Genomic DNA, 115,343 nt, shown 5'->3' with positions numbered 1-115,343 from the left:
CACAACTGGTTCGCCGTTAATGGTTCCGCTGGTGACATAGTGACCCGCGCGATTCTGCTTTAGCCTGACTTCTGTCTGATTATTAATACGAATAGACTCAGGCTCTCGATTCGGATTGACCTGTTTATCCAATAAATCAGTGAAAATGATTGTCATAAGACCGATGCCACACAACCAGGCCAATGCAAACATCCACTTTCCTGCTGAACTATCTGCCATTACTACCACCCGTTTTGTTACTACTCACTTACTGCTCCTTCGGCTTATCGTTTACCTTCAGATGCATATATACGATATTTTATCGGCAAACCTTGTACATCATAGTGGCTAATGTCACACTTTGCGCAGACTCGTTATTGACAACATCATTATGCCGTCAGGACTCGATTTTTTCTCAGGTGCAATCTGCAAAACTTCTCCTTTTTACGATGAACGTCCTGCGGACGCCATTATTTCGCTATTGGTTATCCATAACATGTCACTGCCGCCAGGGCAATTCGGCGGCCCGGATATTGCTGCATTATTTACTGGTACCCTGGATGCAAACAAGCATCCATTTTTCCAGCAAATCGCTCATTTACGGGTGTCAGCGCATTGTGTAATTTACCGTGATGGAACGGTAGAACAATTTGTTCCTTTTACACAGCGCGCATGGCATGCGGGAATTTCTTCATTTCAAGGGCGACAGCGATGTAACGATTTCTCCATCGGCATAGAAATGGAAGGTACGGATGACATGCCATTTACAGACGCTCAATACCAGGCTCTGGCAACGGTAAGTCATGAAATTCTTTCGCATTTTCCCCTCATTACGATAGGCCGCATTGTCGGGCACAGCGACATTGCCCCAGGCAGAAAAACAGACCCGGGTCCATTTTTTGACTGGCCCCGATATCGGCAACAACTGTTCCCACTTCTGTGGGAGCACCGCGAGAACCGAGTATGATATTAATAAGCCTGCTACTGGCGCTTTTAATTACGCGTAATATTAAGAAATCTGCCGACTGGCAGATAACAACTTATTCGTTGTGGTATCGCCACAAGCTGATGAGTAACCACTGGATATCGCCGCAGAGCAGCTATCTTAGCTGGTTTGTTGCTGTTGTTGCACCCGCATGTATAGCTGCCGTAATTTTCGAATTGTTGCCAGGGTCGTTCCTAACCTTCGTTTTGCAAACATTAATATTAGTTGTTTGTATAGGCGAGCCACGATTAAAAGCAACTTACAAAGCGTTTTTGCAGGCGGCCAATCGTAATGACATTGAAGCCTGTGCGTTATATTCAGCGCAACTGGAAGGCGCACCCCTGGATACGGCTGTCCATGAACAACCGGCGGCGCTAGGTGCAACGTTTGGCCGCCAGTTGATATGGATGAATTATCAGCACTATATGGCGGTAATGTTGTGGTTTGTTGCCTTTGGTGCGCCCGGTGCGCTGTTATATGCGCTAACGCAATCGTTTTATGAACAACGACAACCGGAGCACGGCAGAATGAATACAGCGGTGCGGCGCACCCTGTGGGTGCTTAATTTTATCCCTGTACGCGTAGCTGCGTTCGGTTTCTTGGTGGTTGGACATTTTTCAACCGCGTTTCCTATCTGGCTACAATACCTCACCGACCTTAAAGTAAATAGCAGAAAGTTATTAACAAATGTGGCCGTGGCAGCTGAGCCTCTTAGCGAGCAGAGTGTGAGAAACTGTCAGCAAAATATCGCTGTTGAACCTAAGATTATGGTACGTCTGATAAAGCGCAATATACTGTTTTTACTCGTTGTTACTGCTGTACTGACTCTCATGGGCGCAATAGCGTGAGACAGCAAACAGCAATGAAAAGAAGGTTTTTATTTGCTGCCATAATCACATCAGACCAGCTGTTTTCTTAACATTTTATTCAAGAAATTCAACGTTCAGCGTTAACAACTCATCGCTTTTGCACCTTGCTTTTATTAGCAACTATTTACCTGAACTATAAACTGTCCTAAACTGTAGAGGTAAAATGGTATTACCAATATAAGGGTGGCTTCTCAAGTTGTTTACAATTTAGCCATTGTTTTAGCGTAAAAGGGCTTTGCATGCAGCAAGGGCGTAGAAAATTGTCAGACGTTATCACAGAGCAACTGGAATCGCTGATTCTGGAAGGCGCTTTGCTGGCAGGTCAACAATTACCGCCTGAACGAGAATTAGCGATGCAATTTGATGTTTCCCGTCCTTCGTTACGAGAAGCAATCGGCAACTTGCACGCCCGTGGTCTGGTCGAGCGCAAACAGGGCGGTGGCACATTTGTCAGCCGTAATTTGAATGCAGCGATGATGGACCCGCTAATGGCGCTTATCAGCCGCCGTCCGGAAACGCAGTTTGATTTACTGGAATTTCGGCACGCCTTGGAAGGTATGTCTGCCTATTATGCTGCGCTTCGTGGGCAGCCTGAAGATTATGCAGCACTTAATAAAGCGCTGGAAGAGTTACCCAATCCCGGGACTTGCGACAGTCAAAGGGGGTTGGCTGAGGCGTTAGGTCATTTTTATATTATTATGGCTCGGGCGTCACACAATATGGTATTGCTGCATGTAATGAGTACCATGCAGGCGATGCTAGTTGAAAATATTGAACGAAATCTAGAGATGTTGGCTCAACATGATGATGTAAGCGGCGATTTATCTCGCCAGCGAGCCGAGATTGTGGCAGCAATAGCTGCCCGGGATCCAGAAGCGGCAAGACAAGCCTGTAATGCGCATCTGGCATTTATTGAGAAAACCCTACTGGCGATTAATCAGCGCGACAGCCGAGTACAACGCGCCTTAAGACGCTTAGAAATTTAGAGGCGAAAAGCCCGCAAGAAAACGCGTAAACCTGGTTACAGACTGCGCAAAAAGAGGTGAGCTATTAAAGCGCACTGAAAGTACAACATAATTTAGGTATACCATCCTCAACCTTAAAAACAGGTGCTGTGGATGGTTTTCTATATCAGCAAAAATAGGATGGCACCATGACTGAAATGATGCACCAAGATGTGGATCCGCAAGAAACACAAGAATGGCTGGAGTCGTTAGAGTCAGTTTTAGAAGAAGAAGGTATTGAAAGGGCTCACTTCTTATTAGAATCATTAATAGAAAAAGCACGCAGAAATGGTGCCCACTTACCCTATGATGCAACTACTGCTTACATAAATACCATACCGCCGGGGCAGGAGCCCACCATGCCGGGCGATCAAACTATGGAAGCCAAGATTCGTAACGCGCTTCGCTGGAATGCGCTGATGATGGTATTGCGTGGCTCGAAGAAAGACCTGGAACTGGGTGGGCATATTTCCAGCTTTGCGTCTTCTGCAATGTTGTACGATGTAGGCTTTAACCATTTCTTCCGTGCGCCGAATGATAAAGACGGCGGCGACTATTTGTTTATTCAAGGCCACGTTTCGCCCGGAATTTATTCTCGAGCCTTTTTAGAAGGTCGCCTGTCTGAAGCGCAACTTGATATGTTCCGCCAGGAAGTTGATGGCGAAGGGCTTTCTTCTTATCCGCATCCGAAACTTATGCCGGACTTTTGGCAGTTTCCTACCGTTTCCATGGGACTGGGCCCCATTCAGGCGATTTATCTTGCCCGCTACCTGAAGTATCTTACCAATCGCGGGTTAAAGGACTGCTCTCAGCAGCGCGTTTGGTGTTTTCTCGGCGATGGAGAGTGTGACGAACCAGAAAGCTTGGGCGCAATAGGCTTAGCCTCCAGAGAAGGCTTAGACAACCTGACTTTTGTGATTAACTGTAACCTGCAACGTCTTGATGGGCCTGTGCGTGGTAATGGCAAAATCATTCAGGAACTGGAAGGCACATTCCGTGGCGCTGGCTGGGAAGCCATTAAAGTTGTTTGGGGTCGCTATTGGGATCCGTTGCTGGCGCGCGATAGCTCCGGCAAGCTGATGCAAGTCATGAATGAGACTGTGGATGGCGAGTACCAGAATTATAAAGCGAAAGGCGGTGCATACACCCGCGAAAACTTCTTCGGTAAGTATCCTGAGCTGAAAGATATGGTGTCAAATATGTCTGATGATGATATTTGGCGTCTGAACCGCGGTGGTCATGATCCGGTTAAGGTTTACGCTGCTTACGATCGTGCCGTTAACACCAAAGGTCGCCCACAGGTTATTCTGGCGAAAACCGTAAAAGGTTATGGCATGGGCGCTGCTGGTGAAGGTAAGAACATTGCTCACCAAGTCAAGAAAATGGATATGGAAGCAGTAAAAGCCTATCGCGACCGTTTCAGCATTCCTGTTGCTGATGAAGCGCTGAAAGATTTGCCATATTTTAGGTTCGAAGATGATAGTCCGGAACTGAAGTATATGCGTGAGCGCCGCGATGCACTGCACGGTTTCATGCCTCGTCGCCTTGCTAATAGTACAGAAAGCTTACCTGCACCGGCGTTAAAAGCATTTGAAGCGGTAACGAAAGGTTCTGGTGAACGTGAAATTTCTACCACCATGGCGTTTGTCCGTGTTTTAACATCTCTGTTAAAAGACAAACAAATTGGTAAGCGTGTGGTTCCGATTATTCCGGACGAGGCCCGCACTTTCGGTATGGAAGGCTTGTTCCGTCAGGTCGGTATTTATTCCAGTCAAGGTCAGAAGTACGATCCGCAGGATTCCGATCAAGTCGCTTATTATCGCGAAGATAAAAAAGGACAGGTACTGCAGGAAGGTATTAATGAGTTGGGCGCAATGGCGTCATGGCTGGCGGCAGGTACATCGTACAGCACTAACGATCTGCCGATGATTCCGGTTTATATTTACTACTCCATGTTTGGCTTCCAGCGCGTCGGTGATTTGGCCTGGGCAGCGGGTGATAGCCAGGCACGAGGTTTCCTTGTGGGCGGCACAGCAGGCAGAACCACGCTTAACGGCGAAGGCTTGCAGCACCAGGATGGTCACAGTCATACTCAGGCTGCGCTTATTCCCAACTGTATAAGCTACGATCCGACCTACGGCTATGAAGTGGCTGTTATTGTTCAGGATGGCCTGCGTCGCATGTTTGAAGAACAGGAAAACGTGTTCTACTACTTAACCGTAATGAATGAAAACTACATTCAGCCTGAAATGCCAGAAGGTGCGAAAGAAGGCATCATTAAAGGTATTTACTTGCTCGACACGGTAGGTGATGAGAAGAGTGACAAAAAGGTCAAACTGTTAGGATCAGGTACTATTCTTATTCAGGTGCGTGAAGCTGCTGCAAAACTGGCCGAAGAATATGGTGTGCTGGTTGAAGTTTACAGTGTGCCTTCGTTCAATGAGTTGGCGCGCGAAGGGATGGATTGTGACCGCTACAATATGTTGCACCCTGAAGCAGACGCAAAAGTACCGTTTATTACTGAAGTGCTGGCGCAGGGGAACGATGGTCCGACAATTGCAGCAACCGATTACATAAAAAATTATGCTGATCAGGTACGCCACTTTATTCCAGGCTGCTATCGTGTCTTAGGCACCGACGGCTTTGGTCGTTCCGATAGTCGTGCGAATTTGCGCAGACACTTTGAAGTTGATGCCAATCATGTGACTTATGCCGCATTGTATGAATTGTTCGAAGCTGGCAGCGTAGATGCGAAAACACTGTCTCAGGCGATGAAGGATCTGAATATCGATCCTGAGAAAGTTAATCCACTTTACGCGTAAGTTCAGGGAGACTCAGTATCATGTCAGATATTAAAGACGTACTTGTACCAGATCTTGGTGAAGACGAAGTTGAGGTCATTGAAATTTGCGTAGCAGAAGGCGATGACATCGAAGCAGAAGATGCACTGGTGACGGTAGAAAGCGACAAAGCCAGTATGGATGTACCCGCTCCATTTGCCGGCAAAGTAAAAGAGCTTTGCGTTAAAGTGGGCGACAAAATCAGCCAGGGCGATTTACTGGCGAAGCTGGCATCCGCTGGCGGTAGTGATGAAGCTGAAGACGCACCAGCAGAGCAGGCTGCGGCTCAACCCGAAGAGAAAGCGGCTCCTAAACAGGAAGCCGGTTCAGCGGCAGAAGCAGATAAAAATGCATCTGAAGATTCCGGTAATTCAGGTACAACGGAAACTATCGAAGTTACCGTACCTGATATCGGCGATGCGGCAGATGTAGATGTTATTGAGATTCTGGTTGCAGAAGGCGACAGTGTCGAAGCTGAAGATGGCTTAATTACGCTGGAAACTGATAAAGCCACCATGGATGTTCCTTCACCGAAAGCGGGCAAAGTTGTCAGCCTGAAAGTTAAAGAAGGCGATAAAGTCAGCGAAGGGTCGTTAGTTCTTACCTTAGAAGTCACAGGTAGCGGTAGCGCTGCAGGATCCAGTTCGACACCTGCTGAAAAGCCAGCCATTAAAGAAGATGCTGCGCAAGTATCTCAAGCGGCTGAAGAAAGTAGCGGTGAAGAAGAGGAAATTGAAGTTAAGGTTCCGGATATCGGTGATGCCTCTGATGTGGATGTTATCGACATTCTGGTATCTGAAGGCGACACGGTAGAAGTGGAAGACGGTTTAATTACCCTGGAAACTGATAAAGCCACCATGGATGTGCCTGCGCCAAAAGCGGGCGTGATCACTAAGTTGCTGCTTAAGCAAGGCGATAAAGTGTCAAAAGGCTCTTCGGTGCTGATGCTTAAGGTGAAAGGCAGTGCGCCAAAACCTTCCGCAACTAAACCTGAAGAGTCCAAGGAAGAAGCGAAAAAGCATGATGATTTAAGCGCTGCACAGTCGCAAGGCAGACCTAAGTCGCCGCCGGTTCCGCATCATCCTTCAGCGGGAGAGAAACAAAAAACCGGTAAGTCTCACGCGTCGCCTTCGGTTCGCCGTTTGGCACGGGAGTTCGGTGTTGATCTTACTGAAGTGTCAGGTTCTGGGCGTAAAGGTCGTATTGTAAAAGAAGACGTGCAGTCTTACGTTAAGCACGAACTTTCGCGTCCGAAAGCCACAGCTGGCGCAACGGGTGGTGAAGGTGGTTTGCAGGTAATAGCGCCGCCAAAAGTAGACTTTTCTAAGTTCGGTGAAGTGGAAGAAAAACCGCTGACGCGTATTCAGAAGATCTCTGGCCCGAACCTGCACCGTAACTGGGTAACAATTCCCCACGTTACGCAATTCGAAGAAGCTGACATTACTGATATGGAAGCATTCCGTAAACAACAGAACCAGGTTGCCGAGAAGCGCAAGCTGGGTGTGAAAATCACGCCGCTGGTGTTTATGATGAAAGCTGTTGCCGATGCATTGAAAGCGTATCCAATATTCAATACCTCGCTTTCTGCTTCTGGCGAATCATTAATTCAGAAAAAGTACTATCATATTGGTATCGCGGTAGACACGCCGGGAGGCTTGGTAGTGCCGGTGGTACGTGATGTGGATCAGAAAGGTATTCATGAGCTTTCTAAAGAGCTTATGGACATCAGCGTCAAAGCCCGTGATGGCAAATTGAAAGCAGCAGATATGCAAGGCAGCTGTTTTACTATTTCCAGTCTCGGCGGAATTGGCGGTACTGCATTTACGCCTATTGTAAATGCGCCAGATGTCGCCATCTTAGGTGTATCGAAGAGCGATATTAAACCGAAGTGGAACGGCAAAGAATTCGAACCACGATTGATGTTGCCGTTGTCATTGTCTTACGACCATCGGGTTATTGACGGCGCGGTCGCAGCAAGGTTTGCTGTACATCTTAAAGATGTACTTGAAGACCTGAGAAATATCTTACTGTAGTCGGTAATTTTGAAGGGGAGAGCGGAAGCCTCCCCTTTACAGTTAGAAAAAGTATTTAGCCAACATGGCTTTACAGGGCAAACGGCCCCTGGTTAAAATTCAAGCGTATAACGCATAATTTTCAAAAATTTGGACAGATTTGAGGTCACGATGAGCGAAATAAAAACTCAGTTAGTAGTATTGGGCGCTGGTCCCGGCGGCTACTCTGCGGCTTTCCGCGCAGCCGATTTAGGGGTCGAAACCGTAATTGTGGATGCCAGGGATACACTGGGTGGGGTTTGTTTGAATGTGGGATGTATTCCTTCAAAAGCCCTTCTTCACGTAGCCAAAGTGATCAAAGAAGCCAGTCATCTGTCCAAACACGGTGTCACTTTTGGTGAACCCTCATTTGATATAGATAAGATTCGTGAGTACAAAGATAGCGTAGTGGGCCAGTTAACTAAAGGTTTGGCTGGTATGTCCAAAATGCGCAAAGTCAACCATGTTCAGGGCTATGGTAAGTTTACCGGCGCTAATACTCTGGAAGTCGATGGTAAAGAGGGGAAAACCACCATCACTTTTGAAAAAGCGATCATTGCCGCGGGTTCAGAGCCTGTATCTCTGCCTTTCATTCCTGAAGATGATCGTGTTATCGATTCTACCGGCGCGCTGGAAATGAAAGATATCCCAGAAAAAATGCTGGTACTGGGTGGCGGAATCATTGGCCTTGAAATGGGCACCGTATACGAAGCCCTGGGCGCGAAAATCGATGTGGTGGAATTCCTGGATCAGCTTATTCCAGCTGCTGATAAAGACATCATGAAAGTCTTTACCAAAACGTATAAAGATAAATTCAACATCATGCTGGAAACCAAAGTGACTGCGGTTGATGCAAAAGATGATGGTTTATACGTTACATTTGAAGGCAAACAAGCGCCTTCAGAGCCCGTACGCTATGACAAAGTGCTAGTCGCGGTGGGTCGTCGTCCGAATGGTAAAGTATTGGATGCTGACAAAGCGGGCGTCAACGTTGATGAGCGTGGCTTCATCAATGTTGATAAACAAATGAAGACCAATGTTGATCATATTTTTGCGATTGGCGATTTGGTCGGCCAGCCCATGCTTGCACACAAAGCGGTACATGAAGGTCATGTGGCTGCAGAAGTGATTGCCGGGCAAAAACATTACTTTGATCCACGTTGTATTCCTTCAGTGTGTTATACCGAGCCAGAAGTCGCCTGGGTGGGGCTAACTGAAAAAGAAGCGAAAGAGAAAGGCGTTAATTATGAAACTGCGACTTTCCCTTGGGCGGCTTCTGGGCGCGCAATTGCGTCTGATGCCACTGACGGCATGACCAAAATGATCTTCGAGAAAGACACCGGCCGTGTTTTAGGTGGTGCAATGGTAGGCACCAACGCTGGCGAAATGCTGGGTGAAATTGGTCTGGCTATCGAAATGGGAGCTGACGCTGAAGATGTCGCACTGACTATTCACGCTCACCCAACATTGAACGAGTCAATCGGCTTGGCGGCTGAAATTTTCGAAGGCAGTATAACCGACCTTCCGAATCCGAAAGCGAAGAAAAAGTAACCTATCTTCTGTAAATAAAAAACGCTGCAATTGCAGCGTTTTTTGTTTCAGTGAGGATTTATCGTAAACTTACTCTTGCCAAATACCTGAATTTTTCAGAGCTTCTTATATACATCATTGCACATTATGCTATTTAGCGACTGACATAGAAACCGGTACCACCTTCATATTGCTTTTTCTGGTTTCCATACAATCAAGTTGGTGTTGCTCTTTGAAATGTTTAACCGTTTCTGCACAGTAACCTTTGCGGCAGCACTGAGCTACCATGGCTTCATGCTCGGCCACCCGCTGATGGACAATTCTGACAACGTGCCTGCGCAGCCACTGCAAACCTAAATCGTGTTCCTGACGTTTGTGCCACAGCAGAGAGATAGGAGTCGGTGCAATTTCAACAGGGGTTTCAAACACCGCGAGATCACCTGAAAATATCTCCTTTTCAAGAACTATTGAAGGCGCTACACATATAAGATTGCTATTTTTGAGCAACGACGGCACGTTGTAAAAGTTATTAACTGACATGGCAACCCGTCTTGTCATGCCGATGTTCATTAATGCTTGATCTGTAGGTCCGGTGACATCGCCGGTAACGGAAACCAGCAAATGTTCGGCTTCAACAAACTCCTGAAGCGCTAAACGGCGTTTTGCCAATGGATGATCGGGGCGCATAACCACTACATACCGCGGATCTAAAATGTGTTCGGAACGAATAACATGCTCTGGGTGAAAATATTTCGAAATTGCCAGTTCGGCTTCGGCATCTTTAAGAATTTTATCGCTTTCTAACGACGGATTGGGTACAGCATAAATATTAATACCCGGCGCTTCGCTTTCGATTATCTGGCGCAGCGGCCCCCACACCATATCCACAAAGGTGTCGGTCGCGGCAATGCGGAAGGTACGTTTCGCAGTCGCTGGAGTGAACTGTGTCGGATTGACAGCATCTTCCAGCTGGCTTAGTGGCGCCTGAATCTGGCTCCACATGTTTTTCGCAAAAGAAGTGGGTTGAATACCTCGCCCATCTTTAACAAAGAGTTCATCTCCCCACGCCGAACGCATCCGTGACAAGGCGTTGGAAACCGCAGGCTGAGTCATCGCCAGACGATCGGCCGCACGCGTTATCGCGCCCTCTGTCATAATGGCGTCAAATATCATCAGTAAATTAAGATCTTGCGTTCGCATAGTGCCTTCTCCGCGTCATTTTTACTTGCTCAATATATTACATTAGGTGATGTATTGTATATAAATATATAATTATTTTTATTGATCGTCGTGTCTCATACTACTCATCATTCCACACCGACACACAGAACATCATGACTTTCGTATACAAAATTTCTATCATTATTTGGGTCACTATGCTGTTGATCGCCTGCAGCGACGTACAAAGCAGTCCCGAAAATCAAGCTAACGCCACACCAGCTATTCCCGTCGATGTGGCACCTGTTGTAAGCCACAATGTCGCCGAATGGGATAACTTCACCGGCCGTCTCGAAGCGCCCCAAACCGTGGCGCTTCGCCCACGCGTTTCCGGCTACATCGACTTTGTCGCTTTTGAAGAAGGCGAGTGGGTTGAGCAAGGCGCAACCCTCTTTTTAATTGATAATCGCGCCTTCAAGGCCGAGGTAAACCGCCTGTCTGCTCAAATTCAAGAGGCAAAAAGCCGCTTAAAGCTGGCACAACAGGATTTTAGCCGCGCCATAACACTAAAAAAAACCGATTCTGTTTCTAAAGAGTTAGTAGATAACCGCGAATCCGCTGTGGATCAGGCACATGCAAATGTGGCTGAAATACAGGCCGCATTAGATACGGCGCGTTTGAATCGTGGCTTCGCCAGAGTAGAAGCCCCCATAGCGGGTCGCGTCTCCCGCGCAAACATTACTGCAGGCAATTATGTTACCGCCGGTCAAACCGTCCTCACCAGTATAGTCTCAACGGAAAAATTGTACGCGTATTTTGATATCGATGAACAAACCTACTTAAACTACATCAGCGAAGCGAAGGGTAAGGTTGCTCATATGAGCCAGCTTCCAGTCGCAATGCGCCTGGTCAACGAACAGGATTATACACATTGGGGGCAGCTTGATTTCGTGGACAACCAGATTAATGGCAGCACAGGTACTATGCGTGTTCGAGCTGTCTTTCCGAACAAAAGCGGAGCCTTGGTTCCTGGTTTGTTTGCTCATCTTAAGCTTGCCGGTGGTGATACCCGCGAACGCATCTTAATCGACGAAAAAGCGATTGGCACAGACTTGAACAACAAATTTGTTCTGATTGTGAATCAGGATAACAGTGTCGCGTATCGTGCAGTGGAGCTCGGTGATAAAGCAGGCAGCATGCGCTTCATCAAAAGTGGGCTGGAGCCAGGTGAAACTATAGTGGTGAACGGGCTGCAGCGGGTTCGGCCGGGAGCTGTCGTCGCGCCCAACGCGATAGAAATGGCAGACGAGCAATCGCTGGCCGAACTACAGGCATGGCAACGTCATCTTGATGACATTGCTGAATTGACAGCCAGCACAATTGTGCCTTCCACAGGATCGAAATAATGCGACTCTCTCAATTTTTTATTCACCGCCCGATTTTTGCGGGCGTGCTTTCACTGCTGATATTTATCGGCGGCGCGATTGCTGTATGGCAATTGCCCATTACAGAATATCCTGAAGTGGTGCCACCTACGGTAGTAGTAACGGCGAATTACCCTGGCGCGAATCCTAAAATTATTGCTGAAACGGTGGCCAGTCCGCTTGAACAGGAAATAAACGGTGTCCAAAACATGTTGTACATGTCTTCGCAGGCGACCTCTGATGGCCGTATGACACTTACCATTACCTTTGCCATTGGTACCAATCCTGATGATGCCACAACCTTGGTGCAGAATCGGGTGAATCGTGCGCTCCCCAGGCTACCGCAGGAAGTTCAGCGTCTGGGGGTTGTGACGGAAAAGTCTTCCCCAAACCTGACCATGGTGGTGCATCTTACCTCACCTGACAGCCGCTATAACATGTTGTACCTTTCCAATTATGCTGAACAAAACGTAAAAGATGAGCTGGCCAGGATTCAGGGAGTCGGGCAGGTTCGTTTGTTCGGTGCCGGAGAATACAGTATGCGAGTGTGGCTGGACCCGGCTAAAATCAGCGCGCTGGAGCTTAATCCAGATGATGTTATTGCTGCAATTCAAAGTCAGAATCAGCAAGCAGCAGCGGGCAGCCTGGGCGCGCAACCTACGGGAAAAAGCGAATTTCAGTTGCTCATCAATGTCCATGGCCGACTTATTGATGAGAATGAATTTGGCGAGATCATTGTTAAAACCGGCAGCAACGGCGAAGTTACGCGGCTAAAAAACATTGCCCGAGTGGAGTTAGGCGCCGATTATTATACGTTGCGCTCGTTGCTGAACAATCAACCAGCGGCTGCGCTGCCTATCTTTCAGGCACCGGGTTCTAACGCTATACAAATATCTGACGATGTTCGCGCCACCATGGCTCGTTTAGCGCAAGGCTTTCCTCAAGGGCTGGAGTACCAGATTGTCTACGATCCTACCGTGTTTGTCCGCGGCTCTATTAAAGCGGTAGTCAACACATTACTTGAAGCGGTGTTACTTGTTGTGCTGGTGGTAGTACTGTTTCTGCAAACCTGGCGCGCTTCCATTATTCCCTTGGTGGCAGTGCCTATTTCACTGGTCGGCACTTTTGCGTTTATGCATCTTTTAGGATTTTCATTAAACGCACTATCGTTATTTGGTTTAGTGCTCGCCATCGGCATAGTCGTCGATGATGCCATTGTCGTGGTGGAAAACGTCGAGCGGAATATTGCCGAAGGTCGAAGTCCTATTGAAGCAACGACCCAGGCGATGAAAGAAGTCACCGGGCCAATTATTGCCACCACCATGGTGCTGGCTGCAGTGTTCATTCCCACTGCGTTTATGTCCGGGCTAACCGGTCAATTTTATAAGCAGTTCGCGCTGACGATTACTATCTCCACAGTAATTTCCGCCATTAACTCACTGACATTAAGCCCGGCGCTTTCGGCGCTGCTTCTTAAACCGCATAACTCGCCTAAAGACTGGTTAACTAAAGGAATGGACAAGGTTTTTGGCCGCTTTATTTTCCAGCCGTTTAACCGTTTATTTGATCGCGGGGCCCACGGTTACACAAAAGGTGTGGGCAAATTGGTGCGTAAAGGCGGTATTGTAATGCTGCTGTACGCCGGGCTGCTAGCATTGACGTATCAACAATTCACCTCAACGCCCACGGGCTACGTGCCTGGTCAGGACAAAATGTATCTGGTGGCATTCGCACAACTGCCTGATGCGGCGTCCCTTGATCGTACCGAAGACGTGGTTCGGCAAATGTCCGAAATTGCCATGGCGCATCCAGGGGTATCAGATGCCATTGCTTTTCCTGGTTTAAACATTAACGGCTTTACCAATAGTCCAAGTTCGGCAGTGGTTTTTACCTCTTTGAAACCCTTCGCCGAACGTACCACGCCAGAGTTGTCGGCAGGAGCCATCGCCGGGCAGTTGAACCAGCAGTTTGGCGCGGTTAAAGGCGCGTATGTGGCAATCTTTCCGCCACCGCCGGTGATGGGATTAGGAACCATTGGTGGCTTTCGTTTGCAGTTGCAAAACAAAGCAAACCTCGGTTTTAACAAGCTCAATGAAGTGACTCAGGAAATTATCCAAAAGGCCTGGGCTGATCCAGTGCTTACCGATACTTTCAGTAGTTTCACAGTCAATGTACCGCAACTGGATGTTGAGGTGGATCGTACTAAAGCGCTGAGCCAGGGAGTAAATATTGATACCTTGTTCAACACCTTGCAGGCGTACTTAGGTTCGGTCTATGTGAATGACTTCAATCTGTTTGGTCGTACTTATCAGGTAAACGTACAGGCAGATGCGCCTTACCGGCAGGACATTGAGCAAATTCGTCAGTTTAAAGTGCGCAATAACCAGAGCGATATGGTTCCTTTAGGATCGTTTCTCGATATCTCGCATACTGCCGGACCCGATCGCGTGATGCATTATAACGGCTATGTAACAGCGGAAATAAATGGTGCGCCAATGCCTGGATTCAGTTCCGATCAGGGTAAAGCGGCAATGGAAAAAATTCTTGAGCAAACGCTGCCAATTGGAATGACGTATGAATGGACCGAACTTACCTATCAGCAGATCCTTGCCGGCGATGCTTCATTGTTCGTATTTCCACTGGTGGTGTTGCTGGTGTTTCTGGTGCTGGCAGCACAATACGAAAGCTTGAGTTTGCCGTTGGCTATTATTCTGATAGTGCCGATGACGTTGTTAAGCGCGCTGATTGGCGTAGCGCTGTATGGCGGTGACAACAATATCTTTACCCAAATTGGATTAATTGTGTTGTTCGGCTTAGCGACTAAAAACGCCATTTTGATTGTGGAATTTGCCAAAGAGCTGGAAGAGCAGGGAATGTCGACACTTGATGCTATTAAAGAAGCCTCGCGGTTGCGTTTACGGCCAATATTAATGACATCTATCGCATTCATTATGGGCGTGCTACCAATGGTGCTCTCTACCGGCGCAGGCGCAGAAATGCGCCAGGCAATGGGTGTTGCAGTGTTTTCCGGCATGATAGGCGTTACATTCTTTGGGCTGATACTAACACCGGTATTTTACTATTTACTGCAAAACCGCAAGCAAGTGCGGGTTATACAATCTACCCAGGTGTTGCCTCACTCCAGCTAAAAAATGGGGCATTTACAGCCGCTCACCAGAGCGGCTTTTTTTATTTCAGTTTAAAGCGAGCATTAAACGAATATAACTTGCTGAGGTACAACAGCCCAAAATTGCCACAATTGAGCATAATTTTGGCCTGGCACAGTTTTAATTTATCGCTATGCTAAGGCTAAACCCTATTTAGGAAGTAACTATGTCGCGCGTATCTTCTGTCATTGTTGGCGTATGTTTAGTGGTAGCTATGGCAATACTCGGCGCCCAACTGGCAAATGCGTTGGTAGAATTTAAAACCTGGGACAGGGTGGTGACCGTAAAAGGTTTGTCTGAACGAGAGTATCCTGCTGATCACGTTATTTGGCCTATTCAGTTTACTGAAGCAAGCAATGATCTCGGAGCGCTATACACCACTATCGAAAGCCACTCAAATACGGTAAAGCAATTTTTGCTGGATGCGGGTATTGCTGAAGGTGAAGTTTCTATCGGCAAGCCGGAAATTACCGACAAGCTTGCACAGCAGTATGGCGGCAACAACAACGCCGAGTTCCGGTATAGCGCAATTCAGACGGTGACAGTGTTTTCTGAGAACGTAGAGAAGGTCCGGACAGTGATGAACAGCATTTCTGCGCTGTTAAAAGAAGGCGTGGTGTTGTCGGTGCAACAGTACAATGCCCAGACCGAATATGTCTTTAGTCGCTTAAATGAGGTGAAACCGCAGATGATAGAAGAGGCGACGCTTAATGCACGTGAAGTAGCTCAGAAGTTTGCAAAGGATTCTGAGAGTCGGCTTGGAAAAATTAAACAGGCTAATCAGGGGCAGTTTTCCATTTCTGCCCGCGATAATCACCATCCGCATATTAAGAAAGTGCGAGTGGTATCAACAATCCAATACACCTTGGTCGATTAACGGGTGAGCGAACAATTAGCATTCTCAGTAGATCTAATGCGATTTGCCTGGTCCTGCTGGTATACTTGAATGACTTGTAATCAGAAGTTGCGAATCGCGCGTGAGCAAGAACGATAATGGCATCAAATAGCGATCCTGCCGCCAGGCAGCTAGAGTTTTTTGCCGTGCCCAGCCCTTGTATTGGCGTGTGCCAGTCGGGGGGGCGGGGCTATTGTATTGGTTGCTATCGCAGTAGAGACGAGCGTTTGTATTGGCTTCAAGTAGACGATGCGACACGTAGAAAGATTATTGCTGCCTGCCAACGCCGTAAACAGCAAGCGCTGCGGCGCAAAACCTCTGTAAAATCCAGCGACGCGCCTGTGCCTCAACAACAAGACTTATTCGGATACGATGATAATCCACAAAAGCAGGATTAAAGAAGCTGTGATTAATCCTCTGACAGGTATAATTGCCGTTGATTTAATCGGGAAGGTTTTTCAGTAGTAATGACTTTGGAAAAATATGTGGCTTTTGCTACACAATCTTTTACGCTACCTGGCGTGTGTATAAAAATAAGAGATGTTTTAGACGATAGGCGCTCTGGCGCCGAAGATATCGCACGTCTTATTGCCGTTGATCCTTCCCTTACCGCCAAAATTCTGCGTCTCGCCAACAGCGCGTTATTTCGCTTTCCTTCTCAAATAGAATCCATTGCAAAAGCAATAAATGTGATTGGCGGCGAAGCTTTATATAATCTGGTGGTGGCTGAAACGGCAAATACTGCCTTTCAGCATTTTGGTTCGGATTTGATTCGGCTCGATAGGCATTGGCAGGAATCGGTATATTGCGGCATGGTGGGAAAGCATCTTGCCAAGCAAAGCGGGATTCGCGGCAGTGAGCGGTTTTTTGTCATGGGAATACTGCAGAATTTAAGCGAATTAGTTGTCGCCAAACGAACGCCAGAACGCTATAAAGCTTACACCAACAGCGATGATTCCTTATTACCGTGGGAAAGACAGGAGCAACATTTTGGCTTCTCCTTTGCTGCCTGTAGTGGCACGATAATGGAACAATGGCGGCTCCCTATGCCCTTGTATTTCGCAGTAAAAAATCTCCATAATTTGCAAAAACAGGCAACTGACGCGGATATTGCTTTGTTAGCTTGCGCACAACGCGTTACAATTCGGGAAAATCGCCGGGAAACCTTCGCTAATATTGAATTGCTTCCCGCGCAAATGACCAACGTGCTCACAGTTGGAGACGAAACACTGGATACCGCAGTAAGTTTCGCAAATAAAGAAACAGAAAAAGTTTCATCTCTGCTTAATTAAAAAACGGAACCTAGAAATAAGAGCCAGGGACGGGTGTGTATGACATGCGCTAAATAATCACAACAGAATAAAAGATATGCATTACCAATCTGTCACATGTTTATTGGTTCTGTCCCTGTTATCGTTACTGGGGGGCAGCGCTTCTGCTTGGGCTGACGATCGTAACCTTATCCAGACGCTTTATCATTCAGAATTTCAGGCCTATGCCGACGATGGTGAACCCAGCTTTTCCCTGGATGGTGAATTAGGTATTCTTGCCGCAACGGGAAATACCAATGCGTCGTCGGTGAAAGCGGGAGTGACATCAGAACATGAAACTCGCTACTGGAACAATTACTATTTTGCCCAGTTGCTGTATAAGCAGAGTGAGGTGGAGCGTGATGGCAAAGATGTTCGCGAAGTCACTGCGCAGCGTTTTTTCGGTTACGCGCAATTTGATTATAAACTTGCCACACCCGGCAGCCGCCTGTTCATGTACGGCGACTATGAAAATGACCAGTTTAACGGCTATAACTACCGGGCGTCTCTGGCTACCGGTTGGTCGCAACGGGTTTGGAATGATGACGAAAGTCTATTTAAATATAGCATAGGTCCAGGTTACACATTTGTATCGGCTGAGGATGGCACAGTGTCAAACGTCAATAACGGTATTGTGTTGCGAGCTTCTGCTGAATATCAATACCAGTGGTATACAGGCGCTAAATTTCGGCAATTTATCAGCACGGAAGCCGGGGCAGATAACATGAAGTCGCGGTCGGAAACCACCATGTCTGCTAATATATTTGATTCTCTGGCCATGAAACTGTCATTTGTACTAAGTCATGAAACCGCTCCGCTACAGGATGTCGAAGGGTTGAATACAGAAACTAGCGTGTCCATCGTTTACCGATTCTTTTAAATAATTCAAACGTTTTTGCACCAGTTAATGTAAAGGCAGCCTACCCAGCCATCATTGATTAAGGTGTAGATACGCTTACAGCGAAAACTTACGCGCACTGACTTATCTTCTTTTTATGCAGTGGTCGGTGTGGCACACGTATCAACATTAAATAGGAACTTTACATGAAAAAAACAGTACTTGTTACCGCACTTGTCGGTGTAATGGGCGCGTCTAATGCCATGGCGCAGGACGATCAAAAAGCGTTTTCTCTGGAAGGTGGCTTGGGCTTTATTTTTACCACGGGTAACACTGACAGCACGTCAATCAGCGGTTCATTAGAGTCACATCAGGAACTCGAGCGCTGGAGTAATGACTACAACATCGAAGGGCTTTATAAAAAAGAATCGGTAGAAAATGATGCAGGCGAAGATGAAGATCGTACTTCAGCTCAGAAGTTCTATGGCTCTGCGCAGGCAAACTACAAGTTGGATAACCCAGATTACCGTCTATTCGGCTTCGGTTCTTACAAAGATGACAGATTCAGCAGCTTTAATTATCAGTCGACTGTTGCTGCCGGTTGGAACCAACAGATTTGGGAAAGCGATCGTCAGTCTCTGGAATACTCACTTGGTCCGGGTTATACGTGGCAGGAAACGATAGAAGGCGAAAAGCAAAATGGTTTCATTGTTCGTGCTTCTGCAGCTTATCAGTGGTTGATTTCTGATACATCCAAGTTTACGCAGACATTGAGTACGGAAGTTGGTTCTGACAACACGAAGTCTCGTTCGGAATCTGCACTAACCGCGACTATTAGCGGAAATTTGTCAATGAAAGTCGCCATTAAATTGGATCATAACTCCAATGTAGACTCAGGAATTGAGAAACTGGATACCGAAACCGCCGTAACGTTAGTGTATAGTTTCTTTTAAAGAATGAAGAACGCCGCTGTGAGCGGCGTTTCTTATAATTTCGATTAGCTAAAACGATTAATGCAGGATGCGGGTTTTAATCGTACCGTCAATTTGCTGCAACTGAGCAAGCGCTTCATAAGCCTTATCCGCTTCAACATCCACTACTACATAACCAATATCGGCACTGGTTTGTAAGTATTGTGCAGCAATGTTAATTCCTTTTTCAGCAAAGGTCTGGTTAATTCGGGTAAGTACGCCAGGACGGTTTTGGTGAACATGCAATAACCTTGAACGCCCTGGATGATCGGGTAACGAGACTTCAGGAAAGTTAACCGCAGACAGAGTAGAACCGTTATCACTGTATTTGGCGAGTTTGCCAGCCACTTCAATGCCGATATTTTCCTGTGCTTCCTGAGTGCTGCCGCCAACATGGGGAGTAAGAATTACATTATCGAAATCTCGCAGAGGTGACAGAAATTCCTCATTATTGGATTTAGGCTCAACAGGGAAAACATCAATGGCTGCGCCATTTAGGTGCTCACTTTCTAGCGCATTGACCAGTGCATCAATATCAACAATGGTACCACGAGAAGCATTAATCAAAATGCTGCCTTTTTTCATGTGAGACAGCTCTTTCTCACCAATCATATTTTTGGTTTGTGCCGTTTCCGGTACGTGCAGGGAGACGACATCTGAGGTTGCCAATAAGGCTTCCAGCGTTTTAACCTGCGTAGAGTTCCCTAACACCAGTTTATCTTCGATATCAAAAAACTGGACTCGCATGCCCAAATGTTCGGCTAAAATGCTTAACTGGGTACCGATATGGCCATACCCAACAATGCCAAGGGTTTTGCCGCGAGCTTCGTACGAACCAACCGCACTTTTTTCCCATTCGCCGCGGTGCGCCTTAGCATTCTTCGAGGGCACGCCACGCAGCAACAAAATTAGCTGCCCAAGCACCAGTTCTGCGACTGACCGTGTGTTTGAGAAGGGGGCGTTAAACACAGGAATTCCGCGCACCTGGGTAGCGGTCAAATCTACTTGATTGGTGCCAATACAAAAGCAGCCTATAGCAACAAGTTTCTGAGCGGCTTCGACAACGGCTTCAGTAATGTGAGTGCGTGAACGAAGGCCAATAAAATGCACATCTTTTACTTTTTCAATTAATTCATCCTCAGGTAACGATGTTTTCAGATATTCTATATTGGTGTAGCCGTTGTTCTTAAAGGTTTCCACAGCACTATGGTGAACACCTTCTAAGAGCAGAATTTTGATTTTATCCTTGGGAAGTGAAACTTTACTCATTGCCTTTGCTCTCAAACTGAAGGGAAAATAAAAAGACATCTGGACGTCTATATGGATAAAATAGCAGAAGTCGTAGGTGGTTAAAAGCGCTTTTTTACGCAAGTGCTGTTGGTTTAAAGATTATCTCTCAGAAACAACGTTACATTGCTTCTATCGCAGTATTAGGTTTGCGTACTGAAGCTAAGGGAATAAACCAGCGCAAGAAGCTGACGCCATGGCATCGGCTTCTTGCATGAATGTTACTTGAAGGTGGCTACACCGTTATCGGTAGCGGCAAGGACCACATCTGCGCCGCGTAAGGCAAAAATCCCATTAGTGACAACACCCGCAATATTATTGATGGTGGCTTCTAACTCTCTGGGATTAATAATAGTAAGATTGTGAACATCAAGAATGACATTGCCGTTGTCGGTAATAACACCTTGCCGATAAACCGGATCTCCACCTAATTTCACCAGCTCCCGCGCTACATACGAGCGAGCCATGGGAATCACTTCTACAGGTAAGGGGAACTTTCCCAGTACGGGCACTTGCTTTGAATCATCGACAATGCATACAAACGTCTTGGCTACAGCGCAAACTATTTTTTCTTGCGTTAATGCTGCACCACCGCCTTTTATCATATGCTTGTGTTCAGTGACTTCATCAGCGCCGTCAACATAAATAGAAAGACTATCAACGTCATTTAGTTCAAAAACTTCAATGCCTAGCGCTGACAGACGATCAGTAGACGCTTTAGAACTGGACACCGCACCAGCAAAGGTGTGTTTGATGGATGCGAGTGCATCAATAAAAAAATTCACGGTGGAGCCGGTACCGACTCCAATGACAGTATCAGGTTTAATGTATTCCAGAGCTGCCAGTGCAACAGCCTGCTTTTTTGCGTTCTGATCCATAACCACTCCTGTTCGGTTTTGTCGAAGTTTACCTGAAAATTTACCGCGATTGGCAATCAACAGTTAACTTTTTAGTGATTCCTTTTTGTTCGGATGATTTGAGTGGGAGTGATGACGCCATCAAGTGGCACATCCCAGGGTTGAATGGGTAGCGATTCTGCCTGTTGGCAGTCGTGTGCAACGCCAAAAAGTAACGGCTGTTGGGCGTAGTTTTTCAAATTCGCTAAAGTGCGATCATAAAATCCCCCCCCCATGCCAAGACGATTTCCTTGCTCATCAAATCCGACTAACGGCATAAATATAAGCGTATGTTCACTTAGCAGCCGTATTGCCTGGCAGGCGAGCTGTGGTTCAGCGATATTAAACCTGTTTCTGGTCATCGAGGTATGCAGGTGGTAATCCAACATCAATAAATGCGTTTTGGTAACAGGATGAAGTACAGGCAGGGAAGTGGCAATGTCTCGCTGCCAGCACGCAGCAAGAGTAGGCGCCAGGCTCACTTCTCCGTCATTGGCTAAGTAGGCCGCAATCCGCTTTGCCTGAGCGAGTTCCGGCATACTCTGCACCTGCTGGCATATTTGCTGTGCAGCTTGTGCCTGCTGGTTTTGAGATAGCGCGCGGCGGGCTTGACGAAACTGTCGGCGTAACGCCATACGATCATTAATAAGAGACATCTTTTTATTTTTTATCTTCGCTTAAATATTGATTTAGAATATGGATCAACGCGCCAACTTCAACAGGTTTAGTAAGAACGGCGTCTAAGCCATCGGCAAGCAGTTTGGTTTTATCAGTAATGGCAGGGTTGGCTTTAATAGCAAGTTTTACGTCACTAGCGGGCGCTTGCGCGTCGGCAATATCTTGCGCGGTAGGTGGTGCAACAGGAATACTTATTTTAAACGTTGAGCCGCTGCCCGCGTGGCTTTTAACCGTAATCTGACCTTCCATCAAGTCAACTAAGCCTTTGGTAATGGCCAAACCTAGCCCGGTGCCTTCAAATTTTTTCGCATCGTCAGTACGATGATACGGTGAAAACAGGCGTTGCTGTTCTTCTTCACTGATGCCGATACCTTCATCCTTTACTACCAGAACAAGTTGCTCCTGAGCATAAAAAATCTGGCAGATCACGTTTTTAGTGGCAGGTGTATATTTAATGGCGTTGCTAAGTATGTTTAGCACAATCTGACCAAATTTAGTGTCGTCCAGTTTCATCACTGGCGGCAGACTGTCATCGATGTGCCACTGAAAGGTTACATTCTCGTCTTCAGCGCGAACATTCATTAACGTAAATAAATGAACAAAAAAATCTTTGCTGGTAATCACTCGGGGCAGCAGTGTTAATTTACCGGTTTCAAGCTGCTGGATATCCAGAACCGAGTTTACAATTTCTAATAATCTGTCTCCGCTCTTTACGATGTGGGTAAGCGATTCCGAAAAGAACTCCGGTAAATTTGTCGCTTTGGCTTCCTTTTTCAGTAACCTGCTGAACGTATTAATGGCGTTCATTGGCGTACGAATTTCGTGGCTTATATAGGATAGAAATTCAGACCTGAAATGATTTATTCGTCGCAGTTCCTGGTTTTTCTTTCTAAGCTCTAACTGCGAGATGACCGCCCGACTTAATGTTTTTAATGCTTGCTTCTGCGTACAAGTCAGCGTTTTCGGTTTGCTGCTAAGCGCGCAAAGCGTGCCGATGGCGTGTCCGTTGGGCGTGATCAGAGGCGCGCCAGCGTAAAAACGTATATTGGGGCTTTTCTCTACTAAAGGGTTATCTTTAAAGCGAGGGTCTTTTGATGCGTCGGCAACTTCAAATACTTCGTCCTGCAAAATGGCGTGAGCACAAAAAGCGACATTGCGCGACGTTTCGGTTTCATTAATACCCACTTTTGATTTAAACCATTGGCGGTCAGAATCTATTAAGCTTACCAGGGCGATGGGAGTACCGCAGATTTGTGAGGCAAGTTGTGTGAGTTCGTCAAACAGCGCTTCAGCTTCGGTATCAAGAACGTCATAGCTCAGCAGGTCGGAAAGACGTTGTTCTTCGTCAAATGGCTTTGGAGCAATATGCATGAATCAGTCAATCCTCAAAATAAAAATCAGCAAAGGATGACAATGTAGACACTGGAACCCTCCGCGGGTTCCAGTATCTACCTAACCTGAAACAGGAATAATACTAATCCACCTTGATGTGTGCTCACTCAGCGCATCAGTATGAATTGCTTATAACGCGTAAGTGGAAACAAATAAGTCTTCCAGGCCTTTGCGATCAACTTCGGTTGCTACTTTGACCTTACGCGCATTTAGCCACAGTGGGCTGGCGGTGGTGCCTTCAGGTGCGACAACGGTTTGTCCGCGATCAAGTTCACCTGTACCAACGCGAGCATAACCTTCAGTAAACTCAAATAACTGTGGCTGAATCAGGTGCGCTAGTGGAAAGGCGTCATGAAAACAGCACACGCGTTCTTCACTGTCTTTGGTGTAAAAATCAATGTAGAACTGCGCAGACTTCTGCACGAAGCCGCCGAGGGTAGAATTTTTTTCTGCTAGTGAATCAACGAATGACGCTTTAAACCGAACGACATTGGTAACATCAAGGCCAAACATGGTGATATCCCAGTCAGCAGCAAACACAATTTCGGCTGCATGGGCATCGTTCCAGATATTAGCTTCAGCAATTGGCGTTACATTGCCCGGTACGAAGGCAGCGCCTCCCATAATGCTCACACCTTTCACCAACTTAGGAAGGTCCGGTTCCAGCCGCAGAGCTAAGGCTAAATTTCCCAGCGGCCCAATGGCGACAAGGGTAATTTCTCCGGGATACTTTTTGGCCATATCCACAATAAATTGTGCGGAACTGCGCGGATCTAACTCACGCTGCGTCGCAGCCGGAAAGTCAATATTGCCAAAACCGTCATCGCCATGCACGAAATGCGCATAGGAAGATTCGGGGCCCACCCATGGCATACCGACGCCTTTGGTGACAGGAATGTCTTTACCCGCCAATTCACATAACGTAAGGGCGTTTTGCGCAGCCATAGTAACCGGCACGTTGCCAAACACTGTCGTCAGGCCCAATACTTCAATGTCAGGCGCTTGAAAGGCAAAAAAGATTGCCATTGCATCATCAATACCTGGATCGGTGTCCAGAATAATTTTGTAACTCATAATTTACTCTTTAATTATTTGTGGTGCTTTGCTAGGAACCGGTCTACTTCTTTTTCGGAAGGAATCGACTGTGCGGCGCCCTGACGGGTAACGGCGATTGCGGATGCAGCGCAGCCTCGTTTTAGCGACTGTTTGGCATCTGTATGAGTGGCGTAGGCAGAAAGAAAATAGCCGATAAAGGTATCTCCGGCTGCTGTCGTATCGATGGCATCGACAACGTAGGCATCCACTTTAATGACATCATTCTTTCTGATCATTATCACTCCCGCTTTGCCAAGGGTAATGATGACTTCAGCGTGAGTCCAATGGGCTTTGAAATACGCAATAATCTCATCAAGCGTGTCTTCACCGGTAATGGCTGCAGCTTCGGTTTCATTAACGATAAGCAAATCGACACAATCCAACGGCAGATCTTTTACCGAGTCGCTCATAGGCGCTGGGTTAAAGGCAACTTTTAAATGCTTGGCTTTAGCTTGCCTGAGAACTTCATCAATGGCACTGGTTTCGTTTTGCGTAAGTACCCAATCTGAGGATGTGGTGTCTAGCAGAGCTTTGCGAACTGTGTCGGGAGTAATAGTTTGATTGGCTCCGCCAAACAGGACAATGGCATTTTCGCCATTGGGAGTCACCTGAATGATAGCGTGACCGGATGGCGTTTCATCACATTTGACGTACCGGCAATCTACACCGTGTTTTATCAATGTCTGTTTGAATGATGCATCCGTTTGGCAAACGCTTCCGACGTGTTTTACGTCGGCTCCAGCTTGCGCTAATGCGATAGACTGATTTGCGCCTTTTCCGCCAAGTAACTGCTGATAGAGCGTCGAAGCCAGGGTTTCACCGGGTTTAACAAAATGGTGAACCTGATACACGTGGTCGATATTAATCGAACCAAAATTTATTATTGCCATTTCTACTTCCGTCGAAAGAGGGCGCCTCCCAAAATGCCGCTGTTCATCGTTCGCCCGTGAACCGAAAAGTTCAGGGCGGAAGCATCATCATTGCCGTAGGCTTCTCGGTACGAGCCGAGCTTGCACAATAGCAACGCAATCAACTTCCTTGGTTTAAAGCATCGGCCAGGGACATGAATGAACTGGCAAACATCCCAGGAGGCATTGTTATATGCGTAACGCTACAGAGTATAACAAACGCGCGTTGCCGTGAAGTAGATCACTTCGTAATTCTTCCTCACCCCGGCTTTTCCTGACCAAAAGGACAAATTTTTGCTGAAAGCCTTAGGTTGTGAAGAACCCTATCCTGGTCTTCTGAACAAATCGGTCACGTCACCTTTGAAACTCTGTGCAAAGATCTTAAAGGATTCAGCGTTATGACGAAAGGGTAAATGTAAGAAAAAGGCAAATTAACTCATTCTGCAACGATAACGGAAGCTGGGTTTTATCTGCGTACTTTGATAGCATGAGGATAAAAATTTGGGATGAATAAACGTGGAAAAACACCTCGATTACGACAGCGTTTCTAATACGTTGTCTCAGCAAGGAATAGTGGTGGATGGCGCGGAAGTTCATGGCACCTTGTGCGGGATGCTATGTGGCGGTATGTCGTTAACCGACCAAAAATGGTTAGAAATTCTTGCCGATACCACCAATCAAGGCGAACCTTTTAGTGAGCCGGTTAAACAGGTAATGACGACATTATTTAACCAAACCTGTCATCAATTTTTGGAAGCGGAATTTGCGTTGCAGTTAATGTTACCCGATGATCAAACGCCCATTAACGATCGCGGCATGGCGCTTATCCATTGGGTGCAGGGATTTATGCTGGGGTTTGGTTTGTATCAGCAGGATCTTATGCAGTGTTCCGATGATGTTAAAGAAGCGCTGGAAGATTTTGCCGACATTTCACGCATGGAAGAGCCGATGAATGAAGACGAAGAATCGGAGCGGGCTCTGTACGAAGTAGTGGAATACGTAAAAATTTCTGCGCTTTTGTGCTTCAGTGAGCTGGGGCAGTCGCTACTTGAAGATCAGCAACACCATCCTTCTGTTCATTAATCGGGAGTTGCAATGATTAGCGCTCAGGAATTTATTTCTCGCCAGCATCGACTGCTGGCGCAATGTTCTGCTAACAGCGTATGCCTTATTCCCGCTGCGCTGCCGGTTACTCGAAGCCGGGATACCGAATATGTTTTCCGCCAGGATAGCGACTTCTGGTACTTAACCGGCTTTAGCGAACCTGAAACATGGTTACTGCTTTCCAACCATCAACAGTACCCTGATGGCTATCGTGCAATGGTTTGCCAAACTAAAGATCCTGCTGCGGAAATCTGGCAGGGCCGCCGGTTGGGGGCGGAAATGGCGCTGGCAAAATTTGGTCTGGATGAAGCGTTTGAGCTTAATGAGCTTGATGATGTTCTGATGGAGTGGCTGGCAGACCATGACAACGTTTATTTTGCGTTAGGCCAGAATCCCAAAGCGGATGAACTGGTGCTCGGTGCCATTGCTGCATTACGCAATGCGCCGAAGGAAAACCTGGCGCCGCCAGTGCTTCAGGATATTCGCCCAATGCTACATGAAATGCGGCTATTCAAATCTGCCAGTGAAATCGCGGCCATGAAAGCTGCTGCGCAAATCACTGCTGCTGCGCATCGCCGGGCTATGTGTTTCGCGCATCCTGGCTGTTACGAATATCAAATCGAAGCTGAGCTTCATCATGAATTCGCGATGTCCGGCGCGCGCCATGCGGCCTACAACACCATTGTAGGCAGCGGCGAAAATGCCTGTATTTTACACTACACCGAAAACAGCGCGCAGGTGCAGGAAGGCGACCTGATTTTAATTGATGCGGGTGCCGAATATTTAGGGTATGCGGCAGATATTACGCGGACGTTCCCGGTGTCGGGAAAGTTTTCTGGCCCGCAAAAAGCGCTTTATAATCTGGTGCTAAAAGCGCAGTTAGCCGCCCTTGATCTACTCGGCCCCGACGTTACGTTAAATGAAGCAACGAACAGAACCGTCGAAGTTCTCACTGAGGGATTAGTGGCGTTAGGCGTGTTGTCAGGCAGTGTATCTGAAAATCTGGAAAAGCAGACCTGGCGACAATATTTCATGCATGGATTGGGGCACTATCTTGGTTTAGATGTACATGATGTGGGTGATTACAGAAAGCAAGGTGTTCACAGAAAGCTGCAGCCGGGCATGGTGATCACGGTAGAGCCAGGTTTGTACATTGGTGCTGACGCTGATGTTCCCGACATTTACCGGGGTATCGGCATTCGAATTGAAGATGATGTCGTGATTACAGCAACGGGTGTTGATATTCTCACCAGTGATGTGCCTAAAACCGTAGATGACATTGAAGCGCTAATGAGGAAGCAGTAGCGACGTGACCAAGCCGAACAGAACAGATGTTGTGATTGTTGGCGGTGGAACGGTGGGTAACATAATTGCCCGCGGTCTGCTGGCTAATACCGATTTTTCCATCGCACTGGTAGAAGCAAAACCTTTTCAGCCTGATTCTGCTCATCCAGGTTTTGACGCCAGAGTCATGGCGCTGGCTAAGCGAACGGTGGATGAACTGCATAAGCTGGGGGTCGATTGCCGCCGCGCAACCAGTGTGCCGATTCACCAGATTCAGGTATCAGATCAGGGCTCACTTGGGTTATGTCATCTGCGCGCGGAAGATTTTGGCAACCAGTCATTTGGCGAAGTTGTCGCGCTTTCTACGCTGGGCAAACTTCTGCATGATGGCTTGGCTCATCCCCGCCTTGAGGTGATTACTCCGGCAACGGTTAACAATATTGAACAGCATCAAGATGAGGTGACGCTGACGTTATCCAACGGACAAACGCTGCATTCCCGCTTGATGGTTATTGCTGATGGAGGCCGGTCGAACCTTACCCAGCAAAGCGGACTAACCCGCCACGTCCAATCCTATGGACAAACAGCAATTACCTGTAATGTGCTGACATCCCAACCCCATCATCATCGTGCTTATGAGCGCTTCACTGCTGATGGACCTTTGGCCTTTTTACCCTTTAGCCCCGCTTTTGATGGCAGAACAAGTACAAAGAATGGTTTCTCTGTGGTGTGGACGGTGCCGCCAGAAAAAGCTGGTGCTTTATGCCAGTTAGAGGGCAAGAAATTTATTCACGCGTTGCAGGCTGCATTCGGCTACCGTCAGGGGAAAATTACCCGCGTTGGTGACAGAACTGCTTACCCGTTGTCATTGCAATACGCTGACAGCAGCATTGCCCAGCGCGTAGCAATCGCAGGAAATGCGGCGCAAACATTGCACCCTATTGCCGGGCAGGGGTTTAATCTCGGTTTGCGTGACGCCATAGATCTGGTAGATGTACTATCGCAAGGTAAAGATCCGGGGGCGTACGCCACGTTAAGACAGTACAGTAAAAAACGTGAGGCGGACAGGCGTGCTACCATTTCGCTCACCGATTCTATGGTTCGGCTGTTTTCTAATAACACAGGCCCGCTAAAAGCAGGCAGAAACCTCGCCTTATTAGCTATGAATAATACGCAGTGGCTAAAGCAGCGCTTTGTGTTGCAAACTACCGGTTACGGTCCTCACGCATGAGACTAATGGGACACAGGCATGCATAAAGTTGATATTGCCATTGTAGGTGGCGGGATGGTGGGTTTAACCCTGGCGAACGCGCTACAGGCTCTGGATATTCAGGTAGCTGTTATTAGCGATAAACCGCTCAGCAAATCCCTGCCAAACGACCCACTGTTGCGAGTGAGCGCCATAAACGGTGCCAATGCAACGGCCTTACAACGGCTACACGTGTGGCAGCGGATGGAACAGTCTCGCCTGGCGCCGTACACCAGTATGACGGTATGGGATAAAGACAGTTTCGGCGAAATCCATTTTAATAGCGCAGATATTGGGGCTGCGCAATTAGGTCATATTCTGGAAAATCAGGTGCTGATTAATGCATTGGCGGAATCGGTGCGGGGCCAGAACGTTACGGCTCTGCAAGGGCAAATTGCTAAAGTGCTTTGGGGACAACAGGAAACCATGCTGATGCTGGATACGGATGAAGTCGTCGCCTGTCGTTTAGTGGTTGGGGCCGATGGAGCAAATTCTTACATTCGACGCCAGGCTAATTTCCCCCTTACATTTCGCGATTATGGCCAAACAGCCATTGTAGCCAATATACATTGCGAGCAACCTCATGACCAATGTGCCAGGCAAGTATTCACGCCACATGGCCCGTTAGCGTTGTTACCAATGGCGGATCCTCACACTTGTTCTATTGTGTGGTCGCAAACACACGAACAAGCAAAGCATCTGCTGGCTCTGGACGATACTGCCTTTAGTCACGCACTTACAGCGACAAGTAACAGTGTGCTAGGCTTAATGTCATTAGCCAGCGCGCGCCAGCATTTTCCGCTTGTGATGCGTTATAGCAGACAATGGGCAAGTGACGGTGTGGTCATCATCGGCGATGCCGCTCATACCATTCATCCACTGGCCGGTCAGGGCGCCAATTTAGGTATGCAGGATGCTTTCGCACTGGCTACCGCTATTGAAAACTGTCTTAAAGCAAACAAAGATTTTTCCCGGTTACGTCACTTACGGCCATTCGAGCGCGAGCGCAAAGCGCAAGCTATAAAAATGATTGCGGCAATGGATGGGTTTAAAACACTGTTTGCGGGAGATAACCCGCTGAAGAAGCTCATACGCGGCGCCGGTTTAACTGCCACTGACCATCTCCCTTTACTTAAGCAAAAGTGGCTGAATGAGGCTATGGGGTGGTGACAGTCAGGGCAAAGCATGAATGAGTGAACAAGATTTCAGTCGCTTTTAGAAATAAAGTTGAAAATTTTTCATTTGAAACGCCGTAGAACCGCTCCTGATGTTTCTGCTGGAGCGTCCTGGCTCCAGAAGTGTGGGCAAGAAATCGTCACATATGTTTAAAAGTACCCGCAATCTCTCGCTGTGGCAATAGCGAAGCATAACAACCTTATTCATAAATAATTGCATCTATTCCTTTCCCTTCGGCGCAGCCTTCTCAGCTTTTGAGATGCACAAATTGCGTTCGATTCTCACTTAACCTCCACGAAGTTAACTTGGTAAAAGTAAAAAGCTCTCGCGCCGAGTGAGCGCACATCGGCGCGGATTAGTATTAGTTTTACCAGCGTTTTTTCCTCTGATACTACGATTTTCCTGGATCCTTTTAATACAAAGCTAATCTTGCTGTGCAAATAAAGAGTATGTAACAAGTAGCCAAACGCTTAGCACTATATCTTCAGGAGACAGCATGACAGCAAAAAAGAATATTATTCCTTCTTTGGGAATGGGCACATTCAGGCTAAAGGATGAAGTGGCTTATGATTCGGTGAAGTCAGCGCTGGCAGTGGGCTTTCGACACATCGATACCGCCCAGATATATGGTAATGAAGAAGCGGTAGGGCGCGCTATAAAAGACAGCGGCATACCGCGACAAGAAATTTTTGTTACCACAAAAGTCTGGAACGACAACTTAAATAGCATTCTTGCCCAGCGTACAAGAAAGCCTAAGTAAACTGCAGATGGATTATGTAGATTTGCTGCTTATTCATTGGCCTTCCCCCACAAACGGCGAACCAATGGCCGAATATCTTAATCAATTATCTGATGCGAAAGGGCAAGGGCTGACTCACGATATCGGCGTATCGAATTTCACTATCGCGCACATTGATGAAGCCTTGGCAACTCTTCCCGGAGACAAGATTCTGACAAACCAGGTGGAAGTTCACCCGTACTTGCAGAACAAGAAGCTGCGTGCGCATTGCGAAGAAAAAGGAATTGCTGTTACCGGCTATATGCCTTTTGCAGTGGGTAAAGTGTTAAAGGATGACACTATTAAAGGCATCGCTGAAAAGTACGATGTTTCGCCAGCAGAAGTCGTACTTGCCTGGCAGTTGGCGCACCAGTTGATCACCATTCCGATGTCTACTAAACGTGAACATCTGGAAACAAATTTTAACGCGCGAAATCTTACCCTTAGCCGCGAAGACATTGCTGCAATTGACAAACTTGATAGAAATGATCGCCAGGCAACACCGGATTTTGCGCCAGAATGGGATGTATAATATGAATGATTATCAAGGCTGGAAATTTACCGGCGCGGGTAAGCCGATGGAATATGGGCTATTTTCACTACCAGCGCTGCAAGATGATGAAATTCTTGTAGAAAACGTTGCCGCAGGGATCAACCCTGTGGACTGGAAATTTATTAAAGATAATCCTTTAAACTGGCCTGAGGGACAGGTGCCGGGAGTGGACGGTGCCGGTAAGGTGGTCGCAACCGGCGAAGCCGCCACGCAGATGATGAATCAGCGGGTAGCGTACCATCAATCCTTAAAGCTACCCGGCAGTTTTGCGACGCATACAATCGTAAAAGCAAACCGGGCGGTTACTGTGCCAGCTGCCATGCCGATGACTGTGGCTGCATCACTGCCGTGTCCTTTATCTACCGCGCTACTGGCTTTTTCTAAAGTGCCGAATGTTGCCCATAAAGATGTTCTGGTTGTCGGTATGGGAGCGGTTTCTAAGTGGATAACGCAGTTTCTACATGAGCAGGGAGCGCATGTTAGCGTGCTGTCATCAAGTTTTTCTGAAGAAGACAAAGCCGTGTTTGGCGTAGATAAACTTATCCATAACCAATCTGCAATTGCGGCAAAATATTTTGCGATTTTCGATACTAAAGGAGAGGATAACGCCAGGCAGCTTGTGCCTCATCTGCGTGCAAATGGCCATATAGTGTGCATTCAGGGGCGGATAAATACGCCGGTAGATCCTCAGTTTACGCGAGCAATTTCCTATCATGAAGTGGCGTTAGGGCCCCTTCATCAATATGGCGATAAGCATGACTGGCAAGTATTAATGGCAATGAATGCTCAACGTTTTAATGATATTGTTACTGACAAACTGGCAATGGAAAAGCCCGGCGTATTTCCAGCCAGCGAACTTCCGCAAGCGCTGGCACACAGTGAGACGAGCAGGCAGAAAACAGTAATAGAATGGAGGCGTTATGATTAATGTTATCGCCACGGTAACCACGCAGCCCGGCAAACGGGATGAAGTATTAAAAGCCTGTAAAGTGCTGCAAGAGTATTCTCGCAAAGAATCTGGCTGTCATCGCTATGACTTGATGATAAGAAGCGACGATGCTAACTCCCTGGCAATTTATGAAGAGTGGGATTCACGGAACAGTTTGCAGATGCATATGGAGGCTGGTCATTTCTCGGCGTTTCAGTCCCATGTCGACCGCCTGGTAAAAGACGTCACCATTACCCAGTATGAGCCGGTAAAGTAGTCTTCGCTCATACGGGCGTGTTTCTTTGTTACGCCTTTCTACAGGTCTGGCCAAAGTTGCCGTGCTAATCAGCATAGTCTTACGCTAAAGAACCTGACCGACGGCTGGCGGCTTTGCCGCTAGCCCCTTAAAAAAGGTTGCGAATTTCCATCAGGTTCATAATGATAGACAAAATAAGACGACGAACACGCACATTATGAATAAACGCACTTTCATCAAATTTTCTGGCTTAGGGCTGGCTACAATTGCACTTCCGTCAATGGCGCAACGGAAAGCGGGATCCACATCTTCGGCTGGTTCGCAGTTAACCGACATTACCGGAAGCACTACTCCCATTTCTGCTACTGAGCGCCAACAGCGTATCAAACGTGCGCAACAACTAATGAGAAATCACGGTATTGCGGCAGTGGTGTTAGAGCCGGGAGCCGCAATGGATTACTTTTCTGGCATTCAGTGGTGGCGCAGTGAGCGATTAACTGCTTTGGTGATCCCGCAGGAAGGGGAGGTTGGCGTTGTTACCCCGTTTTTTGAAGAACCCAGCGTAAGGGAGACGCTCGCGGTGGGTCGCGACGTTCGGGTATGGCAGGAACACGAAAACCCTTTTGTTCAACTTAAAGGAATATTAAAAGACCGGGGAATTACCAAAGGTAAGCTGGCATTTGAAAGCACGGTGCGTTATTTCGTACTGAACGGATTGATGTCAGTTTTACCCGATATGCAACATGTCAGCGCTGATCCGGTTACGCTGGGCTGTCGCATGTTTAAAAGTGCTCATGAATTGCAATTAATGCATAAAGCCAACGAAATCACATTAAAGGCGTATGAGCATGTATATTCGCAACTTCAGGAAGGCATGTCTCAACAAGATGTAAAACTGCTGATGTCCAATGCTCAGCAGGCACTCGGCGGCCATGATATCTGGGGATTAACGCTTTTCAATGAAGCCAGTGCTTATCCTCATGGCACCAAGCAGCAGCAGAACATTCGTGAAGGCTCTGTGGTGTTAATGGACTGCGGCTGCGCTGTTCACGGATATCAATCAGACATCAGCCGTACATTTGTTTTTGGTGAAGCCAGCAAAAAGCAAAAAATGGTGTGGGAACAAGTAAAAAAGGGGCAGCAAATTGCGTTTGAGACGGCGCAACTTGGCACTGCAGCCGGAAAGGTCGACGATGCTGTGCGCAGCTATTATGCAAAACTGGGTTACGGCCCCGAATACAGTTTACCCGGACTTTCTCACCGCACCGGCCATGGTATTGGCATGGAAGGGCACGAAAGCGTTAATTTTGTTCACGGCGAAACCACACCGCTGCAGCCCGGCATGTGTTTATCTAATGAGCCTGGCATTTATATTCCGGGTGAATTTGGCGTTCGCCTGGAAGACTGCATTTATATGGGCGAAAACGGCGCTAACTGGTTTACAGAGCCGCCGGTTTCGCTGGAAAACCCCATCGGTAAATTGGCGCCACTAAGCGTTTAACTTTCAGTACGCCCGCCATTTAAAGCGGGCTGCTTAACGCAGGCGCTGCTGAAATTCTTAGAAATAGGCATTTTACTTGCGGCTCAAATTGTCGCGCTATAAGTCAAGTGCCAGCAATAGAAGCTTATACGAATCCACATCAATGCGGATTCGTATTATACCGCCATAAACACCATGCCTACGCTAATACCCATTCCCAGCCCAACAACAAACACCGAGATAAACCCAATCAGCAGGTCTTTGGGAAACGAGGGTGTAGAGGAATGTGATAAAGAGGTCTGTTGCGGTGTCATACGCGTTCCTTCGCTGGTAAATTGACAGCCATTATGAGCTAATATCAGCAGCGTAAAAAACTGGCCTTAGGTACTAAAAGTAAAGACAGGCGCCAGCGCAGGCGTAACTTCCTTTAGCTGTTGAGACGAGATTTAATGAATTCTGCTAATGTTTTACTTACCACCGGGTGTTGGGTGTCTTGATTGAATAAACAGATATTTACCGTACCCAGGCGCGGTAGATGCTGGTGAGAGAGCACCGCCAGATTATCTGGCATGCTGGATTTTGCCAGCGCTGTTACGCCAAGCCCTTGTTGAATTGCGGCCACCAAGCCTGTGAGATCGGCATTAGTGTATGAGATTTTCCAAGCGCGGGTTTGCTGTTTTAACTGTTCAATCACGCGGCTGCGATACATACAGCCATCAGGCGCCAGCACCAGCGAAATGCTGTCTCCCGCTAATGGCCGCCCCGGGTCGCCCACCCACACCATATCATCTTCTAAAACCAGTTCGCCCTGCGTTTGTTCGTCAGGGTTTACCAACGCCAGAATTAAATCGAAATTATCGCGTCGCGACTGATGTAGCAAATCACGACTAAGCGCCGACGTCACCTCAAGCGAAACATCCGGATAGCGTTTGGAAAACTCGCCGATAAGCCCTGGTAACAGCGTTGAAGCAAATTCGTTGGGAATGCCTAAGCGAAGGCGACCGCTAAGCGGAGCAGGGGTTAAGCTGCGGAAAATTGCGTCGTTCATCTGCAGCAAGTCTTTGGCTTTAGGATATAACCAGTTGCCATCGGTGCTGGGAAGATGTCGTTGCCCGACTTTAGTAAATAGCTTGCGACCAAGTTGTTCTTCAAGCTTTTTAATCTGCAAACTTACGGCAGGTTGTGATCGCCCCAGCCATTCTCCAGCTTTAGAGTAACCCCCTTGCTCAATCACACTGACAAATGTGCGCAAGTTATCCAACGATAGCTGTTTCATAATGATTTGAAATACTGATGAAGAAACATCACTACATTATATTTATAAATGTAACGATAAGAAATTCCAATTTGTTGCTGCCAGGTTGAAAACCTATACTCATTACCGATTTGTCCAATTCACAAAGAGTAAGTCGAATGACTAACACCACCGCCCTACATGCAAAACACCTCGAAGCGGGTGCGAAAATGGTCGACTTTTTTGGCTGGGAAATGCCAATAAGCTACGGGTCGCAGATTGAAGAGCATCATGCTGTGCGTCAAGACGCAGGTATGTTTGATGTTTCTCATATGACTATTGTCGATGTCACTGGCGCGCAGGCAAAAGCGTATTTGCGTAACCTGCTCGCTAACGATGTCGCCAAGCTAAAAGATAAAGGCAAAGCGTTGTACAGCGGAATGCTAAACGAAAAAGGCGGCGTGGTTGATGATCTCATTGTGTATCATTTCGACGATACCAATTACCGACTGGTGGTAAATTCGGCTACCCGCGAAAAAGATATGAATTGGCTGCGTAGCAAGGCCGAAGGCTTTGATGTAACAATTACCGAACGCTCCGAATTCGCCATGATTGCCGTACAAGGCCCGAATGCCAAAGATAAAGCTGCCACGTTATTCAGCGCCGCGCAAAAAGAAGCGGTGGCAGGAATGAAACCTTTTTTTGGCGTGCAGGCTGAAGATTTATTTATCGCCACTACCGGCTACACTGGTGAAACCGGTTATGAAATTATGGTACCGAAAGCCGAAGCGGGCCAATTCTGGCAGCGTTTGTTGGATGCTGGCGTAAAACCTTGTGGTCTGGGAGCGCGTGATACGTTGCGTTTGGAAGCGGGCATGAATTTGTACGGCCAGGATATGGATGAAACCATATCGCCGTTAGCCGCCAATATGGGCTGGACGATTACCTGGGAACCAGAAGACCGGGATTTTGTTGGCCGCAAAGCGTTGGAAGCACAACGCGAAGCCGGTACCGATAAACTGGTGGGTTTAGTTATGACCGAAAAAGGCGTGTTACGTGCCGGTCAGAACATTAAAACAGATAACGGCGAAGGCGTGATCACATCAGGCACGTTTTCTCCCACACTTGGACATGCAATTGCAATGGCACGGGTTCCCGCGAATGTGGGTGAAACCGTTGAGGTGGAAATGCGCAAAAAGTGGGTTACAGTAAAAGTGGTTAAGCCCGGCTTTGTACGCAATGGCAAAAGTGTTTTGTAATTAACAATTATTCAGAATCAGGAACTATTATGAGCAACATCCCAACCGATTTACGCTACGCCTCTACCCATGAATGGGTTCGCCCTGAAGGTGACGGCGTTTTTACAGTAGGTATTTCTGAGCACGCTCAGGATCTTTTGGGTGACATGGTGTTTGTAGATCTGCCCGATGTTGGCGATCAAGTCAGCACTGGCGATGATGTTGCTGTAGCCGAATCGGTGAAAGCAGCATCTGACGTTTATGCCCCAATCAGTGGTGAAATTATTGCGGTTAACACCGATCTGGAAGACTCCCCAGAACTCGTTAACTCAGATTCCTACGGCGACGGCTGGCTATTTAAAATTAAAGCCGACGACGTAGAGGAATTTGAAGGGCTATTGGATGCTGAAGGTTACGAGAACAGCATCGACGAAGAATAATTCACCCTTCAACTGCTTTTTACACTTTATTGCAATAAAAGGGGCTGGATTACCGCCCCTTTTGTTTTTGAATTAACCATTGCTAAGTGCTTACTCTATTATGTCGAATTCAAGTTTTACACTGGCTCAATTAGAGCAGAAAAACGCCTTTGTCCGCCGTCATATTGGCCCAGGTGAAGAAGAAATTAAAGCGATGCTGGATGTGGTGGGTGCAGACTCACTTGACGATCTTATGGCGCAAACGGTTCCGGCCGGTATTCAGCTTGATAAACCCATTAATGTTGGTGAAGGCGCGACGGAAGTAGAAGCACTGGCAGCGCTAAAAGCAGTAGCAGCAAAGAATAAAATAAATCGCTCTTTTATTGGTATGGGCTATTACGATACCCACGTGCCGAATGTCATTCTGCGAAATGTGCTGGAAAATCCCGGCTGGTATACCGCGTATACGCCTTATCAGCCGGAAATTGCTCAAGGCCGGCTGGAAGCCATACTGAACTTCCAACAGGTGACGATTGATTTAACCGGTCTCGAACTGGCGTCAGCTTCACTGCTGGATGAAGGAACCGCCGCTGCAGAAGCCATGGCGTTAGCCAAACGGGTGTCTAAAAATAAAAAAGCGAACGCGTTTTTTATTGCCGATGACGTGCATCCACAAACCAAAGACGTAGTAGAAACCCGCGCAGAAATGTTCGGGTTTGGCATTGTTACCGGCCCTGCTGAAGAAGCGGCACAACATGATGTTTTCGGGGCGTTGCTGCAGTACCCAACTACCACCGGTGAAATTAAAGATATCCGCGACATTATCACTGCTGTTCAGGCCAAAAAAGGCATTGTGGCTGTTGCCGCAGACCTGATGAGCCTGGTGATGCTTAAATCGCCAGGCGAATTAGGCGCTGATGTGGCACTAGGTAGCGCACAGCGCTTTGGGGTGCCAATGGGCTACGGCGGTCCTCATGCCGCATTTTTTGCTACCCGCGATGCGTTTAAGCGTTCCTTACCCGGCCGTATTATTGGTGTTAGTAAAGATACCCGTGATCGTCCTGCACTGCGCATGGCGTTGCAAACACGGGAACAGCACATTCGCCGCGAAAAAGCGAACTCCAACATTTGTACTGCACAGGTGTTGTTGGCAAATATGGCATCATTTTACGCCGTTTACCACGGTCCAAAAGGACTGAAAACCATCGCCAGCCGCATTCATCGCTTCGCGGATATTCTTGCTACCGGGTTAACATTAAAAGGATTGGCGCTTCGTCACAACACCTGGTTCGATACCCTCACCGTTAGCGTCGACAATAAAGCCTCTGTGCTTGAAAAAGCCTATGCTGCCGGTTTGAACCTGCGCGCTGACATCGACGGTGCCGTAGGCATTTCGCTGGATGAAACCACTACACGCGATGATATTCTCAAGTTGCTAGCAGTGCTGGTGGGCGATGATCACGGTTTAGATATTGAAACGTTGGATGCCGAAGTTACCACGCAAGGCAGCCAGTCTATTCCCGCCGAACTTACCCGCACTTCGGATATTCTCACCCACGAAGTATTTAATCAGTATCATTCTGAAACTGAAATGCTGCGTTACATCAAATCACTGGAAAACAAGGACCTGGCACTGAATCATTCCATGATTTCCCTTGGCTCTTGTACCATGAAGCTAAATGCAACTGCTGAAATGATCCCCGTCACCTGGGCGGAATTCGGGCAGATGCACCCGTTCGCGCCATTGGATCAGGCGCAAGGGTATCAGGAAATGATAGGCGAACTGAGCGACTGGCTTATCAGCATCACCGGCTATGACGCGCTTTGTATGCAACCTAATTCCGGTGCACAGGGTGAATATGCCGGGTTGCTAGCTATTCAGCATTACCACGAAAGCCGCGGCGAAGGGCATCGCGATGTATGTTTGATCCCAAGTTCCGCTCATGGCACTAATCCGGCTTCGGCGCAAATGGTCAGCCTGAAAGTGGTGGTGGTAGCTTGCGATAAAAACGGTAACGTTGACCTTAACGACTTGCGCAAAAAAGCCGAAGAAGTGGGCGATAATCTATCCTGCGCTATGATCACTTATCCTTCTACTCATGGTGTTTACGAAGAAACGATTCGTGAAATTTGCGACATCGTGCATCAGCACGGCGGCCAGGTTTACATGGACGGCGCCAACATGAACGCTCAGGTTGGTATTACCGCGCCAGGGTTCATCGGTTCAGATGTGTCGCATTTAAATCTGCACAAAACGTTCTGTATTCCGCACGGTGGCGGCGGCCCAGGCATGGGACCAATTGGCGTGAAATCTCATTTAGCCCCTTTTCTGCCAAACCACAGCGTGGTGAATATCGACACCTCCGGTAAAGATTGCGGAGCCGTATCAGCCGCACCGTGGGGCAGCGCCTCTATTTTGCCTATCAGCTACATGTACATCAAAATGATGGGAGCGGCAGGTTTGCGCAAGGCCACAGAAGTGGCAATCTTAAACGCAAATTACGTAGCGAAGTCGCTGGAAGGGCACTTCGATGTACTTTACAAAGGCCGCAACGGTCGCGTAGCCCACGAATGTATTATTGATTTGCGCCCGCTCAAAGACGCCTCAGGGGTATCGGAAATGGACATCGCCAAGCGCCTGAACGACTACGGCTTCCACGCGCCAACCATGAGCTTTCCGGTGGCAGGCACGCTAATGATCGAGCCCACCGAATCAGAAGCAAAATACGAACTGGACCGCTTCGTTGAAGCCATGATCAGCATTCGTAAAGAAATTGCCAAAGTCGAAAGCGGCGAATGGGACGCTACCGACAACCCGCTGCACAATGCGCCCCATACACTTGCGGATATCTGCGACAGCGACTGGAACCGCAGCTACGATCGTCAATTAGCCGCTTATCCAGTACCAGCGGTAGCGCGCAACAAGTTCTGGCCCAGCGTAAACCGTATTGACGACGTTTATGGCGACCGCAATTTGATGTGTTCTTGCCCGGCTATTGAGAGCTATATGGAGGAGTGATTTCCTCTTTTTGAGGCGAAGTTGCTCCGATGTAATCGTACTTTTGTCACTTAAAGCAAAGGCGAACTGATAGTTCGCCTTTTTGTTAATCCGAACGCTAAAGTTGTTGTTGCAGTAAACAACGCGAGCAAGATTTTAGGCTGCCATTTCCTCTATTCTGTGCCATTTTTAAACGCGTCTTATCACTTCCATGGAAGCAATTTGCCAGGTAATCCAAATTTTCCCGTAGCGCGTCTAATCTAACTCCACATTGACCTTTTTTCACATGAGCAAAAAGCCCCAAATCAGTTTCTGGTGTAAAAGCAGGAAGTTATGGCATACTGTAAAACAACTATTGAAAAAATGCACCAAAGTGGGCGGGCAGAACGCCCCATTTTGAAAGATAGTAAACTGTTAGCAGTACAGAGGGAGTTTTTAGGTATTGAATTTTAATATTTTTTACACATTTGTCTGTCTTTTACTGATATTGGTTGGAGTCATTATTGGACAAACGTTTGAGCAACCCGAAGGATTGAGTAAAGCTCTAGAGATGATCTCTCATGCAGCAACAACTTTAGGTGTCCTTGTTGCATTTTTAGCCCTTAACTCTTGGCGCACGCAGTTTAAATATTCGAAGGTTGATACTTTAATTTCTGAATTGGAAGATAGTTTTAGCGAATTGTATCGTGCTATACATGAGCACAGACATGCTGAAATAATGATGATAAAAGATGAGTTAAATCCAGCGAGAAATGATAACTATCAACACCTAAGTGAAAAATCTCAGCACCAACAAGATAAATATCTTAAGTACAGACATATTTATGCTCATTCATTTGAGAAGTTGAGCCGATATTGCCCACTAGACCGTAAGTCAGTAATTAGTCCTTATACTATCTCTAGAGATGTCGTTCCAATATTTCAAGGCTTGCGTAAGATTTATGCCAATGAAAATTTTGTTGTCTCCTTGGATTTACTAGAAGAAAACGATAAAGCAATCGAATTAATATGGGAACAGTGTAAACAGGAATTTGAGCGATTGCGTGCAAAGTACTGCTAACAAACTGCTGTAGTCGCTCGCAGGCTCGCTGCCCCTAAGCAGGGTGTGTAGGCAATCGAGTATCAAAGTGAGGAAATTTAAATGGATGTAAACATTAAGCAGATCGATGGAATATGGACTCTAGGGTACTCACTTGATAAACATACGCTGAGTAGCACTCCTACTGGTTACAATGAATATGGTCACATGCAGTTTGATACAATTAGGCCAGAGGCTGGGGAAGCGCTTTATCAATTGAAGTACCGATCAGATTATTCCCAAGTCGGAGCTATCGCAAGTCAACTAAGCGCTTCATTTGGACAAGCCTTTTCCTCCGCAAGTCTGGTTATACCTATGCCTGCATCGAAGGTTAGAAGTAGGCAACCAGTCACAGAAATAGCAACAGAGTATGCTCGATTAAGAGGTATTCCTTGTCGCGAAGATTTACTTGTAAAAACTGGAACTACAGCACCAATGAAAGATATCGAATCAAGAGATGAAAAGATATCTGCCCTTATTGGGGCGTTTACCGTTTACGATGTATTACCCGACGGGAAATATGATGTACTAATTATAGATGACCTCTTTGATACGGGGTCATCACTAGAAGCAGCTACTACTGCATTGAAAAACTATCCTAAAATAGGAAATGTGTACGTAGCGACTGTAACCAGGAAAAGATAATGCATAAGGTATTTATATCAGGCTCTATGAAAATCAAGAACTTAGACGGCAATGTTCTCGATAGAATCAATAATATTATAAGTTCGAACTGTCAGGTTATTGTTGGTGATGCTGATGGTGTTGATAGTTCAATACAGAAGTACCTTATTTCACAAGAAACAAAGTCGGTCCTTGTATATTGTTCGGGGGGAAGACCAAGAAATAATATAGGGAATTGGCATACAGAAGTAATTGAAACTAATGCTCAACCCGGGACCAGAGCTTTTTTTACCGCAAAAGATGTGAAAATGGCTGAAGACTGCGATTACGGACTAATGGTTTGGGATACAAAAAGTACCGGAACTTTAAGTAATGCAATAGAACTTTTAAAGAGAAAAAAGATATCACTTGTTTATATTAATAAAGCGAAAGAATTTCTAAAAGTTAAGGAAATTGCTGATCTAGAAAAATTAGTATCATATATGAGCGATTCAGCTTTTGAAAAAGCGGATAAAAAACTAAAGCTTAGAGCGAATATTAACCAGCTTAAATATCAGCAAGATAGCTTGTTCTAGCAATGCCTAACAAAGCCATGCACAGGATGCAAAAAAGCTACGTTCGCTTCGCTCTCTTCACCTTTTTCCACCTGTGATGGCGGCGTTAGTTTTTAAAAGGAAGAATTAATGAAAGGAATATTTATGAAGTACGCTAGTATTGCGGTTGTATGTTTACTTCTAGTTAGGCCTGACACAATCATGCTGGCAATGTTTATAGATGCGATCGGGCTAGAACTCTTTGTTTTATTACTGGGGTTACAGTTTCGACAAATATTCTCCTTTGCTCAGATATACGTGAAATCATTGCTTAACCACCTCAAAGATAAAATAAAATTTCAAAGGTCGTTTTTTTTCATTCCAAGATTTTCCGAATTAACCTACATGCCATCAATGTTTTGCCATGCTATTCCAGGTTTTGGTGGTTTTTATAGTATTATTTGGCTGATTAGGACAAATACACGTGTTAAGCAACAAAACTAACAAATGCATCAAGCGGATTTTAACAAGAGCGGCCAAAACCGCTTATGCAAAGTGTTATGTTTTTTCGCAAACCACTAGGATTTTTTAAAAAGGGATTTGAAATACATGAAGTTCATCAAGTTTACAACGCTTATCTTGGTCGTTGCCATTATCGTAGCAATACTGTCTTACCAGAAAGTTATCTCAAAAATATTGCTACCACAGTATATTGACTGGGCGTATGAAACTGATAGACAAGGTTTGGAGTCTGGAACACCTTTAAATGCACAAGAATTGTCTTTAGCAACCGATATAGGAATTCAAAATTCAGAGAAAGTTAGGATTGTGTATGTGGATGAAGTTCCGTTCCCGTACGAAAACTTTGCCCTGAAAACATTAGGTGAAGCACTCGGATTCATTGGTGAAGGTATCATCAACAACGCTCAAGTGTTCGGATACTCAATTTATGTTCGTAATGGTTATGAACTAAATAGACCAAAGCTAGCTCATGAATTGGTACACGTACTTCAAATTGAACGAACCAGTCTCGACCATTTAATAACTCAGCACTTCTCGGATTTAGCAGAATATGGGTACGATAAAGCACCTTTAGAGGTCGAAGCGTTTAAAGCGAACAAAGACTATGCGGCCGGTTGGTAACTAACCATAGTAGTATAAAAACATAACAAGCGCATAAACTCGCTCGCGGGCTCGCTGGGACACAAACACGTAGGCTCCCTGCGCTTCGCTTGGTATTGTAGCCTACGTATTTTTGCCTGTTATGCGGGCCGTTATGTGTTTACCCACGTGTGAAAGAGGTTCCTAAAGTGAAAGATGACCATAAAGGCTTCTCAACAACATCATCCTGGGAGGAGTTCTCCAAACGCACGGGAATACCACTTCCCAGTACGCCAAAGATTGATCGTTCATTATTTTCGGATTCTGAGATAAAGTGTTTTGAAAGTTACTTCGTGTCTTTATGCACGGATTTGACAATTTACAATCAGCTATTTGGAACGGATGAGTCCATTTCGGTACTGAATGAGTTTAATGGATTCGTCTTTAAAAGAATACAGCGTAGCTTCCTTGAGAAAATTTGTCTTAAGATTTCATGCTTAATGGATCCAGCAAAAGCAGGATCAAATGACAACCTTTCGCTATTGAGATTTGTTGAGAAAGCTGGCAGCCCGGAGTTGTCTGCAGTTTACGATAAGCTTTATAAGGATTATGAAAGCACAGGGATCAAGATATGGCGAAATAAAGTTCTCGCTCATACTGACCTTAAAACCGTTATGGGGAAATTCGAATTCAAGCTCAAACTTGATGCAGATAACATAAATCGAATGGTTAGGGATATGCAGGACCTGATCGACTTAATTAAAGATCCCCGTGTCTACACGGATACGGAGGTGACGCTACCGTTTGGCAGCGATGGCAATTCCTTTGTTTCTAGGTTAAGGAAGATAAATAGCGAAAACAACGCATAACCAGCCAAGGCAGTGGGACAAATTTTGCTTTGCTGCGCTTAAATCGCAAAATTTACCCCTGCTTGGGGCGTTATACATAAACCCTTTTTCAAAAAAAAAAATTGGGTTCAGCGGCAAGGATTGTTTAACAGCAAGGCAGCGCTTTCAGCTTGTTCTGGGGCTCATTCAGTCAATCCACTTACCGCGCATCAATTCCTTTTTCGACATCAAGCTGGCGTAAAAAGCAATGGTAACAGCTTCGCATCTTCGCTCTGCTTGGCTGGTGCCATATTCTAAAAGCCGTTAAACATGCTGGCAGTTCAAAGCCGGTTTATGTATAACACATATGAGCCTCCGGGCTGTCAATGAAAAAAGATAGCCCTTTGACCACTATTTCAAGATCAATACTTAGCCCTTTATAGAACCCGTTTACTTCGTCTGTCATGGTCGATGTTAGGCGTATTGCCTACGTCAAACACATATAGAGGCTCTTAATGTTGCACTTTTCAATTCCATCTGACTGGCAACGGCACTAGACATTCATCGGTTAACCTTTCTCTGTCCTATTCAAAACTAAGTGGCTGCTTTACGCCAGTTAGTACCGGGCTCAGTGAAGGTGTAAGCAAATTCTGAAAAAGGAAATGATGCGCAACAGTGGCATGTCTAATCAAACGCAACGGGTTATGAGCTGTTGGTATACTTATCGAAGCTGCTGATTGCAGAGTGTTGTGCGATAAGACGATACTCGTCGTTTAACCAGTTAGACGCTAAAGCTCATGCCACTGTGCGACTTACCCGTTTAAAAAGCGCTCTTCATCAAACACCTGTTGGTTTTTCAGCATAAAGTAGATACATCGCCCAATTTTATGAGCTAAAGCTGATAAGGCTTTAGCTTTGCTCATGCGTTTTTGCAGGTTAGCCAGGTAGCGTTTAGCGTTGTCATTGCCTTTCAGGTACAACACTGCCGCTTCACTGAAGGCCCATTTCAAATGAGCATTGCCGATTTTGTTCCCCTGTGTGCCATACGACTTACCCGCAGATTCCGCTTTGCATTTTACTAACCGTGAATAGGATGCGAATTTCTGAACAGAGGGAAAGCGTTGAATATCGCCAACCTCATATAAAATCGTGAGTGCAAGGATTTTACCAACACCTGGAAACGACTTAAGAATATGCAGGTCACGAGCATTATGCGTTTGCGCCTGAGTTTTTACATAGTGTTCAATTTTATACAGTTCATGCACCATGGTACTGATGATATTGAGATTTAAATCCATACTTTTCTGCACAGCTTCATCCGGGAAAAAGTGATGCATTTTCTGGCGATCGGGTGAGTTTTGCAGATTTAACCGGGTTTCGAGTGCGGGTAGGTTATATTGGCTAATCGTACTGGCTACATGTGCTTTAAGTTGTGCACTCATTCTCATAATATGCGTTCGACGACGCAGCGCATCACGAATGGAACGGTGCTCTTTTGAATACGCGTGAGCTAAGGGGAAGTTGCCGCCGCGAATAAGCTTGGCAATCTTTAGTGCATCAATTTTATCATTCTTGGTTTTCCCGGCATGAATGGCTTTCATGTAAAGCGCGTGGCCGAGAATAAAATCGATATTGTGCTGTTCACAGAAATCTGACACCCAGTACCAGCAGTGCATGCATTCCACACCAACTACGATATTGCCCAAATAGGGAGTTAACAGCGCCAGTAACTTTTCAGGTGAGTCACCGATTTTCTCGTGGACTAAGATATTGTTTTCATTATCGATAATGCAGACATACAGTAACCGTGTATGAAGATCGATTCCACAATAGTAAGGATGTGTATTAGTATAAAAGTTCATTGAGTTTTCTCCCTCGGTTTGGTCGCCTATTAGGATAAACTCTGTTTATGCTGATAGGGAGGAGGCTCAATGAGTATCAAGCAAATCAAGTCGTGCGCCTCGGCGCACTGGGACGCAAACACGAGGGCGGCTTCGCCATTTTCGCCCACGCATTCGCGCCCCTTATATAAAAGTTAGCGGCATGGGAGTTCAAATTGGAAATTGAGCTGAAGCAATACAATGATGAGTGGCCCAGCCTGTTCGAGAGCGAGCGTGCGTTCTTGCTGAATCTGATCGGTAGCTGTCTCGCGGGTTCGGTGGAACACGTCGGTAGCACTGCCGTGCAGGGAATGGTCGCGAAACCGGTAATTGACATCATGTTCGGCGTCAAAGACTTGGAATCATCGCGAGGCGCGATCACAATTCTCCAGCAGAATGGCTACTGTTATTATCCGTACAAAGCTGACGTTATGCACTGGTTCTGCAAGCCAACGCCGGAATTTCGCACACACCATTTGCACCTGATTCCGTTTCAAAGCCCGCTTTGGCGCGAGCGGATCAAATTCCGTGATGCTCTTCGGGAGTCTCCAGCTATAGCTGAGGCATACGCAGATCTCAAGTTGTCGCTGGCTGCCGACGTCGGCTCTGACCGCGAAGCATATACCCAGCAAAAGTGGCCATTCATTCAGAAGGTGCTATCTAGTGCCAAAAAGCGCTAACAAGTTGCAGCACGGCGACCGTCACTACGCAGCTGCGCTGCTACGTTCCGGCGCGTGTGCAAAGCGTTATGTGGCAAAGGAAAGCTAACTAGTGCGTACACCAACAGATCTAGATATATTAGAAAAAATCCATGATAAGTATTATGGTCAGTTTTGCGCTTACGAAAACGATGAGTCAATAAGAGCAAGCAAAATATATGTACCTATTTCTTGTGATGACATTGCAGAAGAACTAAAAGTTGATGGGGACATTGTTTTCGGAAGGTTATATTATCATCTTGAGAAAAAATACGGTTATCGCCAAAGTGACGGGTCAAATGTTCATTTTTTCGCTTTCAAAATTGGGGCGACTCATCACTGCGTAAACTTCCCGCTATTATCTTCGGTGCTGGCGGGCTTACAACAAGAAAAAAGAAAGTTTGTGCTAGCTACTACAATCTCTGTAATTTCACTTTCAATATCCATCATTTCAATAGGCATCGCGGTGTGGTCAAAGTTAGCCACATAACAAACCAAGTCAGCGGGACAATTACATGCAGGCTCCCGTCACTTCGTTCCGTATGTTAGCCTGCATGTACTTGCCCCTGCTTGGGGCGTTGGGCTCGCTAGAAATCGAGCTGTATAATACTGTCGTTGTAACAAAAGGAGACATATCATGGTCAAAGTAGCGTTGTTTGTTCGTCTAGAGGTAAAACCTGGCAAGGAGAAGGACGTCGAGAGTTTTCTACTTGATGGGCTGCCTCTCGTGATGGAGGAGCCAGCCACTACTGCTTGGTTCGGCATCCGTCTCGGTCCAAGCACTTTTGGAATATTCGATGCTTTTCCGGACGAGGGGGGCCGACAAGCGCACCTCTCTGGCAAAGTCGCCGAGGCTCTTATGGCAAAGGCGGGTGAGTTGTTCTCCACACCGCCGTCCATCGAGAAAGTTGACGTTCTCGCGGCCAAGCTACCTGGGTAAGCAAGCCCAACAAAGAAAATGCAGCCGACCCAAACTGCTCCGGCCATTTTTGTGCGGTCGCTAACGCGACCATTTTACACAAAAATCGCCTCCGCAGTTCGGGCGGCTGATTTCAGCGTTAGCTGAAGAGGCACGCTGAACCTCGTTTCTATGGGCTCTGTTTATGCAAACGCTTGATTATTTTGTATCTCACACTTTAACAAATTTTTATGAACTTCAAGAGTTTCTGAAAAGCAATCACCCTATAGGAATGGAAAAATATAAAGCGAAATGCTCTCTGGTCGCTCTCAACTTCAATCATACACTGGAGTATTTGGTCTCTGAGAAAGAGCATGACCTATGTAGATTCCTTGATTTGGAAATAAAGCAACGTAAAAACTATCCCTCGACTAAAAATCAGATTCTTAAGAAACTATTCAGTTTTTCATTCAATTACTTGGGGATGACTGTTCCCGGAGACGTTCTAAAAATTCTCTATGACGTTGGCGATGTATCTAAGCATGGTAAAATAAACAGAACGTATCGCCGACTATCTAGCTACTCACAAGTAGAAGAATGTCTGCTAGTGTTGCTTAGCCGCTCTAAGAACGACGAATATTATTCAATACACTGCGGGGTTATGGTTACGGATGATGACGGTAAGCAATATAATCTTGAGAAAATGGTTAATTTAGGCATTGGTATACTTTCGAAAATACTGTATGACTTGGGCGTAATAGATGGTGAGCCCGAGATTTGGGAGAAGTGCAGGAGCTTTGATTTAACGCCTGAAGAAGCAGACAAAACGTTTAAAAGAAAAAATAATATCTGCGAACTACCCCAGTTTGGAAATCGTGGCGGCCCGAATATGCTAAAACAGGTATTCGACCCAACGTCGCCTCAATCTATAAGGTTTCCCAAACAAGGAGAACCATTCAATTTTAGTATTTCGGTGCCAATTGAGGTCGTATCCACTCCCTTTCTTAAGAAAGCTAGGCCGACCGAATGATTTATGCCACGCCGCGTCAGCTAACAAGTGCAGGCATGGCGACGCCCACTACATTGCGCCTTCGGCTCCTTTTCGTGGGCGCGCATGCTGCAAGCGTTATATTTTTCTTCATCATATTAAAAAAGGAGTAAGGATGAAAAAAACATTAATTATTAGCACGATGTGGTTTGGAGTCGTAGCTAATACACATGCTGAAGAAACTTCGATTGTAGATATGGCTGATAAAAATGAGATTAGAACCTGCAGATCCCAGATTAAAAGTGTTTCTGATTTTATAATTAAAGATAAAGCTCACAGTACACACGCTTCTTGGAATTCGAAAGATAGCGACAATCGACTGTACGCGACGTTAACAAGTAAAGGCTATTCTGATGGTGACTCTCATGTTTCGGTGATCACCGCACCAACATCTTCAGGTAAATGCGACTCTACATATGTCGAGACCTTTGCGCTTCCACAGTCCTGTATGGTAACCCGTGAAGAAACATATAAAGACTGGAAGTATATAGGAACCATGAATGGAAAAACCCTATTGTTGGAAAGTGATGGAGGGGCAGTAAACATTTATCTATCTCCCCAAGGTGAAAGCATTTGTTTGGTTTCCAGAAGAGAAGTGGTTTATCAATAAAATATAACAAATCAATTCAGCCGGCCGCTAAAGCGGCGGCTGATTGAGGTGTTGGTCAAAGTTGTACCGCGTTGCGCAATGCGCTACACTCATCGCATGATTAAGTCATTTAAACACAAAGGTCTGAAGCTGTTTTTCGAGAAAGGAAAAACATCAGGCATCCAAGTAAAGCACGCGAAGAAACTTCGTATGCAGTTAGCTGCTATCCACACCGCACAAGAAATAGATGACGTTAATCTACCTGCCTTTTCTCTTCATCAATTGAAAGGAGAAAGGGCCAACATTTGGTCTATATCAGTTAATGGTAACTGGAGAGTAACTTTCGAATTCAAGGATGGTAATGCTTACATCTTAAATTACGAGGATTATCACTAATGAATATGCATAACCCACCGCACCCTGGGGAGTTTATTGAGTCCATATACATGGAACCACATGGCATTAGTTGCAGAACACTTGCCACGCATCTTGGTGTTGCAGCATCAACGCTTAATCGTGTGGTAAAGGGTAAAAGTGCTGTAACACCAGAAATGGCATTGAGGCTATCTAAGGTACTAGGCCGAACCCCTGAGAGTTGGCTTAGCATGCAGGGCAATTACGAACTTTGGCTAGCAAAGCAAAACATCAACCTAGACAACGTGCAGCCTATAGATCTGCATGCAGCCTAACAATCAAATGTGGACACAAACGCGCGGGCTACTATGCAGTATCTCCCACGCGTTTGCGCCGCCAAATTAGGCCGTTAGCAATCAAAGAGGACTTCATGGACATTTCTTATTTTTGGATTCTTGCTTTTTCAATCGCTATATTGCTAGCCGTATTGCGATACATAAAAATTGGAAATTATGATCCTGATAAGGTATTTCAAAATTTAGGCGATAGCATTTGCGTAAACTATTCGGCTATTGGTAGTAAAACTTTACCAAAGAGTTCCGTAGTGAAAATTCAATTAGCTGGCAACTGTATAAGTCTTTTCAATCAAAGTGATAATGCGCTAGATATTTATGTTCCAGGAAAACTTGGGCGGATAACATTTTTAGTAGGGCAAGAACAGTTTTCCCTCATGCAAAGGTTGTGAAAATTGATTGCTAACAACCGCTTTAAGGCGTTATGTGCTAAAGGGAATGTTTAGATGGATTTGTTTCTTGCCAACCTGATAACAGTCGGATTTTTCATTACAGGGTACAAGGTCACTAAAAGTGCAATTTTGCCTATGCCCTACGCTCTGTTGAAAATTGCGCTCTATTCCCTATTAATCTTTTGCTGCTTAGCAATTTCATCAGTTCTTTTTGCCTTTACTATCGGCCTTTGGTTACCAAATACCTATCCAGTTACTTTTTCATATAAGGCGTTGCTTATTTGCCCTATTATTACCATCTATTTTTTGTACAAAATGGTGCACAATAAAAGTCATTTTGTGCACGCACATAACAAACCAAGGCAGCGGGACACTAACACGTAGGCTCCGTCATTTCGTTCGTATTTAAGCCTACGTGTTAATGCCCCTGTCTGGAGCGTTATATTCCAGTAATCGCAAAGTCTATTGCTTCTATCAGCAAATCTCTGGATTGCCTCAACGAACCAATGGGATCATGTAACACCTCTTCAGGTATGGAGCTAAGTTGTTGAGCAAGGAATAAATAAGTTTCGCCTTCGAACTGTATCTCCAGGGGCAATTTTTTCATATAAAGGCTGTTTCTGGCATTGCTTTTAGTTAACGGTACTGTCAGTCTTGTTGCTAATTGTTCAATTACAGAATTTTGGAGATCAACAAGAAAAGGGTAAGCCTTATTTGTTTTCTTACTTGTCTGATCAGTGCTTATCAGAAGAAGCAAAGCAGTTCATCCGTAACAAAGCGAATAACCATATTGAATAAAACAATGGGAGAGCGGCTATATTCGCGATGCGGACAAAAGGCAAAAGCTTTTTCGTTGCATTGGTGCATATTCCGGCCTGATCTGAACAGCGATTCCGGAAACACTTGAACACCTATTCTTGGATCATTTGAACACTGATTCCGGATTTATTTGGTAAAGTTTTGTGCTCATTTCCGGAATCGGTGTTCAAGTACACCAGAATCTTTTCAACGCATTGAAATCACAATTAATTTGATAACTTAACCATTCGCGAATTCAACTCCGAAGTGCACCACTCGCTAAATTAGGCCGCTCCTCGTAACTGCTCGAACACGACGGCGGGCTGTTTAAATCCAAGACATTTCCTTGGCCTCGCATTCAGGGCACGCTCAACCTCAGCAATTTGCTTGTCTGTTACCGTCCGTAAATCGGTGCCTTTCCGTATGTATTGGCGCAGCAAGCCGTTGAAGTTTTCATTCAGTCCGCGTTCCCAAGATGAATACGGATTCGCGAAGTAGACGTCCGCCTTCAACTTCTCTGCGACCAACTCATGGTCACAAAATTCGCTGCCGTTACCCGCCGTGATAGTACGAACGTGGCGTCGATACTTCCACAGCATGCCAACCATTGCCCGGGCTACATCAGCCGCACTTTTAGCTGGTACTTTTCGTATCAGATACAGCTTACTCTTTCGCTCTACCAGGCTGACAATTGCGCCTGTTCCTTGCTTCCCTAAAACCGTATCGGCCTCCCAATCGCCGAACCGCTTCTTTCTGTTCACGATGGCAGGACGATGCTCTATACCAATGCAATTCGGGATTATGACTCGCTTCGCGCGGTTACCTCTACGGTATCTTCGGTGACCTTGTCGCAGCTGTTTATACAGCTTGCCGCCGCGTAACTTGTCTCGCTGGACATAACCATAAATCCACTCGTGACTGACGTTACAACCGATGATTTTACCCACGCCAGCAATTTGCTTCGGACTCCACTTCTGGATCAGCCCGAACTCAACAAAGGTCATTGTGAGCGCGGGGATGCCGTACTTGGTTGCCTGACATCGTCGTTTAATCGTCTTAGCATGGGCTACTTCAGGCAGGTAGTGATTGTCCCGAATCCTGTTGCGACGTACTTCACGACTAATCGTACTATGACTGACTTTAAGCCGCTTCCCAATCTCCCGATAACTGAAACCCTCGCGTAAGTAGGCCTCTATCTGCTATCGTTGTCCCTCGATCAACTGCTTGTAACTCATGGTAACTACTCTTGTTTTTTGGCGATTACAGAGTACCACCAACAGGCAGTTGATCTCTTCTCACCGTTTAACCATGAGTGGTGCACTTATTATCTGATGTGATGGTCTCCTCCCAAATTCGGCATCTGAGTGCCATGATTGAATTTGAACTTACAATCAAACGGGAGAAGACCAAGATGAAGATTACAACAATCGGGTTAGATATAGCAAAAAGAGTCTTTCATGTGGTGTGCTGCAACAAGGAAGGTAGGCTGCTGAAAAAGAAAATGTTAAAGCGAGCAGAGGTGCTAGCTTTCTTTCATTCTCATCCTCAATGCCTTGTTGCTATAGAGTCTTGTGCAACTTCTTCCTATTGGGCGAGGGAAATTCAAGGATGTGGTCATGAAGTAAAACTGGTTCCGCCACAGCATGTTAAAGCATTTTTAGTCGGTAACAAAAACGATTATAACGATGCCTTAGCTATAGCTATTGCCGCCCGTCAGCCCCATATCAGATCTGCTGGTATAAAGTCAGTCGAACAACAAGATAATCAAGCTCAGCATAAGGCCAGAGCATTAGCCGTTGGGCAGCGCACAGCATTGTGCAATCAAGTAAGAGGACTGGTGGCAGAGTATGGGATATGCATACCTCAAGGTATCCATACACTACGCAAGCATATCTCAATATGGCTGGAGGACGGCAACCAGCAATTATCTATACAGTTTAAGGCACTTCTGTTACAGCTTAATGAACAACTCCATACGCTAGATAGCAGTATCGAGGTATATGACAAGGCAATAATGCAATATGCAAAAAACAATGCAATTTGTCAGCGTTTGCTATCTGTTCCCGGCATTGGTCCGATGATATCAAGTGCCTACTTTAATGAAGTTGGTAATGGCAGGGCTTATCGCAAGGGGCGTGATGTGTCAGCGTCATTAGGTTTGGTCCCCAAGCAACACAGTAGTGGCGGAAAAGACGTATTATTGGGTATCAGTAAAAAAGGTAACAGTTACTTACGATGTCTACTCGTCCAAGGAGCCAAAGCCGTTGTTTCTAGAGCTAAATCCAAGGATGACAAACTCAGTATATGGATAAACCATCTGGTTTGTACAAGAGGGCATAATCGGGCATGTGTAGCGTATGCCAATAAGATGGCCAGAATGGCATGGGCAATCACGGTATCAGGTGAGGAATATTCACCCGTATAATAAGAACAAACACTTCAACGAATTGCGAAGGCGTAACAGATAGATGACATAACAGGTCAAACCGGCATATTTAAAACCTGTCGAATTCAGGGGTAATAAAATACCGATAATCTGATAAGGACGATATGCGCGAAATACATCAAGGTCATAGCCTTTACGGCTAATTAAAGACCGAATATATGACAGCAATCCTGTCCCTGTTATCTAGATGATAAACCTTGCAATACGGGAGGAGTCCATATATGAATTCGGGCTTCTTCAAACGCCGTAATTATCAACCAACCCATTATTGTTGAAGGCAGCGTGAAGGTGGGCCAGATTACGATGAATAGCGTAGCTGAATCTGGTTGGTGAATGGAGCAGGTGGCAATATCAGTGCAGGGCGCTTACAGGCTTGTTCATGAGCGGCAGGCGTGTCAAAGTCAGTGATCACTATGTCACCGCGAGCAGGGATATACAGCGTAGCCACTAAATTACCTCTTTGCATTAGCTACAAATAGATGGTCAGATTCGCTTTGCAGCTACGATTCTCAAAAAACGTTTCGAGTTGGCACTTTAATGATCTTTTGAGAATGCACTTTTTATGAAAACGGAAGCATCATAAGTATGGATACACACTTAAAAAATTATCGAGGCGCTGGCTAACGGTATTAACTCTGCCACAGGAGAAATTATGCCGAATGCGTCTCCTTTTAATGATCCAGATATCACTAGAGCCTTATTTGCTTTAATAGAATGTTTAAAAAATCCGCCAGCCAGAAGGCCAGCAATAAAAAGTCGCTTGAACAGAGACAGACCGAAAATCTCGAAAAAGGTTTACTCAAGAATGCCGGGGTAGCTTGAACACAAGAAGAAAAAACGACACTGGCGAAGAAATTCAACGAGGGCGAGTCATTGGATATCCTTGCCGGTATTCAGAAACGCAAAAAGGGCGCCATTACATCTGAGTTAAAAAGGCAAGAGTTGATCGAGGAGTAAGCGGAAGGTTGAAATCTGGAGGTGGGAAAACGGAAGCTGCCAAGCCACTTCGCTTCCGTTTTTACTTTTTCACATCGCTAAAGCGAATTAAGCTCCCAGCGCTGGCAAGCACCACCTAGCCACTCCCATAGCTGTACATTCGCGCCGTCAGCCAATGAACAAGCGTTAACGTCGAGCACCTTGCCGCCATTTTTTGAAGCGATTTTGAAGAAGCCGGGCTCAACCTCATCAAATGACCAACGCTGACAGTTCGCGCCGGTGCTGTTCCACTGCTGAATATTCTGCCCGCGCACATCCAGACAACCATCCACATCCAACGCCAGATTGCTGTTCACCGACAGTATTTCAAAATAACCGTCGGCGGTGGGGGTGACCTGCCAGCGCTGGCAATTTGCACCGGAATAAGGCCATTGTTGCACATTTGCCCCGGCATTTGCAGAGCATGCGTTAACATCCAGCGCTTTACCGCTGTTTTGCGATACAATCGAATAGGTGCCTTGAGCAATACTGTTAGCGCTCACTGGTTCAATTTTCCACTGTTGGCATTCGCCTCCCTGCCATTCCCATTGCTGTACGTTTTGCCCGTCAGCCGCGTTACACGCATCAACATCCAGCACTTTGCCGCTGTTTTGTGAAACTACCCGATAGAAACCGTCACCAACGGGTTCTATCCGCCACTTTTGACAAGGTGCGCCGCTATATGGCCATTGCTGAATGTTGGCACCGTTTTCGGTCGAACAAGCTGCAACATCTAAAGCTTTATCGCTGTTTGCAGACACTAAGCTGTAACTGCCATCCCCTTGCCAGGTCAAGTTCCAACGCTGACAATCGGCACCATTCCACGGCCATTGCTGAACATTGGCTTCATCAGCCGTAGCGCAGTCTGCCACTTCTAACGCTTTACCTGAATGTCTGGCGGTTAACCTGTATGTGCCATTGGGAACTGGCTGATTAAATTCGCCGACAGCAGTATACATACGACACTCTTTGTTGGTCATATGAATGATTTGGTTACTGTTGAGGCGTTGCAAAAACTGTGGGCTATAGCTGTTACAGGGATTTGTGCCGTCGCTTGGCACAAATAGGGGCGCGGCGCGCTCGGTCCACCGCCCGTCACCATTATTATTGTTAACCATATAAACTGAATATGGCCGCACGATATCGTTGTTTGCAGCGTCTCTTAACACCTGCGCACCCACCACTAATTCTCCGTTGGCCGTGCCGTTATCAAACCACGTTATCGTGGGGGCGTGAGAATAATGATTTCCCGATACCGACTCGATATGCGTGCCAATGGCGGCTATCGAGCCCCAGCTCACCCCATCGGAAGATTTACGGTAAAACGCATCGCAGTTATAAGTAGGCCCGCAAATTTCGTAAGCCATAACGTAATCGCCATTAGGCAACTGTGTAATGGTAGGCATACCAGGCCGTTGCAAGGTGTCGGCAATCGCAATGTCGACAACCTCATTACCCCAGGTTTGCCCACCGTCGGTAGAAATTTTGTGTGCAATCAGTTGGTTATAACCGTTGCCCTTATGCTCTTCGCTGGCGTAATACATGACTAGGCGACCATAATCGTCAATAATAAATTCTGCTTCCCACAAGCCGGTATTGCCAGATACAGGTGAAGAGAAATAGCGCCAACTTTGCCCCTGATCGGTGCTTTTATAGATTTTTATTTCCCGCGCTGCCGGTGGTGTGCCATTGTGTGCGGAGACCGCCCAGAACAATGTCCCAGCGGTGGTATTGCCCATGGTTTGCGGAACTTCGTAAAGCTCGCTGCAACAGGTATTGTCAAAGCCGGTTTCGTTGATCGTTGAGATTTGTGTCCAACTTTGTCCATCGTCGGTGCTCTGGTAAATATGCCCGGCACCGATGACATCAAAACTGGCGACAATGCTGTCGTTAGCGGGGCCGTTATAGGCCAGCCTTATCATTCGGGGATAAAATGAAGTGACATCTTCCATTAAGACTTCCGCGTAGCTGGCTTGCCACCACAATGTCAGTAGAATTAACCACAGTAATTTTTTCATTGTATTGCTCCTTAATCGCGTTCAAAAGTGCTCCCGATACGGCGGGGAGGAGTGTTGTTTTCGGCACCGCGCCGAAATCAGGCTGATTTGCTGTAGCCGGATAAATGTGAGCCAGCTTTTTAAGGCAAACCAAAATTCTGTTCGGGGCATTTAATACGCTTGGGAGTTTCTCTGATAGCGGCTTGAAATTTTTTAGCAAGGTCCAAGAGCTTACAGACGGTGACCTAATGCTTCCTGAACGTGATCTAAAGCTTCCCAATGCGCCCTAACGCTTTCCGAATTTAAGCCATGCAGAGCTCTCCGATGCATCGAGGAACACTACTGCGGCACTTCGGTACAAACTGGGCTCGGGAAGAAAAACGCATGTGAAAGGCGCTGCCGGAAACGAGCTGGCAGCGCGGGTTAGCTTATTAGCTTTCAGTGCTACTTGGCATAGGTTGCGGGGTTACTGTTGGCCCCCAGACTTCTAACCTGTCGGGGCCATTTTTCTGCGGCACAAACCGAATACGATCAATTGCTATCTTGCGCGGCTCTGTTTGATTCAAGCTGTAATGCTGGTGGTAAACAATAAACATTTCCTCGCCGTCGGGGGAAACTGTTAGGCTGTGGTGGGCGGTACCATGAGCAAAAGGTGTGGATTGCATCACCGGGTTAAATTCATACTTCTTCCAAGGCCCAAGCGGATGCTTTGCCACAGCGTAGCCCACAGAGTAATAGGGGCTTTCAAAATGACTGCCCGAGTAAGTCATGTAATACCAATCTTTGTGTTTAAGTACCACCGGACCTTCGGCTACATTCGCCATATGGGTCTCCCATGGCGCTTCAGGGGCAATGAGATGGGTTATGGTAGAGGTATCAACAGTTTTCATATCGTCGTTAAGTTTGGCACCCCAGATGTGATTGCCGTTATCAAAACCTACGTAATAGAAATACTTCTCACCATCGTCATCAATAAAAACATGGGCATCAATTTTAATGCTGTCCGGTGTCATAGGCGCCTGCTTTTGCTGTTTAAACGGGCCCATCGGAGAGGATGCAGTCGCTACAGCAATGCGTTCATCCACGGCATAGTACATATAAAAAGTGCCATCATGCTCGACGATATCTGGCGCCCAATGGCGTGACTCGCCCCATGAATTCTCGTTGGTCAGGGCAAAGCCTTCATCCTTCCAGTTCACCAGGTTGGTCGAGGTATAAAGGCGGACACCCCGTTTCATTTCTGGGAAATCCGGCGTGTAGGTGCAATAGGCGTAGTATTTGTCTTCGTAATGCAGCATGCCAGGATCGGCGCAATTTAATTGAACCGGATTAGTGTAAGTCACCGTTGCGGTGGCTTGCTCATAATCACCAATTTTTACGCTGCCGAATTCAGCGTTGCCTTTTATGTAAAGGCCGAGATTGCCAGCGTTGAAGGCATTATCTATGACATCAAAGGCAGGATAGTCGCCTTCTGCAAGAGGCTTGTCGCCCGCGAAAAGTACGAAGTGGTTATTACGAACTTTGAGCGTGAGCGAGTACCACATTTCCGTTTCAAGCGCCATGCCCCGGCGGCTGACAATCTTATCGCCAGTGCGTAAGAAAACATTCTCATCACTCAGTGACAATCCCGTACGGTAGCCACTGTTGGCGTCACCTTCGTGCTTTTGTGGCATTCTAAAAGCAATACCGGCTTCGGCATCAGGAGAAAGCATTTTAACCCTGGTGCTTATCTCAAAGTTAGCCCAGTCTACATCGAGTTGAATGAGAGATTCGGCCGCGCTCCCAGCAACCTTCACACTGCTTTCAGCCAGCGGTTTACCATCTACAAAAATTTTAGGGACGTCAACCGGAGCCGCATGTGTCGGGTTTGACAGTAACGCCACTATAAAAGTCGAGGTAAGTAAAGGCGTAAACGTGCTAATTTTCATGGCTAACCTCTTCAAATGCTTGTTCGCAAAGTGTGTCACACGCGATGTTTTCAATTAATCCGGCTTTTTTATGAATGGAAAGCAACTCATCTGCGGTGAATTTTTCCACAGCACGGTCGTAGGTAAGCAGACCGTTAAGCTCGGTTTCCACATCGGAGGTTTGCGTATATACCCCAGCAGCAATGCCTTTGCTTTTTAACTCGGCAAGATCGTTGGCCGAGCGGATATAGCGCTGTTTATATTCATCTAGTGAGGCGGGCATATTGCCGTAAATCATTTGCTTGCCGCCGGGAGCCCAAAGGTGATCTTTCACTGCCCAGCCGTGCCCACCGTACTCTCCTACCACTTTTACATAATTGTCGAAGGTGCCTTCGTTGGTGAGAAAAACCGGTTCGGGATAATGATGGGCATCAGCAATATCACCTACAGGGAAAAAGTTACCGCCACTGGCAATGTTCAGCAGCCTAGAGGTATCGTACTGCTCAACGAAGCGGCCGATTTTCATGGTGCGATGTTGTCCCCAGCGTTCGTTAAACGTGGTCCAGACAATAATGGAAGGGTGGTTGTATAAAGTATCGATCATGCTACTAAGCTCATCCATGTATTGCTGGTGCGCCCATTGCGGCCAATCGGCTTCAATTTCGCCCTTCATACGATCCTCGAAAGCCTTAGACGCTTCATTCCAGACTGGCCATTCTTGCTTATTACCACTGCTGTCAGTGCCGCCAGAGACCTGATCCTGCCAAATAAGGAATCCGAGTTTATCAGCCAGGTAGTAATAGCGCCGAGGCTCTACTTTTTTATGTTTGCGGATGAGGTTATAACCAGCGTCTTTTAAATAGCGCATTTCTTTAACGATGGCGGCTTCAGAAGGCGGCGTGAGCAAACCGTCTGGCCACCACCCCTGATCCAACGGACCAAGTTGAAACTCTGGCTTGCCATTGAGCGTAAACTGCCAATTGCCATTTTTGTCCTGAGCGCGACTGATAGTGCGAAAACCGGCATAGCTCTTGATTTGGTCGATCTGTTCATCTTGCCGATCAAACAGGGTGACGTTGACATCGTACAGCTTAGGGTGCGAAGGGTTCCATGCTTGTACATTGGGTATTGCAAGGGTAATTCGAGTGCTGCCAACGGAATGTTGGGCAACTTGCTTTGTACCGTCTGATACGACCACTTCCATTCGGGCAATCTCACCGCGTGTTTTGACATTCACATGCAATTCACCATTGGCACTGGCTTCCAGCTTTAACGCTTTAGCGTAGACGGAGCTTACATGCTCCAACCACACCGTTTGCCAGATACCAGAAACCGGCGTATACCAAATACCCTGATTATCGCGTGTTTGCTTACCGCGTAATTGGTAGCGGTCGGGGGCATCGGTGTCATCAATTACACGCACCGTTAGGGTGTTAGTACCTGACTTAAGCGCCTTGCTGATGTCAAAACTAAAGGGCAGGTTGCCACCGCGATGGCTGCCTACATAAGTATCGTTTACCCAAACACGGGTAGCGTAATCAACAGCTTCAAAATGAAGCAGGGTGTTTTTGCCTTCCGCATTGGCAGTGAAATCTCGCTGATACCAAAGCGCATCGTTTTCACTAAGACGAGTTTTCACGCCGGAAAGTGGGCTTTCAATGGCAAAAGGCACCAGAATATTTCCTGCCCATTTTTTTGGCTCACCTTGGCTTCTTGGTTGCACCGCGTAGTGCCATAAGCCATTGAGATTCTGCCAGTTATCCCGTTGCATTTGCGGGCGGGGGTATTGCTGCCAGGCATTTTGCGGCGTAATTTGTTCACCCCACTGTGTCAGCATGCTATCGGGTGCAGGTGACCATTTAGCATCTGCCATAGCCAGCGGGGTAAATGAGATTAATAAGCCAAGCAGAGAGCTTTGCAACCATAGTTTTAACGTCATCATTTTCCCTCCTAGTGCTATTTGCCTGACTTGTCGATGCCAAACCCTTCGACCAGCGCGTTATATTCTGTTTTTGAAATAACGCGCATATGGCCGTGGCGAACTTTGGCTGGCAGACTGTATTTGTCCCAGTCGGCAAAAAAGGTGTAGCCGGAAATCTGATACCAGGGGCCGCCAAGTGAATCGGCCACCGACAAGCCATAGGATACGCCCGGGTATTGCTCGTAATATAAATACCAAGCCGAATCGTCAGGCGAAGGGATTAGCATTGGCGCTTCTCGGAAGTTTGGGCTGATGGGATCGCTTAGGTTGTCATAAGGGCCTAACAAATCGTCAGAACTGGCGATACGAATGGTTTTGCCTGTGACCCAGTCAAGGGTGGGGTAGGTTTCGTCTTTGATAATTGCCCAGTATTTTCCTTCAGCATGACGTAGAAATACGTCAATGGTGCCCATGTCCCAGTCGAGCAAGCGCTTGGGTGGAGCGGAGAACGTTTTCAAATCGGTCGAGGTGACATACAACGTGCGCTGGCTGGCCCAATAGCGTTCTGGATCTTCTTTAGTTCCTTCTTCGTGTGGCGTGTGCCAGGACATAACAAATTGCTTGGACGCTTCATCATAAAAAAGCTTAGGGGCACCGATGCGTTGCAACGCATTTTCATAGCCCGGCGTAGAAGATAAATCGGGGCGGTAGGTAGTGTGTTTTTCCCATTTGATCAAGTCACTTGAACGCCAGATGTTGATATCGGGGGATGAATCGCTGGTATTACCGGCGATGTAGTAGGTGCCGTCAGGACCTTGGGTAATATCGGGGTGGCCTTGATAATTTTCGAACACCCGTTTGCCGTCATTAAGCCTATACCAATGCAGCCCGTCCAGACTGACACTGTAGTACAGCCGCCCGTAATCTTCGTGAGTCATGTGCGCAAACAAATATGCCTCGTTGACAGGCTTTTCGCCCTTTTCCACCTGACCTGGCGGGTTGGGTTGCTGGGCATGAGTAATGGCTACAAAGAGAAGTGTGGCAGCCAGCATTGATTGAGTGAGCAATTTCATAATCTTCCTCGTTAAGTGCGAAAAAACCGGCCGTTCAAAGGCCGGTATGTATGGCTGGTATTTAATATGAACCGCGAATACTTAATCCGAAGGTGCGCTCATCGTCGCGCACATCATGAGGAAACGCCGGCGTACCGAAGTAACTGCGATAAGTTTCACCATTCAAGTTAGTACCATCAATGCTCACTGTCAGGTGTTCATTGATGTCATATCCCAGCGAGAAATCCACGCGGCCATTGCCTTTTACCTTATTAAAATACTCGCCAGCGCCTTCTGGTTTGAGCGCACCACCAATCAGAAACTCGCTGTATTCAGAACGATAGGTGTAAACCAGACGGCCGGTGAAACCATGGTTTTCATAGAGCACGCCAGCGGTATAGCTGTGCTTTGACACACCTTGTAAAGGTTCGCCCTGTAACGGATCGTTTTCGGTCGTGATTTCGCTGTCTGCCAGCGTGAAGTTTGCCATTAGGCCGAAGCCGTTAAGCCAGTCAGGCGTTTGCTCAATCAATGAATCAAAGAAAAGCTGACCTGAGACTTCGACACCTTGCAGCGTTGCCGATGCCGCGTTGCGAGGGCGGGTAATGTTATATTCAATACCGTCAATCACCTCCGGGCTGACTTCAACTACCGTGCGGTCTTTCAATGTGCGATAGTAAATCGCGGTAGCGATATAACTGCTCGGGGCAAAGTAATACTCAACGGTAGCGTCGTAAGCGTTGGATTTTTGCGGTTTTAAATCAGGGTTACCGCCGCTGCCATTGGGACGAATGTTGGCATTTATCGGCACGTCATAGGTTAGACCGGGGTTCAAATCACCAAATGCTGGGCGCGCCAACGTGCGGGCGGCGGTAAAACGTAGCTGTACATCTTCGGTGACCTCAAGCCGGGCGCTGAAATTGGGCAAAAAGTTGGTTTCGCCAGTATCGGTGGTGACTGGTGTCGGTACCGCAGGCGGATTCGGGTTATCTTCAGTCGGTGCCGGGCGTACCAAACCTGTTCCGGTGAGCGAGCGGTCAGTGCGCGTCGCTCTAACACCTAGCAAGCCGTCAATAAACATACCGTTACTGAATTCATAACCGTATTTACCCTGCACGTAGGCTGAGTAGGTTTGTTCGTCGGCGTCGTAGTTTCTGGCTGGATCCCAGTCTGGGTCGCCTGAAGGCGCGCCATAGATTTGTCTAAGGGTTTCAGTGTTATTGATAAGAAAATCGCGATCAGGTGTCACCCAGTTTTCACCATTGTTAATATAAGGAATATTCGTAGGTGAGGTGATCAGAAAATCATCCGGTAACCCTACCGAGTCGACCAGTGTCTCGCGGTTGCCGCCGGGCGATGCGGGGCCGCCCGGGGGAGTGGCACGAAAGACTGAATCACGGTCGGCGTAGCGAACACCCATTTGCAGTTCGGTAAACAAGCCCTGCATGAAGTAAACAGCATTCCCTTCGAAGGCGTATTGCTCACCGACTGCGTCGTTTAAATCTTGAACCAAAGAGTTGGCAAATCTGAAATCGCTGGCATCGCTAAGGGGGGAGCCGGGCATCTGTGTGGTACCGTAACCGTCATTGTTTATAACGATATCCACTGCCTCGATCTGCTTGCCGACATCCACAATAATGGAACGGTTTTCGGTGTGAGAGCGCTGATAGGAAAAATCAGCATCCATCTGCCAGTTGCCCGTATTATAACGAGCACCAAATGCCACCAGATATTGGTCGGTGCCGGTTTCTTTGGCTTGAGTACTACTCAAACCGGGAACATTGTTGAACCTTGCTGACTGACCGATACACAAATCCTGTAACGGATCATCAGGCGTACCGCCAAAACCGGCGCCTTGCACCCGGTACTGACCACAATCGTCGGTGAGCTCAACGTTGGTAATACTTTCGGCCGCAAAAATATCAGAAAAGATAAAGTCTGACTCCCAGTCTGACTTGTACTCAGTGTAAATACCGTCAGCGTATAATTCTAACCCGGAAGGCGTTACCCATTGCAATGCCATGTTAAACTGAGGGCGCTGATAGCCACCAAACTGACTTACACCACCAACGCAGGTGGGTAGAATTGCGCCTTCGCCGCCTTGTGGACCATTAGTACCTGAGCGGGGATCACAGTTGTAAGAAACCGGGCGATCAAAATCAATGTCAGAATAAGAGATGTTAAACAGCGCACCCATATCGCCGTATTCATTTGACCAATGGTTCGATACTAGGCCACCAATGTTATAGTTGGCTTTTTCTACGTTATCACCGTAGAAAACCCGGGTGTTGAAGGCCGACGTCAGCCCCTCGTCGAAGTTTAGCGGCTTGTGCAATTGCAGGTTAACTACACCGGCAACTCCTCCTTCAATAAGATCCGCAGTGTTTGATTTAAACACGTCTGCACCGGCAAGTGCTTCTGCAGGTAAGTCTTGAAAGGCAAAACCACGACCTACACCGGTGAATATCTCGCGCCCGTCCAACGTAGTAAGAATGTCACCGATACCACGAATAATTGGCCCGGTAATTTCGTTATTATCACCGGTGGTCACTTGAACGCCGGGAATACGTTGGAGCGCTGCGGCGGTTGTGGTGTCGGGAAATTTACCAATATCATCGGCAACAATGGCATCAACTACCTTATCTGAATTGCGCTTGATTTGCGCTGCCATGTCAAGGCTGCTGCGCAAACCTCTTACTTCTATAACTTCAACACCCTCATCGTTGTCTTCAGCGGGCTGTTCCTGTGCCATTGCACTGCCTGATGCAGACGCCAACAACGCCAAGGCAATCGAGGTGGCTAAAAAATGCTTTTGATTCTTCATCGTGCTCTCCCATTCTCAGTCAAGTGTGCTCAAAGTTGTTATGATGCGGGCAACGCCTGTTCGCAATTTGCCGCTAATTTACCCATCGCTAGATGAAAATATTCTAGGGTAAACGTTACCACTTTATGGTACGGAGTATACGCCCGGTAACAAAAAAATAAAGTAATTTTGCTATAAAATTTAAAATTTTTGTTAAAATTATGAGTGATGGGGTTTGTTAGGCGTATATAAATAATGGTAAAAAAGACGCCAATCTATAAAAATATTCTATTAAATCATTGAAATTTATATATAAATAAATTTTACGGTTTGCTGGTCAACGCGAAAGCGAATTTTGAATACTGGTAGGAACTGCATTTACAAAAAAAGGGTAAAGGTTTAACTTAATCATGATGGCTTTTGTCTAATTTTCACCATGCTTTAACTTCCGCTCTCAAAAAAACTCAGGGTGGCGGGTTTGTACTGGTCTATCACTTTAAGGATAAAGTGCAGGTGATTTCTCGTTGCGGCCCGGGCTTGTGCCGGGTTTCGGTCGCGCAGCGCATCGACAATAGCATTGTGTTGCGCCAATACGCTTTCATACTGACCGCCAAATTCCTTGGATATCGTCTGGGGAGTTGCAGGCATCTAGTAGCTGATCGATAAGTTTGTCTGATATTGGCATTCTGTATTCCTTTCAACAAAAAAAAGAATGCCACTTACACAGATATTTTTACAGTCTCTCTTACTTGTCTGATTAGTGCTTATCAGAAGAAGCAAAGCAGTTCATCCGTAACAAAGCGAATAACCACATTGAATAAAACAATGGGAGAGCGGCTATATTCGCGATGCGGACAAAAGGCAAAAAGCTTTTTCGTTGCATTGACAGATGGGGCTGTTTTCTTTCGCACGGCCGCCTTAGAGAAGGGCCTTATCGCTCACCGGCCTAGTTTAATCATAATACCAGTTTGACTTAATTAATTGAATTCCTCTGTCTCTGAGCTGATCACACATTACTCGCTGATTTGTCCTCTCTAAACGGAATCGGCCTCGCTTTCATCAAGGAATGGTTCAATGGTCACATTGTTTTTAACGACCGTAGTAAACGTATTGTTGGGGATTTCAGTCCACTTTTCGCTTGCCTTGTCTAAAGGTTCTGAGACCACCACGGTACTCTCACTTGGCATTTTTTCATCCGGTCCTTCAAAGTCACCAAAGCAATGGCTGTGGGTAGAATAGAATTGGGTCATTGCTTCTTCATTATACGAAAACCTCAGAGTATAAAGAGTCTTACCATCAGACAAGGCACAAGAAAGATTTAATGCGCCTGTCGGATCATTGTTTCTAAGCGCTTTAAGTACTCGCTTCACCATCCGCTGTAAAGCTTCTTTTGGGCGTTCTGTTAAACCATAGGTCAACGCGAGCAAGAAAAAGGTTTCACTGTCAGTGGTGCCTTTTAATTCGGGGAACAATGAGGGTTCAATATCCAGTTGCAGTTCCCTGCGTATGCTTTCAAATTGCGTAACATGGTCGTTATGCTGGAACAACCAGTTCTTATAGGAAAAAGGGTGACAGTTCGTTCGCTGGATATCACCAGTAGTCGTGGCGCGAATATGAGCAAAAAACGTGTGCGATTTTACCTGATGACAAATATGTTTTAAGTTTTCATCGTGCCATGCGGGAAGATCATCTTTAAACAAGCCAGGGTCATCATGACTGCCGTACCAGCCAATGCCAAAGCCATCACCGTTAGTTGTTAACAGCTTGCCTGAGGCAGTGATATTTAATTTACTGTCTAAACTTTGCTTAACCAGCGAGTGCGCAGGCTGGGTGACAAGTCTATCTAAAAATATCGGTTTGCCAGTGTAGGCGATCCATCTGCACATAATGATCTGCTCTTCTAATTCAGTTGTTGATTATTTTCCTGCTTTGGAATTTTCTGAGTAGTAATTGTTATTTTAGTAAATATACCTACACTGGCGGTGACAATATTGGATTATTGCAACCTTAAATCGCTCGGTATCAGGGCAACGCAAAAATGTAGCGCTTAAAACCGCCTCGTGTATTTTCCTCCTATTGATTTGCGCTATGTTAAACCGGCTCATTCCCATAAAACCTTAGGCTACTTCGATCACAATTGTAAGCGGTAAGCGCACTTTGAAGCTTAGCAGTAAACGTCGATAATGGTAGTTATCTCTTTTCGGCCAGCGTGTTCTATTGCCTGTTCATACAAAATATTAACCTTTCTTTTTGAATTCGCTCTTGTAACTAAAGCAACCTATGCTATTAATTTAGCTTGGACTACTAAGTGAAAAGAGTAAGATAAAATGTGCGGTTTAGCTGGTGAAATTTCATTCAGAGACAGGCCGAATGTTAATGCAGTAGAAAAAATGCTATCTACTCTGTCTAGCAGAGGTCCTGATGATGAAGGTCTCTACGTTCAGGGAAACGTCTGTCTTGGTCATCGGCGGTTAAAAATAATTGATTTAAGTAATCATGCGAATCAGCCTATGGTGGATGCAACATTAGGCTTAACGATTATTTTTAACGGTTGTATATATAACTATAAATCATTCATAGGTAAGTTGGAGTCACTTGGGTATCATTTCTTTTCCAGAAGCGATACCGAGGTGGTTTTAAAAGCTTACGCTCATTGGCGCGAAGACTGTCTGGAGCAATTTAATGGTATGTTCGCGTTTGTTATTTATGATCACATGCGTGAGGACGTTTTTGTGGCACGAGACAGGCTTGGGGTAAAGCCTTTGTATTACTTTAATCATTCGGAGAGGTTTTGTTTTGCTTCCACTTTACCCGCCTTATTAAAGCACCCAAACTGTGAAAGGGAGCTCGACCCGGTATCGCTGAATTACTATTTAAGTTTTCGAGCTGTTACGCAGCACAAGACACCTTTTAAAAGCATCAAAAAACTCGCCCCAGGCCACTGGATGAAGGTGGCTGCTAATGGAGAAATTAAGCGGCAGCAGTATTGGAGCCTGCAAAACAGGTTAAGTCACTCTCAATACCCTGAAAATAAGGGGCGCGAGCAATTCGTTGATTATTCAGAAAAAGACTGGACCGATAGGTTACATCAAGCCTTATTGAAAAGCGTAGAGCGACGGCTTGAAGCCGATGTGCCCGTAGGTGTGTTACTGTCGGGCGGATTGGATTCCTCATTGATCGTGGGGTTACTACATGAACTGGGCCAGAAAGATATTCACACATTTTCTATTGGTTTTGATGCCGTTGCCCAAGATCAGGGCGATGAATTTGAGTATTCAGATCTCATTGCGAATAAGTTTAATACCACCCACTTTAAAATATTCGCGAAGCCTCACACTTTACTAAATTCATTATCTTCTTGTGTTGAGGCAATGTCGGAACCTATGGTTTCTCATGATGTTATTGGCTTTTATCTATTATCTAAAAAAGTCAGCGAACATGTGAAAGTGGTTCAAAGCGGTCAGGGCGCTGATGAGGTATTTGCAGGTTATCACTGGTATCCGCCAATGGTGGAAGCCTCCCAGGAAAACGCCGCGCAAGCCTATGCTAATGCTTATTTTTCTTACCAACACCACGAACTAAAAGAACTGCTTCACCCTGACTGGGTTGAGGAGGATCATGCGCTTAATATGGTTTCTCAGTATTTTTCTCAAGGATTTCATAAGAATCCTGACTCCTCTGCAATTGAACAAACATTGATGTTAGATACGGAAGTGATGTTGGTAGATGATCCTGTAAAGCGAGTAGACAACATGACAATGGCCTTTGGGATAGAAGCGCGGGTGCCGTTTTTGGATCACGAACTGGTGGAGATGGCTAATCAGATCCCCTATCAGCTTAAGCTAAAAGGTGGGGGCAAGTATTTGTTAAAGCAGGTGGCCCGGCGGATTATTCCGCATGAGGTAATAGACAGACCGAAGGATTATTTTCCAGTCCCGGGATTACAAAATATGCAGGGCCCTTACCTAGAGATGGCCAAAGAAGTCTTTAGCCAGAGGGAAGCTCAACAAAGAGGAATATTTAATATGGGGCGTATCCAACAGATGCTTAATCAGCCCAACGACTTTAAGGGCCGGTTTGGCTCTAAGCTATGGCAGGCCACTTTGCTTGAATTATGGCTGCAGCTCCAGCTAAAGCCAGCCTAACCAACAGATTGTAGCAACCTTCTTATAGCTTTATGGAGGTTCTCTTGCGTCGTGAGAAGCCATTTTCGAAATATGCAGAATGGCTTTATCCAGCTTTTTTTTAACCAGCCATGCCGAACGTGTGGGGCAGATGGTATCGTACTGTCCCTGGACAATATCTATGGGAAGATGAGCTATCTTTTCTACGTTATTTAGCAAGTATTTTTCTTCGAAAAATGCCCCATGTGATCGGGTGAGCAATGAGGTGCATGTACTAATTGCCAAAGCAAAGCACATAGGATCTGCTGCCATGTTTGTGAGCCTGATCCTTGCCGGCTTAACCTGGGCGACGATCCTCCTCTAGCATAATTTTCTGCTTTTCCGCTTCGTTTCAGGAAATTTGATCAGGATGGGGCTACTTTTTTTCCTTCCGGCAAGCCTCCATTGGGCATTTCCATTACTGTACTGGAGATCAGTTTGAGGTGGGACTGGTGCACCTGCGTTCTGCGGGTTCGTCGAACTCATGTTGGTAAACACCGTGTCGTCATCGCTTGAAGTTACTTTTATTGTCAGATGTTCTTCTACTGTCCGATGATCTTCACAGTCTACTACAGGTACGATGACGTCGAGAGGGTCGTTGTGGGACTCAACGTAGCTGTAAGCTTCTTTAGCACTCGAAAAAGGCTGCCTTTTTCTCTGGGTGCAACTTCCACATGGAGCATTGCTCGATAACCTCTATCAGTGTTTTGGCGTGATGTTCAGTAATTTCCTGGGACATGAAAAACTCCATTCCAGATACATGTTTATAAAAAGATGATACACAATTGATTCATTGATGTTTTTGCCGCGTAGTAAGTAATCTGCAACCCAAATGCGATTTCCACGCTACAGGACGGTCGAGGTGCAAACTTGCTTGAGCAGCGACTTTAAGGTTATTGTCACATTTGCGACTTGATTGCCCGCTATGGTGAAAAGTAGTACATGATGTGTCAAAAATTTCGCAAGTTTTAATTTTTTAACCATCATTAGTAGTTACAGGATCATACACAACAGTATCAGGAGAAATTGTGCAGCAAGAGACCCACACTCCCGAGACTCGCAGCCAGACTCTTACCAGGCGGTTTCTCCAGTCACGTGAGCTTAGTTTAACGCTATGTGAGCCGCTAAATATCGAGGACTATGGCTTACAGGCCGCAGCAGAGGTTTCTCCACCTAAGTGGCATCTGGCTCATACGTCGTGGTTTTACGAGACCTTTATTCTAAAGTCTTATCTTGATAACTATAACTGCATCAATCCTCGGTTTGAAATCTTGTTCAATTCTTATTATCAGGGAGTAGGACCACAATTTTCCAGGCCGCAGCGGGGCCTTCTGTCCCGCCCGACGCTGGAAGAGGTTCTGGAGTATCGTAAGCTCGTAGAGACGCAGATTGTGAAACTAATCCAACAACAGGGTGAAAACCAGGGTTTGTTAAATCTCGTGGAACTGGGAATCAATCACGAACAGCAGCATCAGGAATTGCTGCTTACGGATATTAAATACTGTTTTTCCTTCAACCCTTTACTGCCAGCCTATATCGACCCACGCAAGTTGGGTGCTGACGAGCAAGCTTCACCATCGAAAATGGTTTCCTTCGAGGGAGCAGACTGCATTACCGGCACAGAAAGCGAGGCTTTTCACTTTGACAATGAAACCCCTGCACACAAGGTGTACATAAACGATTTCAAGTTGGCGAACCGTCTTGTTACCAATGGTGAATATCTTGAATTTATTGAAGATGGAGGTTATCAAGACGCAGCGTTATGGCTGTCAGATGGCTGGGATCACATAAATAGGGAGGGATGGAAGCGCCCTTTATATTGGCACTGCCGGGACGGCGAATGGTTCGAATATACGCTGCACGGGCTACTGCCGCTGCAGCATAGTACGCCGGCTACACATATTAGCTACTACGAAGCAGATGCGTTTGCCCGGTGGGCAGGTAAGAGACTTCCTACGGAATTCGAATGGGAAAGAGCGGCGGGAATCTATCCCGAGGGGCGAGGGCAGTGCCTGGAACACAGCATTGAGAAGGGATGCTTTATACCGCAGTCTGCTCAGACAAAATTTACCCTTGCGCAGATGATCGGAGACTGCTGGGAGTGGACAAGCTCCGCCTATGCTCCTTACCCCGGGTACAGGCCCCTACCAGGGGCTGTAGGAGAATATAACGGTAAGTTTATGTGCAATCAATATGTGTTACGGGGAGGATCCTGCGTGACTACCTCAGAACACATCCGCACAACCTACAGAAATTTTTTCTATCCTAAAGACCGTTGGCAGTTTAGCGGTATCCGACTAGCAGATTGAAGCTAAAAACTGAGACGAAATAATGGAACCACAAATAATTACAGACCTACCAGCCGTTGAGTTTTACGATTTTGAGCCAGATACGGGAGATCTGCGCAGCGAGGTCATTGCTGGATTGTCTTCCTCGCCTAAGTATCTTCCCCCCAAATACTTCTACGACCAAAGGGGGTCCGAGCTGTTTGATCAAATTTGTGAACTTCCGGAATACTATGTTACCCGAACAGAACTCGGCTTGCTGCAGCGCCATGGAGAAGAAATGGCAGCTTTGGCAGGAAAAGATGCAGTGCTGATGGAATTAGGCAGCGGAAGCAGTATGAAAATTCGTACCTTGCTAGCTGCACTCCAACCTCAGGCCTATGTGGCCATGGACATTTCAAAGGATCACCTATTAGGCGCTGCCACTCAGTTAGCAGAAGATTTTGGCTGGCTCGAAGTACACGCCGTCTGCGTAGATTATTCGCAGCCCTGGGAATTTCCCTACCAGAAGCAGGGGCGGAGAACCGCTTTTTTCCCCGGCTCAAGCCTTGGTAACTTTGAACCTGGCGCAGCCAAAACACTGCTTTCCCAAATAGGAGATCTAGTGGGAAGGGGAGGCGGACTGTTAATTGGTATTGATTTACAGAAAGACGTTACAGTACTTGAAGCAGCCTATAACGATGCGCAGGGCGTTACAGAAGCGTTCAACAAAAATTTACTTATGCGCTTGAATGCGGAACTTAAAGCAAATTTTGACATTGATAATTTTACTCACAAAGCGCTGTGGAACCCGGCTCAGAACCGGATTGAAATGCACTTATTCAGCCAGATACAGCAAACCATCCAAATAGATGGTCATAAATTTAACCTGGCACCAGGAGAGTCCATTCATACCGAAAATTCTTATAAGTACACGCTCAAGCAATTTCAAACACTCGCCAGTAGCGCCGGATTCGAAACGTTGAAAGTATGGACCGATGATGATGACCTTTTCAGTGTTCACTACTTGCAGTTTCGATAGGAAACTCCAGCGAACTGAGTGCGCCGAATAGGTTTTATAAAAAGAGTAGGGGCGAAAAGCCTAGTTTAAGATAACCATCGATTTCGGCTTTTCAAGTTACAGAAGCTAAGGTTTGTTATTATCTCTCGCTAACTGGAGGCCACGCCGTCTATCGATATTTCAGCCGGCGACGCTTTGTGACTTTTACACAACTATCCGGGCACTTAATCTTCTATGTTTCGCGAAGCCAGGCAAACACATCGCCACTTCTATAATTGAAATTAATATACCCGCCCAGCCCAACACTCTTTGCTCGGAGAAAAGAGCCCTGAAAAAGACTGCCTCACGCAGAGGGTTGCAACAACCAGTAAGGTTGGCTTGGGACCAATTCCATGACGGAAATCGCGGCCGGGGGCCGAAAATTCGCCATGCACACGCGCACTTTTTGTTTCAGCGGCCGCAGCAGGTGATTAACGTGTCTGACACACCCTATTACCACTGCATCGCGCGCTGTGTTCGTCGGGCTTCCTTATGTAAAGAAGATAAGCTAACGGGGAAAAGTTATGAGCATCGTCGCCAATGGGTCGAAGACCGCCTCATGTTTTTGGCGGAAGAGTTCTGCGTTGAAGTATGTGTTTATGCAGTGATGAGGTAACCGTTCGGCCATAACATCTTGATCTGTTTTAAGTGTCCACTCATTTTTAAGTGGCACCTTGATGTACGAAAGTTCCGTACAAGTATGCGACAAGTGCTTTAACAACGCCAAGCACGGCGACGGCTTTTCCGTTGCGGCTTTGCCTTCACTACAAAGCCCCGCGTGTTGGCGGCGTTAGTTGCCTACAGGAAATTTTTGCTTCTGGTGTAAAACTCGAAGAATATAAATAACATCGTCTTTTATGAAATATGAGACTATCAATGAGATTTCTGGAACAATTAACAATCTTCAAGGTATTCCTCGCCTCTCAACTCCCATCAAAGGTTGTTGCATCAAGTTTTCTACTTTCGTCTCGATTATTGGGTCAGTTTTTTCTGCCGCTAGCGGGTTAAACTCATATAAAAACTCGAAAATAACTTCACGATCGTTCAAAGAACTTTTTCCCAAACGATCATTTTTTCGCTTCATTCCTAATTTTCATCTTTCGAGCTTCCATGTCTAAACTAGCATCTTCATGAATGACAAACTCACTCAGACCACTTTCTAATTTGCTAAATGCTTCATTAACTTGTTCGGTAAGCCACTGATCATGAATCATAACTTTGCGTTGCTGCTCAGCAAGTTCTTCAGTAAGCTCTCTACAAGCGTCACTTAATGTGCGCCCTTGGCTTTCTGCCATTAGCTGAGCCAAACGTTTAGTTTCTTCGTCAACTCTAAATTGTATGCGAGTATCCATGGTGATCTCCGTCACAGTCGTGCGTACAACTGTTAGCACAAAATTTGAATTAACGGCAACTACAATCGTGTTAAACCGCTCGCTGGGACCCCAACACTTGGGCTGCGTCACTTCGTTCCTATTTTAGACTCCAACTGATAAGAATAGTGGACATGGAATTGGGGCTGAATAATAACCGCGCGTGCCAACGATAAATATCCAGCCACTCATATTACAAGCTTCGGATTGCGAGCAGGCGGTCAATCCGGTTGAGGTTATGTTTCGCTGCAATCGTACCCGCAATATTTCGCCCCAGTTCCGTCAGCGATAATTGCTGTCCATCCAGCAACGACTTAACCGCTAACATCAAGGAGTTGAGGCGCTTCTGATGTAAATTCGGGCATTGAAAATGAAGCAAATCATGTAAGATAGTAATGTCACGCATGGTGTGGTTGTCTGGTATGTTTTAGCGAAATGAATTAGATCAAATCACGCCATGCGTGTCTATATTATTGAATTGGCAATACACCTGACGCAGACGGGTATCTGGATTTTGCCTTATATTATTTATTCTCAAGACGCATTTGAGTAGTGGGTAGTTAACAACCAACTATGTCGTCATTATTTCTGCCTGCTGCTTTTCCTTTCACTAAGCACCATCTCGAATCTACATATCTGTTAGCTTTTTAGATAGCTACTATCTTTAGCTTACCAGCACCCTCCTGGCAGCTCTTAAAACCTAACCCAGCCGTCGCTCACCATAACCATGAATAGCGCTCATAGTTTGATGAAATAAAAACATTTTTATTCATAGAATAATCCGAGTATAAAACCTTCTCTGCTATAACGCTGAACATGACTTCAGTGGAGTCTCTGCTGAGGCGCTTCGGTCTGATTCACTCGCGACAGACCAGCAAGTAGAAAGTACAGCAAGGGCAGAGCGAATTCCATTTATCTCAAAATATTGGGTATGAGGGCACCATGAGCACAGACTTTACATTTACGATTAAGAGCATTCGTTTTGATGAAAATTATCGTCCTTCAGACAATACTCGTATTACCACCAACTTTGCTAACTTGGCGAGAGGAGAGCGGCGTCGAGAGAATTTACGTCATACCATGAGAATGATCGACAATCGTTTTAATGCTCTGGCGCACTGGGATAATGTTAAAGGCGACCGTTACGCTGTCGAATTGGAAATCATATCTGTGGATATTGATATTGAAGGTAATGGTCAGACATTCCCCACCATCGAAATTTTGAAAACGAACATTATCGATAGCAAAAGCAATAAACGTATTGAAGGTATTGTGGGTAACAATTTTTCCTCCTATGTGCGGGATTATGATTTTAGCGTAGTACTGGCAGAACATAATAAGAGCCGAAGCCAATTCAGTATTCCAGATGATTTTGGCGAACTACATGGGAAAATGTTTAGAAGCTTTTTAAGTTCAGCTGCTTACAAACAGCATTTTGGTAAGCCTCCTGTCATATGCCTCAGTGTTTCAGATAACAAAATTTATCACCGGAAAGAAAATGAGCACCCGGTACTGGGTGTGGAATATCAGCCAAATGAATCGTCTTTGACAGAGCGTTATTTCCAAAAAATGGGGTTACAGGTTCGCTACTTTATGCCTCCCAATAGTGTCGCGCCTTTAGCGTTTTATTTTATTGGTGATTTACTCAACGATTACACCAGTCTTGAGCTTATCAGTACCATCAGTACGATGGAGACCTTTCAAAAAATTTACCGCCCTGAGATATACAACGCAAATGCTGTAGCAGGAATACGCTACCAACCAAACCTGAAGCACCAGGATTATTCGTTAACGCAAATTGAGTATGACCGGGAAGAGCGGAGTCAACTGGCTGTGGAGCAGGGGAAATTTGTGGAGAAATATTTCATGAAACCTTACCAGTCTATTCTTGAACAATGGTCTGCTAGCAGCGCTCTTTAAACTAACAAAAGTGTAGTATTGATTATGAAAAAATTATTACCTATTTCAATTGCAGGCAGTTTACCTAAGCCGTCGTGGCTTGCACAACCAGAGACACTTTGGTCGCCGTGGAAATTGCACGATGAAGAATTAGTTGAAGGAAAACAGGACGCTTTACGGCTGGCATTGCAAGATCAACAGCACGCAGGTATAGATATTATTAGTGATGGCGAGCAAACCCGCCAACACTTTGTTACTACCTTTATTGAGCATCTAAGCGGCGTGGATTTTGAAAACCGCAAAACCGTTAAAATTCGTGACCGCTATGATGCAAGCGTGCCTACGGTTGTTGATGCTGTTGCTCGTAAAAAACCAGTGTTTGTTAATGATGCCAGGTTTTTGCGTCAGCAAACCCAGCAACCCATTAAGTGGGCGCTTCCCGGCCCTATGACAATGATAGATACGCTTTACGACAACCATTATAAAAGCCGTGAAAAGTTAGCGTGGGAATTTGCCAAAATTCTTAATCAGGAAGCCAAAGAATTAGAAGCTGCGGGTGTGGATATTATTCAATTTGATGAGCCAGCTTTTAATGTGTTTTTTGATGAAGTCAATGACTGGGGGATTGCTGCGTTAGAACAAGCCATCGACGGGCTTAAATGTCAAACTGCCGTACATATTTGCTACGGTTATGGCATTAAGGCCAATACAGATTGGAAAAAAACGTTAGGGGCAGAGTGGAGGCAATATGAAGCGATTTTTCCAAAATTGCAGTCTTCGAATATCGATATGATTTCGCTGGAATGCCACAACTCTCGGGTGCCGATGGATCTCATTGAACTCATTCGAGGGAAAAAAGTGATGGTTGGGTCCATTGATGTAGCAACCAACGCCATTGAAACACCAGAGGAAATAGCCAATACCTTAAGAAAAGCCTTGAAATTTGTGGATGCTGATAAGCTTTATCCATGCACCAATTGTGGCATGGCTCCTTTATCTCGTTCAGTAGCAACGGCAAAGTTAAAGGCTTTATATGCTGGCACAGAAATACTCCGCAGAGAACTGTCAGCGTAGCACTAACATCATCCAGCTGCGCCTTGTTAAGAAATTTTCCCTGTGCAGAGCCTGTGAATTGACCGTTAACGTTGTGCTGCTATGCAGTTTGTGCCAGCGATGTAATACCTCTGCGGTAGAACAGGAAAGCACTTCGCTTTTATCGACATGCAGCACAATATAGGGAAACTAACTAAGGGAATACGAAAGGAACCAAAACATTCATGTTGAAAGTTGCTCAACGCTTCTGCCTTATAGAAGCATCATTTGTCGCTCATCTATAAATAGCGAACGCTCGTCGCAAAGGCTTTTGCAGTTTTGTTAGTTAAGATAATCTGAACGGCGTTGGCCTCTGCTGCTCGTTTTAGAGTGGTTGAGGTCAGGTACATCTAAGACTTTTACAAGCCTCTGTCTTCTTCACATGCCTTTCCATGTCTCTCGTATTTTGTTAAGCATCTAATAAACGAATGATGGCATTAAGAGCATTGTAAGTTAGCGGGAGTCTATTTAAAAAGTGGAAGCAGCAAAGGCGTGGTTTCCGTTTCAGGAAACTGTCGAATTTAGCTCAAGTTTGAAAAAATTTTATACAAAAAAGATTTGCAACTACAAATCCGCTCACGTGGTAGTCAGTTAACATGGCTTAATTGTCATGTTAAGAGGGCGTTACTTGACTCTTTCTGCTATTCCGTGTGAGTATTAGAGATTCGTAGTGTTGGCGTTACCACGGCAATCGCTACCTTCCTTAATATGAATTGTAAAAGTTTATACGCCCCTTGCTAGAAAATACGTTTCGCGCGAGGATTCAAATAAGAAATTTGGTTGGGAACTATGTCCAAGATGAGCAAGAGAACTCTTATTGCTTCTACTGTGATGGGTGCATTGGCACTAACAGGTAGTGCAGTCGTCTCTGCAGCTACTCTTAACGATCTTCAAAAAGAAGAAGCTAAGATTCATGCTGCTGCAGCGAAATCTCAAGAAAAAATCAACACATTGTTTGAGCAGTCTCAAGAGCTGTTAGTTGAGTATCGTCAAACTGTTGACCAAACTGAGAATCTAAAAGTCTATAACGATTATATTGCTAGCCTGGTTGCGGATCAGCAACGCAGCATCGATTCTCTGCAACGTCAAATCGACAGCATTGAAGCTACAAAGCAAGGTATCGTGCCTTTAATGTTTCGCATGATCGATAGTCTTGAAAAGTTCGTTGAGCTTGATGTACCTATCAATCTTGATGAGCGTCGTGAACGCATTCAGCGTCTGCGTGACCTAATGGCTAACTCAAATGTAACCGTTTCCGAGCAATTCCGTCAGGTTATTGAAGCTTATTTGGTAGAAGTTGAATACGGTACCAAGATTCAGTCTTACCAAGGTGCTATTGATGATAATGGTACTAACGTAACGGTTGACTTCTTTAATTTGGGACGTACCGCACTTCTTGCTCTTTCTCTTGACCAAAGCAATGCTTGGGTTTGGGATAACGAAGCTCGCGCTTGGGAAAAACTAGGTGATGAATACCTAAGTTCTGTAGTAGACGCAGTGAAGATGGCCAATGGCACAATTCCTAGTGATCTAATAAAACTACCTATTAAAGCAGCGGAGTAAGTGTTAATGAAACCAGTATTCAAATCTCTTGTAGCCGCTGCAACACTGGCGGTCTTTGCAACCGGTGCGCATGCACAGGAAGCAGCAAGCCTGCAGGACCTATTGGAGCAGGTTAAGGAAAATCGTGTTTCTGAAGCACGTATTAACCAACAGCGTGAAGCTGAGTTCCAGTCTGCTCGTGCAGATAAACAAGCATTATTAAAGAAAGCGCAATCTGATCTTACAGCAGAACAGAATCGTGGCGAACGTTTACAGCAGCAATTTGGTAATAACGAAACTACCCTGAACGAAAAGGCGGCTGAGCTAGAATCCGCCACCGGTACATTAGGTGAAATGTTTGGTGTGGTTCGTCAAGCTGCTTCTGAAGCCTATGGTCGCATTTCAACCTCAATTGTTAGTGCCCAGTATCCAGGACGCGACGACTTCCTGGCTGAAATGTCAGAAGAATCAAAAGGTCTGCCTAACATTCAGGAACTGGAAGATTTGTGGTTCACACTACAAACTGAAATGACCGAATCAGGCCAGGTTGTTCGTTTTACCACACAGGTTGTAAACTTGGATGGTGGCAGCTCTGAACAAGAAGTGGTTCGTGTTGGTACCTTCAACCTGGTTGGTGAAGATGGTTATTTAACCTATGATGCAGAAAATGAACTCGTTCAGCCTTTAGGTCGTCAGCCTGATGGCCCGTTAGTTGGCTCTGCAGAAGATTTGGTTGAGGCAACATCCGGTTTTGTTCCTTTCTATACGGATCCTTCTCAAGGCGCAATTCTTGGGCTGTTGAAGCAAAAAGCAACGATGATGGAGCGTTATCACGCAGGTGGCGCAGTGGGTTATACCATCACTGTTATGCTGATTATCGGCCTTCTCATTGGCGTGTATAAGTTGATTACGTTAACGATCACAGGTAGCAAGATTCGATCTCAGCTGAAGAATCCTGGTAATCCTTCTTCTAGTAATCCACTTGGACGTATCTTGAAGGTTTATCAAGAAAATAAAACTGCTGATGCAGAAAACCTTGAACTTAAGCTGGATGAAGCGATTCTTAAAGAATTACCTTCAATAGAAAGTGGCATTAACGTTATTAAGATTTTCGCAGCAATCGCGCCTCTACTTGGTCTGTTAGGTACGGTACTGGGGATGATTGAAACGTTCCAGACAATTACATTGTTCGGTACTGGTGACCCTCGTATGATGGCAGGTAGTATCTCAATGGCTTTGGTAACAACTGCTCAGGGTATTATTGCAGCATTGCCTCTGATTCTGACTCATAGCATCGTGGCTTCACGCAGCAAATCTATCGTTCACATTTTGGATGAGCAAACAGCTGGTATCATTGCAGCTCATTCAGAGGCGGAGAGAGTCTAATATGATATACCTGATTGGATTATGGGAATCTGTCAGGGAGTTTATCGCTACCGGCGGTGATGTTTTATATTTCGTCGCTGCCGCGCTCTTTCTTATGTGGATGTTAATGATTGAGCGCTACTGGTATTTGAAAACGGTTTTTCCCAAGGTGAAGAAAACTATCATCAGAAACTGGGATGACCGTACAGACACTACCTCATGGTATGCGCATAGAATCCGTGAAACATGGATTTCTCAGGCGTCAGATGATCTAGACGCCAGGATGTTGATCATACGCACATTGGTTGCAATGTGTCCGTTAATTGGTCTTTTAGGAACAGTTACGGGAATGATTACAGTGTTCGAGACAATGGCAACTCAGGGTACCAGCAACGCGCGTTTAATGGCTGCTGGTATTTCGATGGCAACTATCCCTACTATGGCTGGAATGGTTGCTGCGCTGTCAGGCCTCTTCATTAGTTCTCGTCTTGAAGCAAAAGTCAAGATGGCTAAAGAAGGGTTGGTTGATAGCTTGCCACATCATTAGAGAGATATATTATGGCTCGAAAAGTCAGAACCGAAGAGGAAGATGCTGCGATTGACATGACGCCCATGTTGGATATCGTGTTTATCATGCTTATTTTCTTCATCGTTACCACGGTTTTCGTTAAGGAAGCGGGTGTTGAAGTCATTAAGCCCGACGCGAGCCAGGCGTTCCTTCACAAAAATGCCAATATATTCATCGCAATTACTGAAGATGGAAATGTGTGGCTGGATAAACGTGAGGTAGCGCCCGACAGCGTTAGAGCAAATTTAGAGCGATTGTTAACGGAACAGCCTACTGATTATGTGATCATTCAGGCTGACATTAAAGCCAAACATGGTCGAGTAGTAGAAGTCATGGACCAGGTTAAAGCTGCAGGTGTTGATCGCATTTCGGTAGCAGCAAGGGGTTAAGATGGCACGATTTATCGTATCTATATTATTAGGTGCAGTAGTAGCATTCGCACTGTTCGTATTGATGGCCAAGTTAATAGAAAACTCAGCCAGACCGGCAGACGAAGTGCCAGCAGCACCTGTTATTGACATCGTAATGCAGGAGCCCGAGGACACTACGCAGACTCGTACTCGTACGCCACCGCCGCCACCGCCTCCGCCTCAACAGCCGCCTAAAATGCAGCAGGTTGAGCCAGAAGCAGCCGACCCAAATGCTGATGGCTTTAGCCTGAGCATTCCTCAAATTGATACTGGGGGAGTAGGTGTAAACATTGGTGCTGTTGGCGCAATGCAACGTGATGGTGAAGCTACGCCTATCGTTCGTATTGATCCAAAATATCCTCCTGAAGCGGCCCGTGATGGACGTGAAGGTTGGGTTAGATTATCTTTTACTATTAACGAAGTGGGAGGTGTCGATGATATTGAAGTTCTTGATGCTGACCCTAAGCGTGTATTTGACCGTGAAGCGCGTCGTGCGCTGAGCAAGTGGAAATACAAGCCGAAAATTGTTGATGGGAAAGCAGTCAAGCAAACAGATATGTTTGTGCAGCTAGACTTTAAACTGGAGCAATGATCATGATGAAACGTCAATTCAAAATGTCAGCACTTGCTTTGGTAGTAGGCGTTGGTTCGTTTCTCTCCGTACCTGTAGCTCTTGCGCAGTCTTCTGCGCCGGTAGTTTGTCCTGGGTACGAAAAGGGTAAAACCACGTTGGTCGGCGAGCGCGCAGGTAAAAAGGTTCAAAAGGCATTTGAAGCTTACAATGAAGATCGCGTCGACGAAGCACTTCAGATTCTGATGGACGTGGATACGTCTGATGAATTTGATAAAGCGTATGTCGGGCGTTTCATTGGCAACTTGATGGCTGCAAAGGAAGGCCAGGGCGCTAAAGCAATGGAATATTTGCGCGATGCTGTAGAGCCTAAAGTATTAAACGACACTGAGCATTCTCAGACGTTGAAGCTGCTGGGCGATCTAAGCATGCAGGAGCAAAATTATCCTGAAGCTATAAAGTGGTATAACAGCTGGATGGACTTTACTTGTAAAGAAGATGCAGACGTTTATACACGTATGGCTCAAGCTTACTTTGAAATGAAAGAGCTTGATAAGATTATTGAACCTGCAGATAAAGCGATCGCGTTGTACGAGAAGCCGAACAAGAATCCCTATGTTCTGAAGTTGCAATCTTACTACGAACGCAAAATGTATCCGGAAACCGTTAAAGTAGCTGAAACGCTTGTTAATACGTTTCCGGAGAACAAAACCTGGTGGACACAGCTAGGCTTGTTCTACATGTTGGTTGAAGATTATAAAAATGCTTTAGCCACTATGGAGCTGGCTTATAATCAAGGTTATCTTGAAAAAGATACTCAGATTAAAACGCTTGCCCAGCTGTATGCAACAAATGGTATTCCGTACAAAGCCGGTCAATTGCTTGAAAAGCATATGAAGTCGGGTCTGTTGAAGAAAGATGAGGAAATGCTAGCTAACGTAGCTAATACTTTCCACCAGGCTAAGAACTATAAGATTGCAGCGAATTACTATGGTATGGCTGCGAAGGAAAGTTCTGATCCTGAGCATTATCAGAAACAGGGTACGCTGCTTTTGGTTACTGAAGATTATAAAGGTGCGATAGCGGCATTAAATCAAGCTCTGGAACGAGGTGCTGAAGATCCAGCGAAAATTCACTTCTCTCTCATGGAAGCGAATTTTTATGCAGGTAATTATAAAAGCGCTTGGAAACACGTTCAGGAAGCTAAGAAAGATAATTCCGTACGTCGAAATGCCGTAGCTTGGGAGCCTTATATTAAAGAAAAGGCGAAAAACCGCGGTATTGACATTTAATAGTCTTGATTTCAAAAAAGCTCCTTTTTAGGAGCTTTTTTTATATTTTCTGCGGTATACATGCTATCGAGGTAATTTGCTTTCATTCATAAACCTGCGAAATATCTATATGCAGTTTTATTTACCTGTTTTCCTATGTTTGTTATAGATCAAATGGGAGCGACTATCCCGCAGAAACCCTCATAGCACGAATGCTGCGGCTATTCGCTCAAAGCGGGGTTTATACTCACGCACATTGATGGGTTGCTCTATCTCTCTATGGGTGTTGCCGGCCAGGTGCGGCCGGCGAGGTGCGACCGGCAAGGTGTGGGCAGAAGGCGCGGCTTCTGAGCTGCGCCAATCGCATTCGATTTAGTCCGTAAAATCTTTACGAAATTCGCTTCTCAAGGTCGAATAGTTATTTCGGTGAGTGAGCACACACCATTGCGGATTAGTGTTAAACAACAGAAATATCTTATGACTTTCAGTTAGAAACAGGTATATAGCGGTAAAGTGGTAGAAAAATGGCTTATGCAGCCTTCTGCAAGGCGGAAAGGGGTTAAACTGAAATCCTTTGTATATAGCTAGCCACATTCTTTCTTAACTCTGCAACTAATGCAGCTTTACCCGTCAACTTGTACTTCGTGAGAAGCTCGCTTAACCCTGCCTCTTGATTTAAATAATCCTCAACAATTGTGAAGGGCGGAAGCTCTCGCAAACGGCAAGAGAGAACGAGCCAATGGAGACTTGCTCCCAGGTGATGAATACTTCGTGAACCAGCAGCAAACTCAGCGAGCCGACTGGTATGAAGAGACTGCGAACTAGTATGGTTAGCCGAGTAGCTGGGAGAGATTGTTGGAACCGGGTAATCGCTTACTAATGTCTCCTCTGCAGCGCGCAGTTGCAGTACCAAACTAAGAGCATCTTTTCCATTCGCGGTTAGGCTTCTGCCCACTAAGGCGCTGCTTGCACCACTGGATTTATCTTGTTTAGCGCCAATTTTAAGGGTACGGAACCCGTTGCTTTTCCAAAACAAATCGAGAGATGACGTCAAACCGAATGAGCTGGTAAGAATATCGATATTTTCGGCCGTAGCTGCATTCAGTACCTGATTTATAATGGCTGTGCCAAGACCACTTCTTTGCAGATTTGCACTGATAGCAATTCGATTGATTCGCCAGTAGCGGTGTATCGCTAATGCGGGTATTGCATAGAAAAGAGAAAGCGCTTGTGCGCTTAAATGTCCTTTAACACGACGTTTCCCGTTAGCAATGTCTTCAGCCACGCTCTCGAGCAAGGGCCCGCCTTCTGCGTTAATTATCGCTGCTCCTACTACTCGCTCGTCGATTTTCATGATGAAACATAAATTATCTGGCGCATCGACTAAACGCATCATGTCATCAGGACTGGTTTGATAATGTGCTGCATCCAAAAGCGCTAGTGCCTGCTTCATGACATCAACCGGTAACTCAGAAAGCTGACCTGAAGATACAGTGAAATTGTTTGTGGCGGGAAGATCTTCTGAATTTTCTACACCAGATTGAAACAACATCGAACTGTTTAATCGACTTTCAACTGGATCGTTGGCGTACCAGCGGATAGGCGTTGACATTATTAAATGCAGTGCTTGGTTGTTAGCGGTAAGACGTCTGACAAAGCGATTGATGAACCCTTGCCCCGAGCCTTCGTAGCCAAAAGTCGTTGTACTAAATATGCAGGATTTCCCCGAATGGAGAAATTTTTCCAGTATTGGTAACGGCAGTGATGATGCCTCATCAATGACAATATGTGTTGAATCAGCTTCAAATAATTCGGGGTTGTCACTGGCAACCCATTTCACATAGCCGCCACTAGAAGAATGGAGGATATGTTTTTCGGCGACCCGAGTGGTCTCGGTATTCTCTAATTTATCAAAAAGTGTATTTACGGACTGGTGAACAGGGCTGGTGACATGCACCCGCTGACCGTGACGAATAAGCGTGTTTAACGCAATACCAATGACGCTTGATTTACCTCTCCCGCGCGGAGCGGTTAGTACCACATGCGAACAAGATTGTTTACCTCGAAAGTAGGTGAGCAGCTGTTTATAGCAGTGAGATTGATCAATTGACTTAAATTTTGCTACCCCGGTAGACGAGTCAGAAGTAGTAGCAATGGGCAAGTGAAGCTGCGTTTTTGTCCATATTGCCACCCGGCGATCGGCGGTAAACTGGCTTATTAAATAAGAGATATAGGCACTATGCGAGAGGTTGTATCCGTAGCTTAGATAATGCGGGGTGGTAACCGAACAATGTTCCGGCCACAGCTCAAACGCGGGGCATAATATGATTAGCGTGCCGCCTTGACGAACCGTACCACTCAAGGCCAATAGCGCACTAGGGCGTAAGGCTTCGTGTGCATCATAAACGGCTATATCAAACTCTCGTCCAAGCATCTGTTTGAATAAACGGATCGGGCGATTGATAAACGCCGGATGACCTTTTTCGCCAAGCCACGCAATTTGAAAAGCGGAAACGGCGCAGCCGCTCAACGCCGCTTTCGCATCTTCATAACACATGTCGCTATTACCGCTGATGAGCAATAGTTGTCGGTGACACGCTTTGTATGCACGTTCTGTAAATGACCGGTTAAGCCATTCAGTTACCTTATTAACAGTCATAGTCGCTAAATTACATTATAATAGCGCTTTAAGTGTAACGATTTGCAATAAGGAATACGAATGCGTTTTTTGTCACGCCGACTGGTAATGCCCAATGATCTCAACTATGCCGATTCACTCTTTGGTGGAAGAGCGCTGGAATGGATTGATGAAGAATCAGCCATCTATGCCATTTGCCAGTTAGAAACAAATTGCCTGGTAACCAAACACATCGGTGAAATTAATTTTGAATCGCCTGCGATGCAAGGAGACATAGTTGAATTTGGTTTAGAAACCAAAAAAGTGGGAAGAAGTTCAATTACTGTTAGTTGCTTAGTGCGCAATAAAGCAACAAAGAAAACCATCTGTCTGGCTGATGATATTGTTTTTGTTAAGGTCGATCCAGAAACCCGCCAGCCCACCCCTCACGGCAAAACCCTTGAAGGTTTGAAAGAGCAAACTGAGCTGGAAATCAAGAACCTGAACCTGAGCAACTGATCACTCTGAGTGAGCACACGTGAAAGCGGATGAGTATTACGTGGCGGGTGCTTTCCATAAGGCCAGTATTTCATCTACTGTGTCTAACTCTGCTGGCGACAGTTGAGGATAACGTTGTTCACTATTTGCCGCATTGGTAAACACCATTGCGGTAAACGCCACATTATGACTAACTAAAATACGCTCATGCACTAAATCTGAAGAGGGAAGACTGTTCATCTGGCAGAGTTTCCAAAGCTGCTGATTAACCTCGTTTTTAAAGCCCCAGCGCAACAGCATCAGTGATGTTGCACCATACAGACACAGTCCGAATTCATCATAAAGTGCCGTATTGAACTGCGTTAGAGATTGCGACTGTTCCCATAAAGTCAAAGCGCCATCTGCAATAACACAGTCTTCATGAAAGACCAGAAATAGTGACAACAGGCCGAAAAGAATCAACTGACGCACAATTTCCTTGTCGTCTTCGGGAACACCGGCAAAGCTGTATAGCTTAGAAAATATCGTCTGACTGAGTAGCATCGCGTCCGTCAACTGCTGAATATTACTGAACCGACATTGAGTGGTAAGTAACTGCTGCGCAGCAAAAATAACAGCGAGATGTTTAATGTTGCCAAGGCCCAGATTTCTGCCTATTGCCTGTTCCAGCGTTTGTGGCGCCAAGCCGTAGATAGCACGGCTGGCCTTACTCATAATATGGGCCTGAAAAATGGGGTCCCGTTCAACCAATTCCACCACACGGGGAAGCGTCATCTGTTCATCATCAAGAGCAAGTAACGATTGAATTGTTGCCGGTAGTGGCGGCAGATTTTCCACCACATCAAGTAAATTGCTGTTACCTCGTTGAAAGCGCATTCTGCTGCCCAGTTGCCGAACCTGGCCTGCGCTAATCCCGGCGTGTTCCTTGAAACTCCTTTCAAAAGATCGTCGGTCGGAAAACCCTAACAAATGCGCGGTGTCTTCTGTTTTTTCGCCAGCGATTAAGTACTGGCACGACTTATCATGAATATAATCTTTGAGAAGCGCGCTAAAAGAAATGTTTTCCTGCCGCAACTGCCGGCGAAAAGCAGATTCTGTCTGGCCTAGTTGAGAGGCAACCCATTCCGCTCGGATCCTGGCAGGGCTGGAGGCTTGCAGGAACGCATTCCGGATTTGTTGTTTTAAAGGTGCAGTCTCCGGTGCCGCAAGAGTGGCTTCCAGCATCTTTTTCATCTGCGCGCTATAGTAAAAAGAAGGTTGAGTTAACCACTTTTTATCCAACAGCAGCTTAATCTGATCATCGGGTAATATCGCCGCTTGACTTAGGGGGGCGAGCAGGGAAGCAGGGGAAGATGCAGGATTAGCAGGAGCGGACATTTGGGCAAAATCAAACTGTCGCCCAGCTAAATGTCTGAACAAAGTAAACAGAAAATAAATCTGTATTTGGGCCATTAATCCAACGCCCGGTTCGCGCCACGATATTAGAAGGGAATCGCTCGTTCCATCGGCAATTTCAAATTGGCTATTTGCGTCAAAAAGATCGCGATAGTGAACGGAAAGAATGGATAGTGCATCTTCAATATTTTTGCAGGCAGTGAGCAAGACCACTAAATTGCCCATTTTATTAAAGTCAAAATAGCCTATCAGTGACTTGCCGATACATGTCCGCTGATCCACAGGACAAAGCTGAGTGAGCAATGCGTTTAGATAACTGTCTTCAAACTGACCCTGCTCGATATCACTCAAGTTACTGAGTACCTGGTCATCACCATTGTCGCTCAGCCCGATATCACGGCGTAAGCTGAGTAGAGATCGTAGAATAGCAGACCAAAATAGCCCTTTATATTGCACATTCGCTCCTTGCCTGGAATTTATTATTCATCATACCGCAAGCTGATTTGCGTAAACTTTTAAGCGTTTGTAAGCAGTCACCGACCCAGTTGCTCGCTGAAATCGAAAGTGTCCCATTTTAAAACCAAAAGTGTCCTTTTTCCTTTCCCGCCCATTCCTTACCATACATCTAAAGTTGGCCGGTAAAAATAAGCCGATTATTTAACGGCAAACTTTTCGTGCAGCAAGGACGGAACGCCTCGGATCTTATTGATTAAGGGCGCCAAACGCATAATGCACGATAGTATCATTAATTGTAGTAATACTGCTAAGGATGAAAAAATGAGAAAAAGCATTAAAGCCACAGCCATTATGGCTTCTTTGTTAGCGGCGACTTCTGTTAACGCAGATGTCATCCAGACCTCACCGTTTAACTTTGACGCAATTTCTCTAACCGCTCATTCAACGCAAAATCATGGCAATTATTTTACGTCGGGCGCGGCAGGAGAAGTTTTATCTTTAACTGAAAATACGTGGGTTGGGGTAAACCTTGCCGATGCATTTGGTATTTCTGCACTGAATCCAATTAAAGACCAAAATGATTATGTCCTGAACTTTGATTTCAAAATGAAGGGCGCCTCTGATTCCGCATATTCAGAAATTGCGGGTATCTGGTTAGCGGACTATTCCAAATCTGTTCAGGATAACGACAGTTCTCGTACCTTTGAACTAGCGGGTACGCAGACCTTTGGACTCCAGGATTTTAACTACACCAATTCGGGCACATGGCAGACGTTCTCCATTATGCTAGGTGAATTTACATCAGGTAACATCACTGATGTAATTTTTATCAACGATTGTGACAACCGGAATGGCTGTGGTGACATGAATGTGAGCTTCAAAGGCGTTTCTATTTCGGAAGTAAGTGAACCCACCGCCATGGCACTAGCACTTTTCGGAATAGGATTAATTGGATGGCGCACTAGACGCCAGTAAAATGGGTCGTAAGACCACTATTTCGCCCGCACGTCACTTTAGCGGGCGTTTTCTTTTGTGCTAACTCAATCATCTTGACGAATTACCTTATCCTGATAGACTCTGCCCTTGCTGATTACTACGGTTTTCAGCGCAACCAAGGGGTGCCGTAACTGGCTGAGATCTATGTAAATGGGAACCCTTAAACCTGATCCGGATAATACCGGCGTAGGGATGGTGTCTCATTAAACAGCCAATTCACCTGCCGTAAAGCCGGATCTTTTAACTGAAACAGTCAAGAGATCCAGATGAACAAAAACGTTATTTCACTTTCCTTATTTTGCTTATCGTTCAGCGCCGTTGCTCAGGAAGCGGACTTAGAACGCATTACCGTAACCGGCGATTTTCGTCAGGCTACGCTGGACCAGCTTAGTACCAGTGCGTCGGTAGTAGGAGAGGCTCGCCTGGCCAGCAGACAAGCCGATCATATTGACAGCATGCTAAATATTGCTCCGAACGTAAATTTTTCTACCGGAGCATCGCGCGGGCGCTTTATTCAAATCCGGGGGATTGGAGAACGCAGCCAGTTTGCAGAACCTATTAATCCGTCGGTGAGCTTTTTAGTTGATGAATTCGATTTTTCTGGTCTTGCTGCTGCGGGGGTATTATTTGATACCCAGCAGGTTGAGGTATATCGCGGTCCGCAAGCGACGCTTTTTGGTACCGGAGCACTGGCTGGCGCCGTAAAAGTGGTTAGCCGCCAGCCTGCTGCGGACCCTTCAGGCTACGCGCTGTTTCGTTTAGGGAATAAAGACACCTATCGGATAGAAGCGGCTCACGGCGACAGCATTACAGAAAATGTTAACTATCGTGCTGCAGTCATGCAGAATAAAAGTGATGGTTTTGTCAACAACACTTACCTTAACCGGGAAGATACTGACAACATTGATGAATCAGCTGCACGTTTGGCGGTGAACTGGGATGTTTCCGCGGACTCGTCACTGGCTATTAATTACCGCTGGTACGATATTGATAACGGTTATGACGTTTTTTCTCTGGAAAATAATCGTAACACACGCTCCGATGCCCCTGGTTACGATACACAACGCACCAACGCCGTTAGCCTTAAAAGCCAAACACAAACCTACGCAGGCGACTTGGCGGTCATTCTCACTCACGCCTCTCACGATATCGCATATGGTTACGACGAAGACTGGACATATCCAGAATTTCATCCTGAAACTTATGTATCAGTTGACAGTTATTTCAGAGACGTCGCAACCAGTACGGCTGAAATACGATTCACCTCAAGTCCGCAGGCTGCTTTATTTTCCGGTAGAACCCAGTGGCTGGTGGGCGCATTTTATAAGGAATCTGAAGAAGATCTACTGCGTCAGTACACGTATCTGGAATCGCCCTTTAACAGCACTTATCAACCCACAACCAAAGCTGTGTATTTTGATACCCAAACACAGTTGAGTGAGGGTTTGTCGCTTTTAGCCGGAGTACGCATCGAAAATTATGCCTTTGACTATGTTGACAGCGACGGTATAGAAAACGCTTACGATAGCGATATGACTGGCGGAAAACTGGCGCTCAACTACGTTCAGGGAAGACATTTCTGGTACGGCAGCATTTCTCGGGGATATAAAGGCGCAGGGATTAATCCCGATAGCCGCCTGCCAACAGGTCAGCGTTTTTACGATGCGGAGTTCAATTGGAACTATGAAGTTGGCTATAAGGGGCACGTTTTTACGCCTGATCTTACTTTGCGGGCTGCCGTTTTTCATATGGACCGGGAAGACACCCAGATAAGCGATTATCAGATAGTGAAACGCGAGGATGGTTCTGAAGGGTTCATTGATATCATTGGCAACGCGCAAATCGGCACCAACCGCGGCATTGAACTTGAACTCGGCTGGCAGGCCACACAAGTGTGGCAGCTTCAAGGAAGCCTGGGTTATCTCGATGCTACCTTTGAAAGTTATACCAATGCGAAAGGCGAGCAAGTTGATAAACGTGAGCAGGCCCAGGCGCCGTCGTATACTGCCAATATCTTCAGCGAGCTTTGGGTGGCACCGGATTGGGTATGGCGGGTCGATGTGGATTATAAAGACAGTTTCCGTTTTTCCGACGGGAACGCGTTGGCTTCTCCTTCTACAACGTTAGTTAATAGTGAAATAAGCTGGCTGTTAGATGCCTGGACTGCCACGCTTTGGGTAAATAACGCCTTTGATCGCACCTATTATACACGCGGCTTTAGCTTCGAGAATGATCCTCGTCAATGGGATGGTATTGCAGAATCCTATTATCAGTTAGGTGACGGCAGACAGTACGGCATCACAGTTAAATATCAATTTTAAGGAGTAAAGCTTATGCAGGTAATGGTTGAAATTTCTTTATACCCGTTAGTAAATGAATTTGTAGCGCCAATAAAAGCGTTTATCCATCGACTGAACAGTTACGACGATATACAGGTGACAACTTGCTCGACCAGCACACAAATATCCGGTGATTATCAAAACGTAATGACGATTTTAGGCAAAGAAATGCAGGCTACCCACGAAGCGGTGGGGCAGGCTATCTTTGTTGCTAAATTTCTAAATTTTGATGCCATGCAAGCGCGCAAGGACGAGGATGAATAATCCCGCTGATGCATTTATTGCACAACTTGCGGCTACTTCCTTGCTTGAATGGATGGCAGTCATTCTTGCACTGGGATACGTATGGTTGGCTGCGCGGCAAAACGCGTGGTGCTGGTTGTGCGCTTTTTTAAGCACGGCAATCTACACCTGGTTGTTTTGGCAGGTTACGTTACCGTTTCAGGCGGCACTGAACGTTTTTTATATGATAATGGCCGGTTATGGCTATTATCATTGGGGCAAGGACCGCAGTGAATCACGACCATTACATAACTGGCCTTGGTGGTATCACTTGTTTATTGTTCCGGCTTTGCTGCTGTTGGCATGGGGGTTGTCCAGGCTGGCAGAAGGTCAATTTAACAGCGATCACCTGTGGCTAGATGCCAGTATCCAAGTGCTAAGCGTGGTCACCACGTTCATGGTTGCACATAAAGTGTTGCAAAATTGGTTGTATTGGTTTTTTATAAACATTGCGTCGGCGTATTTGTATGCACAAAGTGGTTTGCTACTTTCTGCATGTTTATTTGCCGGATATGTCGTTTTCTCTGTTTACGGATACTACCAATGGCAGCAGCAATGGAAAGTGCAACATGCAACAAGAGTCTTTAATTAAGTTACTTACCCCCGTGTTGGCGTTGTCCGACGAGGCCTCAATGAGCACGCTGCAAAGCGGTGCAATAAATAAAGTTTATCGGTTACATGACGGCGACAGAACATTTGCCGTCAAATGGGTTGGAGATGATGTGTTCAGCGGCATCAATCGGCTACACCAGTTTGTTTTGCAGGAGCAGTTGGCCCATCGCCACATCGCTCCCGAACCATTATGGTTAAGTGACGATGGCAGACTATGGGTAGAGGAGTGGGTTGAACCTAATCTATCAATTAGCCAGGACAACCGCGACAAGGTACAGGTGCTTGCCAATATATTAAGCACAATTCATCGCCAGCCTATTACCGCTCAGCCGCTTGAGCTTACACGCCGCTGGGATCACTATATCGAAAGTGCGGGTTTAGCGTCGGTTGATCCATTAGTTCACGAAGCCCATGCATTGCATGAATCTTTACACTTAGATTTCAATGATGATGACGTGCTTACCCTTTGTCATAACGATCTATCCTGGGGGCACATATTAAACGTATCCGGTCCCGTTATTGTAGATTGGGAGTACGGCGCAATGGGTAACCGTTACTTCGATTTAGCAAGTTGTTGTGCCGTTAATGAGTTTTCCGAAGCGGAATCATCCATGCTTTGCCAGCACTACGCTCAAGCCAGTGAGATACCGTCTGAAGTTGTTTTTCAGCATTATAAGCTACAAACACAAGTGGTGAAGGTAACTAACAGACTATGGCAGGCGGCACTCGGTAAAAGCAGAGGGAAAGCGATTGAGCCGCCTGTTGTAATGTAACTGCGGAAACTTGACAGCTTTTGTACAAAGGGTGAGCAAACAGGCTGACTAAGAGCAAAAGTGCTTTACCTTTTAAAAGTCATACGTATAATGCACAGCGCATTAGGGGTGTAGTTCGAATTGGTAGAACAGCGGTCTCCAAAACCGATGGTTGGGGGTTCGAGTCCCTCCACCCCTGCCACTTTTCTTGTGTCTGCGCTTTATGTTATGTACGCTATAGTTAAACAATGTTTTTTTGATTAGGCGTTATGTCAGGTTTATTATCTCAATATCAAATCGCTGTCCTTCAACAAATGGGCATTTGTGTTTGGGAATCTCAAGATAAACGTGACACTAGCTTGCTTCAAACAACATCTGAACTTTCCCAAGATCAAAAGCATCCTGTTAACCTGACTCCTCCTGGTCAACCTATTTCCCAGCAAGATAAACCGCGGCAAACCAGTGCTCAACGTTTAGCTGGCCTACGTTCGGCTTTAGCAGGTTCAGAACATTCAGATGCAGCTTCGCAACCGACGTTAAAAAATCGTCCTGCCAAGGAAAATGTGCCCGCAGCGGCCTCTGAACTAGCGTTTACCCAGGTTCAGAAACAGCAATACGCCGCTTTCTGTAAAGATGTTGAGCAGGTAATTCGAACTCTCAATGATAAGCTTCAGGACATGCCGTTACAGTGGTTTACCGGCAGCGCGTTACGTGTCAAAGCCAATCAAATCGTGCTGACGGCGTTACCCGATAAGCTTACCCCGCAAGACAAACGTTTGCTGTGGCAAAAAATCTGCCAGCTAGGTGACCAGGCAGAATGACAGCTGTAAATGTCTCTTTGATGATGCCCGAGCAACTTCACGCCGCCTACGCAATTCATAAAGCCGCAGTTTACCGGCACTGGTCATTCAATACGTTTGAGGATTGTAGCCACGCGCCATATTGTGCCTATGTTGCTACACTGGAAGGCAGTGTCATCGGCTACGCTCTGCTTTTACTGGTTGCTGATGAAGCAACGTTAATGGATATCGCAATCGATAAAGATCATCAGCGCAGGGGAGTGGGGACAGCGCTACTAAAACAAGTTGTTACTCACAGTAAAGAACACAATATGGCAAGTATCTGGCTGGAGGTACGCTCGGGCAATAAGGCAGCGCTGTCGTTATATAGTGATTTCGGCTTTGTCACGCAAGAAATTCGAAAAGGTTATTACCCTACCGCGGATGGCACTGAAGATGCCATCATCATGCGAGCGTTGCTCAACCCCTAAGTCCGATTGATCCCACTTCAGCGCTAGCCAATCTTAGTTTACTACATTTAAGTTGCTTAAAATTCATAGCGGCGTCTTGCTCATTTACCTTATAAGGCATTTCATAGAATCGAATAATGTTATTTGCGCAAGATCTCGTTTCTCTACCGACCTTTTCATCTGCACAACGAAAAATAGACCATTGGGTATTTTTTAAAATACGCAGGGGCGCTAAACCACCCAAAAAGTACACTTTTTGCTCATTACCGGATACCCCCGTATTTTTATAGATACCCTAAAACCCGCGTATTTAAAGGGCTGGGCATTGTTTACCAAGGATGATTCGGGCACTCTTCCACCCGTTGTTCATCTTTTGTATTTCTTCCTTTAGCAATACAAAAAATCTGTCATTTTAAGAGTGTGTAGTAGTCGTAATGAAAGATTTTCTTGCTCCAGTTTTTGCCCTTTTTGTTGTCTCTCAGTTAACTGCTTGCGGTTCAGGTGGATCGGACTCTTCCGCTGGAGTGACTCCTTCTAAAACTATCGTTCAACCGACCACGGACGCGACGCAAATTGAACAACCACAAGAAAACGAAAACGTTACCGATGTCGATCTTTCTCAAGACGAGGAAGAGGAAGTCAGCAATCCTTTCGAAATTGACGAGACGCCAGCCGATTTAGCGGAACCTGAGCTTCCGCCACAGGAAAGTGGCGGTATCGTCGATGTTGATCTTTCTAAAGAAGAAGAGGAAGAAGCCAGAAACCCTTATGTGGTCGACGACGTGCCTGCAACTTTAGTGGAAACCGCCGTACCGCAACCTGCGCAATTTTCGCTGGGGAGTGAAATCACCGCCATCGATAGCAGTATGACTGCGTGGATGCTAAACGACCTGATGAAAACAGCAGGCGTTAAAGACGTAAATACCGCTTCAAATTCGCATAGCTGGATTTATACAAAACAGGGCGTGTGGTTTACCACATCGTTGGAAGATGTGGTTGTTGATGAGCAAGGTTGGCCTACGTCGATGACATTACGAGATGGCTCGATTGCAGACAGCTTTCGCACCAGCGTGATGACATCAAAAGTGCGGGATGCTTATGAAGCAGGAGTGTATACCCTCACTTTTCAAGGGCAAGGAAACATTAATGTAACTAATGCCACCGTGCTCGAACAAAGCGACAATCAGCTGTTACTGGACTATTACGGCGACGGCGAAATTACCATCGAAATAACGGACACCGATCCGTTGGGAACCGATAACTATATTCGAAACATCACTCTGCGCCGTCCTTCGGCTGTAGAAGGTGAGACTTTTAACAAAGCGTATCTGGATTACCTGAAGCCATCAAAGGTGATACGTCCAACCAAGTTAGTAGGTAACGCGTTACTGTACGCTTATCCAAATGCTAATGGGGAACAAGCAGCGTTAACCGGTCAAGCGGCTTGGGCAAAGCGCACTCAGCTAAACGACGCAAAATGGAGCGGCGATCACGGTGCGCCCTATGAGGTTATTGCTGAACTGGCTAATAAAAGCGAATCTCATCTTTGGTTAAACATTCCGCTAGCGGCAGATGACGAATACGTTCAGGCTTTAGCCACGTTGATGCTCAATAACCTCAGCGCCAACAGAGCGATTTACCTGGAATTGGGCGACGAAATTAATAAGATGACATATCCGAACATTCTCGGACGAGATTATGCGCTTAATCAGGCGAAGGCGCGGTGGCCAAATGTTGTTATTGGAGAAACGACAGCTTATTCTGATGCTCGTATCACCGAAGATATGTTGGTGTTAAATTGGCAGGCTGCCCGTACTCTGGAAGTTGCTGCAATATTTAAAAGCGTATGGGGCAAGCAGCAGAATCGAATCGCAGTGGTGCTAGGCGGCAATTCCCGTTATGCCAGAGACGCTGAAGCGTACTACAGCGCACTGTTAACGGCTCCGGTTTATGTTAATGAGGAAGATGCTGGCTTACCAGCGCTGGCAATCGATGCATTGGCGATGGACGTTCAACTTACTAACACATCGGCCACCGCGTTTGATGATGGCAACAGTGATACTTTCATTGCTGAAGCGATAGATTATATTAATGGGAGCGGACGTTTTGGTGATGATTCAGAAGCCCCGGGTTTGCGTTACACCGTCAGACAGGTTTCGGAAATTTCGCAAAGCTATGGGTTACCAGTAATTGCCTATGCAGGTGGACACAACCTCAGTGCGGCAACGGCAACGAATTACCGGGTTCTGAAAAACACAGCGATGTACGATATCTATCAGGTACTATTTGACATGTGGCGGGAAGAGAACGGTGGCTTGTTTATTAACGCCCATGGCATCAGTGGTGTCGGAATTCCTTCCAGCTGCCAGCAGTCTTATTATGTACTGGCCAGTGCCGTGAATTCATTAGGTGTAAAAGAAACGCAGATGCAGAATGAAGCTGATGCGCCGGTGTATCGCGCGACTATGGATATGATGCGCGCCCTCGGCCAAACCAAGTAAACGTCTACAAAGCACCACCTTCGCGGTGGTGCTTATTCTTGTATACATTCGCGGGTAAATTATCTTCTTTGAACGGAGTCAGAGGGAATCACCCGTCCCAGAGCCATGATTTTCTGTTCTACAGTTCTATTGCTGCATTCGTGCTGCAAAGGCGATGAAAAGCCTGCCTTCAAACGCTTTACTTTGAAGCGATCCTCCCAGAATGTACCATCTTACAAATTACCCGCCTAGCTCCTTTCAAATTTAATATCTCAGCTTTGCAATGGCTGTGATATGTTATAAGGTATCATTTCTACACCACTTAAAAGCGGCTTTTATAGCTCGCAGTTAGTAGTTCGGAAGCGTCTAAGCATGTTATAGCTACTGAAGTTATGACGCGTGAACAACAAAATTAATTAAAACTGCCTTAAGGTTAACCAATGCGATCAAGCGCTGTGAGAATAACAGCTGTTCCTACCAATATCATTACCGGCTTTTTGGGTGTAGGAAAGTCTTCTGCAATTTTAAATATGCTCAAACATAAACCCGCTGAAGAAAGGTGGGCGGTGTTAGTTAATGAATTCGGCGAAATTGGCGTTGATGGTAGTTTATTGGCAGGCCAGCAAACACCTGAAAATGGAATTTTTATCCGTGAAGTTCCGGGCGGCTGTATGTGTTGCGCGGCGGGTTTACCTATGCAGATTGCACTTAACCAGTTACTTTCTCAGGCCAGGCCTCATCGCTTGCTAATTGAACCGGCCGGGCTGGGTCATCCTGTTGAAGTACTGCAGGTGCTTTCGGCTGAACACTATCGCAGCGTATTATCGATCCAAAGTGTTATTACGCTGGTAGACGCTCGCAAGCTATGTGATACCCGTTATACCACTCACGCCACCTTTAACCAGCAAATCGCCATTGCCGATGTTATCGTGGGAAACAAACAGGACTTATACGCACAGGAAGGTAAATTCCGCCTTCAGGAATACGCAAAAGTGCACGCTAGTGCAGATGCCAAAATTATTTTTGCTCAACAAGGTGTCTTTAATTTGGCGTGGTTGCAGCGCCCTTCGGCTACTGTTGTGCATACTCATCATCACTTTCACAATCGTTCAGATGACTCACCTGGTATTAACGCTGCGCCGTTTCCCGCATCAGGATATCTTAAAGCTGTTAACGAGGGCGAAGGATATAAAAGTATCGGCTGGCGTTTCTCACCTGCTAAAACCTTTGATCGAAGCAAGCTTTCTAATTTTTTTAGCGGATTACATGTAGAGCGGATGAAAGCCGTCTTTATTACGATCGATGGCGTCTACGGTTACAATTTAACAGCGGACGCGTTATCACAAGTAGAGTTAGATGACTGTGTGGAAAGTCGCATCGAAATTATAGCCGCAACGGTAACTGATGAGTGGGAAACGCAGCTATTGAGTTGTATAGCAGATCAATAGGCTTGTTACACATTAATGCGCATTAGTTTTACTTGGCCGGTGGCCGGCACCTCGCCAAGCGTACGCCGTTCACCAATATCGCAAGGTCTATAAAGAGTTTATTATTTAACAAATGAAAAAGCGGCGGATTCTTCTTTTGTAATTACAATTGCAGGCGCGGCTCAATGAAGTTTAAAAACACAGAAATACGCGATGAAACTGCGCTGTTTCGATAGTACACCGCCTGCACCGACTCGCGACGATTAGGGCTTAAAATATGCTTATTGAGCACACTCACTAAATGGCCCGACTTGAGATCTTCTTTTATCATAAAGTGTGATAACAGCGCCAATCCTTGTCCGGCAGTACACAGCTGGCGAACTGTTTCACCGCTTGAGGCGTAAATTGAAAAGCGCAGCTTTTGTGGGTTTTCTAGCGGCCAATTGTTTAAGTGCGGAGCATCGCTAAAGCCTATCAATCGCTGGTTGTGCAAGGTTTCAATGTTGTCTGCGAGGTTGTTTTGCGCCAGGTATTCTGGACTGGCAACAATGAGAAGTTTGCTATGGCCTAACCGGCGCGCGTGCAAGTTAGAATCGCTTAGCTCCCCAATTCGAATGGCGATGTCAGTTTTGTGTTCAAGCAGGTCAATGATGCTGTCATGGCTGGTCAGCTCTAAGATAATATCTGGATACGCACGGCAAAATTCTCCAATCAGAGGTGTGAGCTGATGAAGTACAAACGGGCTTGCGGCGTCCACTCGCAATATGCCTGAGGGCTTGCGGCTCAATACACGTAGCGCCTCTTCGCCTTTTTCCAGCATATTTAAGCCATCGCGGGCAAAGCTTAAAAAAAGTACACCTTCTTCAGTGAGTTCCAACCGTCTCGTAGTGCGGTTGAGCAGGGTAACGTTCAATGTCCGTTCTAAACGGGTTACCGCTCTAGATATTTTCGCTACTTGTTGATCAAGTAAATTGGCCGCAGCGGAAAAGCCGCCGGTATCGACCACCGTCAAAAAAGCTTCGAGATCTTCAGTTTTTGAATTAACAGGCATAGGTTAACCTTTTCATTTTTCGCAAAAGTATTTTGTCACTATTGCCATTTATTGCAAATGACTTTACTCACACAATAGCGCCATTGTTTTTAATCTTTACTTTACAGAGGAACCACAATGCCTATTGCGCTACTCGCGTTAACCCTGAGTGCCTTTGCTATTGGCACCACGGAATTTGTGATTGTTGGCTTAGTGCCAACCATTGCTCAAGATCTGAATGTGACACTACCCAGTGCAGGTTTATTGGTTAGCCTTTATGCCATAGGTGTGGCGGTGGGCGCGCCAGTACTTACCGCCGTGACTGGACGATGGAATCGTAAACATGTTCTGCTTAGTCTGATGGCACTGTTTATTGGAGGTAACCTTTTAGCGTGGCAAGCGCCTGGCTACGAAAGCCTGATCATTGCTCGTATCTTAACGGGTTTGGCTCACGGGGTATTTTTTTCCATTGGTTCTACCATTGCTACCGGATTGGTAAGCAAAGAAAAAGAAGCTAGCGCTATTGCCATTATCTTCACCGGCTTAACTGTGGCCTTAGTAACAGGTGTGCCGCTGGGCACGTGGATTGGCCAACACTTTGGCTGGCGTGCCACGTTTTTAGTAGTTTCGGCGCTGGGCATCATCGCCCTGATTGGTAGTGCCATTTTGGTCCCAAACAACTTAAAGCAAAGTAAGCCAGCGCAGCTTAAAGAGCAACTGCAGGTGTTAGTTCAACCACGCCTGGTGCTGGTTTATTTGATGACGATTTTAGGTTATGGCGGCACATTCACCGCTTTTACCTACCTTGCACCAATTTTACAACAAGAAACTGGCTTTGCACCTTCGGCAATCAGTCTCATTATGCTGGTGTACGGCGTGTCGGTTGCAATTGGTAATATTTATGGTGGCAAGCTGGCGGATAAAAAAGGCCCGGTCACCGCGTTAACCATTATTTTTACTGCCTTAGCTGTGGTTTTATTTGCCTTAACTTTCACTTTGGGTTCCAAAGCGGGGGCGGTGATCACTGTGTTAATTTGGGGCGCCTTTGCCTTTGGTAATGTGCCGGGTTTGCAAGTTTATGTAGTCAAACTAGCCGAAACATTCACCCCAAATGCCGTAGATGTGGCCTCGGGCTTGAACATTGCCGCGTTCAATATTGGTATTGCTTTGGGCGCTGTACTTGGCGGCGCAATTGTCGAGAACATGACACTGCAAGACACCGCCTGGGTAGGTGCGCTTATCTCTGTGGCTGCGTTGCTGGCAACCCGCTACAGCGGCTATCTTGACAATCGAAATGAAGCGCGTGCCCCGGCGGTCGTCTAACGCTCTATCAGCTACCACTTGATAACCCCAGGGCGCGACTTCAGTGAGATACTGGGACGTCGTTTGGCGTTCCAGATAAGCGCCGCTTTACGTTGTGGGCCTGGCTCACCAATACCCTCATCAAATGACTAAAGTGTCAGTCAGATTCTGGCATTCATGATAACTATCTAACCGGGGTTGTTGATGCCCTACCTTTTTATTTGTAGAGTACAGGCTGAAATATTAAAGGAATCTGAAGTTTAGCCACAGTTGCTCGTAAGCTGAAGAAGCAATGTCGCACACCGTTACAGTTAGCCATTGGCGCTGGCGGAGAGGTAATGGTAGCCGATTTCCCAACCATTGATTGTTTATAACGCCGGGATCAGCGAAAATAGCGGCCCATTACGATTAACTCGACGGATTTGACAAGCGAAGAACTGAAAAGAGAGTACTTCCAAAAGTATGTGCAAATCCGTGTACAAACGAAAAGAATTTATACATGGCAAACCAAGATTTTCTTAGTGAAATCAACAAGCGAAGGACCTTTGCTATCATCTCTCACCCTGATGCGGGTAAAACTACCATTACTGAAAAAGTATTGTTATTCGGACGTGCTTTGCAAAGAGCCGGTACGGTAAAGGGTAAAAAGTCCGGTCAACATGCTAAGTCTGACTGGATGGAAATGGAGAAAGAACGGGGTATTTCTGTTACCACATCAGTAATGCAATTCCCTTACAAAGACCACTTGGTCAACCTGCTCGATACTCCCGGTCACGAAGATTTTTCTGAAGATACATATCGCACCCTGACAGCGGTGGATTCCTGTTTGATGGTAATTGATGCCGCCAAAGGGGTAGAAGCCCGTACCCGCAAACTGATGGAAGTTACACGCCTTCGTGATACGCCCATTATTACCTTTATGAATAAACTCGACCGCGACATTCGAGATCCGATGGAAGTAATGGATGAGGTGGAAACCGAGCTTAAAATCGCTTGTGCGCCCGTATCCTGGCCCATTGGGAGCGGTAAAGGGTTTAAAGGTGTTTATCACATTTTACGCGATGAAACGATTTTATATAAATCGGGGCAGGGCCATACCATTCAGGACGTTCGCGTTATTAAAGGGCTGGATAATCCTGAGCTGGAAAAAGCCATTGGCGCTTCTTTGGCTGATCAGTTACGAGAGGAACTGGAACTGGTAATGGGGGCTTCTCACGAATTTGATCGCGAATTGTTTTTAGCCGGCGAACTTACCCCGGTTTTCTTTGGAACTGCACTGGGCAACTTTGGTGTAGATCATATGCTGGATGGCCTGGTTGAATGGGCACCTGCGCCTTTAGGACGCGAGACAGAAGATGGTCCAGTTAAAGCCAGCGAGCCTAATTTCAGCGGTTTTGTGTTTAAAATTCAAGCTAATATGGATCCTAAGCATCGCGACAGAGTGGCCTTCTGCCGGATAGTGTCAGGCAGGTATGAAAAAGGCATGAAAATGCGCCATACCCGCATCGGCAAAGATGTACGCATTTCAGATGCAGTAACCTTTCTCGCTGGCGATCGCTCGTTGCTTGAAGAGGCTTACGCCGGCGATATAATAGGTTTGCATAATCATGGCACCATCAGAATAGGTGACACCTTCACTTCAGGCGATAATTTCCGCTTTACCGGCATTCCGAACTTCGCGCCGGAACTATTCAAGCGCATCCGTCTGCGCGATCCGCTTAAGCAGAAACAGTTGTTAAAAGGCTTGATCCAGCTTTCTGAAGAGGGCGCGGTGCAAGTTTTCAGACCCCTCGCCAACAATGATTTAATTGTGGGGGCTGTGGGCGTCCTGCAGTTCGACGTGGTCGTAGCAAGATTAAAAGCTGAATATAATGTTGATGCGTTGTATGAACATGTCAATGTCAGTACCGCGCGTTGGGTGTATGGTAAAGATGCGAAAAAGCTTGACGAATTTCGGCGAAAGGCCGAGCAGAATCTGGCATTGGATGGAGGCGACAACCTCACTTACATCGCACCGACAATGGTGAATTTGCAGTTGTCAAAGGAACGCTATCCAGACATCGAATTTAAAGAAACCCGCGAACATTAAGATAAAGAAAAATTATGAATATACATGCATTACTCGTGAGCCGGTTTACTGAAGCGTTACAGGAATTAGGTGTAGATGACGCGCCGGTTCCCGTTGCTCGCAGTGCACGCCCGGAGTTTGGCGAATATCAATTTAACGGTGCGATGGCGCTGGCAAAAAAGCTGCAGCAAAAGCCGCGTGATATCGCACAGAAAATTGTGGAACTTGTTAAGCTTAACGATGTTGCTGCTAAGCTGGAAATCGCCGGTCCTGGGTTCATTAACGTTCATTTGAACGACGAATGGCTGGCAAACCAATGTGAGCTTGCGGTGCACGATCCCCGCCTCGGCGTGGCCAAACAGCCTTCAGATACTGTGGTAGTCGATTATTCATCACCCAATTTGGCTAAAGAAATGCACGTGGGTCATTTACGGACCACTATCATTGGGGACGCCGTAGTAAAGGTGCTGGAATTTTTAGGACATAAGGTTGTTCGACAAAATCATATGGGCGACTGGGGTACCCAGTTCGGTATGTTGCTGGCGCATTTAAATGATAAATTGCAGAACAACCAGGTAGCCGAAACAGCATTATCAGATCTGGAAAACTTCTATCGGGAAGCCAAAGTTCGCTTCGATGAAGAAGAAGGTTTTGCTGATCGAGCGCGGGAATATGTGGTTAGGTTACAACGCAAAGATGCAGATTGCATGGCGTTGTGGCACAAATTTATTGATGTTTCTATCGCCCACAGCGAAGAAGTTTACCAAAAATTGAACGTCAGTCTGACTCGCGGCGATGTTATGGGCGAGTCTGCTTATAACGATGATTTGGCCAATGTAGTCGCAGAACTAAAAGCCAAAAAGATTGCTGTGGAAGATCAGGGCGCTCAGGTAGTGTTTATTCCCGAACTTGCTGATAAAGAAGGTAAGCCTGCCGTCTATATTATTCAAAAATCCGGTGGCGGTTATCTATATTCCACCACCGATTTAGCCGCGATGCGCTACAGAAGTCGAGAGTTAGAAGCCGATCGAACTCTGATTCTTACTGACGCCCGCCAGGCTTTACACTTTAAGCAAACCGAAATCGTAGGACGTAAAGCCGATTTTATGAAGCCGGAGCAAAGCTATGAGCATTGCCCGTTTGGAATGATGCTGGGAAGTGATGGGCGGCCGTTTAAAACACGTACGGGCGGTACCGTAAAACTGGTAGAGCTGCTTGATGAAGCAGTAGAACGTGCCGCCAAACTGATCACTGCTCGTGATACCGATTTGAGTCAGGACGAGCTTACCGATGTGGCTCGGAAAGTCGGAATCGGCGCCGTTAAATACGCCGATTTAAGTAAAAACCGCACTACAGATTACGTGTTTAACTGGGACACAATGCTGAGTTTTGAGGGTAACACTGCACCTTACTTGCAGTACGCTTACACACGGGTGAAGAGCATTTTTCGCAAAGCGGGCGTGACACTCGCCGATTTACCCGTAGATATTCAGCTTAAACAGCCCCAGGAGCATGCGCTTGCCGTATTGTTACTGCAATTTGAAGAAATGATTGGTGTAGTTGCGCGAGATGCTACTCCCCATATACTTTGTACCTATCTTTACGATGTGGCGAGTGCGTTTATGTCTTTCTACGAATCGTGCCCGATCCTTAAAGCAGAGGTTGATCCGGCAGTGAAAAATAGCCGTTTAGCTTTAGCTGCACTGGTGGCTAGTACTCTTGAGCAAGGATTAAATTTGCTGGGTATTGAGACGCTGGAAAAAATGTAGGCGGTTTTTTATTGAAAACTATGCCACAGTGAAAGAGGTAATATGCCTCCGCTGTTTGTTTTGCAATTAACGTAAAGGGAAGTTTAACTATGACCAAGATTCTCGCTTTTTCCGGCAGCGCCCGTAAGCAGTCATTCAACCAGGCTGTTGTGGAAATGGCAGCGGAAGGCGCCCGAGAAGCAGGCGCTGACGTAACGGTTGTCAATCTTGCTGATTATGCCATGCCGATGTATCACCAGGATGAAGAAACTGAGTTTGGTATTCCTGAAAAGGCGCAAGCTTTTAAAGAATTGCTGATTGCAGCGGATGGCTTTCTTATTGCGTCACCTGAATACAACAGTAGCTATCCGGCATTACTGAAAAACGCTATTGACTGGGCATCGCGCAAGACGAACGACGAAGCCGTGCTTGCGGCTTATCGCGGTAAAGTCGCAGGTATTATGGCGGCCTCCAGCGGTGGTTTGGGAGGAATGCGCGTGTTGGTGGTGCTGCGAATGCTGCTGGAAAACCTGGGAACCCTAGTGATACCAAACCAGAAGGCCATCGCTAAGGTAAATACGCTGCTCGATAGCTCTGGCAGAGTTGTTGACGAAAAAACCGTTCAGCAACTGAAAGCGTTAGGCGCAGAAACCGTAGAGTTGGCGCGCAAAATTAACGCCGATTAAGTTATTCCTTATTCCTTTATATTTCGCGCCGGAGATCAAATTCTTGGTCCTCCGGCTATCAAAATTACCCCCAATTCGTTATTATTCGCGGTCTTAACTCGAATATGATTATTGCAGACTATGTTTGAAGTAAATCCTGTACACCACACCATTAGCGATATCCGGGCACGAACGGAAGCGCTTAGGGGGTATCTTTGACTTTGATGCCAAGTCAGAAAGATTAGAAGAAGTAAATCGTGAATTAGAAAGTGCGGAGGTTTGGAGCAATCCTGAACGCGCTCAAGCGCTGGGTAAGGAAAAGGTTGCACTTGAACAGGTGGTAGAGACCATCGAAAACCTTAACCAGGGCACTGAGGACGTAGAAGGGCTGCTGGAACTTGCCGTTGAGGCCGAAGACGAAGAGACCTTTGAAGAAGTCAAAGGCGAACTGAAGGGGCTGCTTGAGCAACTTGAGAATCTGGAGTTTCGGCGCATGTTTTCCGGCCCCAATGACGGCTGTGACTGCTACTTGGATATTCAGTCAGGCTCTGGCGGTACAGAAGCGCAGGATTGGGCAAATATGCTGCTACGCATGTATTTGCGCTGGGGCGAAGCCCATGGTTTCAAAACTGAACTTATTGAAGTATCAGACGGTGACGTGGCGGGTATAAAAAGTGCGACTATTCGTTTTGAGGGCGAATATGCGTTTGGCTGGTTACGTACGGAAACTGGCGTGCACCGGCTAGTGCGTAAATCTCCCTTTGATTCCGGCAACCGCCGCCATACCTCTTTTTCATCGGCATTTGTTTATCCTGAAATTGACGATGACATTGAGATTGAAATCAATCCATCTGATTTAAGGATCGACACCTATCGTGCCTCAGGCGCTGGTGGACAGCATGTTAACCGAACCGATTCGGCGGTGCGAATTACCCATGAACCCACGGGTATTGTTGTGCAGTGTCAGAATGACCGTTCGCAACATAAAAATAAAGATCAGGCCATGAAGCAATTGAAAGCAAAACTCTACGAGTTCGAGCTTCAGAAGCAGAATGCTGAAAAACAAGTGATGGAAGACAATAAATCCGATATTGGCTGGGGTAGTCAGATTCGTTCCTACGTACTGGATGACTCCCGTATAAAAGATTTACGTACCGGAGTGGAAACCCGCAATACGCAATCCGTGCTTGACGGAGATTTAGATAAATTCATTGAAGCCAGCCTTAAATCAGGGCTGTAATCAACTAACAAGTGAACAGGCTATGACCGACCAACAACTCGACGAAAACAAATTAATAGCCGAGCGCCGGGCAAAATTGCGCGCCATTCGGGAAAACTGCCGCGCAAACGGGTTTCCGAATGCCTTTCGCCGCGAAAACTATGCTGAAGAATTGCAGAATAAGTTCGGTGAGCAGGAAAAGGAAGCGCTGGCTGAGCAGGGGAATAAGGTTAGCATTGCCGGTCGAATTATGGCGAAACGAGGGCCATTCCTGTTGCTGCAGGATATGACTGGTCGTATTCAGTCATATGCGTCAAAAGAGACACAAAAAGATATTAAAGCGCGCTACGGCAGCTTGGATATCGGCGACATTATTGGTGTGTCAGGCGTTTTGCATAAGTCGGGCAAAGGCGATTTGTATGTGGACATGGAAAACTACGAGCTGCTAACCAAAGCGCTGCGTCCGCTGCCGGAAAAATTCCATGGCTTAAGCGATCAGGAAACCAAGTATCGCCAGCGTTACGTTGATTTGATCACCAGTGAAAAAACTCGCGAGACCTTTAAAATTCGTAGTGCGATTATAAACGGTATCCGCAATTACTTGACGACGCGGGATTATATTGAAGTAGAAACTCCCATGCTTCAAGTCATTCCCGGTGGTGCAACAGCAAAGCCTTTCGTTACGCATCATAATGCCATGGATATTGACATGTATCTGCGTATCGCTCCTGAATTGTACTTGAAGCGCCTGGTGGTTGGCGGCTTTGAGCGAGTGTTCGAAATTAACCGTAATTTCAGAAATGAAGGCCTTTCAACTCGCCACAATCCAGAATTTACCATGCTTGAATTCTATCAGGCTTACGCAGATTTTAACGATTTGATGAACCTGACCGAAGATATGTTACGCACATTGGCGAAAGATATCCTGGGAACGACGGACCTGGTTAATACTGTTCGTGATACTGAAGGTAATGTGCTGGAAGAAAAGCATTATGACTTCGGCAAGCCATTTGATCGCTTAAGTATGGGCGAGGCGATATTAAAATATTGGCCTGAAGCGAATGAAGCGGCTATCCGCGACCCGGAAGCGCATCTTGATGAGCTCAAGGCCATGGCTAAACAGCTACACATAAAAGAGCCTGAAGTGGATGGCATTTGGGGGGCCGGTAAATATCTTTGTGAAATTTTTGAAGCCACGGCCGAAGAGCAGTTAGAGCAACCCACCTTTATTACTGAATACCCTTGGGAAGTGTCACCTTTAGCGCGCAGAAATGATGAAAATTCGTTTATTACTGATCGCTTTGAATTCTTTGTCGGTGGTCGAGAGTTGGCGAACGGATTTAGCGAACTAAACGATCCAGAAGATCAAGCGGAACGTTTCAGCAAACAGGTAGAAGAAAAAGACGCCGGCGACGACGAAGCCATGCATTTTGACGAAGATTACATTCGTGCTCTTGAATTTGGTTTACCGCCAACGGCAGGTGAAGGAATTGGGATTGATCGGTTAACTATGTTGTTTACCGATAGCCCTACCATTAAAGATGTAATCTTGTTTCCTCATATGAAACCACAATCACAGGACTAGTAGGAAAAATCAATAGCGCCTAGGTCAGCACGCCTTTGCTAGCCTGGAGTGCACAAACTTTTTCGTATAAAAAGGAGTTGGTGGAAACATCAATTCCTTTTTTTTTGGCAGTACGTATGACATAGCCATTGATGGCATCAATTTCTGTTGCTCGTTGATGGGCGATATCCTGATGCATGCTTGAGTAGTTGGCTGCGCTGGCGTGGATCACCTCATAAACCCGCTCTCGTAAAGCATCCTTACTAATGTCGTATCCTTCGCTACGCATTACGCGAAATATTTCAGTTATTACGCTGGCAATGCAGGATGTGTACTCCGGCTTAGCCAGCTCTCCATTGGGAATATTATGAATAGCGGTTAGCGGATTAATCACCGCGTTGACAGTCAGTTTGATCCACAGCGCAGATAGCATGTCTTCCCGCCAATTGATGGGGGCAAAACAAGCACTAAATACTCGAACTATTTGGTGCGCTAAATCTTCCGACCGCGTGGTGTCAGGGGCGGGTCCGATGTCGGTACGTCCACTCCCGGTGTGTTGAACGCAGTTCGATGACACGCGCAACGCTGCGTGACTTGTAGTGGCGAGGAAAAGCGGATTTTGTGGCAAATACTGACGTACGGCTTCATAGCCGCCCATGCCATTGTGAAGAAGTAAAACTGGCGTTGAGGGGAGCAGGCGATGTTGCCATGCTCGGGCGGCATCAGCAAGTTGATAAGCTTTTAGCGGTAAAACCAGAATGTCTTTTTCGGTAAGAGTTTGTGGCTCAGGAGCGTTGTGCTTCAGTCGTACTGTTTCCCTGTTTTGCTTTATGACTTCCAATGTCCGCGAAGTATTCTTTCTTGGCATTAAGCTGTAAGGTATTGCCGCCTGCTCAGCACCCGCCCCAAGTAAAGAGCCTATAGCGCCTGAGCCCACAATGCGCAAAGCGAGTTCAGTCATCTGTGTTGTCTTTCGGCTTATCAGACATGTTGGAAGGCAGTTGATATCGCGGCCAGGGCAGCTTGGCAGGAGAATCTAGTTCGCTAAGCCATTTTGCAAAAGCGGAATGAGTAAAAGATTGCCCATATTGAGGGGAGGCAAACAACTGAAATTCCTCCGCCTGATAAATAAACTGTAGCCCCCAGGCATGAAGATAGGTGCGATCAGCCGGTGTACCACCGTATAACTCATCACCTACAATCGGACTGCCCACGCTTTTCATAGCCACGCGAATTTGATGCGTTTTCCCAGTTAAAGGCTTTACTATCGCCACGCGCTCGCCACTGGAAAGCGTACTGCTGAAAAACTGGGTAACAGCAGGATTATCTTTGCTTTTTAGTAAAACATGTTGGCCTCGACGGCGGTTTTTCATATCGCCGGCAATTGTGCCTTGCTTCTTATTGGGTTTTTTGCTGAGCTGAGCGATATAAAATTTCTGAATGAGACGGTTGGCAAAAAGATCGCCAATTATCGCGGCAGCTTGAGCGTTTCGAGCCAGAAGTAAACAACCAGAAGTGACAGTGTCAAGGCGATGACATAAATGCATACCTTGCAAATTAAGCTGACGCTGCAACACGGCAAGGATCCCATTTTCAGGGTCGTGCATCGCTATGCCAGAAGGCTTGTTTATAACGATGAAATCCTTATGGGTATGTACTACGGGTATTGGATTCATTAATTATTCTTGTAAAAGCGCGATTGCGGTTTGGTAGTCGAATTCATTCACCGCATCTTTGACGGCCTGCCGCTTATCGCTATCGTTGATGCTCGCTGCCAGCCAATCTGTAAGCTGCTGCTGTGAAACAAACTGCCCTCGCTTTAAGGCCTCCATCAGCGCTATTCTGGCGTCTGGATCAAAGGCTACTTTTTCCGGAGGCGGGGCAGCGGCGGGAATATCGGCAGACAGTTTATTAATAACAGTGAAAGTTTGCTGTAAGACTGCGAGAAAGTTATTGTATGGAGCCGAAACGCTGTTGTTTTCGAGGGCATTTTCCAGTTCAAGACAACAGTTGTGTAAGGAAGTGCAGCCCATATTGCCCGATACGCCTTTAAGGGTATGGATATATCTTCGGGCCTGCTGCCAATCCTGTTGGGTAAAACAAGCTTCCAATTTTGCTGGGGTCTGTTCATACTCTCTGGCGAACTTTTGCAGCAAGGTGAGTAGCAAGCTTTTGTTACCCCCTAGCTGTGAAAGCCCAAAATCGAGATCGACTAATGTCTCCGGCGCTTGCATAAATACTCCCTTCTCATATCGAAATAAGTGTAAATCATAGGGAAATAAATTGATATAAAGAGGTCTAACGTTAATTGCCAATTCTGAATAGGCTCGCAGCAGAAGCGATCTGGCTGTATGCTGAATGGCTATAATATAATTATCTCAGTTCAAACTGACTGTTTGACAACAGTAATGATTCCCCTGAATGGGTGAGTGTATCTCGTTAAAAAGGATGAAAGATGTCAGTAAACCTGGCTATTAGAGCAATAGTATTTCTCGCAGCGATAAGCCTGTTTTCCGGTTGTCAGCAAACCTCAAACCAGAAAGCGTCAGAAGATAATCCCTCCGCGGCAGATGTCTATATCCCCTTTGAGCGTTATACGCTTGATAACGGCCTCACCGTTGTTTTGCATGAAGATCATTCAGATCCTCTTGTACATGTGGACATCACTTATCATGTGGGATCCGCGCGTGAGGAAGTCGGTAAATCAGGCTTTGCACACTTTTTTGAACATATGATGTTTCAGGGGTCGCAAAACGTTGCGGACGAGCAGCATTTTAAAATTGTCACGCAGGCTGGTGGCAGTATGAACGGCTCTACTAACACCGACAGAACAAACTATTATGAATCCGTTCCGGCCAATCAGCTTGAAAAAGTGCTTTGGCTGGAAGCAGACAGAATGGGCTTTTTGCTGGACGCCGTCGATCAGAAAAAGTTCGAGAATCAGCGCGAAACAGTGAAAAACGAAAGGGCACAGCGGGTCGATAATCAGCCCTACGGGTTACGTTTTGAGAAAACTGGCGAGGCGCTTTATCCGCCCGGCCATCCCTATTCCTGGTCAACAATCGGTTATGTAGAAGACTTAGATCGGGTAAATGTAGAAGATCTTAAAGCGTTTTTTGAGCGCTGGTACGGCCCTAATAACGCAGTGCTTACCATTGGCGGCGATATCGATATCGCACAAACAAAACAGTGGGTTGAAAAGTATTTCGGCAGTATTCCCGCAGGTCCCGATGTCGATGAACCGAATCCACAGCCTGTGAGCCTGGACAACGATCGCTACGTGACACTGGAAGATAAGGTGCATCTGCCGCTGTTGCAAATCACCTTTCCCACGGTGTATGCACGTCATCCTGATGAAGCGCCGCTGGATGTTCTCTCTGATATTTTAGGCGGTGGAAAAACCTCACTGTTTTATAAAAACCTAGTGAAGGGGGGCGATGCGGTGCAAGCAGTGGTGTCGCATCCGTGTCGGGAGCTGGCATGTGAATTCCAGCTCCTGGCTCTTGCTAATCCGGCAAAAGTGAAAAATCTTGCTGAACTTGATAACGCCATTAACGCCACGCTAAAAGAATTTGAAACACGGGGTGTGTTACCTGATGATTTAGCGCGCACTAAAGCCGGAATTGAAGCATCCACAGTATTCGGGTTGCAAAGCGTCTCCGGTAAAGTGTCTACTTTGGCGTCTGGGCAGACATTTGAAAACCAACCGGATCTGGTAGCGGAAGATATTCGTCGTTACAACGCCGTCACGGCTGAAGATGTCATGCGCGTTTATGAAAAATACATTAAGAATGGTCACGCGGTTGTTCTAAGCGTGGTGCCAGAAGGTCATAGCGAACTCGCGGTGAAGCCCCAGAATTTTGCCTTACCGGAGCGCAATATTCCATCGCATACGGAAACACCTGCTGAAAAAGTCGAAACTGCCGCGGTTAAAGATAATTTCGATCGCTCAATGGTGCCTAAAGCCGGGCCCACTCCTATTGTAGAGGTGCCCGCGCATTGGGAGACAGAGATTCAACCTGGTATTGAAGTGCTGGGTGTGACCAGCGATGAAACCCCCACTGTAACACTAACCTTAAGTATGGAAGGCGGTGTGTTACTTGATGATAAAGCGAAAGCTGGTACCGCTTATCTAACATCTATGATGATGAATGAATCGACAAAGAATTACACCAATGAAGAAATGGCTAACGCACTGGCTAAATTGGGAAGCGCCGTTCATTTTAATGCTGCAGGACGCTATTCTCAGGTATACGTCTCCACACTAACCAAACATCTTGATGAGACGCTGGCGTTGCTGGAAGAAAAGCTTTATCGGCCGGCTTTTTCTGCCGAAGATTTTGCACGGCTTAAAGAGCGGGTGCTACAAAGTATGCAGCAACAATTGAACAATCCGTCTTTTTTAGCTCGTCGCGCCAGAGATGAGGTGTTATTTGGGGAGCAAAACCGGGTAAGTTTGCCGGATGAAGGCACGATGGAGACTCTCGCAAATATTTCCCTTGAAGACGTAAAAACGTTTTACAAGAAGTATTACTCACCAGCGAAAGCCAGCATCGTTGTAGTGAGTAATTTATCGCAGGAAAAAATCGCGAAATCACTGGATTTCCTGAGCCTTTGGAAAGGGAGCGATTATTCGATTGATGAATATGCACCCTTCCCGGAATACGACAATAAAAATATCTTTTTTGTTAATCATCCCGGGGCGGTGCAGTCAGTGGTTTATATTGTCGAACGCGGACTCAAATTTGATGCTACCGGCGACTATTTTAAATCCCGATTGATGAACTTTCCTCTGGGTGGGGCTTTCAACAGCCGCATCAATCTTAATCTGCGGGAAGACAAAGGCATTACCTATGGCGCTTCCACTGCATTTATGGGAGGCAAAACGATAGGGTGGTTTGAAGCCAATGCCGATATAACTGCGAAGAATACTGCAGAGGGAATCTCTGAAATTCTGCGGGAAATAGAAAGCTTTCGTAAGGAAGGAATGACTCAGGAAGAGCTGGAATTTATGCGCAGCGCGTTTACTTTAAGTGATGCGCTTGAATATGAAACGCCCACCAGTAAAATCAGTTTTCTGCGCCAGTTGCTATCTTATCAATTACCTGATGATTATCGCGCCCAGCAGATGAAAATTATTAATCACATTACCACTGATGAGCTGGATGCGTTAGCGCAGCATCAATTGGATACAGACAAAATGCAGATTATTGTAGTGGGTGATAAAGCCACGGTTTTTGAACAACTTCAAGGCCTGGATATAGGTATCACTGAGCTGTCGCTGGAAGCGGAAGCTGCAACACCCAAGAATTAAATTATGTGTAAATCAATACTAGATTTACATGACAATATTGAATTTGAATGGCATCCCCCCATTAAAGCGGGAATGCCTACCATTATGGATAATTGATTTGACCTCTACTGAACTGTCTTTCAGCCAACGTGTGGCTGCGTTAGATACTCCCGAATTTTTGCAGACCCTGACTCAGATTAAGCGGGGCGTGGAGCGGGAAGGTCTTCGTATCCAATCTAACGGTAAGTTGGCGACCACCCCACATTCACCAGCTTTGGGTGCTGCGTTGACCCACGAAAGCATTACTACCGACTATTCCGAAGTCTTGCTGGAGTTTATTACCCCGCCAGAGACCGACGCCAATGTCACCATTGAGCAGCTTCAAGATATTCATAAATTCGTAATGAGCCATATTGACGGCGAAAAATTATGGCCGATGAGTATGCCTTGCTTTATTGATGATGAAAATGACATCCCGGTCGCTTACTTTGGTGAATCTAACGTCGGGAAGATGAAACGCATTTATCGTCTTGGTCTTAAAAACCGCTACGGCAGCATGATGCAGGCTATTGCTGGCGTACACTATAATTTCTCATTTCCTTTAGACTTTTGGCAGCAGTGGGACGCTCTGCATGGAAGCCCTCATAATCAGGATCAGATATCGGCAGACTATTTAGCACTAGTACGCAATTACCGCCGCCTATGTTGGTTGATTCCCTATCTTTACGGTGCATCGCCGGCTTTATGCAGCTCGTTTTTAAAAGGTAAAACCCATAAGCTACCTTTTAAAAAGGTGGGGAAAGGCACCTACTATCTGCCATATGCAACGTCGTTGCGCATGAGCGATTTGGGGTATACCAATGCAGAACAGTCTGCACTGCATATTTGCTACAACCAGTTAGATAACTATGTGAATTTATTGCGCACGGCAATGAATACTGAATCATCCACCTATAAAAAGTTTTCAGCAGGCAAAGATGGCAACTATCAGCAGTTAAGCCCTAACATTTTACAGATTGAAAACGAACTTTATTCTCCCATTCGTCCTAAGCAACCTACTGCGTCGATGGAAAAACCTACCGACGCGCTGGTAAGGCGCGGAGTGAGCTATATCGAAGTTCGCGCCCTTGATGTAAACCCGTTTACCCCGGTGGGCATCAGCCGCGATCAAATGGATTTTCTGGATGTGTTTCTACTGACATGTTTGCTCATCCCCAGTAAAACGCTGGATGCTGAGCAACTAATGGAAGCAAACGAAAACCTTACCTCTATTGTTCTGGAAGGGAGAAAGCCTCATCTTCAACTTAAAAAAGATGGGCAGCCAATAGCGATGCATACGTGGACAGAGCGCTTGTTCGACGAACTCGCTCAAGCCGCCAAACTGCTGGATAAAGCGCATGCGTCCTCTCGCTATTCTGCAGCAGTAACCCGGGAGTGGGCTAAAATTAAAGATCCTGAATTAACGCCGTCTGGTCAAATACTTTCTGCCTTAAGAAAAGACAACGCAGACAATAGCGCCTTTGGATTGTTGTTGGCGAAAGAATACACTGACGCATTTGCGAATTTTCCGTATACTCACCAATCCGCTGAAGACTTCGAGACAATGGCAAAAGCGTCTCTGGAGGCGCAGCGCACCATTGAAGCCAATGATGATAAAGATTTTGATACCTTTATCCGGGCGTACTATAACGAACCGCCGGCAAAAAAAATGCCTGACTAGGTCAGGCATCAAAAAGGTTCCAGGGAAACACACATTTTACTAGAACACTTATTTGGACACCCGATGTTAAAAAAGTTCAAACAAGTCTGCATTTTTTTTTCTGGATGTTTGGTATTGCTACCTGTACTGCTTGTAGGATGCGCGACAATGCCACCTACAGATAGCAGCAACATCTGTAAAATTTTTTACGAAAAAGACAGTTGGTATGATGCGGCGGCAGATGCCAGGGATAGATGGGGCGTACCTATACACGTACCCATGGCGATGATGTATCAGGAAAGTTCGTTCAGGCATGATGCCTTACCTCCCAGAGATTATGTCTTTTTTGGGCTTATTCCCTGGGGGCGAGTCAGTTCAGCCTATGGTTATTCTCAGGCGAAAACCCCCACATGGGCGGACTATGTACGAGAAACCGGTAATAGTTGGGCCGATCGAGATGACTTTGAAGATGCCATGGATTTTATGGGCTGGTTTATTTATAAAACCCATTCCATAAACGGTGTGTCAAAATGGGATGCTTACGCCCAGTATCTTAATTATCACGAAGGGTGGGGCGGATATCGTCGTAAAACCTATAATCAGAAGGCTTGGCTGAAGAAAGTGGCGCGGATAGTAAAATCCCGTTCCCTTCGTTATGCGACTCAGCTTAAAACCTGTGAAGAAGACCTGCAGAAAAACTGGTTCATGAAGCTGTTTTCCTGAATTTATTTTCTATTCCTCCATCTCCCTGTGGGCGCGGCCAGCAAGGCGCGGCCGGGAAAGCGCGGCCAGCATGGCGTGGCTCTTTCAGCTTTTTAAGTTGCGCCAATTGCTTTCGATTTAGCCGCACTACACCTTCATGAAATTGGCTTGTCAAAAGTTGAAAAAGTCTCGCACTGCGTAAGCACACATTAATGAGTATTATTCACCGTGCTTGTGTCACCGACGCACGCATTGGCGTGTCCGCCTGTGTGAGCGTTTGTTGGTTTGGAAAATCGGGGGGTGAGTCTGCCAGACGAAGAAAGGGTGGGCAGATGCACCACACATCTGCCCACAATCGACGTTAAGCCAAGACCGTTAATACCCAACGTCGAACAGGCATTTTCAGAATAGTGCAAATGATAATGATTAGCAATATCGTTTTATTAAATTTATTAAAATATCTATGAAAAGTTGTTGTGTTATCTCAGGGCAGGTTTCGAGCTACGCCAATTGCGCGATTTACCGCCACTAAACCTTCACGAAATTGGTTTGTTAAACGTTGAAGAATTCTCGCGCGGAGGGAGCACACATCATTGCGGATTAGTATCACTAAATATTGATATAGATCACATCGGGTATCAAAAGGATTAGGCACAATATGCTTAATAACTGATTTAGGAACGACTATGATGCTGAAAATGCTAACCGATCCCGTGGTGTGGGGCCCTTTACTAGGTATTCTGATGATAATCGTGATGATGCTTTACTACACTTACCTGTTTATGCACAACATGGCGAAAGAGGAAAAAAGCAGCAAGTCTACTCACGATAACGAGGATCAGAGGTTTCTATCATGACTAACAAAGCGCCCTGTCCGCCGTACTCTAGAGGTGCCTGGTGAAATGCTTTCACGTGCGGGTGCTGAATAAGATAGTGGGGAAGGGCGCGCTTTAAAATGCCCTGGCCAATGCCATGAACAATGCCCACACATTCTATTAATTCTTTACGCGCTGCGTGAATAAGTGCTGCAAGTTCAAGTTTGGCACTTTCTTTTGTTAAACCATGCAGGTCTAATATCAGCTCTGGATAATAATCGCCCCGACGCAACTGTTTAAGTACATGAGTGG

The 115,343-nt window shown here is 46.2% G+C and carries 100 protein-coding genes, 1 tRNA gene, 1 other RNA gene, 3 pseudogenes and 1 riboswitch (2 of these 106 cut by a window edge); of the genes and pseudogenes, 73 read left to right on the top strand and 32 right to left on the bottom strand.

Going from position 1 to position 115,343, the window contains the following annotated elements:
• Window positions 1-219: the 5' end (the start) of a retropepsin-like aspartic protease family protein gene (locus CA267_RS04025; protein WP_075608680.1), read on the bottom strand. It extends 285 nt beyond the left edge of the window; the window shows 219 of its 504 coding nt (coding positions 1-219); it begins with the start codon at window positions 217-219; its stop codon lies off the left edge, out of view.
• A gap of 151 nt (window positions 220-370) precedes the next feature.
• On the opposite strand from CA267_RS04025, the gene ampD reads away from it, so the two are divergent.
• The 6 genes from ampD to lpdA all read left to right on the top strand — a co-directional run bounded on the left by ampD (window position 371) and on the right by lpdA (window position 9,279).
• Window positions 371-946 (top strand): 1,6-anhydro-N-acetylmuramyl-L-alanine amidase AmpD, encoded by a 576-nt coding sequence (gene ampD, locus CA267_RS04020; RefSeq protein WP_075608681.1) that lies wholly within the window; start codon window positions 371-373, stop codon window positions 944-946.
• Window positions 943-1,812 carry a beta-lactamase regulator AmpE gene (ampE, locus tag CA267_RS04015; protein WP_075608682.1) on the top strand — a complete coding sequence of 290 codons (870 nt, stop codon included), beginning with the start codon at window positions 943-945 and terminating at the stop codon, window positions 1,810-1,812. The genes ampD and ampE overlap by 4 nt, the downstream gene beginning before the upstream one ends.
• A 260-nt stretch (window positions 1,813-2,072) precedes the next feature.
• Window positions 2,073-2,819: a GntR family transcriptional regulator gene (locus tag CA267_RS04010; RefSeq protein ID WP_075608683.1), complete on the top strand. Its 747-nt coding sequence runs from the start codon at window positions 2,073-2,075 to the stop codon at window positions 2,817-2,819.
• A 167-nt stretch (window positions 2,820-2,986) separates the two neighbouring features.
• On the top strand, window positions 2,987-5,659 hold the full coding sequence (gene aceE, locus CA267_RS04005; protein ID WP_075608684.1) for a pyruvate dehydrogenase (acetyl-transferring), homodimeric type: 2,673 nt from the start codon (window positions 2,987-2,989) through the stop codon (window positions 5,657-5,659).
• Window positions 5,660-5,679: 20 nt separating this feature from the next.
• Complete coding sequence (gene aceF, locus CA267_RS04000) at window positions 5,680-7,710, top strand: dihydrolipoyllysine-residue acetyltransferase (protein WP_075608685.1); 2,031 nt, start codon at window positions 5,680-5,682, stop codon at window positions 7,708-7,710.
• A gap of 150 nt (window positions 7,711-7,860) precedes the next feature.
• A complete protein-coding gene (lpdA, locus tag CA267_RS03995; protein WP_075608686.1) occupies window positions 7,861-9,279 on the top strand; it encodes a dihydrolipoyl dehydrogenase in 1,419 nt (472 codons plus the stop codon).
• Between the two features lie 129 nt (window positions 9,280-9,408).
• Here lpdA and CA267_RS03990 read toward each other — a convergent pair whose 3' ends face one another.
• Window positions 9,409-10,458, bottom strand: coding sequence for a LysR family transcriptional regulator (locus CA267_RS03990; protein ID WP_075608687.1), 1,050 nt, complete (start codon window positions 10,456-10,458; stop codon window positions 9,409-9,411).
• Between the two features lie 134 nt (window positions 10,459-10,592).
• Here CA267_RS03990 and CA267_RS03985 point away from each other — a divergent pair, with 134 nt between their 5' ends.
• The 7 genes from CA267_RS03985 to CA267_RS03955 all read left to right on the top strand — a co-directional run bounded on the left by CA267_RS03985 (window position 10,593) and on the right by CA267_RS03955 (window position 19,003).
• Window positions 10,593-11,822 (top strand): efflux RND transporter periplasmic adaptor subunit, encoded by a 1,230-nt coding sequence (locus CA267_RS03985; RefSeq protein WP_075608688.1) that lies wholly within the window; start codon window positions 10,593-10,595, stop codon window positions 11,820-11,822.
• Window positions 11,822-14,989: an efflux RND transporter permease subunit gene (locus CA267_RS03980; protein ID WP_075608689.1), complete on the top strand. Its 3,168-nt coding sequence runs from the start codon at window positions 11,822-11,824 to the stop codon at window positions 14,987-14,989. Before CA267_RS03985 ends, CA267_RS03980 begins: the two co-directional genes overlap by 1 nt.
• A gap of 184 nt (window positions 14,990-15,173) precedes the next feature.
• Window positions 15,174-15,884, top strand: a complete 711-nt coding sequence (locus CA267_RS03975) for an SIMPL domain-containing protein (RefSeq protein ID WP_075608690.1) — start codon at window positions 15,174-15,176, stop codon at window positions 15,882-15,884.
• A gap of 116 nt (window positions 15,885-16,000) precedes the next feature.
• Window positions 16,001-16,300 (top strand): DUF1289 domain-containing protein, encoded by a 300-nt coding sequence (locus CA267_RS03970; protein WP_075608691.1) that lies wholly within the window; start codon window positions 16,001-16,003, stop codon window positions 16,298-16,300.
• Window positions 16,301-16,369: 69 nt separating this feature from the next.
• Complete coding sequence (locus CA267_RS03965) at window positions 16,370-17,194, top strand: HDOD domain-containing protein (RefSeq protein WP_075608692.1); 825 nt, start codon at window positions 16,370-16,372, stop codon at window positions 17,192-17,194.
• A 76-nt stretch (window positions 17,195-17,270) separates the two neighbouring features.
• On the top strand, window positions 17,271-18,092 hold the full coding sequence (locus CA267_RS03960; protein WP_075608693.1) for a DUF481 domain-containing protein: 822 nt from the start codon (window positions 17,271-17,273) through the stop codon (window positions 18,090-18,092).
• A 164-nt stretch (window positions 18,093-18,256) separates the two neighbouring features.
• Entirely contained in the window at window positions 18,257-19,003 is a 747-nt protein-coding gene (locus CA267_RS03955; RefSeq protein ID WP_075608694.1) for a DUF481 domain-containing protein, read from the top strand.
• Window positions 19,004-19,060: 57 nt separating this feature from the next.
• Here CA267_RS03955 and serA read toward each other — a convergent pair whose 3' ends face one another.
• The 7 genes from serA to ssrS form a co-directional block, all read right to left on the bottom strand.
• Window positions 19,061-20,290 carry a phosphoglycerate dehydrogenase gene (serA, locus tag CA267_RS03950; RefSeq protein WP_075608695.1) on the bottom strand — a complete coding sequence of 410 codons (1,230 nt, stop codon included), beginning with the start codon at window positions 20,288-20,290 and terminating at the stop codon, window positions 19,061-19,063.
• A gap of 239 nt (window positions 20,291-20,529) precedes the next feature.
• Window positions 20,530-21,186 carry a ribose-5-phosphate isomerase RpiA gene (rpiA, locus tag CA267_RS03945; RefSeq protein WP_075608696.1) on the bottom strand — a complete coding sequence of 219 codons (657 nt, stop codon included), beginning with the start codon at window positions 21,184-21,186 and terminating at the stop codon, window positions 20,530-20,532.
• Between the two features lie 71 nt (window positions 21,187-21,257).
• Complete coding sequence (locus tag CA267_RS03940) at window positions 21,258-21,860, bottom strand: 5-formyltetrahydrofolate cyclo-ligase (RefSeq protein ID WP_075608697.1); 603 nt, start codon at window positions 21,858-21,860, stop codon at window positions 21,258-21,260.
• Between the two features lie 4 nt (window positions 21,861-21,864).
• Complete coding sequence (locus tag CA267_RS03935; protein WP_075608698.1) at window positions 21,865-23,253, bottom strand: GAF domain-containing sensor histidine kinase; 1,389 nt, start codon at window positions 23,251-23,253, stop codon at window positions 21,865-21,867.
• A 150-nt stretch (window positions 23,254-23,403) separates the two neighbouring features.
• Entirely contained in the window at window positions 23,404-24,348 is a 945-nt protein-coding gene (locus tag CA267_RS03930) for a nucleoside hydrolase (RefSeq protein ID WP_075608699.1), read from the bottom strand.
• A 14-nt stretch (window positions 24,349-24,362) separates the two neighbouring features.
• Window positions 24,363-25,259 carry a ribokinase gene (locus CA267_RS03925; RefSeq protein WP_075608700.1) on the bottom strand — a complete coding sequence of 299 codons (897 nt, stop codon included), beginning with the start codon at window positions 25,257-25,259 and terminating at the stop codon, window positions 24,363-24,365.
• 21 nt (window positions 25,260-25,280) lie between these two features.
• Window positions 25,281-25,463, bottom strand: a non-coding RNA gene (gene ssrS / locus CA267_RS03920) — 6S RNA.
• 330 nt (window positions 25,464-25,793) lie between these two features.
• Here ssrS and CA267_RS03915 point away from each other — a divergent pair.
• The 8 genes and pseudogenes from CA267_RS03915 to CA267_RS03880 all read left to right on the top strand — a co-directional run bounded on the left by CA267_RS03915 (window position 25,794) and on the right by CA267_RS03880 (window position 34,106).
• Window positions 25,794-26,360: a UPF0149 family protein gene (locus CA267_RS03915; RefSeq protein ID WP_083638347.1), complete on the top strand. Its 567-nt coding sequence runs from the start codon at window positions 25,794-25,796 to the stop codon at window positions 26,358-26,360.
• Window positions 26,361-26,372: 12 nt separating this feature from the next.
• Window positions 26,373-27,686: a Xaa-Pro aminopeptidase gene (pepP, locus tag CA267_RS03910; protein ID WP_075608702.1), complete on the top strand. Its 1,314-nt coding sequence runs from the start codon at window positions 26,373-26,375 to the stop codon at window positions 27,684-27,686.
• A 4-nt stretch (window positions 27,687-27,690) separates the two neighbouring features.
• Window positions 27,691-28,896 carry a 2-octaprenyl-6-methoxyphenyl hydroxylase gene (ubiH, locus tag CA267_RS03905; RefSeq protein WP_075608703.1) on the top strand — a complete coding sequence of 402 codons (1,206 nt, stop codon included), beginning with the start codon at window positions 27,691-27,693 and terminating at the stop codon, window positions 28,894-28,896.
• Window positions 28,897-28,914: 18 nt separating this feature from the next.
• Window positions 28,915-30,084, top strand: coding sequence for an FAD-dependent monooxygenase (locus CA267_RS03900; RefSeq protein ID WP_075608704.1), 1,170 nt, complete (start codon window positions 28,915-28,917; stop codon window positions 30,082-30,084).
• 502 nt (window positions 30,085-30,586) lie between these two features.
• Window positions 30,587-31,400 (top strand): annotated as a pseudogene (gene dkgB, locus CA267_RS03895) (2,5-didehydrogluconate reductase DkgB).
• Between the two features lies 1 nt (window position 31,401).
• Window positions 31,402-32,349: an alcohol dehydrogenase catalytic domain-containing protein gene (locus tag CA267_RS03890; RefSeq protein ID WP_075608705.1), complete on the top strand. Its 948-nt coding sequence runs from the start codon at window positions 31,402-31,404 to the stop codon at window positions 32,347-32,349.
• Window positions 32,342-32,626: a putative quinol monooxygenase gene (locus CA267_RS03885; protein ID WP_075608706.1), complete on the top strand. Its 285-nt coding sequence runs from the start codon at window positions 32,342-32,344 to the stop codon at window positions 32,624-32,626. The genes CA267_RS03890 and CA267_RS03885 overlap by 8 nt, the downstream gene beginning before the upstream one ends.
• A gap of 196 nt (window positions 32,627-32,822) precedes the next feature.
• Window positions 32,823-34,106 carry a M24 family metallopeptidase gene (locus CA267_RS03880; protein WP_075608707.1) on the top strand — a complete coding sequence of 428 codons (1,284 nt, stop codon included), beginning with the start codon at window positions 32,823-32,825 and terminating at the stop codon, window positions 34,104-34,106.
• A 155-nt stretch (window positions 34,107-34,261) separates the two neighbouring features.
• Here CA267_RS03880 and CA267_RS03875 read toward each other — a convergent pair whose 3' ends face one another.
• Both CA267_RS03875 and CA267_RS03870 read right to left on the bottom strand, forming a co-directional pair.
• Window positions 34,262-34,399 (bottom strand): hypothetical protein, encoded by a 138-nt coding sequence (locus CA267_RS03875; protein ID WP_170669015.1) that lies wholly within the window; start codon window positions 34,397-34,399, stop codon window positions 34,262-34,264.
• 113 nt (window positions 34,400-34,512) lie between these two features.
• The gene (locus CA267_RS03870; protein WP_075608708.1) at window positions 34,513-35,361 is read right to left on the bottom strand and encodes a LysR family transcriptional regulator; all 849 of its coding nucleotides are present in this window, start codon (window positions 35,359-35,361) and stop codon (window positions 34,513-34,515) included.
• Window positions 35,362-35,498: 137 nt separating this feature from the next.
• Here CA267_RS03870 and gcvT point away from each other — a divergent pair, with 137 nt between their 5' ends.
• From gcvT to CA267_RS03825, 9 genes are all read left to right on the top strand, one after another.
• A complete protein-coding gene (gene gcvT, locus CA267_RS03865) occupies window positions 35,499-36,578 on the top strand; it encodes a glycine cleavage system aminomethyltransferase GcvT (protein WP_075608709.1) in 1,080 nt (359 codons plus the stop codon).
• A 29-nt stretch (window positions 36,579-36,607) separates the two neighbouring features.
• Window positions 36,608-36,997, top strand: a complete 390-nt coding sequence (gcvH, locus tag CA267_RS03860) for a glycine cleavage system protein GcvH (RefSeq protein WP_075608710.1) — start codon at window positions 36,608-36,610, stop codon at window positions 36,995-36,997.
• Between the two features lie 100 nt (window positions 36,998-37,097).
• Window positions 37,098-39,995 carry an aminomethyl-transferring glycine dehydrogenase gene (gene gcvP / locus CA267_RS03855; RefSeq protein WP_075608711.1) on the top strand — a complete coding sequence of 966 codons (2,898 nt, stop codon included), beginning with the start codon at window positions 37,098-37,100 and terminating at the stop codon, window positions 39,993-39,995.
• Between the two features lie 421 nt (window positions 39,996-40,416).
• Window positions 40,417-41,034 carry a hypothetical protein gene (locus CA267_RS03850; protein WP_075608712.1) on the top strand — a complete coding sequence of 206 codons (618 nt, stop codon included), beginning with the start codon at window positions 40,417-40,419 and terminating at the stop codon, window positions 41,032-41,034.
• Window positions 41,035-41,115: 81 nt separating this feature from the next.
• Entirely contained in the window at window positions 41,116-41,697 is a 582-nt protein-coding gene (locus CA267_RS03845; protein WP_075608713.1) for a ComF family protein, read from the top strand.
• Window positions 41,697-42,251 carry a hypothetical protein gene (locus tag CA267_RS03840; protein ID WP_075608714.1) on the top strand — a complete coding sequence of 185 codons (555 nt, stop codon included), beginning with the start codon at window positions 41,697-41,699 and terminating at the stop codon, window positions 42,249-42,251. Before CA267_RS03845 ends, CA267_RS03840 begins: the two co-directional genes overlap by 1 nt.
• Before the next feature lie 108 nt (window positions 42,252-42,359).
• The gene (locus CA267_RS03835) at window positions 42,360-42,713 is read left to right on the top strand and encodes a hypothetical protein (RefSeq protein ID WP_075608715.1); all 354 of its coding nucleotides are present in this window, start codon (window positions 42,360-42,362) and stop codon (window positions 42,711-42,713) included.
• A gap of 105 nt (window positions 42,714-42,818) precedes the next feature.
• Entirely contained in the window at window positions 42,819-43,352 is a 534-nt protein-coding gene (locus tag CA267_RS03830; RefSeq protein WP_075608716.1) for a hypothetical protein, read from the top strand.
• A 167-nt stretch (window positions 43,353-43,519) separates the two neighbouring features.
• Entirely contained in the window at window positions 43,520-44,179 is a 660-nt protein-coding gene (locus CA267_RS03825) for an AbiU2 domain-containing protein (RefSeq protein ID WP_075608717.1), read from the top strand.
• A gap of 770 nt (window positions 44,180-44,949) precedes the next feature.
• On the opposite strand, the gene CA267_RS03820 is transcribed toward CA267_RS03825, so the two are convergent.
• Window positions 44,950-45,999 carry an IS110 family RNA-guided transposase gene (locus tag CA267_RS03820; protein WP_097349170.1) on the bottom strand — a complete coding sequence of 350 codons (1,050 nt, stop codon included), beginning with the start codon at window positions 45,997-45,999 and terminating at the stop codon, window positions 44,950-44,952.
• 194 nt (window positions 46,000-46,193) lie between these two features.
• Between CA267_RS03820 and CA267_RS03815 the strand changes: the two genes are divergently transcribed.
• The 8 genes from CA267_RS03815 (at window position 46,194) to CA267_RS03780 (ending at window position 50,349) form a co-directional block, all read left to right on the top strand.
• Window positions 46,194-46,697, top strand: a complete 504-nt coding sequence (locus CA267_RS03815) for a GrpB family protein (protein WP_170669014.1) — start codon at window positions 46,194-46,196, stop codon at window positions 46,695-46,697.
• A gap of 91 nt (window positions 46,698-46,788) precedes the next feature.
• Window positions 46,789-47,205: a hypothetical protein gene (locus CA267_RS03810; protein ID WP_075608718.1), complete on the top strand. Its 417-nt coding sequence runs from the start codon at window positions 46,789-46,791 to the stop codon at window positions 47,203-47,205.
• 147 nt (window positions 47,206-47,352) lie between these two features.
• Window positions 47,353-47,655, top strand: coding sequence for a putative quinol monooxygenase (locus CA267_RS03805; protein WP_075608719.1), 303 nt, complete (start codon window positions 47,353-47,355; stop codon window positions 47,653-47,655).
• A 163-nt stretch (window positions 47,656-47,818) separates the two neighbouring features.
• Complete coding sequence (locus CA267_RS03800; protein ID WP_075608720.1) at window positions 47,819-48,643, top strand: hypothetical protein; 825 nt, start codon at window positions 47,819-47,821, stop codon at window positions 48,641-48,643.
• Between the two features lie 133 nt (window positions 48,644-48,776).
• Window positions 48,777-49,271, top strand: a complete 495-nt coding sequence (locus tag CA267_RS03795) for a hypothetical protein (RefSeq protein WP_075608721.1) — start codon at window positions 48,777-48,779, stop codon at window positions 49,269-49,271.
• A 96-nt stretch (window positions 49,272-49,367) separates the two neighbouring features.
• Window positions 49,368-49,646, top strand: coding sequence for a type II toxin-antitoxin system RelE/ParE family toxin (locus CA267_RS03790; RefSeq protein ID WP_075610007.1), 279 nt, complete (start codon window positions 49,368-49,370; stop codon window positions 49,644-49,646).
• Window positions 49,646-49,939: a HigA family addiction module antitoxin gene (locus CA267_RS03785; RefSeq protein ID WP_075608722.1), complete on the top strand. Its 294-nt coding sequence runs from the start codon at window positions 49,646-49,648 to the stop codon at window positions 49,937-49,939. The genes CA267_RS03790 and CA267_RS03785 overlap by 1 nt, the downstream gene beginning before the upstream one ends.
• Window positions 49,940-50,034: 95 nt before the next feature.
• The gene (locus CA267_RS03780; protein ID WP_075608723.1) at window positions 50,035-50,349 is read left to right on the top strand and encodes a hypothetical protein; all 315 of its coding nucleotides are present in this window, start codon (window positions 50,035-50,037) and stop codon (window positions 50,347-50,349) included.
• 439 nt (window positions 50,350-50,788) lie between these two features.
• Here CA267_RS03780 and CA267_RS03775 read toward each other — a convergent pair whose 3' ends face one another.
• Together CA267_RS03775 and CA267_RS03770 are read right to left on the bottom strand one after the other, a co-directional pair.
• On the bottom strand, window positions 50,789-51,106 hold the full coding sequence (locus CA267_RS03775) for a CcdB family protein (RefSeq protein ID WP_075608725.1): 318 nt from the start codon (window positions 51,104-51,106) through the stop codon (window positions 50,789-50,791).
• Between the two features lie 325 nt (window positions 51,107-51,431).
• Window positions 51,432-52,343, bottom strand: a complete 912-nt coding sequence (locus CA267_RS03770) for an IS30 family transposase (protein ID WP_232367625.1) — start codon at window positions 52,341-52,343, stop codon at window positions 51,432-51,434.
• A gap of 215 nt (window positions 52,344-52,558) precedes the next feature.
• Between CA267_RS03770 and CA267_RS03765 the strand changes: the two genes are divergently transcribed.
• Entirely contained in the window at window positions 52,559-53,572 is a 1,014-nt protein-coding gene (locus tag CA267_RS03765) for an IS110 family RNA-guided transposase (RefSeq protein WP_075610008.1), read from the top strand.
• Window positions 53,573-53,891: 319 nt separating this feature from the next.
• Here the strand turns inward: CA267_RS03765 and CA267_RS03760 are convergent, their stop codons facing one another.
• The 8 genes from CA267_RS03760 to CA267_RS03725 all read right to left on the bottom strand — a co-directional run bounded on the left by CA267_RS03760 (window position 53,892) and on the right by CA267_RS03725 (window position 66,134).
• Window positions 53,892-54,041: a type II toxin-antitoxin system PemK/MazF family toxin gene (locus tag CA267_RS03760; RefSeq protein WP_139316224.1), complete on the bottom strand. Its 150-nt coding sequence runs from the start codon at window positions 54,039-54,041 to the stop codon at window positions 53,892-53,894.
• A gap of 586 nt (window positions 54,042-54,627) precedes the next feature.
• The gene (locus CA267_RS03755; protein ID WP_075608726.1) at window positions 54,628-56,586 is read right to left on the bottom strand and encodes an RICIN domain-containing protein; all 1,959 of its coding nucleotides are present in this window, start codon (window positions 56,584-56,586) and stop codon (window positions 54,628-54,630) included.
• A gap of 410 nt (window positions 56,587-56,996) precedes the next feature.
• Window positions 56,997-58,493, bottom strand: coding sequence for a glycoside hydrolase family 43 protein (locus tag CA267_RS03750; RefSeq protein ID WP_075608727.1), 1,497 nt, complete (start codon window positions 58,491-58,493; stop codon window positions 56,997-56,999).
• Window positions 58,483-60,414 (bottom strand): glycoside hydrolase family 2 protein, encoded by a 1,932-nt coding sequence (locus tag CA267_RS03745; RefSeq protein WP_075608728.1) that lies wholly within the window; start codon window positions 60,412-60,414, stop codon window positions 58,483-58,485. The genes CA267_RS03750 and CA267_RS03745 overlap by 11 nt, the downstream gene beginning before the upstream one ends.
• Before the next feature lie 14 nt (window positions 60,415-60,428).
• Window positions 60,429-61,466, bottom strand: coding sequence for a glycoside hydrolase family protein (locus tag CA267_RS03740; protein WP_075608729.1), 1,038 nt, complete (start codon window positions 61,464-61,466; stop codon window positions 60,429-60,431).
• Between the two features lie 61 nt (window positions 61,467-61,527).
• Window positions 61,528-64,269, bottom strand: coding sequence for a TonB-dependent receptor (locus tag CA267_RS03735; protein ID WP_075608730.1), 2,742 nt, complete (start codon window positions 64,267-64,269; stop codon window positions 61,528-61,530).
• 420 nt (window positions 64,270-64,689) lie between these two features.
• Window positions 64,690-64,896: an FCD domain-containing protein gene (locus CA267_RS03730; RefSeq protein ID WP_075608731.1), complete on the bottom strand. Its 207-nt coding sequence runs from the start codon at window positions 64,894-64,896 to the stop codon at window positions 64,690-64,692.
• A 386-nt stretch (window positions 64,897-65,282) separates the two neighbouring features.
• On the bottom strand, window positions 65,283-66,134 hold the full coding sequence (locus CA267_RS03725) for a class II glutamine amidotransferase (protein WP_075608732.1): 852 nt from the start codon (window positions 66,132-66,134) through the stop codon (window positions 65,283-65,285).
• Between the two features lie 441 nt (window positions 66,135-66,575).
• On the opposite strand from CA267_RS03725, the gene CA267_RS03720 reads away from it, so the two are divergent.
• Complete coding sequence (locus CA267_RS03720; RefSeq protein ID WP_075608733.1) at window positions 66,576-68,393, top strand: N-acetylglutaminylglutamine amidotransferase; 1,818 nt, start codon at window positions 66,576-66,578, stop codon at window positions 68,391-68,393.
• A gap of 30 nt (window positions 68,394-68,423) precedes the next feature.
• Here the strand turns inward: CA267_RS03720 and CA267_RS18985 are convergent, their stop codons facing one another.
• Complete coding sequence (locus CA267_RS18985) at window positions 68,424-68,684, bottom strand: hypothetical protein (RefSeq protein WP_232367595.1); 261 nt, start codon at window positions 68,682-68,684, stop codon at window positions 68,424-68,426.
• On the opposite strand from CA267_RS18985, the gene CA267_RS19190 reads away from it, so the two are divergent.
• From CA267_RS19190 to CA267_RS18980, 4 genes and pseudogenes are all read left to right on the top strand, one after another.
• Window positions 68,638-68,736 carry a diacylglycerol kinase gene (locus CA267_RS19190; protein WP_321174030.1) on the top strand — a complete coding sequence of 33 codons (99 nt, stop codon included), beginning with the start codon at window positions 68,638-68,640 and terminating at the stop codon, window positions 68,734-68,736. The two genes, CA267_RS18985 and CA267_RS19190, sit on opposite strands and share 47 nt — an antisense overlap.
• 703 nt (window positions 68,737-69,439) lie before the next feature.
• Window positions 69,440-70,720: an ergothioneine biosynthesis protein EgtB gene (egtB, locus tag CA267_RS03710; protein WP_075608734.1), complete on the top strand. Its 1,281-nt coding sequence runs from the start codon at window positions 69,440-69,442 to the stop codon at window positions 70,718-70,720.
• A 22-nt stretch (window positions 70,721-70,742) separates the two neighbouring features.
• Window positions 70,743-71,717, top strand: coding sequence for an L-histidine N(alpha)-methyltransferase (egtD, locus tag CA267_RS03705; protein WP_075608735.1), 975 nt, complete (start codon window positions 70,743-70,745; stop codon window positions 71,715-71,717).
• A 424-nt stretch (window positions 71,718-72,141) separates the two neighbouring features.
• A pseudogene (locus tag CA267_RS18980) lies at window positions 72,142-72,345 on the top strand (transposase); the annotation flags it as partial.
• 457 nt (window positions 72,346-72,802) lie between these two features.
• On the opposite strand, the gene CA267_RS03695 reads toward CA267_RS18980, so the two are convergent.
• Window positions 72,803-73,087, bottom strand: a complete 285-nt coding sequence (locus CA267_RS03695) for a type II toxin-antitoxin system TacA family antitoxin (RefSeq protein ID WP_075610009.1) — start codon at window positions 73,085-73,087, stop codon at window positions 72,803-72,805.
• A 127-nt stretch (window positions 73,088-73,214) separates the two neighbouring features.
• Window positions 73,215-73,511 (bottom strand): annotated as a pseudogene (locus CA267_RS03690) (IS4 family transposase); the annotation flags it as partial.
• Between the two features lie 536 nt (window positions 73,512-74,047).
• Between CA267_RS03690 and CA267_RS03685 the strand changes: the two are divergent.
• The 8 genes from CA267_RS03685 (at window position 74,048) to CA267_RS03650 (ending at window position 81,844) form a co-directional block, all read left to right on the top strand.
• Window positions 74,048-75,025 carry a DUF1852 domain-containing protein gene (locus tag CA267_RS03685; protein WP_075608736.1) on the top strand — a complete coding sequence of 326 codons (978 nt, stop codon included), beginning with the start codon at window positions 74,048-74,050 and terminating at the stop codon, window positions 75,023-75,025.
• Between the two features lie 24 nt (window positions 75,026-75,049).
• Complete coding sequence (locus CA267_RS03680; protein ID WP_075608737.1) at window positions 75,050-76,078, top strand: methionine synthase; 1,029 nt, start codon at window positions 75,050-75,052, stop codon at window positions 76,076-76,078.
• 816 nt (window positions 76,079-76,894) lie between these two features.
• The gene (locus CA267_RS03675; protein WP_075608738.1) at window positions 76,895-77,659 is read left to right on the top strand and encodes a DUF3450 domain-containing protein; all 765 of its coding nucleotides are present in this window, start codon (window positions 76,895-76,897) and stop codon (window positions 77,657-77,659) included.
• 6 nt (window positions 77,660-77,665) lie between these two features.
• The gene (locus CA267_RS03670) at window positions 77,666-79,024 is read left to right on the top strand and encodes a MotA/TolQ/ExbB proton channel family protein (RefSeq protein ID WP_075610010.1); all 1,359 of its coding nucleotides are present in this window, start codon (window positions 77,666-77,668) and stop codon (window positions 79,022-79,024) included.
• Between the two features lies 1 nt (window position 79,025).
• On the top strand, window positions 79,026-79,550 hold the full coding sequence (locus tag CA267_RS03665; protein WP_075608739.1) for a MotA/TolQ/ExbB proton channel family protein: 525 nt from the start codon (window positions 79,026-79,028) through the stop codon (window positions 79,548-79,550).
• Between the two features lie 11 nt (window positions 79,551-79,561).
• On the top strand, window positions 79,562-79,960 hold the full coding sequence (locus CA267_RS03660) for an ExbD/TolR family protein (RefSeq protein WP_075608740.1): 399 nt from the start codon (window positions 79,562-79,564) through the stop codon (window positions 79,958-79,960).
• 1 nt (window position 79,961) lies between these two features.
• Complete coding sequence (locus CA267_RS03655; RefSeq protein ID WP_075608741.1) at window positions 79,962-80,573, top strand: energy transducer TonB; 612 nt, start codon at window positions 79,962-79,964, stop codon at window positions 80,571-80,573.
• Between the two features lie 2 nt (window positions 80,574-80,575).
• A complete protein-coding gene (locus CA267_RS03650) occupies window positions 80,576-81,844 on the top strand; it encodes a tetratricopeptide repeat protein (protein ID WP_083638352.1) in 1,269 nt (422 codons plus the stop codon).
• Between the two features lie 538 nt (window positions 81,845-82,382).
• Here CA267_RS03650 and CA267_RS03645 read toward each other — a convergent pair.
• Window positions 82,383-84,482, bottom strand: a complete 2,100-nt coding sequence (locus tag CA267_RS03645; RefSeq protein WP_075608742.1) for a GNAT family N-acetyltransferase — start codon at window positions 84,480-84,482, stop codon at window positions 82,383-82,385.
• 60 nt (window positions 84,483-84,542) lie between these two features.
• Here CA267_RS03645 and CA267_RS03640 point away from each other — a divergent pair, with 60 nt between their 5' ends.
• Window positions 84,543-84,959 carry an acyl-CoA thioesterase gene (locus tag CA267_RS03640; protein ID WP_075608743.1) on the top strand — a complete coding sequence of 139 codons (417 nt, stop codon included), beginning with the start codon at window positions 84,543-84,545 and terminating at the stop codon, window positions 84,957-84,959.
• 36 nt (window positions 84,960-84,995) lie between these two features.
• Here the strand turns inward: CA267_RS03640 and CA267_RS03635 are convergent, their stop codons facing one another.
• Window positions 84,996-86,789: a helix-turn-helix domain-containing protein gene (locus CA267_RS03635; protein ID WP_075608744.1), complete on the bottom strand. Its 1,794-nt coding sequence runs from the start codon at window positions 86,787-86,789 to the stop codon at window positions 84,996-84,998.
• A gap of 321 nt (window positions 86,790-87,110) precedes the next feature.
• Here CA267_RS03635 and CA267_RS03630 point away from each other — a divergent pair, with 321 nt between their 5' ends.
• From CA267_RS03630 to CA267_RS03585, 10 genes are all read left to right on the top strand, one after another.
• A complete protein-coding gene (locus tag CA267_RS03630; protein WP_075608745.1) occupies window positions 87,111-87,764 on the top strand; it encodes a PEP-CTERM sorting domain-containing protein in 654 nt (217 codons plus the stop codon).
• Between the two features lie 129 nt (window positions 87,765-87,893).
• Window positions 87,894-87,995, top strand: a riboswitch (TPP riboswitch).
• Between the two features lie 56 nt (window positions 87,996-88,051).
• Entirely contained in the window at window positions 88,052-90,106 is a 2,055-nt protein-coding gene (locus CA267_RS03625; RefSeq protein WP_075608746.1) for a TonB-dependent receptor, read from the top strand.
• A 12-nt stretch (window positions 90,107-90,118) separates the two neighbouring features.
• Window positions 90,119-90,388: a YkoF family thiamine/hydroxymethylpyrimidine-binding protein gene (locus CA267_RS03620; protein WP_075608747.1), complete on the top strand. Its 270-nt coding sequence runs from the start codon at window positions 90,119-90,121 to the stop codon at window positions 90,386-90,388.
• Window positions 90,381-90,998 (top strand): nicotinamide riboside transporter PnuC, encoded by a 618-nt coding sequence (gene pnuC, locus CA267_RS03615; RefSeq protein ID WP_075608748.1) that lies wholly within the window; start codon window positions 90,381-90,383, stop codon window positions 90,996-90,998. Before CA267_RS03620 ends, pnuC begins: the two co-directional genes overlap by 8 nt.
• Complete coding sequence (locus CA267_RS03610; protein WP_075610012.1) at window positions 90,976-91,791, top strand: phosphotransferase; 816 nt, start codon at window positions 90,976-90,978, stop codon at window positions 91,789-91,791. Before pnuC ends, CA267_RS03610 begins: the two co-directional genes overlap by 23 nt.
• Window positions 91,792-91,895: 104 nt before the next feature.
• Window positions 91,896-91,972: transfer RNA gene (locus CA267_RS03605), tRNA-Trp, on the top strand.
• A 67-nt stretch (window positions 91,973-92,039) separates the two neighbouring features.
• A complete protein-coding gene (locus CA267_RS03600) occupies window positions 92,040-92,591 on the top strand; it encodes a hypothetical protein (RefSeq protein WP_075608749.1) in 552 nt (183 codons plus the stop codon).
• Window positions 92,588-93,040, top strand: coding sequence for a ribosomal protein S18-alanine N-acetyltransferase (rimI, locus tag CA267_RS03595; RefSeq protein ID WP_083638356.1), 453 nt, complete (start codon window positions 92,588-92,590; stop codon window positions 93,038-93,040). Before CA267_RS03600 ends, rimI begins: the two co-directional genes overlap by 4 nt.
• Window positions 93,041-93,453: 413 nt before the next feature.
• Window positions 93,454-95,520, top strand: coding sequence for a hypothetical protein (locus tag CA267_RS03590; protein WP_075608751.1), 2,067 nt, complete (start codon window positions 93,454-93,456; stop codon window positions 95,518-95,520).
• Between the two features lie 419 nt (window positions 95,521-95,939).
• Window positions 95,940-96,947, top strand: a complete 1,008-nt coding sequence (locus CA267_RS03585; protein ID WP_075608752.1) for a CobW family GTP-binding protein — start codon at window positions 95,940-95,942, stop codon at window positions 96,945-96,947.
• Between the two features lie 142 nt (window positions 96,948-97,089).
• Here the strand turns inward: CA267_RS03585 and CA267_RS03580 are convergent, their stop codons facing one another.
• The gene (locus tag CA267_RS03580; RefSeq protein ID WP_075608753.1) at window positions 97,090-97,977 is read right to left on the bottom strand and encodes a LysR family transcriptional regulator; all 888 of its coding nucleotides are present in this window, start codon (window positions 97,975-97,977) and stop codon (window positions 97,090-97,092) included.
• A gap of 117 nt (window positions 97,978-98,094) precedes the next feature.
• Here CA267_RS03580 and CA267_RS03575 point away from each other — a divergent pair, with 117 nt between their 5' ends.
• The 6 genes from CA267_RS03575 to lysS all read left to right on the top strand — a co-directional run bounded on the left by CA267_RS03575 (window position 98,095) and on the right by lysS (window position 106,543).
• A complete protein-coding gene (locus CA267_RS03575; protein WP_075608754.1) occupies window positions 98,095-99,279 on the top strand; it encodes an MFS transporter in 1,185 nt (394 codons plus the stop codon).
• A gap of 478 nt (window positions 99,280-99,757) precedes the next feature.
• Window positions 99,758-101,347 (top strand): peptide chain release factor 3, encoded by a 1,590-nt coding sequence (prfC, locus tag CA267_RS03570; RefSeq protein WP_075608755.1) that lies wholly within the window; start codon window positions 99,758-99,760, stop codon window positions 101,345-101,347.
• Window positions 101,348-101,361: 14 nt separating this feature from the next.
• Window positions 101,362-103,095, top strand: a complete 1,734-nt coding sequence (gene argS, locus CA267_RS03565) for an arginine--tRNA ligase (protein ID WP_075608756.1) — start codon at window positions 101,362-101,364, stop codon at window positions 103,093-103,095.
• 89 nt (window positions 103,096-103,184) lie between these two features.
• The gene (locus CA267_RS03560; RefSeq protein WP_075608757.1) at window positions 103,185-103,760 is read left to right on the top strand and encodes an NADPH-dependent FMN reductase; all 576 of its coding nucleotides are present in this window, start codon (window positions 103,185-103,187) and stop codon (window positions 103,758-103,760) included.
• A 120-nt stretch (window positions 103,761-103,880) separates the two neighbouring features.
• Window positions 103,881-104,979 (top strand): peptide chain release factor 2 gene (gene prfB, locus CA267_RS03555; RefSeq protein WP_097349168.1). Its coding sequence is split into 2 segments (ribosomal slippage): window positions 103,881-103,955 and window positions 103,957-104,979, totalling 1,098 coding nucleotides; the frame shifts between segments, so codons are not numbered across the junction.
• Window positions 104,980-105,001: 22 nt separating this feature from the next.
• On the top strand, window positions 105,002-106,543 hold the full coding sequence (lysS, locus tag CA267_RS03550) for a lysine--tRNA ligase (protein ID WP_075608759.1): 1,542 nt from the start codon (window positions 105,002-105,004) through the stop codon (window positions 106,541-106,543).
• 19 nt (window positions 106,544-106,562) lie between these two features.
• On the opposite strand, the gene CA267_RS03545 is transcribed toward lysS, so the two are convergent.
• Genes CA267_RS03545 through CA267_RS03535 form a run of 3 tightly spaced genes read right to left on the bottom strand, consistent with a single transcriptional unit; the run spans window position 106,563 to window position 108,756 of the window.
• Window positions 106,563-107,483, bottom strand: coding sequence for a ketopantoate reductase family protein (locus tag CA267_RS03545; RefSeq protein WP_075608760.1), 921 nt, complete (start codon window positions 107,481-107,483; stop codon window positions 106,563-106,565).
• Complete coding sequence (locus CA267_RS03540; RefSeq protein WP_075608761.1) at window positions 107,476-108,198, bottom strand: TIGR01621 family pseudouridine synthase; 723 nt, start codon at window positions 108,196-108,198, stop codon at window positions 107,476-107,478. The genes CA267_RS03545 and CA267_RS03540 overlap by 8 nt, the downstream gene beginning before the upstream one ends.
• 3 nt (window positions 108,199-108,201) lie before the next feature.
• Complete coding sequence (locus CA267_RS03535; protein WP_075608762.1) at window positions 108,202-108,756, bottom strand: Hpt domain-containing protein; 555 nt, start codon at window positions 108,754-108,756, stop codon at window positions 108,202-108,204.
• A gap of 221 nt (window positions 108,757-108,977) precedes the next feature.
• Between CA267_RS03535 and CA267_RS03530 the strand changes: the two genes are divergently transcribed.
• The 4 genes from CA267_RS03530 to CA267_RS03515 all read left to right on the top strand — a co-directional run bounded on the left by CA267_RS03530 (window position 108,978) and on the right by CA267_RS03515 (window position 115,073).
• A complete protein-coding gene (locus CA267_RS03530) occupies window positions 108,978-111,836 on the top strand; it encodes a M16 family metallopeptidase (RefSeq protein ID WP_075608763.1) in 2,859 nt (952 codons plus the stop codon).
• A gap of 97 nt (window positions 111,837-111,933) precedes the next feature.
• Window positions 111,934-113,535 carry a glutamate--cysteine ligase gene (gshA, locus tag CA267_RS03525; RefSeq protein WP_075608764.1) on the top strand — a complete coding sequence of 534 codons (1,602 nt, stop codon included), beginning with the start codon at window positions 111,934-111,936 and terminating at the stop codon, window positions 113,533-113,535.
• A gap of 63 nt (window positions 113,536-113,598) precedes the next feature.
• Window positions 113,599-114,237: a transglycosylase SLT domain-containing protein gene (locus CA267_RS03520; protein WP_075608765.1), complete on the top strand. Its 639-nt coding sequence runs from the start codon at window positions 113,599-113,601 to the stop codon at window positions 114,235-114,237.
• A gap of 665 nt (window positions 114,238-114,902) precedes the next feature.
• Window positions 114,903-115,073, top strand: a complete 171-nt coding sequence (locus CA267_RS03515) for a DUF3149 domain-containing protein (RefSeq protein ID WP_083638360.1) — start codon at window positions 114,903-114,905, stop codon at window positions 115,071-115,073.
• Here the strand turns inward: CA267_RS03515 and smrB are convergent.
• Window positions 115,036-115,343, bottom strand: partial view of an endonuclease SmrB gene (gene smrB, locus CA267_RS03510; RefSeq protein ID WP_321174010.1) — the 3' portion only. Its footprint extends 256 nt past the window's final position; 308 of the gene's 564 nt are visible here — the last part of the coding sequence; its start codon lies off the right edge, out of view; it ends in the stop codon at window positions 115,036-115,038. The genes CA267_RS03515 and smrB overlap by 38 nt on opposite strands.

Origin of the sequence: Alteromonas pelagimontana, assembly GCF_002499975.2 — a bacterium.
Classification (GTDB): domain Bacteria; phylum Pseudomonadota; class Gammaproteobacteria; order Enterobacterales; family Alteromonadaceae; genus Alteromonas; species Alteromonas pelagimontana.
Note: the sequence above shows the minus strand (reverse complement) of the source record. Positions and strands in the feature narration are given on the sequence as shown.

Excerpts from the sequence above, each read along its gene's own strand:
- CA267_RS03645 (WP_075608742.1), bottom strand. The coding sequence starts at position 84,482 with ATGACTGTTAATAAGGTAACTGAATGGCTTAACCGGTCATTTACAGAA.
- gcvH (WP_075608710.1), top strand. The coding sequence starts at position 36,608 with ATGAGCAACATCCCAACCGATTTACGCTACGCCTCTACCCATGAATGG.
- pnuC (WP_075608748.1), top strand. The coding sequence starts at position 90,381 with ATGAATAATCCCGCTGATGCATTTATTGCACAACTTGCGGCTACTTCC.
- CA267_RS03975 (WP_075608690.1), top strand. The coding sequence starts at position 15,174 with ATGTCGCGCGTATCTTCTGTCATTGTTGGCGTATGTTTAGTGGTAGCT.
- CA267_RS03680 (WP_075608737.1), top strand. The coding sequence starts at position 75,050 with ATGAAAAAATTATTACCTATTTCAATTGCAGGCAGTTTACCTAAGCCG.
- CA267_RS03575 (WP_075608754.1), top strand. The coding sequence starts at position 98,095 with ATGCCTATTGCGCTACTCGCGTTAACCCTGAGTGCCTTTGCTATTGGC.
- CA267_RS03530 (WP_075608763.1), top strand. The coding sequence starts at position 108,978 with ATGTCAGTAAACCTGGCTATTAGAGCAATAGTATTTCTCGCAGCGATA.
- CA267_RS03515 (WP_083638360.1), top strand. The coding sequence starts at position 114,903 with ATGATGCTGAAAATGCTAACCGATCCCGTGGTGTGGGGCCCTTTACTA.
- CA267_RS03890 (WP_075608705.1), top strand. The coding sequence starts at position 31,402 with ATGAATGATTATCAAGGCTGGAAATTTACCGGCGCGGGTAAGCCGATG.
- CA267_RS03535 (WP_075608762.1), bottom strand. The coding sequence starts at position 108,756 with ATGCAAGCGCCGGAGACATTAGTCGATCTCGATTTTGGGCTTTCACAG.
- CA267_RS03725 (WP_075608732.1), bottom strand. The coding sequence starts at position 66,134 with ATGTGCAGATGGATCGCCTACACTGGCAAACCGATATTTTTAGATAGA.
- CA267_RS03935 (WP_075608698.1), bottom strand. The coding sequence starts at position 23,253 with ATGCATATTGCTCCAAAGCCATTTGACGAAGAACAACGTCTTTCCGAC.
- CA267_RS03545 (WP_075608760.1), bottom strand. The coding sequence starts at position 107,483 with ATGACTGAACTCGCTTTGCGCATTGTGGGCTCAGGCGCTATAGGCTCT.
- lysS (WP_075608759.1), top strand. The coding sequence starts at position 105,002 with ATGACCGACCAACAACTCGACGAAAACAAATTAATAGCCGAGCGCCGG.
- aceF (WP_075608685.1), top strand. The coding sequence starts at position 5,680 with ATGTCAGATATTAAAGACGTACTTGTACCAGATCTTGGTGAAGACGAA.
- CA267_RS03840 (WP_075608714.1), top strand. The coding sequence starts at position 41,697 with ATGCATAAGGTATTTATATCAGGCTCTATGAAAATCAAGAACTTAGAC.
- CA267_RS03845 (WP_075608713.1), top strand. The coding sequence starts at position 41,116 with ATGGATGTAAACATTAAGCAGATCGATGGAATATGGACTCTAGGGTAC.
- CA267_RS03580 (WP_075608753.1), bottom strand. The coding sequence starts at position 97,977 with ATGCCTGTTAATTCAAAAACTGAAGATCTCGAAGCTTTTTTGACGGTG.
- CA267_RS03875 (WP_170669015.1), bottom strand. The coding sequence starts at position 34,399 with ATGACACCGCAACAGACCTCTTTATCACATTCCTCTACACCCTCGTTT.
- CA267_RS04010 (WP_075608683.1), top strand. The coding sequence starts at position 2,073 with ATGCAGCAAGGGCGTAGAAAATTGTCAGACGTTATCACAGAGCAACTG.
- CA267_RS03805 (WP_075608719.1), top strand. The coding sequence starts at position 47,353 with ATGGTCAAAGTAGCGTTGTTTGTTCGTCTAGAGGTAAAACCTGGCAAG.
- CA267_RS03755 (WP_075608726.1), bottom strand. The coding sequence starts at position 56,586 with ATGAAAAAATTACTGTGGTTAATTCTACTGACATTGTGGTGGCAAGCC.
- CA267_RS03930 (WP_075608699.1), bottom strand. The coding sequence starts at position 24,348 with ATGAGTTACAAAATTATTCTGGACACCGATCCAGGTATTGATGATGCA.
- argS (WP_075608756.1), top strand. The coding sequence starts at position 101,362 with ATGAATATACATGCATTACTCGTGAGCCGGTTTACTGAAGCGTTACAG.
- CA267_RS03675 (WP_075608738.1), top strand. The coding sequence starts at position 76,895 with ATGAGCAAGAGAACTCTTATTGCTTCTACTGTGATGGGTGCATTGGCA.
- CA267_RS03955 (WP_075608694.1), top strand. The coding sequence starts at position 18,257 with ATGAAAAAAACAGTACTTGTTACCGCACTTGTCGGTGTAATGGGCGCG.
- CA267_RS03880 (WP_075608707.1), top strand. The coding sequence starts at position 32,823 with ATGAATAAACGCACTTTCATCAAATTTTCTGGCTTAGGGCTGGCTACA.
- CA267_RS03730 (WP_075608731.1), bottom strand. The coding sequence starts at position 64,896 with ATGCCTGCAACTCCCCAGACGATATCCAAGGAATTTGGCGGTCAGTAT.
- CA267_RS03900 (WP_075608704.1), top strand. The coding sequence starts at position 28,915 with ATGCATAAAGTTGATATTGCCATTGTAGGTGGCGGGATGGTGGGTTTA.
- CA267_RS03655 (WP_075608741.1), top strand. The coding sequence starts at position 79,962 with ATGGCACGATTTATCGTATCTATATTATTAGGTGCAGTAGTAGCATTC.
- CA267_RS03585 (WP_075608752.1), top strand. The coding sequence starts at position 95,940 with ATGCGATCAAGCGCTGTGAGAATAACAGCTGTTCCTACCAATATCATT.
- CA267_RS03560 (WP_075608757.1), top strand. The coding sequence starts at position 103,185 with ATGACCAAGATTCTCGCTTTTTCCGGCAGCGCCCGTAAGCAGTCATTC.
- gcvT (WP_075608709.1), top strand. The coding sequence starts at position 35,499 with ATGACTAACACCACCGCCCTACATGCAAAACACCTCGAAGCGGGTGCG.
- CA267_RS03750 (WP_075608727.1), bottom strand. The coding sequence starts at position 58,493 with ATGAAAATTAGCACGTTTACGCCTTTACTTACCTCGACTTTTATAGTG.
- CA267_RS03835 (WP_075608715.1), top strand. The coding sequence starts at position 42,360 with ATGAAAGGAATATTTATGAAGTACGCTAGTATTGCGGTTGTATGTTTA.
- CA267_RS03685 (WP_075608736.1), top strand. The coding sequence starts at position 74,048 with ATGAGCACAGACTTTACATTTACGATTAAGAGCATTCGTTTTGATGAA.
- CA267_RS03980 (WP_075608689.1), top strand. The coding sequence starts at position 11,822 with ATGCGACTCTCTCAATTTTTTATTCACCGCCCGATTTTTGCGGGCGTG.
- pepP (WP_075608702.1), top strand. The coding sequence starts at position 26,373 with ATGATTAGCGCTCAGGAATTTATTTCTCGCCAGCATCGACTGCTGGCG.
- CA267_RS03785 (WP_075608722.1), top strand. The coding sequence starts at position 49,646 with ATGAATATGCATAACCCACCGCACCCTGGGGAGTTTATTGAGTCCATA.
- CA267_RS03820 (WP_097349170.1), bottom strand. The coding sequence starts at position 45,999 with ATGAACTTTTATACTAATACACATCCTTACTATTGTGGAATCGATCTT.
- ampD (WP_075608681.1), top strand. The coding sequence starts at position 371 with ATGCCGTCAGGACTCGATTTTTTCTCAGGTGCAATCTGCAAAACTTCT.
- CA267_RS03830 (WP_075608716.1), top strand. The coding sequence starts at position 42,819 with ATGAAGTTCATCAAGTTTACAACGCTTATCTTGGTCGTTGCCATTATC.
- ampE (WP_075608682.1), top strand. The coding sequence starts at position 943 with ATGATATTAATAAGCCTGCTACTGGCGCTTTTAATTACGCGTAATATT.
- CA267_RS03970 (WP_075608691.1), top strand. The coding sequence starts at position 16,001 with ATGGCATCAAATAGCGATCCTGCCGCCAGGCAGCTAGAGTTTTTTGCC.
- CA267_RS03720 (WP_075608733.1), top strand. The coding sequence starts at position 66,576 with ATGTGCGGTTTAGCTGGTGAAATTTCATTCAGAGACAGGCCGAATGTT.
- gcvP (WP_075608711.1), top strand. The coding sequence starts at position 37,098 with ATGTCGAATTCAAGTTTTACACTGGCTCAATTAGAGCAGAAAAACGCC.
- serA (WP_075608695.1), bottom strand. The coding sequence starts at position 20,290 with ATGAGTAAAGTTTCACTTCCCAAGGATAAAATCAAAATTCTGCTCTTA.
- CA267_RS03670 (WP_075610010.1), top strand. The coding sequence starts at position 77,666 with ATGAAACCAGTATTCAAATCTCTTGTAGCCGCTGCAACACTGGCGGTC.
- CA267_RS03740 (WP_075608729.1), bottom strand. The coding sequence starts at position 61,466 with ATGAAATTGCTCACTCAATCAATGCTGGCTGCCACACTTCTCTTTGTA.
- CA267_RS03940 (WP_075608697.1), bottom strand. The coding sequence starts at position 21,860 with ATGTCTCTTATTAATGATCGTATGGCGTTACGCCGACAGTTTCGTCAA.
- CA267_RS03625 (WP_075608746.1), top strand. The coding sequence starts at position 88,052 with ATGAACAAAAACGTTATTTCACTTTCCTTATTTTGCTTATCGTTCAGC.
- CA267_RS03540 (WP_075608761.1), bottom strand. The coding sequence starts at position 108,198 with ATGAATCCAATACCCGTAGTACATACCCATAAGGATTTCATCGTTATA.
- rpiA (WP_075608696.1), bottom strand. The coding sequence starts at position 21,186 with ATGGATCAGAACGCAAAAAAGCAGGCTGTTGCACTGGCAGCTCTGGAA.
- CA267_RS03800 (WP_075608720.1), top strand. The coding sequence starts at position 47,819 with ATGCAAACGCTTGATTATTTTGTATCTCACACTTTAACAAATTTTTAT.
- CA267_RS03610 (WP_075610012.1), top strand. The coding sequence starts at position 90,976 with ATGCAACAAGAGTCTTTAATTAAGTTACTTACCCCCGTGTTGGCGTTG.
- prfC (WP_075608755.1), top strand. The coding sequence starts at position 99,758 with ATGGCAAACCAAGATTTTCTTAGTGAAATCAACAAGCGAAGGACCTTT.
- CA267_RS03650 (WP_083638352.1), top strand. The coding sequence starts at position 80,576 with ATGATGAAACGTCAATTCAAAATGTCAGCACTTGCTTTGGTAGTAGGC.
- aceE (WP_075608684.1), top strand. The coding sequence starts at position 2,987 with ATGACTGAAATGATGCACCAAGATGTGGATCCGCAAGAAACACAAGAA.
- CA267_RS03960 (WP_075608693.1), top strand. The coding sequence starts at position 17,271 with ATGCATTACCAATCTGTCACATGTTTATTGGTTCTGTCCCTGTTATCG.
- CA267_RS18985 (WP_232367595.1), bottom strand. The coding sequence starts at position 68,684 with ATGGCAGCAGATCCTATGTGCTTTGCTTTGGCAATTAGTACATGCACC.
- egtD (WP_075608735.1), top strand. The coding sequence starts at position 70,743 with ATGGAACCACAAATAATTACAGACCTACCAGCCGTTGAGTTTTACGAT.
- CA267_RS03790 (WP_075610007.1), top strand. The coding sequence starts at position 49,368 with ATGATTAAGTCATTTAAACACAAAGGTCTGAAGCTGTTTTTCGAGAAA.
- CA267_RS03870 (WP_075608708.1), bottom strand. The coding sequence starts at position 35,361 with ATGAAACAGCTATCGTTGGATAACTTGCGCACATTTGTCAGTGTGATT.
- CA267_RS03600 (WP_075608749.1), top strand. The coding sequence starts at position 92,040 with ATGTCAGGTTTATTATCTCAATATCAAATCGCTGTCCTTCAACAAATG.
- CA267_RS03885 (WP_075608706.1), top strand. The coding sequence starts at position 32,342 with ATGATTAATGTTATCGCCACGGTAACCACGCAGCCCGGCAAACGGGAT.
- CA267_RS03795 (WP_075608721.1), top strand. The coding sequence starts at position 48,777 with ATGAAAAAAACATTAATTATTAGCACGATGTGGTTTGGAGTCGTAGCT.
- CA267_RS03695 (WP_075610009.1), bottom strand. The coding sequence starts at position 73,087 with ATGGATACTCGCATACAATTTAGAGTTGACGAAGAAACTAAACGTTTG.
- lpdA (WP_075608686.1), top strand. The coding sequence starts at position 7,861 with ATGAGCGAAATAAAAACTCAGTTAGTAGTATTGGGCGCTGGTCCCGGC.
- CA267_RS03735 (WP_075608730.1), bottom strand. The coding sequence starts at position 64,269 with ATGAAGAATCAAAAGCATTTTTTAGCCACCTCGATTGCCTTGGCGTTG.
- CA267_RS03665 (WP_075608739.1), top strand. The coding sequence starts at position 79,026 with ATGATATACCTGATTGGATTATGGGAATCTGTCAGGGAGTTTATCGCT.
- CA267_RS03990 (WP_075608687.1), bottom strand. The coding sequence starts at position 10,458 with ATGCGAACGCAAGATCTTAATTTACTGATGATATTTGACGCCATTATG.
- CA267_RS03660 (WP_075608740.1), top strand. The coding sequence starts at position 79,562 with ATGGCTCGAAAAGTCAGAACCGAAGAGGAAGATGCTGCGATTGACATG.
- CA267_RS03985 (WP_075608688.1), top strand. The coding sequence starts at position 10,593 with ATGACTTTCGTATACAAAATTTCTATCATTATTTGGGTCACTATGCTG.
- rimI (WP_083638356.1), top strand. The coding sequence starts at position 92,588 with ATGACAGCTGTAAATGTCTCTTTGATGATGCCCGAGCAACTTCACGCC.
- CA267_RS03620 (WP_075608747.1), top strand. The coding sequence starts at position 90,119 with ATGCAGGTAATGGTTGAAATTTCTTTATACCCGTTAGTAAATGAATTT.
- CA267_RS03590 (WP_075608751.1), top strand. The coding sequence starts at position 93,454 with ATGAAAGATTTTCTTGCTCCAGTTTTTGCCCTTTTTGTTGTCTCTCAG.
- CA267_RS03925 (WP_075608700.1), bottom strand. The coding sequence starts at position 25,259 with ATGGCAATAATAAATTTTGGTTCGATTAATATCGACCACGTGTATCAG.
- CA267_RS03780 (WP_075608723.1), top strand. The coding sequence starts at position 50,035 with ATGGACATTTCTTATTTTTGGATTCTTGCTTTTTCAATCGCTATATTG.
- CA267_RS03520 (WP_075608765.1), top strand. The coding sequence starts at position 113,599 with ATGTTAAAAAAGTTCAAACAAGTCTGCATTTTTTTTTCTGGATGTTTG.
- CA267_RS03640 (WP_075608743.1), top strand. The coding sequence starts at position 84,543 with ATGCGTTTTTTGTCACGCCGACTGGTAATGCCCAATGATCTCAACTAT.
- CA267_RS03965 (WP_075608692.1), top strand. The coding sequence starts at position 16,370 with ATGACTTTGGAAAAATATGTGGCTTTTGCTACACAATCTTTTACGCTA.
- CA267_RS03765 (WP_075610008.1), top strand. The coding sequence starts at position 52,559 with ATGAAGATTACAACAATCGGGTTAGATATAGCAAAAAGAGTCTTTCAT.
- CA267_RS03630 (WP_075608745.1), top strand. The coding sequence starts at position 87,111 with ATGAGAAAAAGCATTAAAGCCACAGCCATTATGGCTTCTTTGTTAGCG.
- CA267_RS03745 (WP_075608728.1), bottom strand. The coding sequence starts at position 60,414 with ATGATGACGTTAAAACTATGGTTGCAAAGCTCTCTGCTTGGCTTATTA.